General features: G+C 67.4%; 101 protein-coding genes and 1 tRNA gene (2 of these 102 cut by a window edge). 58 read left to right on the top strand and 44 right to left on the bottom strand.

Features of this window, described 5'->3' with window-relative positions:
* From FDN03_RS08910 to FDN03_RS08895, 4 genes are all read left to right on the top strand, one after another.
* Positions 1-610 carry the 3' portion of an ATP-binding cassette domain-containing protein gene (locus tag FDN03_RS08910; protein ID WP_138176069.1) on the top strand. 272 nt of this gene lie to the left of the window's left edge, so the window shows 610 of its 882 coding nt (coding positions 273-882); the start codon falls outside the window, past its left edge; it ends in the stop codon at positions 608-610.
* Positions 607-1773: an ABC transporter permease gene (locus tag FDN03_RS08905; RefSeq protein ID WP_138176067.1), complete on the top strand. Its 1167-nt coding sequence runs from the start codon at positions 607-609 to the stop codon at positions 1771-1773. Before FDN03_RS08910 ends, FDN03_RS08905 begins: the two co-directional genes overlap by 4 nt.
* A gap of 131 nt (positions 1774-1904) precedes the next feature.
* Positions 1905-2507, top strand: coding sequence for a hypothetical protein (locus tag FDN03_RS08900; protein WP_138176065.1), 603 nt, complete (start codon positions 1905-1907; stop codon positions 2505-2507).
* Between the two features lie 41 nt (positions 2508-2548).
* Entirely contained in the window at positions 2549-4150 is a 1602-nt protein-coding gene (locus FDN03_RS08895; protein WP_138176063.1) for an HNH endonuclease signature motif containing protein, read from the top strand.
* 150 nt (positions 4151-4300) lie between these two features.
* On the opposite strand, the gene FDN03_RS08890 is transcribed toward FDN03_RS08895, so the two are convergent.
* Positions 4301-7792 carry a proline dehydrogenase family protein gene (locus tag FDN03_RS08890; protein WP_249354464.1) on the bottom strand — a complete coding sequence of 1164 codons (3492 nt, stop codon included), beginning with the start codon at positions 7790-7792 and terminating at the stop codon, positions 4301-4303.
* Between the two features lie 288 nt (positions 7793-8080).
* Between FDN03_RS08890 and FDN03_RS08885 the strand changes: the two genes are divergently transcribed.
* The 6 genes from FDN03_RS08885 to FDN03_RS08860 all read left to right on the top strand — a co-directional run bounded on the left by FDN03_RS08885 (position 8081) and on the right by FDN03_RS08860 (position 16235).
* Positions 8081-9043 (top strand): LysR substrate-binding domain-containing protein, encoded by a 963-nt coding sequence (locus tag FDN03_RS08885; RefSeq protein ID WP_138176059.1) that lies wholly within the window; start codon positions 8081-8083, stop codon positions 9041-9043.
* A gap of 144 nt (positions 9044-9187) precedes the next feature.
* Positions 9188-10693: a sodium/proline symporter PutP gene (putP, locus tag FDN03_RS08880; RefSeq protein ID WP_138176057.1), complete on the top strand. Its 1506-nt coding sequence runs from the start codon at positions 9188-9190 to the stop codon at positions 10691-10693.
* Between the two features lie 148 nt (positions 10694-10841).
* The gene (locus tag FDN03_RS08875; protein ID WP_249354451.1) at positions 10842-12329 is read left to right on the top strand and encodes an NAD-dependent epimerase/dehydratase family protein; all 1488 of its coding nucleotides are present in this window, start codon (positions 10842-10844) and stop codon (positions 12327-12329) included.
* Between the two features lie 334 nt (positions 12330-12663).
* Complete coding sequence (locus FDN03_RS08870; protein ID WP_249354450.1) at positions 12664-14298, top strand: biotin carboxylase; 1635 nt, start codon at positions 12664-12666, stop codon at positions 14296-14298.
* Positions 14299-14411: 113 nt separating this feature from the next.
* Positions 14412-15587: a serine hydrolase gene (locus tag FDN03_RS08865; RefSeq protein WP_249354448.1), complete on the top strand. Its 1176-nt coding sequence runs from the start codon at positions 14412-14414 to the stop codon at positions 15585-15587.
* 225 nt (positions 15588-15812) lie between these two features.
* Complete coding sequence (locus FDN03_RS08860; protein ID WP_138176053.1) at positions 15813-16235, top strand: DoxX family protein; 423 nt, start codon at positions 15813-15815, stop codon at positions 16233-16235.
* A gap of 93 nt (positions 16236-16328) precedes the next feature.
* Here the strand turns inward: FDN03_RS08860 and FDN03_RS08855 are convergent, their stop codons facing one another.
* The 4 genes from FDN03_RS08855 to FDN03_RS08840 form a co-directional block, all read right to left on the bottom strand.
* The gene (locus FDN03_RS08855; RefSeq protein ID WP_249354446.1) at positions 16329-17180 is read right to left on the bottom strand and encodes a Cof-type HAD-IIB family hydrolase; all 852 of its coding nucleotides are present in this window, start codon (positions 17178-17180) and stop codon (positions 16329-16331) included.
* A 24-nt stretch (positions 17181-17204) separates the two neighbouring features.
* A complete protein-coding gene (locus tag FDN03_RS08850) occupies positions 17205-17990 on the bottom strand; it encodes a tyrosine-protein phosphatase (RefSeq protein ID WP_138176051.1) in 786 nt (261 codons plus the stop codon).
* Between the two features lie 231 nt (positions 17991-18221).
* Positions 18222-19037, bottom strand: a complete 816-nt coding sequence (locus FDN03_RS08845) for a nitrilase-related carbon-nitrogen hydrolase (RefSeq protein WP_171021184.1) — start codon at positions 19035-19037, stop codon at positions 18222-18224.
* A gap of 210 nt (positions 19038-19247) precedes the next feature.
* Positions 19248-20639, bottom strand: a complete 1392-nt coding sequence (locus FDN03_RS08840; protein ID WP_138176172.1) for an amino acid permease — start codon at positions 20637-20639, stop codon at positions 19248-19250.
* Positions 20640-21339: 700 nt separating this feature from the next.
* Here FDN03_RS08840 and FDN03_RS08835 point away from each other — a divergent pair.
* From FDN03_RS08835 to FDN03_RS08810, 6 genes are all read left to right on the top strand, one after another.
* Positions 21340-21999, top strand: a complete 660-nt coding sequence (locus FDN03_RS08835) for a GNAT family protein (protein WP_138176047.1) — start codon at positions 21340-21342, stop codon at positions 21997-21999.
* Complete coding sequence (locus FDN03_RS08830; RefSeq protein ID WP_212743886.1) at positions 21996-23321, top strand: sensor histidine kinase; 1326 nt, start codon at positions 21996-21998, stop codon at positions 23319-23321. The genes FDN03_RS08835 and FDN03_RS08830 overlap by 4 nt, the downstream gene beginning before the upstream one ends.
* 53 nt (positions 23322-23374) lie before the next feature.
* Positions 23375-23992, top strand: a complete 618-nt coding sequence (locus FDN03_RS08825; RefSeq protein WP_138176045.1) for a response regulator transcription factor — start codon at positions 23375-23377, stop codon at positions 23990-23992.
* Positions 23993-24130: 138 nt separating this feature from the next.
* Positions 24131-26215 (top strand): MMPL family transporter, encoded by a 2085-nt coding sequence (locus FDN03_RS08820; protein WP_212743885.1) that lies wholly within the window; start codon positions 24131-24133, stop codon positions 26213-26215.
* Between the two features lie 159 nt (positions 26216-26374).
* Positions 26375-26836 carry a DUF2871 domain-containing protein gene (locus tag FDN03_RS08815; protein WP_054821723.1) on the top strand — a complete coding sequence of 154 codons (462 nt, stop codon included), beginning with the start codon at positions 26375-26377 and terminating at the stop codon, positions 26834-26836.
* Positions 26837-27104: 268 nt separating this feature from the next.
* Positions 27105-27506 (top strand): CHY zinc finger protein, encoded by a 402-nt coding sequence (locus tag FDN03_RS08810; protein WP_349291710.1) that lies wholly within the window; start codon positions 27105-27107, stop codon positions 27504-27506.
* 122 nt (positions 27507-27628) lie between these two features.
* Here the strand turns inward: FDN03_RS08810 and FDN03_RS08805 are convergent, their stop codons facing one another.
* Positions 27629-28147: a universal stress protein gene (locus FDN03_RS08805; protein WP_054821724.1), complete on the bottom strand. Its 519-nt coding sequence runs from the start codon at positions 28145-28147 to the stop codon at positions 27629-27631.
* Between the two features lie 195 nt (positions 28148-28342).
* Between FDN03_RS08805 and FDN03_RS08800 the strand changes: the two genes are divergently transcribed.
* Positions 28343-29515: an AAA family ATPase gene (locus tag FDN03_RS08800; RefSeq protein ID WP_138176041.1), complete on the top strand. Its 1173-nt coding sequence runs from the start codon at positions 28343-28345 to the stop codon at positions 29513-29515.
* A 107-nt stretch (positions 29516-29622) separates the two neighbouring features.
* On the opposite strand, the gene FDN03_RS08795 is transcribed toward FDN03_RS08800, so the two are convergent.
* On the bottom strand, positions 29623-31032 hold the full coding sequence (locus FDN03_RS08795) for a mycothione reductase (RefSeq protein ID WP_138176039.1): 1410 nt from the start codon (positions 31030-31032) through the stop codon (positions 29623-29625).
* A 155-nt stretch (positions 31033-31187) separates the two neighbouring features.
* Positions 31188-32408, bottom strand: a complete 1221-nt coding sequence (locus FDN03_RS08790; RefSeq protein WP_138176037.1) for an FAD-dependent oxidoreductase — start codon at positions 32406-32408, stop codon at positions 31188-31190.
* Between the two features lie 361 nt (positions 32409-32769).
* Between FDN03_RS08790 and phoA the strand changes: the two genes are divergently transcribed.
* Positions 32770-34224 (top strand): alkaline phosphatase, encoded by a 1455-nt coding sequence (phoA, locus tag FDN03_RS08785; protein ID WP_138176035.1) that lies wholly within the window; start codon positions 32770-32772, stop codon positions 34222-34224.
* A 150-nt stretch (positions 34225-34374) separates the two neighbouring features.
* On the opposite strand, the gene purU is transcribed toward phoA, so the two are convergent.
* The 7 genes from purU to glyA form a co-directional block, all read right to left on the bottom strand.
* Complete coding sequence (gene purU / locus FDN03_RS08780; protein ID WP_138176033.1) at positions 34375-35235, bottom strand: formyltetrahydrofolate deformylase; 861 nt, start codon at positions 35233-35235, stop codon at positions 34375-34377.
* A gap of 157 nt (positions 35236-35392) precedes the next feature.
* Positions 35393-36778, bottom strand: coding sequence for an L-serine ammonia-lyase (locus tag FDN03_RS08775; RefSeq protein ID WP_138176031.1), 1386 nt, complete (start codon positions 36776-36778; stop codon positions 35393-35395).
* Positions 36779-37396, bottom strand: coding sequence for a sarcosine oxidase subunit gamma family protein (gene soxG, locus FDN03_RS08770; RefSeq protein ID WP_138176029.1), 618 nt, complete (start codon positions 37394-37396; stop codon positions 36779-36781).
* Positions 37389-40292, bottom strand: a complete 2904-nt coding sequence (locus tag FDN03_RS08765) for a sarcosine oxidase subunit alpha family protein (protein ID WP_249354444.1) — start codon at positions 40290-40292, stop codon at positions 37389-37391. Before FDN03_RS08765 ends, soxG begins: the two co-directional genes overlap by 8 nt.
* Positions 40289-40588: a sarcosine oxidase subunit delta gene (locus FDN03_RS08760; RefSeq protein ID WP_138176027.1), complete on the bottom strand. Its 300-nt coding sequence runs from the start codon at positions 40586-40588 to the stop codon at positions 40289-40291. The genes FDN03_RS08765 and FDN03_RS08760 overlap by 4 nt, the downstream gene beginning before the upstream one ends.
* Before the next feature lie 11 nt (positions 40589-40599).
* Positions 40600-41817, bottom strand: coding sequence for a sarcosine oxidase subunit beta family protein (locus FDN03_RS08755; RefSeq protein ID WP_054821666.1), 1218 nt, complete (start codon positions 41815-41817; stop codon positions 40600-40602).
* Between the two features lie 2 nt (positions 41818-41819).
* The gene (glyA, locus tag FDN03_RS08750) at positions 41820-43136 is read right to left on the bottom strand and encodes a serine hydroxymethyltransferase (protein WP_138176025.1); all 1317 of its coding nucleotides are present in this window, start codon (positions 43134-43136) and stop codon (positions 41820-41822) included.
* Between the two features lie 152 nt (positions 43137-43288).
* Between glyA and FDN03_RS08745 the strand changes: the two genes are divergently transcribed.
* On the top strand, positions 43289-43948 hold the full coding sequence (locus FDN03_RS08745; protein ID WP_138176023.1) for a GntR family transcriptional regulator: 660 nt from the start codon (positions 43289-43291) through the stop codon (positions 43946-43948).
* Between the two features lie 47 nt (positions 43949-43995).
* On the opposite strand, the gene FDN03_RS08740 is transcribed toward FDN03_RS08745, so the two are convergent.
* Entirely contained in the window at positions 43996-45600 is a 1605-nt protein-coding gene (locus FDN03_RS08740) for a PucR family transcriptional regulator (RefSeq protein ID WP_138176021.1), read from the bottom strand.
* 112 nt (positions 45601-45712) lie between these two features.
* Here FDN03_RS08740 and FDN03_RS08735 point away from each other — a divergent pair, with 112 nt between their 5' ends.
* The 9 genes from FDN03_RS08735 (at position 45713) to nrdF (ending at position 56540) form a co-directional block, all read left to right on the top strand.
* A complete protein-coding gene (locus FDN03_RS08735) occupies positions 45713-46504 on the top strand; it encodes a creatininase (protein WP_138176019.1) in 792 nt (263 codons plus the stop codon).
* A gap of 61 nt (positions 46505-46565) precedes the next feature.
* Positions 46566-48296, top strand: a complete 1731-nt coding sequence (locus tag FDN03_RS08730; RefSeq protein WP_138176165.1) for a BCCT family transporter — start codon at positions 46566-46568, stop codon at positions 48294-48296.
* Between the two features lie 306 nt (positions 48297-48602).
* Positions 48603-49856: a M24 family metallopeptidase gene (locus FDN03_RS08725; RefSeq protein ID WP_138176017.1), complete on the top strand. Its 1254-nt coding sequence runs from the start codon at positions 48603-48605 to the stop codon at positions 49854-49856.
* Positions 49857-50111: 255 nt separating this feature from the next.
* Positions 50112-51473 (top strand): MFS transporter, encoded by a 1362-nt coding sequence (locus FDN03_RS08720; protein WP_138176015.1) that lies wholly within the window; start codon positions 50112-50114, stop codon positions 51471-51473.
* A gap of 333 nt (positions 51474-51806) precedes the next feature.
* Positions 51807-53105 carry an MFS transporter gene (locus tag FDN03_RS08715; RefSeq protein ID WP_138176163.1) on the top strand — a complete coding sequence of 433 codons (1299 nt, stop codon included), beginning with the start codon at positions 51807-51809 and terminating at the stop codon, positions 53103-53105.
* Positions 53106-53181: 76 nt separating this feature from the next.
* Positions 53182-53991 carry an IclR family transcriptional regulator gene (locus tag FDN03_RS08710; protein WP_138176013.1) on the top strand — a complete coding sequence of 270 codons (810 nt, stop codon included), beginning with the start codon at positions 53182-53184 and terminating at the stop codon, positions 53989-53991.
* 28 nt (positions 53992-54019) lie between these two features.
* Entirely contained in the window at positions 54020-54436 is a 417-nt protein-coding gene (locus FDN03_RS08705; RefSeq protein WP_138176011.1) for a cupin domain-containing protein, read from the top strand.
* Positions 54437-54947: 511 nt separating this feature from the next.
* Entirely contained in the window at positions 54948-55430 is a 483-nt protein-coding gene (gene nrdI, locus FDN03_RS08700) for a class Ib ribonucleoside-diphosphate reductase assembly flavoprotein NrdI (RefSeq protein ID WP_138176009.1), read from the top strand.
* A gap of 84 nt (positions 55431-55514) precedes the next feature.
* Complete coding sequence (gene nrdF / locus FDN03_RS08695; protein WP_138176007.1) at positions 55515-56540, top strand: class 1b ribonucleoside-diphosphate reductase subunit beta; 1026 nt, start codon at positions 55515-55517, stop codon at positions 56538-56540.
* A gap of 38 nt (positions 56541-56578) precedes the next feature.
* Here the strand turns inward: nrdF and FDN03_RS08690 are convergent, their stop codons facing one another.
* From FDN03_RS08690 to FDN03_RS08680, 3 genes are all read right to left on the bottom strand, one after another.
* Entirely contained in the window at positions 56579-58012 is a 1434-nt protein-coding gene (locus tag FDN03_RS08690; protein ID WP_138176005.1) for an L-lactate permease, read from the bottom strand.
* A 246-nt stretch (positions 58013-58258) separates the two neighbouring features.
* On the bottom strand, positions 58259-59311 hold the full coding sequence (locus FDN03_RS08685; RefSeq protein ID WP_138176003.1) for an L-idonate 5-dehydrogenase: 1053 nt from the start codon (positions 59309-59311) through the stop codon (positions 58259-58261).
* Positions 59301-60071 carry an SDR family oxidoreductase gene (locus FDN03_RS08680; RefSeq protein ID WP_138176001.1) on the bottom strand — a complete coding sequence of 257 codons (771 nt, stop codon included), beginning with the start codon at positions 60069-60071 and terminating at the stop codon, positions 59301-59303. Before FDN03_RS08680 ends, FDN03_RS08685 begins: the two co-directional genes overlap by 11 nt.
* Before the next feature lie 342 nt (positions 60072-60413).
* On the opposite strand from FDN03_RS08680, the gene FDN03_RS08675 reads away from it, so the two are divergent.
* The 3 genes from FDN03_RS08675 (at position 60414) to FDN03_RS08665 (ending at position 63001) form a co-directional block, all read left to right on the top strand.
* Positions 60414-61289 (top strand): permease, encoded by an 876-nt coding sequence (locus FDN03_RS08675; protein ID WP_138175999.1) that lies wholly within the window; start codon positions 60414-60416, stop codon positions 61287-61289.
* Between the two features lie 147 nt (positions 61290-61436).
* Positions 61437-62642, top strand: coding sequence for a S8 family serine peptidase (locus tag FDN03_RS08670; protein ID WP_138175997.1), 1206 nt, complete (start codon positions 61437-61439; stop codon positions 62640-62642).
* Positions 62643-62737: 95 nt separating this feature from the next.
* Complete coding sequence (locus tag FDN03_RS08665) at positions 62738-63001, top strand: hypothetical protein (protein ID WP_138175995.1); 264 nt, start codon at positions 62738-62740, stop codon at positions 62999-63001.
* Between the two features lie 44 nt (positions 63002-63045).
* Here FDN03_RS08665 and FDN03_RS08660 read toward each other — a convergent pair whose 3' ends face one another.
* On the bottom strand, positions 63046-63957 hold the full coding sequence (locus FDN03_RS08660; protein WP_138175993.1) for a P1 family peptidase: 912 nt from the start codon (positions 63955-63957) through the stop codon (positions 63046-63048).
* A 271-nt stretch (positions 63958-64228) separates the two neighbouring features.
* Here FDN03_RS08660 and FDN03_RS08655 point away from each other — a divergent pair, with 271 nt between their 5' ends.
* On the top strand, positions 64229-64858 hold the full coding sequence (locus FDN03_RS08655; RefSeq protein WP_138175991.1) for a TetR/AcrR family transcriptional regulator: 630 nt from the start codon (positions 64229-64231) through the stop codon (positions 64856-64858).
* A gap of 61 nt (positions 64859-64919) precedes the next feature.
* On the top strand, positions 64920-66017 hold the full coding sequence (locus FDN03_RS08650) for an alcohol dehydrogenase catalytic domain-containing protein (protein ID WP_138175989.1): 1098 nt from the start codon (positions 64920-64922) through the stop codon (positions 66015-66017).
* Positions 66018-66160: 143 nt separating this feature from the next.
* Here FDN03_RS08650 and FDN03_RS08645 read toward each other — a convergent pair whose 3' ends face one another.
* The 4 genes from FDN03_RS08645 to FDN03_RS08630 form a co-directional block, all read right to left on the bottom strand.
* Positions 66161-67939, bottom strand: a complete 1779-nt coding sequence (locus FDN03_RS08645; RefSeq protein ID WP_138175987.1) for an oleate hydratase — start codon at positions 67937-67939, stop codon at positions 66161-66163.
* Between the two features lie 62 nt (positions 67940-68001).
* A complete protein-coding gene (locus FDN03_RS08640) occupies positions 68002-68856 on the bottom strand; it encodes a 3-hydroxyacyl-CoA dehydrogenase (protein WP_138175985.1) in 855 nt (284 codons plus the stop codon).
* A 92-nt stretch (positions 68857-68948) separates the two neighbouring features.
* Positions 68949-69581 (bottom strand): TetR/AcrR family transcriptional regulator, encoded by a 633-nt coding sequence (locus FDN03_RS08635; RefSeq protein ID WP_138175983.1) that lies wholly within the window; start codon positions 69579-69581, stop codon positions 68949-68951.
* Positions 69582-70149: 568 nt separating this feature from the next.
* Positions 70150-70225, bottom strand: a tRNA-Ala gene (locus FDN03_RS08630).
* Between the two features lie 185 nt (positions 70226-70410).
* On the opposite strand from FDN03_RS08630, the gene FDN03_RS08625 reads away from it, so the two are divergent.
* A complete protein-coding gene (locus FDN03_RS08625; protein ID WP_138175981.1) occupies positions 70411-70842 on the top strand; it encodes a VOC family protein in 432 nt (143 codons plus the stop codon).
* 106 nt (positions 70843-70948) lie between these two features.
* Here FDN03_RS08625 and FDN03_RS08620 read toward each other — a convergent pair whose 3' ends face one another.
* Positions 70949-72187: an MFS transporter gene (locus FDN03_RS08620; RefSeq protein ID WP_138175979.1), complete on the bottom strand. Its 1239-nt coding sequence runs from the start codon at positions 72185-72187 to the stop codon at positions 70949-70951.
* Positions 72188-72704: 517 nt separating this feature from the next.
* Between FDN03_RS08620 and FDN03_RS08615 the strand changes: the two genes are divergently transcribed.
* Positions 72705-73148: a hypothetical protein gene (locus tag FDN03_RS08615; RefSeq protein WP_054821076.1), complete on the top strand. Its 444-nt coding sequence runs from the start codon at positions 72705-72707 to the stop codon at positions 73146-73148.
* A 142-nt stretch (positions 73149-73290) separates the two neighbouring features.
* On the opposite strand, the gene FDN03_RS08610 is transcribed toward FDN03_RS08615, so the two are convergent.
* A complete protein-coding gene (locus FDN03_RS08610; protein WP_138175977.1) occupies positions 73291-73770 on the bottom strand; it encodes a hypothetical protein in 480 nt (159 codons plus the stop codon).
* A 350-nt stretch (positions 73771-74120) separates the two neighbouring features.
* Here FDN03_RS08610 and FDN03_RS08605 point away from each other — a divergent pair, with 350 nt between their 5' ends.
* Both FDN03_RS08605 and FDN03_RS08600 read left to right on the top strand, forming a co-directional pair.
* Positions 74121-74660, top strand: coding sequence for a hypothetical protein (locus tag FDN03_RS08605; protein ID WP_138175975.1), 540 nt, complete (start codon positions 74121-74123; stop codon positions 74658-74660).
* Positions 74660-75127 (top strand): YetF domain-containing protein, encoded by a 468-nt coding sequence (locus FDN03_RS08600; RefSeq protein ID WP_138175973.1) that lies wholly within the window; start codon positions 74660-74662, stop codon positions 75125-75127. Before FDN03_RS08605 ends, FDN03_RS08600 begins: the two co-directional genes overlap by 1 nt.
* A 91-nt stretch (positions 75128-75218) precedes the next feature.
* Here FDN03_RS08600 and FDN03_RS08595 read toward each other — a convergent pair whose 3' ends face one another.
* The 7 genes from FDN03_RS08595 to FDN03_RS08565 form a co-directional block, all read right to left on the bottom strand.
* A complete protein-coding gene (locus FDN03_RS08595) occupies positions 75219-75962 on the bottom strand; it encodes an MBL fold metallo-hydrolase (protein WP_138175971.1) in 744 nt (247 codons plus the stop codon).
* Between the two features lie 3 nt (positions 75963-75965).
* Positions 75966-77804: a thiamine pyrophosphate-requiring protein gene (locus FDN03_RS08590; RefSeq protein ID WP_138175969.1), complete on the bottom strand. Its 1839-nt coding sequence runs from the start codon at positions 77802-77804 to the stop codon at positions 75966-75968.
* 77 nt (positions 77805-77881) lie between these two features.
* On the bottom strand, positions 77882-78202 hold the full coding sequence (locus FDN03_RS08585; protein WP_138175967.1) for a hypothetical protein: 321 nt from the start codon (positions 78200-78202) through the stop codon (positions 77882-77884).
* A 4-nt stretch (positions 78203-78206) separates the two neighbouring features.
* Positions 78207-78866: an isochorismatase family cysteine hydrolase gene (locus FDN03_RS08580; protein ID WP_138175965.1), complete on the bottom strand. Its 660-nt coding sequence runs from the start codon at positions 78864-78866 to the stop codon at positions 78207-78209.
* Positions 78867-78899: 33 nt separating this feature from the next.
* Positions 78900-79151 carry a DUF4235 domain-containing protein gene (locus FDN03_RS08575; protein ID WP_054821171.1) on the bottom strand — a complete coding sequence of 84 codons (252 nt, stop codon included), beginning with the start codon at positions 79149-79151 and terminating at the stop codon, positions 78900-78902.
* Between the two features lie 129 nt (positions 79152-79280).
* Positions 79281-79472: a hypothetical protein gene (locus tag FDN03_RS08570; protein WP_306420721.1), complete on the bottom strand. Its 192-nt coding sequence runs from the start codon at positions 79470-79472 to the stop codon at positions 79281-79283.
* Between the two features lie 161 nt (positions 79473-79633).
* Positions 79634-82135: an ATP-dependent DNA ligase gene (locus FDN03_RS08565; protein WP_138175963.1), complete on the bottom strand. Its 2502-nt coding sequence runs from the start codon at positions 82133-82135 to the stop codon at positions 79634-79636.
* 253 nt (positions 82136-82388) lie between these two features.
* On the opposite strand from FDN03_RS08565, the gene FDN03_RS08560 reads away from it, so the two are divergent.
* A complete protein-coding gene (locus tag FDN03_RS08560; RefSeq protein WP_138175961.1) occupies positions 82389-83576 on the top strand; it encodes a Ku protein in 1188 nt (395 codons plus the stop codon).
* A gap of 34 nt (positions 83577-83610) precedes the next feature.
* Here the strand turns inward: FDN03_RS08560 and FDN03_RS08555 are convergent, their stop codons facing one another.
* A complete protein-coding gene (locus FDN03_RS08555; RefSeq protein WP_138175959.1) occupies positions 83611-84783 on the bottom strand; it encodes an alcohol dehydrogenase catalytic domain-containing protein in 1173 nt (390 codons plus the stop codon).
* A 69-nt stretch (positions 84784-84852) separates the two neighbouring features.
* A complete protein-coding gene (locus FDN03_RS08550; RefSeq protein ID WP_138175957.1) occupies positions 84853-85068 on the bottom strand; it encodes a hypothetical protein in 216 nt (71 codons plus the stop codon).
* Positions 85069-85402: 334 nt separating this feature from the next.
* On the opposite strand from FDN03_RS08550, the gene FDN03_RS08545 reads away from it, so the two are divergent.
* The 5 genes from FDN03_RS08545 to FDN03_RS08525 all read left to right on the top strand — a co-directional run bounded on the left by FDN03_RS08545 (position 85403) and on the right by FDN03_RS08525 (position 90586).
* The gene (locus FDN03_RS08545) at positions 85403-85831 is read left to right on the top strand and encodes a CBS domain-containing protein (protein ID WP_054821703.1); all 429 of its coding nucleotides are present in this window, start codon (positions 85403-85405) and stop codon (positions 85829-85831) included.
* Positions 85832-85953: 122 nt separating this feature from the next.
* A complete protein-coding gene (locus FDN03_RS08540; protein WP_138175955.1) occupies positions 85954-87117 on the top strand; it encodes a hypothetical protein in 1164 nt (387 codons plus the stop codon).
* Between the two features lie 183 nt (positions 87118-87300).
* Complete coding sequence (locus tag FDN03_RS08535; protein WP_138175953.1) at positions 87301-88767, top strand: extracellular solute-binding protein; 1467 nt, start codon at positions 87301-87303, stop codon at positions 88765-88767.
* A gap of 9 nt (positions 88768-88776) precedes the next feature.
* Positions 88777-89700: a sugar ABC transporter permease gene (locus FDN03_RS08530; RefSeq protein WP_138175951.1), complete on the top strand. Its 924-nt coding sequence runs from the start codon at positions 88777-88779 to the stop codon at positions 89698-89700.
* On the top strand, positions 89693-90586 hold the full coding sequence (locus FDN03_RS08525; protein ID WP_249354440.1) for a carbohydrate ABC transporter permease: 894 nt from the start codon (positions 89693-89695) through the stop codon (positions 90584-90586). Before FDN03_RS08530 ends, FDN03_RS08525 begins: the two co-directional genes overlap by 8 nt.
* 126 nt (positions 90587-90712) lie before the next feature.
* Here FDN03_RS08525 and FDN03_RS08520 read toward each other — a convergent pair whose 3' ends face one another.
* The 3 genes from FDN03_RS08520 to FDN03_RS08510 are packed head-to-tail and all read right to left on the bottom strand — an operon-like array spanning position 90713 to position 91503.
* Positions 90713-90970: a hypothetical protein gene (locus tag FDN03_RS08520; protein ID WP_138175949.1), complete on the bottom strand. Its 258-nt coding sequence runs from the start codon at positions 90968-90970 to the stop codon at positions 90713-90715.
* Between the two features lie 46 nt (positions 90971-91016).
* The gene (locus tag FDN03_RS08515; RefSeq protein ID WP_138175947.1) at positions 91017-91205 is read right to left on the bottom strand and encodes a hypothetical protein; all 189 of its coding nucleotides are present in this window, start codon (positions 91203-91205) and stop codon (positions 91017-91019) included.
* A gap of 28 nt (positions 91206-91233) precedes the next feature.
* A complete protein-coding gene (locus tag FDN03_RS08510; RefSeq protein WP_054821349.1) occupies positions 91234-91503 on the bottom strand; it encodes a Rho termination factor N-terminal domain-containing protein in 270 nt (89 codons plus the stop codon).
* A gap of 709 nt (positions 91504-92212) precedes the next feature.
* Here FDN03_RS08510 and FDN03_RS08505 point away from each other — a divergent pair.
* A complete protein-coding gene (locus FDN03_RS08505) occupies positions 92213-93058 on the top strand; it encodes an SDR family oxidoreductase (RefSeq protein WP_246049904.1) in 846 nt (281 codons plus the stop codon).
* A gap of 208 nt (positions 93059-93266) precedes the next feature.
* Here FDN03_RS08505 and FDN03_RS08500 read toward each other — a convergent pair whose 3' ends face one another.
* A complete protein-coding gene (locus FDN03_RS08500; protein WP_138175945.1) occupies positions 93267-95399 on the bottom strand; it encodes a catalase in 2133 nt (710 codons plus the stop codon).
* Between the two features lie 380 nt (positions 95400-95779).
* Here FDN03_RS08500 and FDN03_RS08495 point away from each other — a divergent pair, with 380 nt between their 5' ends.
* The 3 genes from FDN03_RS08495 to FDN03_RS08485 all read left to right on the top strand — a co-directional run bounded on the left by FDN03_RS08495 (position 95780) and on the right by FDN03_RS08485 (position 98369).
* Positions 95780-96856, top strand: a complete 1077-nt coding sequence (locus tag FDN03_RS08495; RefSeq protein ID WP_171021183.1) for a glutamate--cysteine ligase — start codon at positions 95780-95782, stop codon at positions 96854-96856.
* 2 nt (positions 96857-96858) lie between these two features.
* Positions 96859-97356 (top strand): hypothetical protein, encoded by a 498-nt coding sequence (locus FDN03_RS08490; protein ID WP_138175941.1) that lies wholly within the window; start codon positions 96859-96861, stop codon positions 97354-97356.
* A 68-nt stretch (positions 97357-97424) separates the two neighbouring features.
* The gene (locus tag FDN03_RS08485) at positions 97425-98369 is read left to right on the top strand and encodes an endonuclease/exonuclease/phosphatase family protein (RefSeq protein ID WP_138175939.1); all 945 of its coding nucleotides are present in this window, start codon (positions 97425-97427) and stop codon (positions 98367-98369) included.
* Positions 98370-98402: 33 nt separating this feature from the next.
* On the opposite strand, the gene FDN03_RS08480 is transcribed toward FDN03_RS08485, so the two are convergent.
* Positions 98403-99071: an alpha-ketoglutarate-dependent dioxygenase AlkB gene (locus FDN03_RS08480; RefSeq protein WP_138175937.1), complete on the bottom strand. Its 669-nt coding sequence runs from the start codon at positions 99069-99071 to the stop codon at positions 98403-98405.
* Positions 99072-99142: 71 nt separating this feature from the next.
* Positions 99143-101968, bottom strand: coding sequence for a hypothetical protein (locus FDN03_RS08475; RefSeq protein ID WP_138175935.1), 2826 nt, complete (start codon positions 101966-101968; stop codon positions 99143-99145).
* A gap of 213 nt (positions 101969-102181) precedes the next feature.
* On the opposite strand from FDN03_RS08475, the gene FDN03_RS08470 reads away from it, so the two are divergent.
* The 6 genes from FDN03_RS08470 (at position 102182) to FDN03_RS08445 (ending at position 108998) form a co-directional block, all read left to right on the top strand.
* On the top strand, positions 102182-103093 hold the full coding sequence (locus tag FDN03_RS08470; protein WP_138175933.1) for a carbohydrate kinase: 912 nt from the start codon (positions 102182-102184) through the stop codon (positions 103091-103093).
* Positions 103094-103153: 60 nt separating this feature from the next.
* Positions 103154-103939, top strand: a complete 786-nt coding sequence (locus FDN03_RS08465; protein WP_138175931.1) for an IclR family transcriptional regulator — start codon at positions 103154-103156, stop codon at positions 103937-103939.
* Positions 103940-104041: 102 nt separating this feature from the next.
* Entirely contained in the window at positions 104042-105715 is a 1674-nt protein-coding gene (locus FDN03_RS08460) for a urocanate hydratase (RefSeq protein WP_138175929.1), read from the top strand.
* A gap of 151 nt (positions 105716-105866) precedes the next feature.
* Positions 105867-106907 (top strand): acyl-CoA dehydrogenase family protein, encoded by a 1041-nt coding sequence (locus tag FDN03_RS08455; protein WP_249354438.1) that lies wholly within the window; start codon positions 105867-105869, stop codon positions 106905-106907.
* Complete coding sequence (locus tag FDN03_RS08450) at positions 106901-108274, top strand: bifunctional PIG-L family deacetylase/class I SAM-dependent methyltransferase (RefSeq protein WP_138175927.1); 1374 nt, start codon at positions 106901-106903, stop codon at positions 108272-108274. Before FDN03_RS08455 ends, FDN03_RS08450 begins: the two co-directional genes overlap by 7 nt.
* A complete protein-coding gene (locus tag FDN03_RS08445) occupies positions 108267-108998 on the top strand; it encodes a glycosyltransferase (protein ID WP_138175925.1) in 732 nt (243 codons plus the stop codon). The genes FDN03_RS08450 and FDN03_RS08445 overlap by 8 nt, the downstream gene beginning before the upstream one ends.
* Before the next feature lie 118 nt (positions 108999-109116).
* Here the strand turns inward: FDN03_RS08445 and FDN03_RS08440 are convergent, their stop codons facing one another.
* Positions 109117-109629, bottom strand: coding sequence for a DNA starvation/stationary phase protection protein (locus FDN03_RS08440; RefSeq protein WP_138175923.1), 513 nt, complete (start codon positions 109627-109629; stop codon positions 109117-109119).
* A 376-nt stretch (positions 109630-110005) separates the two neighbouring features.
* Between FDN03_RS08440 and FDN03_RS08435 the strand changes: the two genes are divergently transcribed.
* The 5 genes from FDN03_RS08435 (at position 110006) to FDN03_RS08420 (ending at position 113101) form a co-directional block, all read left to right on the top strand.
* Positions 110006-110194, top strand: a complete 189-nt coding sequence (locus FDN03_RS08435; protein WP_138175921.1) for a hypothetical protein — start codon at positions 110006-110008, stop codon at positions 110192-110194.
* 88 nt (positions 110195-110282) lie between these two features.
* Positions 110283-110456, top strand: coding sequence for a hypothetical protein (locus FDN03_RS16415; protein ID WP_171021182.1), 174 nt, complete (start codon positions 110283-110285; stop codon positions 110454-110456).
* A gap of 259 nt (positions 110457-110715) precedes the next feature.
* Positions 110716-111339: a DUF3060 domain-containing protein gene (locus tag FDN03_RS08430; protein WP_138175919.1), complete on the top strand. Its 624-nt coding sequence runs from the start codon at positions 110716-110718 to the stop codon at positions 111337-111339.
* 63 nt (positions 111340-111402) lie between these two features.
* Positions 111403-112134 carry a response regulator transcription factor gene (locus tag FDN03_RS08425; protein WP_138175917.1) on the top strand — a complete coding sequence of 244 codons (732 nt, stop codon included), beginning with the start codon at positions 111403-111405 and terminating at the stop codon, positions 112132-112134.
* Positions 112127-113101 (top strand): HAMP domain-containing sensor histidine kinase, encoded by a 975-nt coding sequence (locus FDN03_RS08420; RefSeq protein WP_171021181.1) that lies wholly within the window; start codon positions 112127-112129, stop codon positions 113099-113101. Before FDN03_RS08425 ends, FDN03_RS08420 begins: the two co-directional genes overlap by 8 nt.
* Here FDN03_RS08420 and FDN03_RS08415 read toward each other — a convergent pair.
* On the bottom strand, positions 113098-114156 hold the full coding sequence (locus FDN03_RS08415; protein ID WP_138175914.1) for a S66 peptidase family protein: 1059 nt from the start codon (positions 114154-114156) through the stop codon (positions 113098-113100). The two genes, FDN03_RS08420 and FDN03_RS08415, sit on opposite strands and share 4 nt — an antisense overlap.
* A gap of 72 nt (positions 114157-114228) precedes the next feature.
* A protein-coding gene (locus FDN03_RS08410) for an ornithine decarboxylase (RefSeq protein WP_138175912.1) crosses the window boundary here: on the bottom strand, positions 114229-114982 show its 3' end. It continues 1964 nt past the right edge of the window; only the last 754 of its 2718 coding nucleotides appear in the window; its start codon lies beyond the right edge, outside the window; its stop codon occupies positions 114229-114231.

Genomic DNA, 114982 nt, shown 5'->3' with positions numbered 1-114982 from the left:
GCTGGTCTACCTCGGCTCCCTGCACGGCCTGGCCCGCTCCACCGCCCGGCAGCGGGCCATGGAACTGCTGGAACGCTTCGGCCTGGCCGAACGGGCCCGGGCCAAGCTCGAATCCCTGTCCCTGGGCAACCAGCAGCGCGTGCAGGTCACCGCCGCGCTGCTGCACGAACCGCAGGTGCTGGTGCTCGACGAACCGTTCAGCGGCCTGGACCCGCTGGCGGTGGACGCGATGAGCTCCATCCTGCGCGACTACGCCAACCGCGGGGTGCCGATCCTGTTCTCCAGCCATCAGCTGGACCTGCTGGAAAACCTCGTCGACCACCTGGTCATCATCCAGGACGGGCGCATCCTGGCCAACGACGCGGCCGGGGCCCTGCGCCGGCGCCACACCGACAAGCACCGGCTGGTGCTGGAGCACGACGCCGGCTGGCTGCGCGAGCACCCCGGGGTCACCGCCCTGGATGTTTCCGGGCCCGAGGCGCTGGTCAGCTTCGCCGACCCCCAGCTGGCCCAGCAGGTGCTCGCCGAGGCGATGCGCCGCGGCGCCGTCCACGAATTCGCCACCCACCGCCCCACCCTGGCCGACATCTACCGGGAGATCATCCGATGAGCACCACCCCCGCCTGGCTGACCGTGACCCTGCGCGAAGTCGAGACCAAGGTCCGCGACAAGGCGTTCATCATCTCCACCCTGATCACGGTCGGGCTGATCGTCGGCTCCATCGCGCTCTCCGGGTTCCTGGCCAACCGCACCAGCACCTACACGGTGGCCGGCGCCGACCAGCCCAGCCTGCAGGTGCTGGAGCACGCCCAGCAGACCCAGCCGCAGGACGTGGACCTCTCGGTGCAGAACCTGCCCGACGACCAGGCCCGCCAACAGGTGGAGGCCGGCACCCTGGACGCGGTGCTGCACTCCACCGGCCCCGGGAAGTTCACGCTCACCGGTGGCGAAGAGGTGCCCGCCAAGCTGCGCAGCCTGCTGGACACCTCCGTCGAGCAGGTGCTGACCGCCGAGCTGCTCAGCAGTGCCGGCATCGATCCGGGGCAGCTGCCGGCGGACACGGCGCTGAGCGTCACCCTGCTGCAGGGGGACGCCGAACGCAACTCGATGATCCAGGCCATGGCGTTCATCTTCTCCTTCCTGTTCTACATGGCCGCACTGATCTTCGGGATGCCGATCGCCAACTCCGTGATCGAGGAGAAGCAGAACCGGGTGGTGGAGATCCTGGCCAGCACGATCCGGCTGCGCGAACTGCTGGCCGGGAAGATCATCGGCAACGTCATCCTGGCCCTGGGCCAGCTGCTGTTGTTCCTCGGGGTGGGGCTGCTGGCCGCCTGGCTGGCCCCCATCGAGATCCCGTTCCTGGGCGTCGTCTTCCAGGTGGCGACCTGGTTCGTCGTGTTCTTCCTGGCCGGGTTCCTGGTGCTGGCCGGATGCTGGGCCGCGCTGGGTGCCCTGGCCACCCGCACCGAGGACCTGCAACAGTCCTCCGGGCCGGTGGTCACGGTGCTGATCGGCATCCTGTTCATCGGCCTCTACGCCAAGGGCACGGTGCTGGTGATCGCCTCCTACGTGCCGATCGTCTCCTCCGTGGCCATGCCCATCAGGCTGCTGACCGGGCAGGTGCCCTGGTTCGAGCCGGTGCTCTCACTGCTGGTGGCGCTCGCGTTCTGCTGGGTGGTGCTGGTGTTCGCGGAGAGGATCTACCGCCGCGCGGTGATGCACACCGGCGGGGCGCTGACCCTGCGCAAGGCGCTGAAGCTCGAGGAGTAGCCCGTCCCGGGCAGGGCCAAACCCAACGCCTGCACCCAACGCCTGCACCCAGCACCGGCACAGCCACGGGCGCTAGGCTGTTCGGTGGAGAATTTCCCGATCCCGCCCAGAACCCAAGGAGCCGACGGCCCGTGAGCCCTACCACCCGACGCGTGGACCTGCCCGCCAAGCACATCCTGATCTGGCTGGTGCTGCTGGCCGGGCTGATCGCCAACAGCATGCTCAGCCTGGTTCACCTCTCCTTCGGCGGCAGCGGCCTGCTGGTGGTGAGCCTGTGGGCGGTGCGCCTGGTCGTGCTCGGCACCTGCTGGCTGCTGCCGGCCCCACGCACCGCCAAGGCCTGGGGGCTCGGGTTGATCCTGGGGTTCCTGGTGCTCGACGCGCTGCTCAAGGCTCCGGTGCTTGGCCACATCGAATACGGGGACTGGTTCCTGGCCCGCGCCTTCGACCTGACCGGGCAGTACGCCGGCTACCTGGGCTTCTGCGGGTTCCTCTTCCCGCTGCTGCTGCTCACCGGCTGGTTCATCTTCCGCACCCGCCAACTGGCCGGCTGGCTGACCGGGTTCGCCGCCAGCCTGCTGCTGAGCTGGGCGATGCTGGCGGCCAGCAACTCCGAACAGGCCACCACCACGCTCTTCGTGCTGCTCGGGGTTGCCCGCTACGTGCTGCCGGCCTGGTTGGCGGCCGCCGCCGACGCGGTGGCCGCGCGCCGCGGGTTATCCACAAAACCCTAGCCCCCACCGGCGCCCGCTGGCCGGCGGGGCACACTGGGGACATGACCACCACGGAACTGGCCGCGAGCCTGAACGGGATGCAGCGGGTGCTGGCACAAGCCACCGGCAACGCCTCCCCGGTGGTGCCCGAAAACGACGGGACGCTGCTGCGTTCCCTGCTCACCCACGGCCGCCAGCTGCTCAGCTCCCTGCGGGAGGCGCTGGCCGCCACCACGGATCCCCGGCTGGCCCTGGAGCTGGCCACCGCGGCCCGGGAACTGCAAAATGAGGCCACGCGCATGTCCCTTACCGCCGCCGACCGGCTCGCGGCCACCAACGCCCACCTGCTGGATCCGGCCGAATACGAACAGCTGCGCACCACCCCCGCGGACACGACCCGCCCGGCCCGCCAGTGCAAGGGCCGGGCATCGTTCAAGAACACCGCCGAACTGCTGGCCGCCTGGCTGCGCATCCCCTACTCCCAGGCCAACAAGATGGTGCTGGACGCCGCCGACCTCATCGCCCGCCGCGACCCGTCGGGCAACCAGCTGCCCCCGCGCTTCAGCCACCTGGGCCAGCTGTTCAACGACCCCGGCCAGGACCCGCAGCAAGTGCGGGAAACCAGCGGCAAGCTCTCCCGCCACGAACCGAAGGACACCAGTTTCGAGGGTGCCAGCAGCGCCCCGACGCTGACCCACGAGGACGGGCGCAGCATCGAGGAACACGCCGCCGAGGTCCTGCGCCGGGGGCACACCCCACGGGAAACCGACCAGCTGGTGCGCACGCTGATCGGCCGCGCCGCCGCGAACCCGCAGAACAGCTCCCCCGCTGCCCTGCGCCGCGGCCTGTTCCGGCTGCCCACGAACAACCCGTTGGTGCGCGAATACCTGCTGCGCGTCTCCATCCTGGAGGCCGAACGGCTTGAATCGGCGATCGCCCAGGCCAACAACCCGCGCACCAATGCCGGGCAGGCGGCCCGCAGCACCGAGCGTCAGCTCGACGAACAGCAGGCGAACGCCGGGGCAGCTGACCGTCCGGACTTCCTGCCCGACGACGTGGATGACTCGGCCCGTTGGGAACCGGCGGCCCCGGGGCTGGAACCCACCCCACCGGAACGGGCGCTGAACGCGATCATGGACCTGCTCACCAGTTCCCCCACCGGCACCGGGCAACGCAAGACGATCCGCCCCGAAGCGGTCGTCTACCTGCAGCTGCAGGACCTGCGCGATCTGGCCTCGGCCCACGCGCAAACGGCCCACGGGCTGGACCTTCCGCCAGGAGAACTCAGGCGGCTGCTGTGCCAGGCCAACATCATTTCGGCCGTGCTGGGCGCCAAGAGCGAACTGCTGGACTACGGGCGAACCCAACGCCTGGTTCCGCTCTCGCTGCAGCGCGCGGTGTTGGCCCGGGACCGATGTTGCCTGGTGCCCGGGTGCACCGCGCCACCCTCCCAACTGCAGTTCCACCACATCAAACCGTGGTACCTCGGTGGGAAAACGGAGCTGGCCAATATCGGGCCGTTCTGCGACTCCGACCACCACGCGGTGGACAGCGGGCAGATCGAGGTGGTGGTGATCGACGGGCTGCCCTACGTGATCATGCCCAAGCACATCGATCCGGAACAAAAGCCGCAGCGCAACACCTACTGGAACCCGAACCCGTAGCCTCCCAGTGCCCGACGCGGCGGCGCTACGCCCTGGGTAGGCCAACGGCGCCGGGCCCAGTTTCCCTCAGGAAGCTGGGCCCGGCGCCGTGGCGGCTGACGCGGCCGGAGCCGGTCACACCGGATATTCAGTTAGCGCGCAAACCGCGGACTAGATGACACCGTCGCTTAGGGTGTTCGGGGTACCGAAACGGTGCGCGGTGATCGACACGGCCTGCTCGTGCAGGAACGGCAGCAGCTCAACGCGTCCGGCGGAGGTCACCGGCGAGGCGTAGATGGCCACATCCGGCTTGCCGTCGGTGGCCTCGGCGACCTCGGCCAGCGACCCGCCGATCAGGCGGATACGGGCGGCCGAGTCCGGGCCGGTCTTCCCGGCAAGGGCGGCGGCTCGCTGGGCGAAGGCCGCAGCGTCTTCGATGACCACGACCACGGAGTGCTCGGCCAGCAGTTCACGCACCCGGCGCGGCAGCTCCACCGCGCTGGAGAACGTCACGCGCGAGCCGGCGGTGACACCGGCGGCGACCACGCGCAGGGCCTCGGCGATGCCGTGGCCGCTGGTTTCGTTCTCATAGCGCACGGTCACATCCAGCGCACGGTAGCGCAGCAGGTTGCGTTCGGCCTGCAGGCCGGAGCGGTCCTTGGCCACGTTGAATTCGGTGGCCCACCAGTGCTGGTCGCTGCCCAGGGCGTCTTCCAGCCAGCTCGCGTCGGCGGCTTCCAGGTCGGCGGCCTGCAGCAGGCGCTGCCCGAAGCTGGACAGCGGCGCCTTCTGGCTGACCGGGGCGTCGCTCCAGGTGCCCATCCCGATCAGGTAGTTCGGGCCGCCGGCCTTGGTGCCGGCACCAATCGCGGACTTCTTCCAGCCGCCGAAGGGCTGGCGCTGCACGATCGCACCGGTGATGCCGCGGTTGACGTACAGGTTGCCGGCCTGGATGTTTTCCAGCCAGTAGGCCAGTTCATCGGCGTCCAGCGAGTGCAGCCCGCTGGTCAGCCCGTAGTCGATCTCGTTGACCATGGCCACGGCTTCTTCCAGGGTTTCGGCGGTCATCACGCCGAGGATCGGGCCGAAGTACTCGGTCAGGTGGTATTCGCTGCCGCGCTTGACCCCGTAGCGCACGCCCGGGGAGTACAGCTTGCCCGAATCATCGAGCTCCTTGGGCTCCAAGGCCCAGCGCTCGCCCTCGCCCAGGGTGCTCAGCCCGCGCATCAGCTTCTCGCCGGGCTTGTCGATCACCGGGCCCATCTGGGATTCCGGGTTCCACGGGTAGCCGACGGTCAGCGACTTCACCGCGTCGACCAGCTGGCTGTTGAAGCGGCGGGATTCGGCGACCGAACCGACCAGGATCACCAGCGAGGAGGCCGAGCACTTCTGCCCGGCGTGCCCGAAGGCCGACTGCACGACGTCGCGCGCGGCCAGGTCCAGGTCGGCGTGCGGGGTGACGATGATGGCGTTCTTCCCGGAGGTTTCGGCCAGCAGCGGCAGGTCCTTGCGGAAGGAGCGGAACAGTTCGGCGGTCTCGTAGCCGCCGGTGAGGATCAGGCGGTCCACGCGCGGGTCGCTGACCAGTTCACGGCCCAGGTCGCGCTCGGCCAGGAACACCAGCTGCAGCACGTCCTTGGGCACCCCGGCATCCCACAGCGCCTGCACCATGGTGGCGCCGATGCGGGCGGCCTGGCTGGCCGGCTTGATGATGACCGCCGAGCCGGAGGCCAGCGCGGAGAGGGTCGAGCCGGCGGGGATCGCCATCGGGAAGTTCCACGGCGGGGTCACCACGGTCAGCTTCGAGGGGGTGTAGCTCGCCCCGTCGACGTTCTCCAGCTCCAGGCCGCGCTGGGCGTAGTAGTGAGCGAAGTCGATCGCCTCGGAGACTTCCGGGTCGCCCTGGTCCAGGGTCTTGCCGCATTCGGAGCCCATGACCTCCAGCATCAGCCCGCGGCGCTCCTCGAAGAGCGCGCCAGCGCGGTGCAGGATCTCGGCGCGCTTGGCGGCGCCCATGGCCTGCCAGTCGGCGGCGGCGTCCACGCCCATGGCGATGGCCTCATCCAGTTCGGCGGAGGACTTCAGCGTGTTGGCCTTCACCGCGTCGGCGCCGACGGTGGAGTCCTTCATGCGTTCCAGGATGCCGCGCGCCCATTCGCGGTTCGCGGGCAAATCCGGGTCGGAGTCGGGGGTGTTGAAGAAGTCGCGGTCCCCGCTGATCAACCCGTCGACGGCGCTGGCCAGGGCCGGGTCGGCCTCCTGGCGGTTCTGCACCCGGTGCGGGCCCGGGACGGTGTCGCCCATGGCGTGCAGCGAGGCCAGGAAGCGCTGCTTCTCGCGCTCAAACAGTTCGCGGCTGGAATCCAGTTCGAAGACCGCGGACATGAAGTTTTCCTGGCTGGCGCCTTCCTCCAGGCGGCGGATCAGGTAGGCGATGGCCACGTCGAATTCCGCGGGGTGCACCACCGGCGTGTAGAGCAGCAGCTTGCCCACGTCGCGGCGCACCGCTTCGGCCTGGCCGGTGGCCATGCCCAGCAGCATCTCGAATTCGATGCCCTCGGTGACCCCGCGGGCCTTGGCCAGCAGCCAGGCCAGGGCGATGTCGAACAGGTTGTGCCCGGCGATGCCGATCTGCACATTGCCGATGTGGTCCGGGCGCAGCGCGTACTCCAGCACCTGCTTGTAGCTGGTGTCCGAGTCCTGCTTGCTGTGCCAGGTGGCCAGCGGCCAGCCGTGCAGGTCCGCCTCCATGGTTTCCATCGGCAGGTTCGCGCCCTTGACCACGCGCACCTTGATCGGGGCCCCGCCCTCGGCGACGCGGGCGGCGGCAAATTCCTGCAGACCGATCATCGCGCCCAGCGCGTCGGGCAGGTAGGCCTGCAGCACGATGCCGGTGCGCAGGTCCTTGAATTCCTCGCGGGAGAGCAGCTTGGTGTAGACCGCGATGGTCAGCTCCAGGTCCTTGTACTCTTCCATGTCCAGGTTGATGAACTTCTTCGGTGAGGCGTTGTTGGCCTGGCGGTAGAGCGGCACCAGCTTCTCGACGATGTTCTCCACCGCTTCGTCGAAGGCCCAGTGGTTGTGCGGGGCGACGGTCGAGGAGACCTTGATCGAGACGTAGTCCACGTCATCGCGGGCCAGCAGCTTCTCGGTGCCGGAAATGCGGCGGGCGGCTTCGCCCTCACCCAGGATGTATTCGCCGAGCAGGTTGACGTTCAGGTCCACCCCTTCGCGGCGGATCTTGGAGATCGACTTGCCCAGCTTCGCATCGGAGGCGTCGATGATCAGGTGCCCGACCATTTCGCGCAGCACGCGCCGGGCGATCGGCACCACGATGCCGGGCATGATCGGGGCCATGGTCCCACCCAGGGCGACGGCCTTGCGCATGTACCAGGGCAGGAAGGAGGGCACCTTGGGGGCCAGCATCTTCAGGTTCGCGGCGGCCACCTTCAAGTCCTCGGGGCGGATGACCCCGTCGACGAATCCGACGGTGAAGTCCAGGCCGTTGGGGTCCTTCAGCACGCCGGCCAGGCGCGCGGCGGCGGCGTCGGCCGGGATTTCGGAGGCCTGCTGCAGCCAGCTCTTGACCAGTTCGATGGCCTCGTCGGCCAGTTCGGTTGGCTGGACGAGGGCGCTGCCGTCGGCGGCCTGCGCCGGGGGAATGTTCTTGGGGATGTGGCTAGTGACTGACACGTTGCGCCTTTCCTAATGCTTCATCTGATTGGACCGGAGCACCAACGCATCTTTCGTTCTGGGACCGGCCGGGGACGGGTGGGTTCCGATGCGGCGTCTTGCTGCGAAAAAGCTGTGTGCACTAAGAGTATGGCCCTTAAATCAGTTCAGGAAAAGTGAACAAAACTAAACTATTCCATTCGGTTTTCCCAAGGTATCGTTGGGGGTGCCAAAACCCCGGTTTTTCCCGGGTTCCCTAGGGCGAAAGGTACGAGGAACATGCTGGAAATGCGCCGCCTGCGCCTGCTGCGCGAACTGAGCCTGCGCGGCACGATCGCGGAGGTTGCCTACGAGCTGAGCTACTCCCCCTCATCGGTTTCCCAGCAGCTGAGCCTGCTGGAGGCGGAGGCCGGGGTGAAGCTGCTGCAGCGCAACGGGCGCACCCTGAGCCTCACACCCCAGGCACAGGTGCTGGTCGCGCACACCGAGCAGCTGCTGGACTCGATGGAACGGGCCGAGGCGGACCTGTCCGCGACCCTGTCCACCGTCTCGGGCACGGTGCGCCTGGCCGTGTTCCAGACCGCGATGCTGGCGATCCTGCCCGGGGCGCTGGGCCAGCTGCGCCAGCAGCACCCGCACCTGCGCGTGGAGATGAGCCAGCAGGAGCCCGAACGCGCCCTGCATGAGACCGCGGCGCGCAACTTTGACCTGGTGGTCGCCGAACAGTACCCGGGGCACGCGGCCCGCCACTTTGAGAACCTGGACCGGCGCACGCTCACCCACGACGCGCTGCGCCTGGCGCTGCCGGCCACCGACCCCACCGAGGTCTCGGAGTTCGATCGGGTCATCCGCATCGAGGACGCCGCCCACCTGCCCTGGGTCATGGAGCCGGTGGGCGCCGCCAGCCGGCACTGGGCCGAACAGGCCTGCCGGACGGCCGGGTTCGAACCCGACGTGCGCTACGAGACCGCTGACCTGCAGGCGCATGTGCAGCTGGTGGAGTCGGGCAACGCGGTGGCGCTGCTGCCGGATCTGGTGTGGGCCCAGCGTCGGCGGGGGCTGCGCATCGCCGATTTGCCCGGGGCGCCGGTGCGCACCGTGTTCACCGCGATGCGTCATTCCTCCGAGCGCAACCCGGCGATCCTGGCGGTGCGCGAATGCCTGCACGACCAGGCGCAGTCGCTGCCCTCCCCGCACGCCGCGGAGCGGAACGCCGAAGTGGTGACCCCAGCCACAGACTAGGTCACGAAATGGTAACGACGCGGGTTTTCGTGAGCGACAAATCACTCAAAGGATGCCATAGTGGTTTTCCGCACCCGGTGACCGTGCGCCCCATTCGTTCATGGGGGAACCACCCCGCACGGGAGCACTAGCAATGAGGGAATCATGTCCGACCATACATTCCAGATGATCGCGATCGTCTTCTATATGTGCGTGATGCTCGGTATCGGCTACTTCGCCTACCGTCGCACCAGCAACATCGACGATTACATGCTCGCCGACCGCGGGCTCAAACCCTGGGTGGCCGCGCTGTCCGCGGGGGCCTCCGACATGTCCGGCTGGCTGCTGATGGGCCTGCCCGGCGCCATCTACGTCACCGGCCTGCACGAAGCATGGATCGCCATCGGCCTGACCATCGGCGCGTGGCTGAACTGGAAGTTCGTCGCCCCGCGACTGCGCTCCTACACGCAGATCGCGCAGAACGCCATCACCATCCCCAGCTTCTTCGAAAAGCGCCTGAAGGACCGCAAGCACCTGCTGCGCATCGCCTCGGCGCTGATCATCCTGGTGTTCTTCACCTTCTACGTCTCCTCGGGCATGGTCGCCGCCGGCAAGTTCTTCCAGGCCTCCTTCGGGTGGCCATACCTGAACGGCATGCTGTTCGTCGCGGCCATCACCCTGCTCTACACCCTGTTCGGCGGGTTCCTCGGCGCCTCGCTGACCGACGTCGCCCAGGGCGTGCTGATGTTCGCCGCGCTCATCGCGGTGCCGATCGTGGCGGTCTTCCGCAGCGGGGACATCTCCACGCTGGGCAGCCGGATCACCGAGGCCAACCCGCAGGCGTTCAACCTGTTCTCCTCCTTCGATGAAACCAGCTGGATCCTGGCCCTGGTGGCCATCATCTCCACCGCCGCCTGGGGCCTGGGCTACTTTGGCCAGCCGCACATCATCGTGCGCTTCATGGCGCTGCGTACCCCGGGCGAGGCCAAGGTGGCCCGCCGCATCGGCATCGGCTGGATGTTCCTGACCGCGCTGGGCGCCATCTGCACCGCGCTGATCGGCGTGGCGTACTTCGCCGACGAGCCGCTGAGCACCGCCGACAGCGAAACCGTGTTCCTGCTGCTCTCGCAGATCTTCTTCCACCCGCTGATCGCCGGGCTGGTGCTGGCCGCGGTGCTGGCGGCCATCATGTCCACCATGTCCTCGCAGATGATCGTGTGCTCCTCGGCGCTGGTGGAGGACCTGTACAACCTGATGGGCCGCAAGGGCAGCCCCAAGTCGCTGGTGCTGCTGGGCCGGCTGGGCGTGCTCGCCGTGGCGGTCATCGCCGCACTGCTGGCGCTGAACCCGGATTCCTCGATCCTGGAACTGGTGGCGTTCGCCTGGGCCGGGTTCGGCGGCGCGTTCGGCCCGATCATCCTGCTCAGCCTCTACTGGCGCAAGCTGACCGCCGTCGGCGCCTTTGCCGGCATGGTCAGCGGCGCGGTCGTGGTCTTCGTGTGGGGCAACATCGCGGCCCTGAGCGGTGTGATGTACGAAATCGTGCCCGGCTTCCTGGTCAACCTGCTGGTGGCCTGGCTGGTGTCGCGTTCCACCTACCGTCCGAACGAGACCATCGAGTCCGAGTTCACCGCCATGGAGGACGAGGTCGGGGCCAAGGCCCGCGCCTAAGCCTCCCGCCCGCGGCCTGCCGTCTGCGCCCCGCTACGCCCCACCGGCGTGGCGGGGCGCAACCCGTTAATCACCCAGCGCCCACGGCCCGGCCAGCGGCCACGCACCTGGACGCGAATGCTGTGCAGCGGCGCACGCCGTGCCTACGATGGAGACACGATCCCTGCCCGGTGCCCCGGCCGGACGGGGCAGGACCGAACCCGAAGGACTGATGACCCTGGCCTCGCTGAAGCACACGCTGACCTCCTGGCAGCGCACCGAATCCCGTTTCCTCTCCGCCAACCCGGACGCGATCTTCGCCGTGGTGGGCAATCTGAAGCAGACCGGGCAGTGGATGAAGAGTTTCGACGGGTTCCTGGTGCACGACGACCAGCGCGGGGTGGGCAGCACCGTGGACCTGTTGCCCCCGGGCCGCCTGCTGGGCGCCCTGCACCGCGAGACCGCCCCTTCCGGGTCCATCACCCGGCGCAACCAGGCCCAGCGCCTGGTCGAATTCACCCAGCCGCAGCCCGGCGGCTCCCTGGCGCTGCGCTGGGCGGTGGAGGCGGTCCAGGGCGGGGCCCGGCTGCACTTCACCGTGGAGCTGACCGGCCCGGGCACCACCGCGTTCAAGCACACGGTCGCCAATCCCCTGTTCGACGATTTCGACATCAGCTGCGCGCGCCTCTACCGGCTGATCCCGCACCAGGGCCGGTATCGGGTGCGCCGCCACGTGGTGATCGCCGGCGGCCGCGGCTATCTGGGCCGGAGGCTGACCGCGGATCTGGTGTGCCGCGGCAACTCGGTGGTGGTGCTCACCCGCACCCAGGAACCGGATTTTCCGGCCGCCCAATTCCTCTGGGACGGCAAGCACCAGGGTCCGTGGCGGGCGGCGTTCCTGCGCGAGAACTACCCGGTGAGCCTGGTCAACCTGGCCGGTGAGCTGGTGGACCAGCGCAACACCCCGGCTTCCCTTGACCGGTTGCGCAGCTCCCGCGTGGATTCCACCCGAGCCCTGGCCGATGCGGTGGCCCGCCTTGGCGTTCCGGTGCAGACCTGGGTGCAGTCCAGCACCACTGCGATCTTTGGCGACGCCGGCGAGGCCCGGCTCACCGAATCCAGTGCGCTGCCCACCGGCAGCGCCGCGCTGCCGGAGATGACCGGGGTCGCCCGCCCCTGGGAGGAGGCGTTCGCCCAGGCCCCGGTGCGGGCCGAGCACAATTACGTACTGCGCACCTCACTGGTTTTCGGCGAGCAGGCGCCGCTGCTGCGCCGGCTGCTGTTGCTGGTGCGTTCCGGGCTCGGCGGCCCGGTGGGTACCGGGGCCCAGTGGGTCAGCTGGATCGCACTGGCGGACTGGCTGAAGCTGGTCCGCCAGCTGCTGGGCATCGAAGGCGAGCGCCCGGCGGAGGGCATCGTGCATGCCGCGGCCCCGCACCCGGTGCGCAACGAGGAGATGATGCGGGCGCTGCGCGCCAAGTACTCCATGCCCGGTATCGGGGCCCCGGCCCGCCTGGTGCAGGCCGGGGCGAACCTGCTGGGCAGCAATCCGCGCATGGCGCTGACCGGACGCCACGTCACCAGCAGCGTGCTGGAGGAGCTGGGTTTCCAGTTCGACGAGCCCACTTTCGACCAGATGCTGCAGCGGCTGCCGTAGCGCGCGTCCGCCCCACATTGGTGCTGGGGTACTGGCGGGCAAGGCGCCCACATGGCAAGGTAGTCTTCACGAGGCACAGATCACATTGGATGCCCGTGCTGGATCGGTCTTCGGACTGGTTCAGCACGGGCATTTTTCGTTCCGGCAGGGCCCGGGGCGGTGCCTGGAAAATTGCATAGCGCTGGAAGTTCATCATGATTTCACATCCAGGCACGCGCCCGATTACGTCGGCGGTGTCACATGGATGTGACATAAATTGATTTTCAACGCCTGTTGACACAAGCTCTTGTCTACACGAGATTTCGATCACACCAAGACTACGAGAACCTGAACAGTGGGGGACCTGATGATGGGCAAGGATGTAGCCGCACCTGAAATTCGCCGCAAGCAGCGGATGCCGAAACCGAGCGATATCGCCCGCTGGCGGGCCACCCCTCCCAGCGAGGACGTGCCCACGGCCAACGTGGGCACCGACGCCGCCTACACCACCGAGATTGCCGAGGACAGCGAAGCGCGGATCGTGAAGTTCACCCGGCCGCTGAAGAACATGAGCGAGGTGCGCCATTTCTTCCGGACCAACGAAACCCCGATCTACTTCGTGGGTGCCACCCCCTTCAATCTGCTCGGGCTGGACCGCTGGGTGCGCCGCTTCAGCTACATCTCCTACTACGACGGCTGGGACGGGGCCCATCCCCGGGTCTTCTCCCCCACCGAGAAGCCGTACATCGAATTCGAAAGCGGCGAGGCGATCAACAACTGGCTGCTGCAGAACCCGGAGGTGCGCGAGCACATCGATTCCCGGCGCCCGGCCAGCGGCGAGCGCCCGAAGATCGCCATGGTGTTCTTCGATGAGGAAACCGAGCAGATCTGCGAGGAGCTGGGCTACGACCTGATCCTGCCGCCGGCGGAACTGCGCACCCACCTGGACTCCAAGATCGTCACCACGGAGCTGGGCAACAAGGCCGGGGCCGCCTCGGTGCCCAACGTGCTGGGCTATGCGACGAACTATGCGGATCTGCTGGAACTGGCGCGCAGCAACCGGCTGGGCACCGACCTGGTGGTGCAGACCCCCTACGGGGACTCGGGCAAGACCACGTTCTTCATCGCCGAGGAAGCGGACTGGGACAAGAACGCGGCGAACATGATCGGCGAGCAGCTGAAGGTCATGAAGCGGATCAACAACGTGCCGGTGGCCGTGGAGGCGGTGCTCACCCGCTGCGGCACCGTCGTCGGCCCGTTCCTGACCGAACTGGCCGGCTACGACGAGCTGACCCCCTACAAGGGCGGCTGGTGCGGCAACGAGATGCACCCCGACGTGCTCACCGCCTCCCAGCGGGCGCGGGCCATCGAGCTGGTGCGCAAGGTGGGCAGCGGGCTGCAGGACAAGGGCTACCGCGGCTTCTTCGAGGTCGACGTGCTGGTGGACACGGACAGCGACGAGGTGTACCTGGGTGAGCTGAACCCCCGCATCTCCGGGGCCAGCGCCATCACGAACGTGACCGCAGGGGCCTACGCGGACGTACCGCTGTTCCTCTTCCACCTGCTGGAGTTCCTGGACGTCGACTTCGAGCTGGACGTCGACGAGATCAACGAGCGCTGGGAGGCGCTGAGCGGGGCCGATATCTGGAGCCACATGATCATCAAGGAAACCGATGACATTGTGGAGTACCTCACCCACGCCCCACGCACCGGGCAGTACGTGCTGGACTCCTCCGGCAAGCTGCAGTACGTGCGCGCCGCGCTGGACTGGCACCAGCTGCAGCATCACAAGGAGGCGTTCTTCCTGCGCATCTACGGGGCGGAGGACTACCGCTGGAAGGGCGCTGATCTGGGGGTACTGGTCACCAAGGCGAAACTGCAGTACGAGGGGCGCAAGGGCACCAGGCTGAGCATCGACGCCAAGCACTTCATCTCCTCGGTGCGTTCGCTCTACAAGGGCATCCCGGTGCCCCCGGCGGCCGCCGAATAGCCGCGCTTGCCCGGCGTCCGGCGGCTGGCGGTGGTATCCTCCGATGGATTGCAACTGACCACCGGGGAAAGGACAATGGGCGCCCGATGACACCTGCCAAGCCGAACCGGACCGTGACGGTCGAGAATTGGCAGCACCCGGAAAACCTGGCGTGGAGCTTCCAGAACCTCTCCGAAGTCCTGCCCACCGCCAGGGTCAGCCGCGGCGGTGAGCCGATCGCCAAGCTGCACCTGGTGCCGATGGACCTGGGCCGCATCGAGCTGCTGAAAAACAACGAGAACGAGCCGTCGCTGACCGTGCGCAGCGTCATCCAGGCCACCAACACCGACGGCTGGCTGGTGATGCACCAGGGCAAGATGCTGGTTGAGGAATACTCCGGGTCGATGACTTCGGTGACCGACCACCTGCTGATGAGCGTGAGCAAGACCCTGGTGGGCACCGTGGCCGGGATCCTGTGCGGGCAGGGCAAGCTGCAGGTCGACCGGCCGGTCACCGACTATGTCCCGCAGCTGGAGGCCAGCGGCTATGCCGGGGCCACCGTGCGCCACCTGCTGGACATGCGCTCGGGCATCAAATTCTCCGAGGAGTACCTGGACCACCAGGCCGAGGTGCGCCTGCTGGAGCAGGCGATCGGCTGGGCAGTGCGCGATGAGCAGAACCAGAACCCGGCCCACGGCATGTACGAATACCTGGCCAGCCTGCAGGCCAAGGCGCCGCACGGCGGCCCGTTCGAGTACCGTTCCTGCGAAACCGACGTGCTGGGCTGGGTGTGTGAGGCCGCCGGCGGGCAGCCGATGCAGCAGCTGTTGTCCGACCTGGTGTGGTCGCGCATCGGCGCGCAGCAGGACCTGGTGATGGGCACCGACCAGCTGGGCACCGGGATGTTCGACGGCGGGTTCAACGCGACCCTGCGCGACCTGGCCCGCTTCGGGCAGATCTACGTCAACGGCGGGACCGCGCTGAACGGCAACAAGGTGCTGGACGAGGCCTGGATCCAGGACACGTTCACCGGGGCGGCGGACTCCCGGCAGGCCTTTGAGGACTCCCCGGGCGATAACCGGATGCCCGGTGGGATGTACCGCAACCAGATCTGGTTCCCGTACCCCGGCTCCGACGTCGCCCTGGCCCTGGGGATCCACGGGCAGATGATCTACATGAACCCGAACACCGCCACCGTGGGGGTCAAGCTCTCCAGCTGGCCCTACCCGCAGGATCCGGGCAAGCTCTTCCCCACGATCCGGGCGTTCGACGCGATCGCGAACCACCTGGCGGCCAACCCTCCGCTGTAGGAGGCCCTGGTCCCCGCCCGCCTTGGTCTTTCCCGCCCCGGGCCCTTTCCGGGGTTAGCGCGCCGGCCCCGGCCTTTCACGGTCTTGCGTGCCCGCCCCGCTCCTTCGGGAGGTCTGCTTCTGGTCGAAGCACGGGAAGCGGCGCACCGCTGCCCGTTCCCCGGCCGTCGGCGGGGCCTGGCATAGGGTGGGTGGTGCCGCTACCCGCCACCCGAAGGAAGGCCGATGACCCGATCCACCCAGGCAGCCCTGTCCACCCTGGCCGCCACCGCGCTGCGCCTGGTGGTCGGCGCGGTGTTCATGATCCACGGCTGGCAGAAGTACCGTGAGGGCGTGCCGGCCACCGTGAAATGGCTGGAGACCGTGGCCGTGCCCTATCCGACCCTGGCCGCCCCGGTGCTGATCGGCGTGGAACTCCTGGGCGGGGCGCTGCTGGTGCTCGGGCTGGCGACCCGGTTCGTGTCGCTGCTGCTGCTGGCGGAAATGGTGGCCGCGTTTTTCCTGGTGCACCGGGAAGCCGGGTTCTTTGCCGCCGACGGCGGGTATGAGCTGGTGCTGCTCCTGGCCGTGGTGCTGGCCGGTTTCGCGCTGACCGGGGCCGGGCGGGCCGGCGTGGACCGCTTCATCGGCCGACGCCGCGGGTTCTAAAACCGCCGGCCCGGTAACCAGGGGTGCTAAAACCACCGGCTCCGGCCACAGGTTCTGCACCCCCCGCACGTGCGGTTCGATGCCGGCGCAGGTTCAGCGCACCTGGTGGCCCAGCAGCTGCGGCGCACCGGCCAAATAAGCCTGCAGCACCTGCAGCACCCCGTACTCGCTGTTCGGCGGAGCGGTGAACCGCGCCTCCTGCCGGATGGTGGGGTGTGCGTTGTGCATCGCGAAGGAATACGTCGCGGCCTGCAGCATCTGCAGGTCGTTGAGGTAGTCCCCGAACACCGCCGTCTGCTGCGGCCCGATGCCCAGGGATTCCTGCAGCCGGCGCACCGCAATGCCCTTGTGCACGCCCAGGTTCATCACATCCACCCAGTCCGGCCCGGAAATCACCACCTGCAGCTCCTGGCTGAGCGGTTCCAACACCTTGGCCACGGCCGCGGAATTCGCGGGGCTGTGGATGGCCAGCTTGATGGTGTCGTCGCGGACCTGCAGGAGATCGGGCACCGACTCGGTGCGCGCGTAATAGGGGGCGACCGCCCGCGCCACCCGTTCGGTGGGCTGCTGCAGGTAGCCCACCCGTCGCCCGCAGCGCACCACCGCCGCGTCCAGTTCCGGCCCGGCGTCCCGCAGCCGCCGAATCACGTGTTCCACCCGCTGCGGGTCGATCACGTTAGAGTAGACCTCGGTCTCCCCACGCATCACCACGGTGCCGTTCTCGGCGATGATCGTCAATTCCGGGCCCAGTGCGGCGAACTGCTCGGCCAGCCGGGCGTGCTGCCGGCCGCTGGCCGGGGCGAAGGTGATGCCGCGCCGGTGCAGCTGGTCGATCACCGCCCAGGCGGCCTGGGGGATGTTCCCCTCCGGATCCAGGAAGGTGCCGTCCATGTCCACCGCGACCAGTTTGATCTGCGCGGTGGGGTCAATCGCGTCGAAACGCAAGGTTCTCCTTTCCGCCCCGGCCACCTAGCTCAGCAGCCGTTCGCCCAACGCCTCCAGACGCTGGGGTGCCAGCCCTCCGGCCAGCAGGTAGTCGGCGGCGCTGCCGTGGCGTTCCTCCACCCGGCGCAGCGCCCTGTCCAGGCCGGGGACACTGGTCCCCACCATCATCTCCACCATTTTCTCATCCACCCGCACCCCGGCCTGGGTGATCTGCTCGCGCATCGACTCCAGCCAGGCCCCGGACAGGGCGGCGGTGGAGGCGGCGTAGTCCTCGAATACGGCGTCGCGTTCGGCGCCGACCGCCAACAGCAGCAGCGCCACCGCCACCCCGGTGCGGTCCTTGCCGGCCGTGCAGTGCACCAGGGTGGAGTGCCGGTTGCCGGCGACCTCGTCGGCGATCCGCGCCCACACCGGGGCGTGTTCCAGCACCAGGGGCAGGTAGAGCTCCTCCAGCGAGGGCAGCTGACCGCCCGGGGCGAACGCCCCCTCCAGCAGCGGCAGCCTGGTGCGCACCGCGGCGCCGGAGGTTTCCGGGAAGCCGTTGACCCGCCAGGCCTCAAAGTCGCTGCGCAGATCGAAGATGCGGGTGATGCCGGCCTGGGCGACCCACCCTGAGATCGCCTCATCCACATGGTGTGGTGCGGCGCTGCGGAAGAGCACCCCGGGGCGCACGGTGGCCGAGCCGGCCGCGATGCCCCCGACCTGGCGCACATTGGCCAGGCTGGCCGGGAACCGGGTTTGCGACGTGTCCGGCCCGGTGGCGGTGGGCGTGGGCCGCGCTGTCTGGCCGGCCTGCTCAAAAGTGTCCATCTGCTACCTCCTGCTCGTGCCGCAGTTCCCACGCTACCAAGTCCGGCGTCGCTTCCGGGGCCGCTGCTGCTCCCCCACGACCCGTTCCCGGCGCCGCCGCCACGACGCCGCCACCTTGGGAGGCTGCGCCACCTTGGCAGGCTGCGGCACCATGCCTTCCCGGCTGCTGGGTGCTGGCTCCTGGCTCCTTGTCCCCTGGCGCTTCTGTTCCGGCGGGAGGAGCGGTGCCGGTTAGCCCGGTGAGCCTCCCGGGGCGACGGCGTACAGTTCGGGGCGGATCCGGGAGAGGTACGGATCCAGCTTGCGGATCGCCTGCTGGCGGATCGGGTCCACGTCGGCCATGATCAGCTGCGGGTCGTTGCCCGCCACCCGCAGGTTCTGCCCGTCCGCGCCGATGATGGTGCTGGTTCCGGCCATCGGGATCCCGCCCTGCACCGAGCAGTGGTTCGCCCAGGCCAGGTAGATGCCGTTCTCCATGGCCCGGGTGGGCAGCAGCTTCACCGCCAGGGACTCGGAGCCCTGCTCGGCGGCGGCTGGCACCAGCAGGATCCCGGCCCCGGCGAGGGCCGCGGCGCGGGCATGTTCGGGGAACTGCACGTCATAGCCGCTGGAGAGCGCGAACCCGGTGCCCTGGTAGTCGAAAACCTGCGGGGGCAGCTGGCCGGGGTCGAAGGTGTCGTGTTCCGCGGCGCTGCGCAGGTGGGCGCGCGCATAGCTGGCCAGCAGGTCCCCGGCGTCGTCCACGAAGTAGCTGGTGATTTGCGGCCGGCCGGCCGCCCCGTCCGGTGGGTAGGCGGGCAGCGAATAGGCCAGGGCGATGTTGTATGAGCTGGCGATCCCCGCCACCGCCTGGTGCACATCGCGCAGCCCGGCCGGGGAGAGCACCCGGGTGACCAGGTGCGGGTCCGCGCCGGTGAGGAACAGCTCCGGGCTGAGCAGCACGTTGCCGTGGTGTTCGGCGGCCATCTGCGCCGCCTGCTCCAGGTGGTGCAGGTTGCTGGTCACATCCGAGGGATGCGCGTCGTGCTGCAGTACTGCCAGGCGCATGGCCTTCCGCCTTCCCACCCCGTGCCGGTTCATCCGGTGCGGGCCTTTTCCCGCTGCCACCAGCCTAGACCCGTGGGCCGGGCCCCGGCCAGCGCCTGCGAGCCAGCTCCCAGCAGCCGCGGCCGCCAGGTGGAGGCGACGGGCAGGGCCGGGCAAAGTGGTCGGGCCGGCAAGGCGCCCGGTCCGGGCAAGGTGACCTGGGCGGGCCGGCTACTCCTGCTGGCTGGCGTACTGTTCCTCGCTCAGCGATCCCAGCCTGGAGTGGCGTCGGCCGTATCCCAGGTAGATCCCGGCGCCGATCACCATCCAGATCCCGAAGACCGCCCAGGTGCGCCAGTCCAGGTTCAGCATCAGGAACAGGCAGGCGGCGATGCCCAGGATCGGGGTCAGCGGGTACAGCGGCACCCGGAAGGTGCGTTCGGCCTTGGGCTGGGTGCGGCGCAGGTAGATCACCGCGGCGCCCACCAGCGCGAACGCGAACAGGGTGCCGATGCTGGTGGCCTCGGCCAGCTGCCCCAGCGGGATCAGCGCGGCGGTGAGCGCCACGACGGATCCGACCACCAGGGTGCCGGCCAGCGGGGTGCCGGTGCGCGGGGAGACCCGGGCGAACAGCCGCGGGACCAGCCCGTCGCGCCCCATGCTCATCAGGATGCGGGTCTGCCCGTAGAGCACGGTGAGCACCACGGAGAGGATCGCCACGACGGCGGCCAGCGCGAACAGCAGCACCACCCAGCGCTGTCCGGTCAGTTCGGCGACGATCTGCACCAGCGCCGCCTCGGTCCCGTCGAACCACTGCCAGGGGCGCACCCCGATCGCGGCGACCGCGACCAGCACGTATACGGCGGTGACGATGAACATGGCGATCAGGATCGCCCGGGGCAGGTCGCGCTGCGGGTTGACCGCCTCCTCCCCGGCGGTGGAGGCGGCGTCGAACCCGATGTAGGAGAAGAAGACCATGGAGGCGGCCGCGCTCATTCCGGCGGCGCCCATCGGCAGCAGCGGTTGGAAGTTCCCGGCGTTGAACGCGGTGAACGCCACGACGGCGAAGAACACCAGGATGCCGATCTTGATGAGCACCATCACCGTGTTGGCCAGCGCCGATTCGCGGGCCCCGCGGGCCAGCAGCACCATGGCCAGCACGACGGTGGCCAGCGCCGGCAGGTTGACGGCCCCGCCCTCGGCCGGGCCGGCGGCCAAGGCATCGGGCAGCGCCAGGCCGAACACCGCCAGGGTCTGGTTCACGTACTGCCCTGAGCCAACCGCGACGGCCGCGACCGAGACCGCGTACTCCAGCACCAGGCACCAGCCGCACACCCAGGCGATGCCCTCGCCCAGGGTGGCGTAGGAGTAGGAGTAGCTGGACCCGGAGACCGGGACCATGCCGGCCATTTCCGCGTAGCTGACCGCCGAGAGCAGGGCGGTGACACCGGCCAGCACGAAGGAGAGCCAGATGGCCGGGCCGGCGATCGGCACCGCGTCGCCCAGGATCACCAGGATGCCGGTGCCCAGGGTGGCGCCCACGGAGATCATCGTCAGCTGCAGGACCCCGAAGCTGCGCCGCAGCTTGCCGTGCCCGGCGTTGTCGGCGGCCTCGCTGACCATGTGGTTGATGGATTTGCGGCGGCGCAGCTGTGCCGCCAGGGCGGTGCGGGCCGTTGGGGAGGGGTGGTGGGGCAGCTGGGGTGCGCTGCCGGTGCCGGTTGGCTGTTTGCCAGAGGGCGTGCTCACTTCTCTGTCGTTCCTTCGCCGTTGTCCTTCGTCAAGCCCGCACGACGGCAGCGCTGCGCTGTGCCGTGTGCTTCCGGTTGCGAAAGCTCGGGCGGGGCCGGCAGGTCCCGCCCAAGGGCGTCAGCCATGCTACCAACGTCCACTGTGAGCCACCGCCCGTCCGGCCCGCCGCCGCGGGTCCTCCGGCGGCTGGCCACCGCACTTCGTGGAACGCTGCGCAACGCCCCTGGGCCGGTGCGCACGGTTCCCGTGCGGCCTCGTCCGGGGCAGCGGGCCCGCGGTTTCCAGCCTTCGCGCCGTTTTTGCGAAAATTAGTTTGACTTGGATGGATTCCGTTCGAGCGGGCGGCGTGCCCGGCCCGCGAAGCGCGGGGTCCAGGGGGTTGTTCCGCCCTGGTCTGGCGCCCGCGGTTCGGCGCCGGCAGCGGATCGGGCCCGGGCAAAGGCGCCTGCGCCGGCCGCGCACGGCATGCCCGGCTTCACCCGCGGCTGTGGCGCAGAGCACGGGCAACGCGCCCCTGTTCGGGCGCTGGAGGGTGTGGCCGCGCCCGGCCGGCTGCGTCTAGAGTCAAGACATGAGCGATGCGATCTTCCCCCTGGCCACCGGACGGCTGGAACTGCGATTCCACTCGGCCGAGGACGCCGCGGACCTGCTGCGCGTCTACGCGCAGGAACCGGTGGCCCGCTACCTGCTGGAGGAGCGCTGGGATGAGGAGTACACCCAGGAGCAGCTGGCCAAGCGCGTGGTGCGCACCAGCCTGGACGAACCGCCGCACGCCCTGGCCCTGGTGATCGCCGACGGCTCGGGGCGCTACGTCGGGGACCTGGCCCTGTGGCTGACCGACATCCCGCACCGGCAGGCGGAGATCGGCTGGGTGCTCGATCCCCAATGCGCCGGGCTGGGCTACGCGACCGAGGCGGCCGCCGCCCTGCTGCAGGTGGCCTTCACCCGGCTGGGCGTGCACCGGATCGCCGCCGAAATGGATGCCCGCAACACCGCCAGCGCGGCGCTGGCCCGGCGCCTGGGCTTCCGGCTGGAGGGGCACCTGCAGGAGCACCTGTACAGCAAGGGCGAATACACCGACACCCTGATCTTCGGCATGCTCGCCGGGGACCTGCCGGGGCAGGGCCCGACAGCGGCGGACGCTGAAACACCGACGGACGCTGAGACACCGGCCGCGGATCCCGCCTGCAGCCCGGCCGCCGCGACGGCGCAAGGCACGGGCCGCCCATGACCGGCGAGGGGAACGCCCCGGAGGACGGCGGAATGGGCGTGAACGCCCTGCCGGCGGGGGCCGGGCACGGTGCGGCGGCCGTCGCCGCCATCGGCACCGGTGCGGTGCGCGGGCGGCTGCTCACCGCGAAGGTCATGCGCCTGGGCCAGCATGCGATCACCGGGGTCCTGCTGGTGATCGCGGTGGTGCGCGGCATGGCCGAAAGCACGGGACCGGGCTGGCTGGTGCCGATCGTCGGGATCGGCTTCGCGCTGTGGTACTTGGGCGGGCTGCCGCGGCTGGCCCGGCGGGAATCGGCGGCCGGGCTGGACGCCTCGGGCAGGACCATGCTCTGGCTGGGGGTGCTGCTGGCGATCTGGGCGGCCGGGCTGGCGGCCAGCAGCGAATTCATGTGGCTGGCGTTCAGCCTGTGGCTGCTGATCGGGCACCTGCTGCCGCTGGCCAGCTCCGTGCTGGTCTCGCTGCTGGTGTACGCGCTGGCGATCGTCGCGCCCTTCCTGCACCACGGGCAGACCAGTTACGCCAGCATCATCGGCCCGCTGGTGGGCGGGTGCTTCGCATGGGGCATCTCCCGCGGCTACCTGCAGCTGCTGCGCGACGCACAGGAACGCAACGCGCTGGTCAGCTCGCTGCTGCAGGCGCACCGCGAGATGGCCGGGCTGCACGAGGAGCTGGCCCGGTCCCAGCACCAGGCCGGGGTGCTGGCCGAGCGGGCCCGGCTGGCCCGCGACATCCACGACACCGTCGCCCAGCAGCTGGCCTCCATCTCGCTGCACGCCCGGGCCGCCACCGGCGCGGGTGACGCCGCCGGGGCGGTCAACGCCCTGGAGCGGGTGCAGCAGCTGGCCGGCCAGGCGCTGGCGGACCTGCGCCGGATCATCGCCGCGCTGGCGCCGGCCGAACTGGAGGACCAGGCGCTGGCGGGGGCGCTGGGGCGGATGCTGGAAAAGCTGGGCGAGGAAACCGGGATCCGCACCGAACTGCGGGCCGACGCGGACGTGCCGGCGCTGGACACCACGGTGCAGGTGGCGCTGCTGCGCGTCGCCCAGTCGGCGCTGGCCAACATCCGCCGCCACGCGCACGCCAACCAGGTGGTGCTCTCGCTGCAGCTGGCCGGTGGTATGGTGCGTCTGGACATTTTCGACGACGGAATCGGGTTCGACGCCGACAGCTGGCAGCAGGCGCCCACCCACCTGGGCGACGGCGGGTTCGGGCTGCGCTCGATGCGCGAACGGCTGCGGGAGCTGGGCGGCGGGCTGGATGTGGAAAGCACCCCGGGCACCGGCACCGGGCTGTCCGCCTACCTGCCGTTGCGGCCCTGACCGAGGAACTCTGACCAAGGAACTCTGACCATGGAAAGGGGAGGAGCGCGCCGATGATCCGCATCATGCTGGTCGATGACCACCCGATCGTGCGCACCGGGCTGAAGGCCGTGTTCGACAACTACCCGGACATCACCGTCGCCTGCCAGGCCGGCAGCGGCGAGCAGGCCGTCGAACTGGCCCGGCAGTGCCCCATCGACGTGGTGCTGTGCGACCTGCGCCTGGGCGAGGGGATGAACGGGGTGCAAACCACCGCGGCGCTGCGTGCCCTGCCCGATCCCCCACAGGTGCTGATCCTGACCACGTTCGACAAGGACGCCGAAATCCTGGCCTGCGTGGAGGCCGGCGCGGCCGGGTACCTGCTCAAGGACGTCACCTCGGACACCATCGTCGATTCGGTGCGCCAGGCCGCGGCCGGCCGGATGGTGCTGGCCCCGGAGATGGCCCAGCGCGTGCTGGCCGGGCTGCGCACCGCCCGCCCGGTGCTCACCGCCCGGGAACGCGAGGTGCTGCAGCTGCTGGCGACCGGGGCCAGCAACCGGCAGATCGCCGGCTCCCTGTTCGTCACCGAGGCGACGGTGAAGACCCACCTGGTGCACATCTTCGACAAGCTGCAGGCCACCAGCCGCACCCAGGCCGTAGCCGCGGCGCGTGAACAGGGCTTGATCTAACGCTCCCCTCCGCCCCCGCACCCCGGCCCGCGCGGCGCACTAACGCACCCGATGCCGGTGCGCATCCACCAAACGGTTGAGCCGGCTTTCGACCGCTTCCCCGATTTGGATCCCGCCAAAAATCGGTTGACTGGAAGCATGTTGACTTCCCTCTCTTCCTCGCTGACCTCCCGGCGCGGCGCGACCGGCTGGCTGCTGGGCTTCCTGGCCGTCATCGCCGTGCTGTTCTCCGTGCTCTCCTCCGCCGACGCGGCCACCCGCGCCCCGGACAGCGGCGTGCCGGGCTCCGAATCCGCCCGGGTGCAGCAGCTGCTGGACGGATTCGAATCCTCCGGCCGCAGCACCGCCGTGCTGGTGGCCACCCGGCCCGACGCCGCAACGCTGACCGACGCGGACCGGACCGCGCTGGACCAGCTTCAGGGGCGCCTGGACCTGGCCGGGGTGCAGCTGGGCAAGCCGCTGCTCAGTGATGACGCCCAGGCCGGGATGCTCACCGCCAGCTGGGATGAGCGCGGCAGCCTGGCCGACCGGCAGGTGGTCGCCGAACTGCGTGAGCAGCTGGCCGCCGCCCCCGCCGCCGCCCTGCAGGTGCAGGTGACCGGCGGGCCGGCGTTCGCGCTGGACGTGGCCCACTCCTTCGACGGGGCCAATTTCACGCTGCTGGCGGTGACCGTCGCCATCGTGGCGGTCCTGCTGATCCTCACCTACCGCTCCCCCATCCTGTGGCTGCTGCCGCTGGCCGTGGTCGGCCTGGCCGACCGGGCCGCCAGCCTGGTCACCGCCGCGCTGGCCGGGGTGTGGGACCTGCACTTTGACACCGGGGTGCTCTCGGTGCTGGTGTTCGGCGCCGGCACCAACTATGCGCTGCTGCTGATCTCCCGCTACCGCGATGAGCTGCGGGTACACGCCGGGCACCGCGCGGCGCTGGCCGCCGCCTGGCGCTCGAGCTTCGAGGCCATCGCCACCTCCAACCTCACCGTCGTACTGGCGCTGGCCAGCCTGGTGCTGGCGGTCATGGAGGACACCCGCGGCCTGGGGATCGCCTGCGCGGTGGGGCTGCTGATCGCCGCGCTGTTCGTGCTCGGGCTGCTGCCCCCGGTGCTGGCCCTGGCCGGACGTAAGGTGTTCTGGCCGCTGGTGCCGGCCCCGCACCAGCCGGCCCCACGCCGCAGCCGGTGGGCGCAGATCGCCACCGCGGTCACCGCCCGCCCGGTGCTCTCCCTGGTCTCGGTCGGTGCCGTGCTGGCGGTGTTGGCCGCCGTGCTCACCGGCACCGGCCTGGGCCTGAAGCCCGCCGAGCAGTTCCGCAGCCCGATGGAATCGGCGAGCGCCTCAACGGTGCTCACCGAGCACTTCCCGGCCGGGGAAACCCAGCCGGCCACCATCCTCACCCATCCTGACCAGGCCCCACAGGTGGCCCGGGCCGCCGAACAGGTGCCCGGCGTGCAGCGGGTGAGCGAAATGGGCCGCAGCGCCGACGGCTCCTGGCAGCGGCTGCTGCTGGTGGGCCAGGCGGACCCCGGATCGAGCGAAGACCAGCAGATGCTGCGTGAGGTGCGCACCGCCATCCATGCGGTGGACGGGGCCGATGCGCTGCTGGGCGGGGCGGGGGCCGAACAGCTCGATGCCCACAACGGGCACCTGCGGGACTTTGCCGTGATCGCCCCACTGGTCTTGGGCATCTGCTTCGTGATGTTGCTGGTGCTCACCCGTTCCTGGCTGACCGCCGCCCTGCTGGCGCTGGTGAACCTGCTCAGCGCCGCGGCCGCACTGGGGCTGGGCGGGCTGATCGGCTCACTGGTGCTGGGCACCAGCGCATTCGATGTGCAGGTCCCGCTGCTGGCCTTCCTGTTCCTGGTCGCGCTCGGGGTGGACTACACGATCTTCCTCACCCAGCGGATCAAGCAGGAGGCGGCCCGCCAGCCGATCCGGGAGTCGGTGATCGACGCCGTCGGGCACACCGGTGCGGTGATCACTTCCGCCGGCGTGGTGCTGGCCGGGGTGTTCGCGGCGCTGGCCACCCTGCCGCTGATGGTGCTGGGCCAGCTGGGCCTGGTCGTCGGGCTCGGGGTGCTGCTCGATACCTTCCTGGTGCGCACCGTGCTGGTTCCGGCGCTGTTCACGCTGCTGGGGCGGCGCAACATCCCGGCCTGGGCGCCGACCCGACAGACGGAAACCGCTGCGGCGTCCCGCACCGAGATGGCGCAGACGCCGCGCAGCTAGCGCGCCACCGTGCCGGCTCGGGGCCGTGAGCGGCGGGCGGCGAGCGGGCGGCAGACATTTTCCAATCAACCGGGCAGCCGTGGAGCACCACGGAGCACTGCCCAGCAACCACCGGTGCCCTCACTCCCGGGGCATCACCAAACCACAAGGAGAAAACAGATGCGCAAGATCCTGAACTGGGCCTTTGGCTACATGCTGGTCGGGGTGGCCTCCGGCCTGTTCTACCGCGAGTTCACCAAGGCCAACGACTTCCCGGCCGGCGAATTCACACAGCTGGGCCTGGCCCACACCCACCTGCTCACCCTGGGCTTCATCGTCCTGCTGATCGTGCTGCTGCTGGAGAAGGCGTTCGCGCTCTCTACGCACCGCAAGCTGTTCGGCTGGTTCTTCGCCACCTACAACGCCGGGGTCATCCTCACCTCGGCGATGCTCATCGTGCACGGCATGCTCACCGTGCGCGGGGTGGAGTCCTCCGCCATGATTGCCGGGTTCGCCGGGTTGGGGCACATGTTCCTGACCGCCGGGATGATCCTGCTGTTCGTGCTGCTGCGCCGCCAGGTGCGTCCTGCCATGGCGGGCGGCACCACGGCCGCTGCGGGTCAAGCCGGGCTGCAGCGCTAGCGCTCGGCGGTGAGGACTGCGGGGTACTCGGACCAGACCGGGACCCAGCCCAGCAGCACCAACCCGGGTGTGGCTTCTGGCCGCACCCGGGTTATTGGGCAGGGGTGCGCTCGAACTTTCTTGACGGGTCTGCTCAAATCGGGCTGCATCTGGTGACAGTCCTGATGCAGCCGCACCATGGCACAGCGGCTGTACGCGTCACCTTCTGCTGTAGATGTCCTGTCCTGGATGTGTCGATGTCTTTGGCCCGCACAGTAGAATCAGTGACTTGGAAATAATTGTGAACCGCGGACCCACAGTCTATGGCGTGGACCTGGACCCGCAGACCCGCTGCGCGCACTACCACCGGGACGTCGACGTCATCGCGATCAAGCACTACTGCTGCGCCAGGTACTACCCCTGCCACCTGTGCCACGCCGAGCTGGCCGATCACCCGGCCCAGGTGTGGCCGTTGCGCCACTTCGACCAGCCGGCAGTGCTGTGCGGAGTGTGCGGCACCCAAATGAGCGTCGCCCAATACCTGGGCATCGACCACTGCCCGCACTGTGCGGCGCAGTTCAATCCCGGGTGCAAGCTGCACCGCGAACTGTACTTCGCCGGCGCGGAAACATGTCGCGGCAACGACACGGACGGGCCCCTGCCGGGCCTCGAGGCCCGGTCCGGCAACTAGCGCCCCTGTCCGTCCGGGGAGCGGCTGCCCCGCTTTGAGTACGTTCCCGTGCGGAATTCGATCCCCTGTGGGGTTCGAACCCGCGGTGGGGTGCTGGCGTTGGCCCCGGCGCGGGGCGGCGGCTATCCTTCCCAGGGAAGCCGGCCGGATTCGTTGGCGACCTGCGGCACCACCAGGACCGGGCGGCCCTGCCGGTGCGACAGGCTCACGGCGATCGACCCGTCAATGAACTGCTCCATGCGGTTGCGCCAGCCCTTGCGGCGCGTGCCGACCACGATCATGTTGGCATCCAGCTCCTCGGCCAGCTGCGCCAGCGCCTTGGCCGGGTCCCCTTCCACCTCGCGCGCCTCCCAGCTGACCTGCAGCGGATCGAACACCTCGGCCAGGTGATCGCGCAGCCCCTGCGGGAACGGCACCTCCTGCTCATCGGGGTGCGCCGAGCCGCTGATCGCCGGGCTGGCCTCGGCCAGGTTCTCGGGCAGGCGCTGGGTGATGAACCGTCCGGTGTGCACGTGCACGCACACCACGCGGGCCTGCAGCTGCGCGGCCAGCGGGGCGACCGCGTTGAGCACCGTCGGGGACTGGTCCGGCTCGACGCCGACCAGCAGGGTGGCGGTGGAAGGGGACGGGTTCTGGGTCATCGGTACTCCCGTGCTCGTGCAGCACCTGCGCCACTCAAAGTGCAGGTGGCGGCGAGGATCTTCGCCGCTCAACCCCAGTATGGCATGGCCGCCGAACGCTTTGGCACCGCCGGACACCCCGCCCCGGCGGTGCCGTCCGGGTGCTGCGCGGATGCAGCGCGGATGCTGTCGGGCAGGGCCGGTAGGGTGGGGTGCATGCTGCAGACCCTGGCGATCAGCGGGTACCGTTCGGTGCGCGACCTGGTCATCGAACTGGCCCCGCTGACCGTGATCACCGGGGCCAACGCGGTGGGCAAATCCAACGTCTACCGCGCGCTGAAGCTGATCAGCGAGCTCGGCCACGACGGGGCGATCGCCTCCCTGGCCCGCGAGGGCGGGCTGGGTTCGGCCGCGTGGGCCGGACCGGAGGCCGGAAGCCGTCCGCGCGGCGGGCGGGACTCGGGACCGGCGCAGGGCACGGTGCGCCGCGAGCCGGTCGCCCTGAAGCTGGGGTTCGCCTCCGACGAGTACGGGTACGCGGTGGATCTGGGGCTGCCGGTGCCGGACACGGACATGCGCGACCCGAGCATGTTCGGCCAGGACCCGGTGCTCAAGAGCGAGGCGGTCTGGTTCGGCCCGGTGCTGCGCCCGTCGACCACCAGCGTGCTCCGCCAGGGGGCGCTGGTGCAGATCCGCGGGCAGGCGCGCCTGGAGGACAGCGGGCTGCGGCTGCCCGAGTGGGAGTCGGTGCTCTCCACCATCGACGCCTCCAGCGCCCCGGAAGTGAGCCAGCTGCGGGTGATGCTGCAGGGCTGGCGGTTCTACGATGCGCTGCGCACCGATGCCGGCGCACCGGCCCGGGCCGAGCGGATCGGCACCCGCACCCCGGTGTTGGCCTCCGACGGGGCGGACCTGCCCGCGGCGGTGCGCACCATCCACGAGATGTCCAGTCCCGCGGCATTCAACCAGGCGATCGCCGACGCGTTTGACGGATCCCGCCTGGAGGTGCGATCGGAGCACGGGCGCTTCAGCCTGCACCTGCACCAGCCCGGCCTGTTGCGCCCCCTGCAGGCCAGTGAGCTTTCCGACGGGACGCTGCGCTACATCCTGCTGGCCACCGCCCTGCTCTCCCCGCGCCCGGCCCCGCTGCTGGTGCTGAACGAACCGGAAAACAGCCTGCACCCGCAGCTGCTGCCGGCGCTGGCGGCCCTGATCGCCCACGCCTCCCGGGACTCGCAGATCGTGGTGGTCTCCCACTCCCCGCAGCTGGTGGCGGCGCTGGAGCGTGAGGGGGCGCTGCGCCACGAACTGCTCAAGGAGGCCGGGGAGACGATCCTGCAGGACCAGGGAGTGTTCGACCGGCCGGCCTGGGCCTGGCCGCGGCGCTAGCTGCCGCACTGCGCACCGGCGCTGCCGAGTTGACCGCCCGCGACACTGCTCAACTCCGGCGACACGGCTCAACGCCGACGACGCTGCTCAACGCCGGGATGGGGCCGCTAGAGCGGGGCGTCCTGGCCCTGCGGGACGTCCAGTCCCAGCAACGCGTTCTCGGTGACCTCCATCAGCGCCGGGTGGATCCAGTACTGGCCGCGGGCCGCGGTGTAGGCGTCGATGCCCAGGTTCATGGCCATCACCACCGGCTGGATCAGGTTTGAGGCCTGGTAGCCCATCACGTGCGCGCCCAGGATCGAACCGTCACGCCGATCGGCGACGACCTTGAACAGCCCGGTCTGATCCTCCAGCGCCCAGCCGTAGGCGGTGTCCCCCACCATCTGGGTTTTGGTGCTCACGTTCTGCCGGCCGATGCGCTGCACCGCCTCCTGCTCGGTCAGCCCAATCTGCGCCAGCTCCGGGTGGGTGAACACCGCCGCGGGCACCGCCCGGTTGGAGTTCGCCCGCAGCGCGTGCGGGTGCTGCAGGTTGTGGGCCACCACCCGGGCCTCGTAGTTGGCCACGTGCTTGAGCTGCTCGGTGCTGCAGATGTCCCCCAGCGCGTAGAGCCCGGGCACCGGCTGGCCGCCGCGCAGCACCCGCTGGTACTCATCGACCACCAGCCGTCCGTCCTGGTGCAGGTCCAGCCCGGCCTGCTGCGCGCCGATCAAATCCGTGTTGGGCTTGCGCCCGGTGGCCACCAGCACGATGTCCGCGGTGTGGGTGCCCGCGCTGGTGTGCACTTCCAGGGTCCCGTCCGCGTTCTTGGTGATCCGCTGGGTTTCGGTGTTGCGCTCAACGTTCCAGTACTTCGGGGCCTCGGCGTTGAACGCATCGCGGATCTCCGTGTCCATGTGCCGCATCAGGTGTTGGCGGCGGACCAGCTGGGTGGTGCGGGAGCCCAGCCCGGAGAAGATCGCGGCGAACTCGCAGGCGATGAACCCGCCGCCGACGATCACGATCCGCTCCGGCAGGCGCTCCAGGCGCATCACCGTGTCCGAGGTGTGCACCCCGGGCAGGTCGCAGCCCTCGATGTCCGGGATCACCGCGCGGGATCCGGCGGCGATCACCAGCTGCTCGGCGCTGATGCTGGTGCCCTGGGCGGTGCGCAAGCCGTGGGTGCCATCCAGGGTCACCTCTTCGGCGATGACCCGCACGTTGGGCGACTGGTCCCGGTATTCGTAGCCGTTCTGCGCGATCGGGTCGATGCGGGAGAAGATCCGGTCGCGGATCGCCGGCCAGTCGGCGCTGCCCTCCGGCAGGGACACGTTCAGCCGCTGCGCCTCGACGGGGGTGCGGGCCAGCTCGGCCGGGCGCACGAACATCTTGGTGGGGATGCAGCCCACGTTCAGGCAGGTGCCGCCGAACGGCCCCTTTTCCGCGATCGCGACCTGCTTGTCGTCCCAGTAGTCGGTGAGCAGCGTGTTGCCCGAGCCGGCGCCGATGATTGCCAAATCCACCTGATGCTGTGTCATGAGCTCATCGTAGGCACCTTGCCGGTCCGGCGCACAGTGTCGCACGCCGCATTGCGGTGTCGGGCCGCTCTCACCGGTGGTCCGCGGCGCGGCTCCCGTCACTCGGGGCTGGCTCCCATCACCCGGGCCCGGCTCCCATCACCCGGGGCCGGCTCCTACTGTCCGGCGGCCAGCTGCCCCAGCTCGATGGAGGTGTCCTGCAGCCGTTCCGGGTCGATGCGCTGGCCCACCAGGGAACGCAGCGTGTCGTTCACATCCCAGATGTTCACGTTCATCGCCGCGGTGATCCGCCCCTCACGCAGCCAGAACATGATGAACTCGCCCTCGTCCATGTCCCCGCGCACCACATCGGCGTCCCCGTCCTGGCGGTCCCCGACGTACTCCATTCCCAGCTCGAACTGGTCGGTGAAGAAGTAGGGCAGCCAGTCATACTGCTCGTCGGCGCCGGTGAGCGTGGCCGCGGCCAGCTTGCCCTGGCGGATCGCGTTGTCCCAGTGCTCCACCCGCAGCTGGCGGCGCAGCGTCGTGTTGAACGCCTGGGCGATGTCCCCGACGGCCAGCACATCCGGGTCCGAGGAGCGCAGGGACGCGTCGACCACCACCCCGTGATCGGTTTCGATCCCGCTGGCGGCGGCGACCTCCAGGTGCGGGCTGGCGCCGATCGCCAGGAGCACCAGGTCCGCGCCGGTCTGCCAGCTGCCGGCGTGCACCACCAGCTGGTCGGCGCCGCGTTCGATCCGGTCCACGTGGGTGGCCAGCTCAAACTGCACCCCGGCCTCCTGGTGCATCCGGGTCAGGTGGTTGCCGAAGGGTTCGCCCAGCACGTTGCCCAGTGGGATGCGCGACGGGGAGATGACGGTAACCTCCGCGCCCTGCTGGCGGGCGGAGGCCGCGGCCTCCATGCCGATCCACCCGGAGCCGACGATCACCAGGCGGGTGCCCTCCTTCAGGTCCTCGCGCAGTGCCCGGGCGTCGTCGATGGTGCGCAGCACCCGCACCCCGGGCAGGTCCGCCCCCGCAATGCCGCCGCTGGGGTTGGCCCGCGATCCGGTGGCCAGCACCAGCTGGACGTAGTCCAGGGTGCCGCCGCCGTCCAGGGTCACCCGTTTGGCGGTGCGGTCGATCGCCTCCACCCGGGTGCCCAGCAGCAGGTCGATGTCGTGCTCGGCGTACCACTGCGCGTCGTGCACGGTGAAGTCCGGCAGCTCGCTGCTGCCCTGCAGGAAGTCCTTGGACAGCGGCGGACGCTCATAGGGCAGGTGCTCCTCGCCGGCGATCAGGGTCACCGCCCCGACGTAGCCGCGTTCGCGCAGCTCGCTGGCCGCGGTGGCGCCGGCCAAGCCGCCGCCGATGATGATCACTGGTGCCTCTGACATGATCCTGCCCCTTCTGGGCGCCGGGACCAACCCCGGGCCCCGGTGTTGCCTTGAGCCTGTCCTCTGCTTCGATCCTCACACCGTTGCCCGGGGCGTGGCAAGAGCTGGAGCGTGGTGAGGCAGGTTCCCGGGAGCTGGAGCGTGGTGAGGCAGGTTCCCGGGAGCTGGAGGTTGACCGAGACGCATCTCACAGGCAGCGGGATTTGCGCGATAATTGGCGGCACCCGCGCCGGGGGTTGCCGGACGTTAACCTGCGGTTCAGGCGCCGGTTGCCGCTGCGACAGCTGGCTTGGGCAGCATCGGCCCTGGTGCCGCCGCATCGATCACGGCGGCCAGGAAAACTTCAGTTGAAGGGTAGATCATGTTTTCTCGTACCAAGAGGTTGGTTCCGGCCGCGGCCGCGCTGGTGTTGGGCGTCGGCGCCCTGTCCGGGTGCTCGGTGGGCGCCGGGGCGGTGGAGTCCAGCCAGGATCCGGCCCCGCTGCTGGATCGTGCCGCCACCGGTGGGCTCTCCGAGCACGGCGGGGCGCGGCGCATGGACGGTGACACCACCGATGCGGTGCGCGAGGCGGTGAAGGACGCCGGGGCGAAGAACGTCATCCTGCTCATCGGCGACGGCATGGGCGATTCGGAAATCACGGCCGCCCGCAACGTCGCCGAGGGTGCCGGCGGCTTCTTCAAGGGGCTGGACGCGCTGCCGCTGACCGGGCAGTACACCCACTACGCGCTGGATGAGGAAGGCAAGCCGGACTACGTGACCGACTCGGCCGCCAGCGGGACCGCCTGGGCCACCGGCACCAAGTCCTACAACGGTGCGATCTCGGTGGACATCCACGGCAAGAGCCAGCAGAGCCTGCTGGAATTGGCGAAGGAAGGCAACCTCGCCACCGGCGTGGTCACCACCAGCGAAATCCAGGACGCCACCCCGGCCGTGCAGTATTCCCATGTGGCCGAGCGCAAGTGCTATGGCCCGGAGGCCACCAGTGAAAAGTGCGCGCAGAACGCCCTGGAAAACGGCGGCGCCGGCTCGATCGCCGAGCAGATGCTGGCCACCCGCCCGGACCTGGTGTTCGGCGGCGGGGCGGAGACCTTCGCGGAGAAGGCCAAGGCCGGGGACTACAAGGACAAGACCCTGCGCCAGCAGGCCAACGAGCGCGGCTACACGATCGTGGAGGACACCGCCGGGATGCAGCAGGCCCAGGCGGCGAACCAGGACGCCCCGCTGCTGGGGCTGTTCGCCGAGGGCAACATGGAGGTGCGCTGGACCGGGGACCTGGCTTCCAAGGACGGCATCTCCAAGCCGGCCCAGCAGTGCAAGGACAACCCGGCACGGGACTTCGAAAAGGCCCCGGACCTGAAGAGCATGACCTCCAAGGCGATCGACCTGCTCAAGGACGATCAGGACGGGTTCTTCCTGCAGGTCGAGGGCGCCTCGATCGACAAGCAGGACCACGCGGCGAACCCGTGCGGGCAGATCGGCGAGACCGTGGACCTGGACGAGGCGGTGCAGGAGGCGCTGGCCTTTGCCAAGGAGGACGGTGAGACCCTGGTGGTGGTCACCGCCGACCACGCGCACACCAGCCAGATCGTGGCCCCGGACACCGAGTCCCCGGCACTGACCTCCAAGCTGGTCACCGCGGACGGCAGTGAGATGGCGATCCTCTACGGCACCGGTGAGGAGGCCGCCTCCCAGGGCCACACCGGCGCGCAGCTGCGCATCGCCGGCTACGGTCCGGGGGCCGCGAACGTGGTGGGCCTGAGCGATCAGACGGACCTGTTCTTCACGGTGCGTGACGCGCTGGGGCTGGGCAAGTAGCAGCACCGCAACACCAACAGCATCAGGGGCCGATCCAGTGGGTCGGCCCCTGATGTGCTGCGTGAAAAGTGGGTGCGTTCAGCCTTTGGCACCGCGGCGGCAGCCGGTGCGACGGCCGCACCCGGTGCGTCGGCCGCACCCGGAGGCGGGTTAGCGCAGCACCACGGTGCGGTTGCCCCAGAGGAACACCCGCCCCTCGCAGTGCCAGCGCACCGCGTTGGACAGGGCCTTGCATTCGCTGTCGCGTCCGGCGGCGACCAGGTCCTCGGGCATGTAGGTGTGGTCCACCTCCACCACCTGCTGGGCGATGATCGGCCCCTCGTCGAGCTCCGAGTTCACGTAGTGGGCGGTGGCGCCCACCGTCTTCACCCCGCGCTCCCACGCCTGGTGGTAGGGCTTGGCGCCCTTGAAGGAGGGCAGGAAGGAGTGGTGGATGTTGATGGTCTTGCCGGTCAGCTCGGTGGCCAGTTCATCGGAGAGCACCTGCATGTAGCGGGCCAAAACCACCAGTTCGGTGCCGGTCTGCTCGATCAGCTGCAGCAGTTCGGCTTCCGCGGCCGGCTTGTTCTGCTTGGTGACCGGGATGTGGTGGAAGTCGATGCCGTGCCATTCCACCAGTGAGCGGTGGTCCGGGTGGTTGGAGACCACCGCGACCACATCGATGGGCAGCTCCCCGGTGTGGGCACGGAAGAGCAGGTCGTTCAGGCAGTGGTCGAACTTCGAGACCATGATCAGGGTGCGGGTCTTCTGCCCGCGTTCGCGCAGGTTCCAGTCCATCCCCCATTCCTCGGCGACCGGGGTGAAGTCCTCGCGCAGCCGCTGCAGCAGGTCCGCACCGTCCTGCCCGGCGAAGTCCACGCGCATGAACAGGCGCTCGGCGCTCATGTCATCGAACTGCTTCAGCTCCACGATGGTGCGCCCGTGCTTGATCAGGAAGCCGGTGACGGCGTGCACGATGCCGGCCGCCTCCGGGCATTGCAGGGTCAGAACGTGCCGGACCTGCTCGCTCATCCTCGTTTGTCCTTTCACTTCTTCTCCAGGCGCCCGCCCGGTGTCCGCGAGGGTTCGCGGCCGGGTCGCGCCTGGTGTGTTTGCTTCCAGCTTAGGGCTTTGGGGCCGGTGGGTTGGGGCCGGTCCAGTTTGCTGGGCGGGGTTGGCGGGGCCGGGTTCAGCACTGGGCCAGGGTCAGCGCCAGCCCGCCGCGCGAGGTTTCCTTGTACTTGCTTTTCATGTCCGCCCCGGTAGCGCGCATGGTCTCGATCGCCGCGTCCAGGCTCACCGTGTGCTGCCCGTCCCCGTGCAGGGCCAGGCGGGCGGCGTTGATCGCCTTCACCGAGGCGATCGCGTTGCGTTCAATGCATGGAATCTGCACCAGCCCACCGACCGGATCGCAGGTCAACCCCAGGTTGTGCTCCAGCGCCACCTCCGCGGCGTTCTCCACCTGTTCGGGGGTGCCGCCAAGCACGGCGCACAGTCCTGCGGCTGCCATCGCGCACGCCGAGCCGACTTCGCCCTGACATCCAACTTCTGCCCCGGAGATCGAGGCGTTGGTTTTGATGATGATCCCGATCGCGGCAGCGGTAAGCAGGAACTGGATGACCTTCTCATCGCTGGCGCCGGTGACGAAGCGGGTGTAGTAATGCAGCACCGCAGGAATGATTCCGGCCGCCCCGTTGGTCGGGGCGGTGACGATCCGCCCGCCTGAGGCATTTTCCTCATTGACGGCCAACGCGTAGAGGTTCACCCATTCCATCGCCCACAGCGGGTCCATCGACTCCGACGCTTTGGCCTCAGCTTCCTGCCGACGCAGGCGTTCGCGCAGGGCTGGGGCACGACGGGTGACGTTCAGGCCGCCGGGCAAGGTTTTCTCGGTACGCCGACAGCCGTTCTCGACGCACTGCTGCATGACCTTCCAAATCTCCAGCAGTGCGTCGCGGACCTCGGTTTCGCTGCGCCAGGAGAGCTCGTTCGCCCACATCACCTCGGCAATGGATTTGCCGGTGGCGGCACAGGTCTCTAGGAGCTCAGCGCCCGAGGTAAATCGATAGACGGCGTCGTTTTCGGTGTTCAACGGAGCTTGGAGCTCTTGGTCGTTCACTACGAACCCGCCGCCAATTGAGTACAGTGTTTGGCTGGCCAGCTCGGTGCCGTCGGAGTTAAAGGCGGCAAATCTCATGGCATTCGGATGTCCGGGCAGTGACTTGCGAGAATGCAACACCACATCGGCGTCGATCGAAAACTCGATCGGGGCCCGCCCGGCCAGCCGCAGGACCGCCGAGTCCCGGATCTGCTGAATCAAGTCCGGCACTTCATCGGTATTCACAGTGGCCGGGTCATGTCCCGCCAACCCGAGGATGACCGCAATATCCGAATGATGGCCGATGCCGGTGGCTCCCAGGGAACCGAACAGCTCGGCGCGCACCCGTGCCACCTGCCCAAGTACCCGCCCGTCCAGGGCGGCCGCGAAGCTCGCGGCCGCCCGCATCGGCCCCACCGTGTGTGATGATGAGGGGCCAATGCCAATGGAAAACATGTCCAGCGCGGACAGTGCCATCTAGTCCACCTCTGGCGAGCCGAACTCGGTCATGGCGTCGACCAGCCACCGTACCGTGTGCTCGGTGAAGGAGGCACGCGGAAGAATCCGCCAGGTCTGCTCGCTGACCCGCCACAGCAGCACCGGGACGTTCGCCACCGTGGTGGTGATCGCCTGATTCACGGCAAACGCGCTGGGGTGCAGATCCGCCGGGCAGCTCTTGCGCAGCACCAGCGGCGCAGACGGCCCTTCCAGCTCCAGCACGCTGCGGTTGGCCGACAAGTCCACGACCTGGCCGGCCTGGTCTCCCAGCGCCTGGATGAGTTGCTCGCTCAGCTGAACGTTCTCGGGTGCAAACACCAGAAATTCATCCGGTCCGAGCCACAGCACGGCAGTGCCGGTGACATCTCCGGCGACCTCACCCACCTGTGCGGGCAGGCCGACCCCCGTGGCGTCAGCCAGCTGCTGGTGGCCGGCGGTGCCGGGTGCTGCGCGCAAACCCACCTGGGTGGCGAAAGCGACCTCGCGTAGCGCCACAGCACGCTCGCCGGTCACGGTCGCCGCCGCCATCTCCCCGGCAAGGTGCTCGGCCGGGGAGCGGCGCAGGACGGTGGTTTCGATCAGAGTGTTGTTAGCCATCTCGGCGGCTTCCTTCCGGGTCAAAGAGTACGGTTTCGGAGACCACGACGTCGACCAGGCGGTCGCCTATCGGTGTCTTCAGCGTTTCGCCGATACGATTACGCCCATTCTTGATCAGCGCCAGTCCGAAGGTCCGGCCCAGGGCGGCCGAGTTGTAGGAGCTGGTCACCCACCCGTCCATCGGGGTGATGCCGTTCTCGGTTCCCGCGTCGGCAGCGACCAGAGCGGCGCCTTCCGGCAGACGCAGGGTTTCGTCGACCGGCAGCACCGATACCAGTTGCTTGCGGTCATCCCGCAGGTTGTCATCCCGCGAGAAGGAGCGCTTGCCCACGAAGTCCTTGATCTTGGAAACAACCCACTCCATGCCCGCATCCTGCGGGGTCACCGTGCCGTCGGTATCCTGCCCCACGATGATGAAGCCCTTTTCCGCGCGCAACACGTGCATGGTCTCGGTGCCGTACGGGGTGATGTTGAATTCCTGACCGGCTGCGTAGACATCTTCCCAGATCTTCAGTCCATGCCAGCTGGGGACCGCGATTTCGAAGGCCAGCTCGCCGGAGAACGAAATACGCGAGATCCGGGCCTCGATACCGCTGTCCAGGGTGACGTCCTGGAAGGCCATGAACTTGAATGCATCGTTGGAGACATCCAGGTTCGACGCCAATTTCCCGATGACATCACGGGAACGTGGACCGACCACTGCCACGGTCGCGAACTGCTCGGTCACCGAGGTGCACGTTACATCCAGTTCAGGCCACTCGGTCTGCAGCCACTCCTCCAGCCAGTCAAGCACGTCGGCGGCCCCACCGGTGGTGGTGTGCATGAGGAAGCGGTCTTCAGCCAAGCGCAGGGTCACCCCGTCGTCGAAGATCATTCCATCGGCCTTGCACATGACGCCGTAGCGCCCCATGCCCACCTTCAACTTGCTGTAGCCGTTGGTGTACATGCGGTTGAGGAACTCGGCAGCGTCCTTGCCCCGGATTTCGATCTTGCCCAGGGTTGTGGCGTCGAGCATGCCGACGGAATCGCGCACCGCGGCGCACTCGCGCAGCACGGCCGCGTCCATGTCCTCCTCGCCCTGCGGGAAGTACCAGGCGCGCTTCCACTGTCCCACGTCCTCAAACTTTGCCCCGTGTTCCAGGTGCCAGGAGTGCATCGGGGTGATGCGCGCGGGGTCCAGCAATTGTCCGCGGGTACGACCAGCCAGAGCCGCGAACGCTACCGGAGTGTAGGGGGCGCGGAAGGTGGTGGTTCCGATTTCCGAGGGGTCCTCGATGCCCAGCACGGCGGCGATCACGCCGATGGCTGCCACCCCGGAGGTCTTGCCCTGGTCGTTCGCCGTGGAAATGGAGGTGTACCGCTTGATGTGCTCCACGGACCTCATTCCGGCCCCGGTGGCGCGCAGCACGTCAGCCACGGTCTGGTCACGCTGCAGGTCCACGAAGTGGCGCGTGTAGTTCGCCGCGTCGTCGCCATTTAGCGAAGCAACCAGCCACACCGGGCGAGTCTCCCCGAGGGCGGTTTCGGGCGCCTGCGGAACGGTGGCCACATGCTGGTAACCGGCAGCCGAGGCGGCTGCCGCCCCGGTGGCGGCACCGGTTGACAGGGCACCGGCGGTGTCCAGCCGTCCGGTCACTGCCCCGGCCAGGTGTTGGTTGGCCACGGCGCCGGCGGGCACGAAGGCATGGATGGTGGTGTCCCACGCCAGCTTGCCCTGCCGCTGGGAGTGCAGGTGCACGACGGGGTTGAACCCGCCGGCCACGGCCAGGACGTCAACTTCGAAGCGTTCGTGGTCACCGAGCTCGCTGTTCTCGTCCAGTGGAGCGACCAGGATGGCTGATAGTTCCCCGGACTCATCTGCTTCGGTGTCGACAACTACCGAACCGGTCAGCACGGTCACCCCGTCGGCGACGGCTTCGGCCGCCGCCGCGGAGGCGGTCGACCGGGCGTCGATGACGGCGACCACCCCGCCGCTGGCCGCCAGTTCGGAGACTAGCGGGTAGACCGAGTCGTTGGTCGTAGCCACCGCGATGCGCTGTCCCACACGGACACCGTAGCGGTTCAGGTAGCTTCGAACCGCTCCGGCCAGCATGATGCCGGGCCGGTCGTTGTTTTCGAATACCATCGGCCGCTCGTGGGCCCCGGTGGCCAGCACAACTTGCTTGGCACGCACATGCCAGACGCGTTCGCGCGAAACTCCCTTGCCGGCCGGACCGTTGAGGTGCACCGTGCGCCGCTGTACGGCAACGATGTAGTTCGCATCGTAGGAGCCGAGCACAGTGGTGTTCTGCAGGTGGGTGGTTTCCTCGGCCTGCGCCAGCTCCCCGGTGACCTCCTCGATCCAGCTGGAGGCGTCCTTGCCGTCGATCTGCTCCCCGGATGTGTCGCGCAGGGTGCCGCCAGCCTCGGTGCGCTCATCCATCAGCAGCACACGGGCACCAGAACGGCTGGCCTCACGCGCCGCGGCCAGGCCGGCCGGCCCTGCCCCCACGACCAGCACATCGGTGTGTACGTGGACATGGTCGTAGTAGGCCGGATCCGTGGTTGGGTCCAGTACGCCCAGGCCCCGCAGCAAAGTGGCGTGCATGCGGTCGGTGACCGTAACGGTCGTGGCGGGAAGCATCGATTCGTCGATGTCCTCGTGGTGGCGGGCCGCCACGGTGATGAGCGCGTTGGGTTCCTCAACTCCGGCAGAGAAGATGCCCCGGGGACGGCTCAAATACATCGAGTTGCCACAGGAGCGCATCCCATTGGCGAGCATGGCGCTAGCGACGGTGTCCCCCGACAGAGCGGAGAGCTGCTGGCCGTCAACGGTGAGCTGCAAAGCCTCCTCACGCTGAACACGCGCGGTAGGTGCCATGGCGGTCTCCAGCCGGTAGGGCTTGTTCTGGCTCATCGGGTACCTCCCTGGGTGTTCTGCAGTTCCGGGCGTGCTTCCCCGGCGCGGTAAACGGCCTTGAATTCATAGGTGACGGTGTCGCGTAGTGCGTTGAACCACTTGCGGCACCCGCCGGAGTGGACCCAGCGTTCGGCGAAGATCCCCTTCGGGTTCTGGCGGTAGAACAGGAAGTGGGCCCATTCCTTGTCGCTCAGCGCGTGGGGGTCGGCGGGGTAGGCGACGTGCGCCTGCCCGCCGTACTTGAATTCGGTTTCATTGCGTGGCCCGCAGTTCGGGCACTCAATCAGCATCATGGTGGCGGCTCCTAGTGGGCCACGGCGGCGGCGCCGTGTTCGTCGATGAGGTGTCCGGTTTCGAAGCGATCCAGGCTGAACGGGGCGTTCAGGGCGTGCGGTTCATCGTTGGCGATGGTGTGGGCCAGGGTGAACCCGGCCCCGGGGGTGCCCTTGAACCCGCCGGTCCCCCAGCCGCAGTTCACGTACAGGTTCTGGATCGGGGTCTTGGAGATGATCGGGGAGGCGTCCATGGTGGTGTCCACGATTCCGCCCCAGGTGCGCAGCACGTGGGCCCGGGCGAAGATCGGGAACAGCTCCACCGCGGCGGCCATCTGCTCCTCGATCACGTGGAAGGCGCCGCGCTGGCCGTAGCCGTTGTAGGTGTCGATGCCCGCGCCCATCACCAGTTCGCCCTTGTGCGCCTGGGAGACGTAGACGTGGATGTGGTTGGACATCACCACGGTCGGGTGCACCGGCTCGAACAGCTCGGAGACCAGCGCCTGCAGCGGGTGGGACTGGATCGGCAGCTCAAAGCCGGCCATTTCGGCCAGCACCGAGGAGTGACCGGCCCCGGCCAGGGCGACCTTGCCGGCGTGGATGGTGCCACGGGTGGTCTTCACCCCGGTGACCTTCTCCCCGTCCTTCAGGAAACCGATGACCTCGCAGTTCTGGATGATGTCCACGCCCATCTCATTCGCCTTGCGGGCAAACGCCCAGGCGACGTGGTCGTGCTTGGCGATGCCGGCGCGCGGCTGGTAGGTGGCCCCCATGACCGGGTAGCGGATGTCATCCCCGGTGTTGATGATCGGGCAGACCTCCTTGACCTGTTCGGGGCTCAGCCATTCGGCATCCACGCCGTTGAGCTTGTTCGCCTCGACTCGGCGCACCGATTCGCGCACGTCGCCCAGCGTGTGGGCCAGGTTCAGCACGCCGCGCTGGGAGAAGAGGAAATCGTAGTCCAGTTCCTCGGGCAGCTGCTCCCACAGCTTCAGCGACTTCTCGTAGATTCCCGAGGACTCGTCCCACAGGTAGTTGGAGCGGATGATGGTGGTGTTGCGGGCCATGTTCCCGCCGGCCAGCCAGCCCTTTTCCAGCACGGCAATGTTCGTCATGCCGTGGTTCTTGGCCAGGTAGTAGGCCGTGGCCAGGCCGTGTCCGCCGCCGCCAACAATCACGGCGTCATAGGAGGACTTCGGTTCGGGGTTCGCCCAGAGGAATTCCGGGTGCTCAGGCAGCAAGTCAGCCATGATTATTCTCCAATCTTCTTCAGGTTTGGGTAGAGCGGGTGGGCCGCAGCCAAATCCAGCACCCGCTGCTTCAACTCCCCAAGCTTGCCCGTACTACCCTCCACACCAGCAATCAACGTCTGCGCAATAACCTCCGCCACCTCAGCAAACGCGTCCTCCGAGAAACCACGCGTCGCCAACGCCGGGGTACCGATCCGCAACCCCGAAGTCACCATCGGCGGACGCGGATCAAACGGCACCGCATTACGATTCACCGTGATCTCCACCTGCGCCAACAAATCCTCCGCCTGCTGGCCATCGAGCTCGCTGTTACGCAGATCCACCAACACCAAATGCACATCAGTGCCGCCGGTCAGCACGCTGATCCCCTTGGCCTCGACATCGGCCTGGGTCAAACGCTCCGCCAGAATCCGCGCACCGGCTAACGTCCGCTCCTGGCGTTCCTTGAACTCTTCCGACGCGGCGATCTTGAACGCCACCGCCTTGCCCGCGATCACATGCTCCAACGGGCCACCCTGCTGACCCGGGAACACCGCCGAATTCAGCTTCTTGGCAATCTCCGCGTCATTCGACAAAATAATCCCGCCACGCGGACCAGCCAAAGTCTTATGCGTGGTCGAGGTGACCACATGCGCATGCGGCACCGGCGACGGATGCAACCCCGCAGCCACCAAACCAGCAAAATGCGCCATGTCCACGAACAGGTACGCACCCACCTTGTCCGCGATCTCACGGAAGCGGGCGAAGTCCAACTGGCGCGGATACGCCGACCAGCCAGCCACGATCATCTTCGGGGAATGCTCAACCGCCAGACGCTCGACCTCGTCCATGTCCACCAGGTTCGTCGCCTCATCCACCCCATACGGCACGATGTTGAACAGGCGCCCGGAGAAGTTCAGCTTCATGCCATGGGTCAAATGCCCGCCATGAGCCAAATTCAACCCCAGCACGGTATCCCCCGGACGCACCAGCGCGTGATACACCGACGCGTTGGCCTGCGCCCCCGAATGCGGCTGGACGTTGGCGAACTTCGCCCCGAACAACTCCTTCACCCGCTCGATGGCCAGAGTCTCGATCACGTCGACCTCTTCACAGCCGCCGTAATAGCGGCGGCCCGGGTAGCCCTCGGCATACTTGTTCGTCAACACCGAACCCTGCGCCTGCATCACCGCCTGCGCCGTGTGGTTCTCCGAAGCAATCATCTCCAGGCCACGCTGCTGACGCGCCAACTCAGCATCAATCCGCGCCGCCACCTCAGGATCAAGCTCACCCAACGACTGGGTCAGCGATTCTGCGACGGGTGACTGGGTTTCCAGCATCTATCCCTCCAAAGTGTACGAATTGCCGACAACTGATATATCAATGTCTGCGTCTTAGCGTATGATCTAACTCACAGCCCGTCAATGGGTTGGGGAATTATTTTTTAGCCGCATGATTCCAAGGCAGAATGAAGGTGAAGGGAGCCGCCAAGATGACAAGTACAACCGAGGTGCCCGTGGCCAGTGAGTCCATGGCGGAGCGGTCCTACCGGATTCTGCGCGACCGCCTGATCATGATGGACATCGCCCCCGGCGACCCGATCAACGAGGCGCTGCTCGCCACCGACCTCGGCATGGGGCGCACCCCCATCCGCGAGGCGCTGAAGCGCCTGGAAGTGGACCACCTGGTGATCTCCTACCCGCGCCGCGGGACCTTCGCCACCGGGGTGGACATCACCGAGCTGGCCGCCATCTCCGAAATGCGGCAGGTGCTGGAGCCGTTGGCCGCGCAGCGGGCGGCCGAGAATCGCGGCGGCGCCTTGCGCGAGGAGCTGACCCGCACGATGCAGGCGATCCGCCAGCTCGATCCATTGCGGGACCGGCGCCAGCTGATGGAATACGACCTGGAAGTGCACCGGCTCATTTATCGTGCCGCCCAGAACCACCACCTGGAGGAAACGCTGGTGCGCCTGGACAACCTCGCGACCCGGATCTGGTGCATGGTCCTGGACCGGTTGCCGGACATTCACGCTCACATTTCCGAACACGCCACGCTGATCGAGCTGATCCTGGACGGATGCGAAGAGCAGGCAGCCCAACTGGCCGCCGAACACGTGGTCAGCTTCGAACAGACGGTACGCGCCGTTCTCTAACCGCCACCCTGCGGCCCGGGCTCGCAGGCTGCCCCGCAGCCGCCCGGCTAGAAGCGCAGAGCAAGCTGGCAGGCCAGATGAACGGTCAAGATCCTACCGGTCCCCCGTGGGTCCCCACCGATCAGCGAGAAGATCTTGGTCAGTCGCTTATGCATGGTTTGCCGCTCCAGGTACAGCCGATTGGCCGCCAACGTGGAATTGCAGCCCGACCCCAGCCACACTTCCAGCGTCTTGAGCAGACTGCTGCCCCTGGCCTTGTCCGCCGCGATCAGCAGCCCCAGCTGCTCGTCAATAAACTCGTTGAGCGCCTGCGAATCGGTAAAACGCTTAAGCACTCGTTCCAACGCATAATCCGAAGCGTCGCGGACCTGCCCCTCGTTCGGAAAGGGGCTTGCCAGGGACTCGACCGTCAGCGCTTCGGCCAGCGACCAGCGGGCATGGGCAATTTTCGAAGCCAGCGGACCGACACAGCATTCGACGGACATGCCGCTCAACGCCTCGCGCAGCAGCTGCACCAGCTGGGTCCGCGCTCTGCGCGGATCGTGCGGGTCCAACTGGACCATGGCATAGAGACGATGGGCCTCCAGATAGGTGCGAATGGAGGGGAACCGCGAATGCAGGGTGTTTTCCAGCACCGAGCGCACGCGGGACATGTCAAAGCTCTGAAAGACCATGAGACAGCTCGGATGGTTTTCCGGCACCTGCGCTTGTCGGGCCCGCTCGACAATGAAATGTGTGCCGGCCCCGCTGACAATGGCCCGCAACAGCGAGGTGTCGGCTATCTGCAGGCGTCCAGGACGGTAGTGCTGGGCAAAGGCCAGGCTGACAATGCTTCCCAGCCGCTGGGCCACCAATTCCAGTTGCTCCGGCGCGGTTCCGATTTTGCTGTAGAGCACCAGTCGCGCCGCCACGTCGGCCCCGACGAACAAGTCCGTGGCAACAGCGCCGGCCCCTTGCTCATCTTCCTGGCCCTCAGGCCCGGATTCCGCGATGACCTGTCCGGAAAGATCCTCCATCGTCGCCCGGACCCGTAGCGCGGAGGCGATCATCTCCAGCAGGGGTGTTAGGTTCGGCCCCGCCGAGGCAATATGCCTTGCGAGGCGTTGGGAGACTTCGTCGGCCTGTTGCAGGGTTGCGGCGTGTTCCGAGACGATCTGCCGGTTGATCTTCTCGGCCAACTCAACAAAGGGCACGGTGGCCCGCAGCCGGAACAACGGCAACCCCAGCTCCTCGGCCCGCTGAATGAACTTCGCGGAGATGGTCGGCCCATCTGCAGGTGGCTCGATGACCAGGGCGGCCACCCCGCGCTGCACCAGTGACTGCAAGTACGCGTGCTGGGCTTCGATCCGCAACCCCAGCAGGGCCGCGCCGGTGGTCAGCAACAGTTCATCACCGTGCAGCAGGCCGCCGACTTGCACCACTTCGCTGGGATGCACCCAGCGCACCCTGGTGGTGGCGACCTGCTCGGCGCCGGCCAGGGCCAGGGGCTGGGCGTTCTGGAACAACCGGTCCCGCAGGATTTCCGTTAGAGCGACAAACATGTTTCCTCGTTCCGCGGCAGGAAGATCCACAGTGCCTGGCCTCGGCCGCAAGTGTCGGTCTGTCACCCCGAAGTCTCGAAACGGCAACAGTGTGAGTGTATCGCGGCTCACATTACTCTCCCTAGGCTTGAGGGCAACACATCGACGCAAGCCCTGGCCCGTCCTCTTCCCGTCCCTTGGATCCCGCCCAATCTTGTGTCCGCGAAGCAGTTAGGAGCCATAGATGTCCGCTGTATTCCTAGAGAACCTGGACTCAGAAAGCTACGCCCAGTTCCTATCCCGCGAGGGGTCGACCGTCATCATTCCCACCGGCGCCACCGAGCAGCACGGGCCACACCTGCCGCTGGGCGTGGATGCGATGCTTTCCCGGGCCATCGCCGCCGAAGTGGCCCGGCAGGTGGGCGCGCTGGTGGCGCCGGAGTTCTCCTACGGCTACAAGTCGCAGCCCCGTTCCGGGGGCGGGAACCACCGGCTTGGGACCACCAGCCTGGGAGCCGCCGCGCTGACCGGCATGATCGACGATGTGGTCTCGTCCTTCATCGACCAAGGGGCGTGTAACGTCATCGTGCTGAACGGGCACTTTGAGAACTACCAGTTCCTCTATGAGGGTCTGGACAACGCGGTCGCCCGGGCGGGCCGCCAGGGCTCGGGTTCCCGCGGGGTGCTGATGTCCTACTGGGATTTCGTGGACGAGCACACCCTGGCCCAGGTTTTCCCTGACGGTTTCCTGGGATGGGACATCGAGCACGGCGGTGTGCTGGAAACATCGCTCATGCTGTTGCTGCATCCGGAACTGGTTGACATGGATCGGGTAGTCGATCACCCACCCGCCGTCCTGACGCCCTACGACATTTTTCCCGAAGACCCGGGACGCACCCCCGCCAGCGGATGCCTGTCCAGCGCCAAGGGCGCGACGGCCGAGCGCGGGCGGCTCCTGCTGGAGGCCATCAGCGGGGCCATTACCACCTCCCTGCACACCGAGCTGCAACCGACCTTTCCCATCGGAGTGAAATAGCATGTCCATCAACGAAGCCGACCGGAAGCAACGACGCCTGGAAACCGAGGGCCCCCAGGAGATGGGCAGCTCGTCGGCGCACAGGGAAGTTGAGGTGCCGCGATTCGTCGGGCGCATCATTCCACCGCTGGATCGCCTGCTGATCCGCACCATTCCCCCGCTGCTCATCGGCGCGGTCATCCTGTGGGTGTTGCTGAACCCCACCGGCGCCTCAACAGTGATCTCCGACCTGCGAACCTTCGTGACCGGGAAGTTCACTTGGCTGTTCATCCTGTATTCGGCATTCGCGGTCATTGTCTGCATCTGGCTTTCCTTCAGCAGGGTGGGACGCATCCGTCTGGGCGGGCCCAAGGCGAAACCCCAGCACAGCAAGTTTGCCTGGTACTCCATGCTGTTCGCCTGCGGCCAGGGCATCGGGCTGATCTTCTGGTCGGTTGCCGAACCGATCATGCTGCGCGATGAGAACCCGGTGATTCCCGCCGGCGCAACGGGCGCCGCGGAGGGTGGGATCGTGTGGACCTATTTCCATTGGGGTCTGACGGCCTGGGCCATGTACTGCGTGGTGGCGGTCTGCCTGGCCTATTCGCACCACAACCTGGGCAAGACGTTGACCTTCAGGGAGGCCACCGTCGACATCCTGCCCAAGTGGTCGCAGCGCGGCGCCGGCGTAGTAGTTGAGCTGCTGGCCATCATTGCCACGGTGCTGGGGCTGGCCACCTCCTTCGGGTTCGCGGCCCTGCAGTTCAGTTCCGGGATCACCTCCTTCACCGGAATCACCTCCAGCCCGATGATGTGGCTAATGGTCATCGCGGTGTTCGCCGGGATCACGGCGATTTCCGCGATCGTGGGCATCAACAAGGGGATGGCGCGCATTTCGAGCCTGAACTCGATCCTCAGCATTGTCCTGGTGGGCGCGGTATTCATCTTTGGACCCACGCTCTACATCGTGTCCAACCTGTCCCAGACCTTCGGCAGCTTCATGTCGAACTTCATTCACATGAGCCTGTGGACCGATGCGGGAAGCACCGCCAATCCCCTCAGCACCTGGCAGGACAGCTGGAACGGCTGGTGGACGGTGTTCATCTGGTGCTGGGTCATTGCCTTCTCGCCATTCGTCGCCGGGTTCATCGCCCGCATCTCCCGGGGCCGCACCATCCGCGAATTTGTCCTGGGGGTGACGGTGATCCCCACGCTGATCGTGATGATCTGGGTGGGCGTGATCGGTTCGGCCGCCATCTACTATGACGACCGCGCGGAGCGCGGCATCAGTGCCGCCGTAGCCGCCGACACCTCCGCGGGACTGTTCGCGATGCTGGACCATGTGCCGCTGATCGGCACGATCCTGCTGGTGGTGTCCACGATCCTAGTGGCCACCTATTACGTCACCTCCCTGGATTCGGGGATCTATGCGCTCAGTGAGTTTGTTTCGGCGCCCAACAAGTCCGGGCCCATTTTCCGGGTGGTGTTGGTGCTGTCCATCGCCACCGTGGCCACGGTGCTGCTGACCCTGGGCGGCACGGCGGTCGTCGATACGGTGCAGACCGGCACGATCATTGGGGCATTCCCGTTCTCCTTCGTAATCCTCTTGATGATCGTCAACCTGATTCGACGTCTGCTCAAGCGCGACAAGGCGATCAAGCAGCTGGAAAAGGACATCAACAATCCCGACCCGTCGCTGATCTTCACCGCTGACCCCAGCGGTTCGGGTGCGCTGCTGCGCTCGCGAACCCCGAAGCAGCCCCTCCGGCGGGACCCACATGGCCCCGACTCGGCGCCCGGCGACCCGGACTAAGGTCCTCGTCCGTTGGGCACTTCCCCGGCACCCGGGCGAAGGCCCGAGCCTCGATGCAGCCGAACCGCACCCGCCGGGCATCGCCGCGGGGTGCGGAACCGGCGTCACATTACTTCGGAACTCCCTTGTCAGACCGGCGATGAATGAGATCTACAAAATCTACGAGAACACTGCTTGACAGTGACTCGGACCACAAATAGCCTGAATGCAACAGCGTTGCAGATATTGCAACTTCTCTCGTGCGCTTCTTCCCGGCAACGCTGCCCCAGTTTTCCTGCAGTACCTTCATAGACATAGGAGTCGACCATGACCACGACCTCAAACAGCCCCACCAATGTCTCCGAGCTGGAGCGCCTGAAGACCCTGCACAACGGCTCGAAGCAGCAGCTGACCTTCTCCGACGCGGAGTTCGAGCGCCGCCTGGCGGGCCTGCGCCAGATCATGGCGGCCAAGTCGCTGGATGCAGTGATCCTCACCAGCTACCACGGCATCAAGTACTACTCGGACTTCCTGTACACCACGTTCGGACGCAACTACGCGCTGGTGGTCACCGCGAACAACTCCACCACGGTGACCGCGAACATCGATGCCGGCATGCCGTGGCGCACCAGCTATGGCGAGAACATCGTGTACACCGACTGGAAGCGTGACAACTTCTTCTACGGACTGCAGGAGGCGCTCAAGCGTGACGGGGTAAAGGCCACCCGCATCGGCGTGGAAGATGACTTCCTGCCGGGCCTGACCCGCCAGCGCATCCAGGATGCGTTCCCCGGCGCCCAACTGCTGGATGTCTCGCAGGATGCCATGCGTCAGCGCATGATCAAGTCCGCCGAGGAAATCGAGGTCATCAAGCACGGCGCCCGCATCGGCGACCTGGGCGGTGAGGCCATCAAGGCCGCGATCCGCGAGGGGATCACCGAGTACGAGGTGGCATTGATCGGCACCGAGGCGATGGTGCACGAGATCGCCAGGACCTTCCCGCACCGCGAAGTGCGCGACACCTGGGTGTGGTTCCAGTCCGGCATCAACACCGACGGCGCCCACAACTGGGCCACCACCCGCAAGCTGCAGCGCGGGGACATCCTGTCGCTGAACTGCTTCCCGATGACCTCGGGCTACTACACCGCACTGGAGCGCACCTTGTTCCTGGGCCAGCCCGACGAGCGCAGCCTGCAGCTGTGGAACGTGAACGTCGAGGTCCACAAGCGCGGCCTGGAGCTGATCAAGCCCGGCGCGGTCTGCAAGGACATCGCCGCCGAGCTGAACGAGATCTACATTTCCCACGGCCTGCTGCCCAACCGCACCTTCGGCTACGGCCACTCCTTCGGCGTGCTTTCGCACTACTACGGCCGCGAAGCCGGCCTGGAGCTGCGCGAGGACATCGACACCGTTCTGGAGCCGGGCATGGTGGTGTCGATGGAGCCGATGATCACCGTGATGGACGGCGAGCCGGGCGCCGGCGGCTACCGCGAGCACGACATCCTGGTCGTGGGCGAGGATGGCGCGGAAAACATCACGAAGTTCGGCTTCGGCCCGGAGAACAACATCATCGACGCCTAGTCGGCACCACCCACCACACGGGCAGCGGCCTGGGTCCCCACGGGAACCCGGGCCGCTGCCCGTGCTTAACGCCAGTATTTTTCTCAGCGCAACCAGCCGACTCCCGCGCCAGCGAAGTGGGAAAGCGGCCATGGAGAAACGTCCTTGAAGCGCGCCCGAGAATCCGTTGACAGTGATGTGCACCACATCTATTATTAATGCAACCGTGTTGCGTTCACTGCAACTTTCACTCCAGTTCTCTTGGCGGTTTCCACAATGAATCATCAAAATTCGCAATCCAGCGTGCCCGGGGCGAAGGCCGACCTGGGCCCGACACTCAGCGGACAACAGCGCCCGGACCCCGGTGGCGTGGGCAGTGCCACCCGGCGCAAGGTCGTTGCCGCGAGCTTCATCGGCAACTTCGTCGAGTGGTTCGACTACGCGGCCTACGGCTACCTGGCGGTGACCATCTCGGTGGTCTTCTTCCCCGAATCCGCACCGCAGACCGCGCTGCTGATGACCTTCGCCCTGTTCGCGATTTCCTTCCTGGTCCGTCCACTGGGCGGTTTCGTCTGGGGTCACATCGGCGACCGCATTGGCCGCCGCGAAGCGCTGAGCTGGTCAATCCTGCTGATGTCCGGGGCGACCTTCTGCATCGCCCTGCTGCCGGGCTACGCCAGCATCGGCATCGCGGCCCCGCTGATCCTGCTGCTCCTGCGCCTGGTGCAGGGCTTTTCCGCCTCGGGCGAGTATGCCGGCGCCTCGGCGTTCCTGGTCGAGTACGCCCCGGCGAACCGGCGCGGACTGTATGCCGCGGTGGTTCCGGCCAGCACCGCCACCGGCCTGCTGCTCGGCTCCCTGCTGGCCGCCCTGCTGACCGGCCTGCTGGATGCAGAACAGATGCAGTCCTGGGGCTGGCGCATTCCCTTCGTGCTGGCGGCCCCGATGGGCCTGATCGGACGCTACATCCGCACAAAGCTGGAGGACTCGCCGGCCTTCAAGGAGCTGGCCCAGGAGGACGAGGTCATCAAGGCGCCGGTCAAGTCCCTGTTCCGCGACCACTGGCGCCGCCTGGTGCTGGCCGCCGGTGCGGTGCTTTTGAACGCGGTCGGCTTCTACGTCATCCTCTCCTACATGCCCACCTACCTGTCCCAGGAGCTGGGACTCGATGAGACGGCGTCCTACGTCGCCACCACGGTGGCACTGGTGACCTACATCGGTTTCATCTTCATCACCGGCATGCTTTCGGACAAGTTCGGGCGCAAGCGGGTCCTGATGAGCGCCTCGATCCTGTTTGTCCTGTTCACCGTGCCGGCGTTCATGCTACTGGACACCGGCAACTTCCTGCTGATCATCCTCGTGCAGATCCTGCTCGGCGCCATGCTCACCCTGAACGACGGCACCCTGCCCAGCTACCTGGCCGAAATGTTCCCCACCCGGGTGCGCTACTCCGGATTCGCGGTTTCCTTCAACCTGTCCAACGCATTGTTCGGCGGCACCGCACCCTTTATGGCAACCCTGCTGATCGCCGCCTCCGGCAACCTGCTGGCCCCGGGCTGGTACCTGATGGCCGCGGCCGTGGTTTCCCTCATCGCCGTCGCCTGCTCCGCGGAGACCAGCCGCAAGCCACTGACCTAAGCACGCCCATTTCAACTCGCATCCGAACTGCGCACCGCCAGCCGGCGGTGCGCAGTTCGCCGTTTCAGCGGCCAAGAACGCCCGGCCGCATTCCCCCGGGAGCGAACCCAGGCGCGGCGCACTTCACGCTTTGCCGCGGTGTCCACCGAATGGAAAACCGCGGGAAACTTCTTGACTGTGAGGCACGGCACACATAGCGTTAAGCAACAGTGTTGCGATAGGCGCAACTGATAAACCTACCGATGGCGGTGGACAGTGACCCAGAACGACCAACTCAAAACACCAAACCCGACGGCCTCGGCCGTCCGCAACCCGACCTCCTCTTCAGCTTCCGTGGCCGATGCCGCGGGAAACGGAACCATTGACGGGGCCACCCGGCGCAAAGTAGTCGCCGCAAGCTTCATCGGCAACTTCGTGGAGTGGTTTGATTACGCCGCCTACGGCTACCTGGCCGTGACCATCGCGGCGGTCTTTTTCCCCAGCGACGACAGGCAACTGGCCCTGCTGATGACCTTTGGTGTTTTCGCCATCTCCTTCCTGGTCCGTCCGCTGGGCGGATTCGTGTGGGGACACCTCGGCGACCGGATTGGTCGCAAGGAGGCACTGAGCTGGTCAATCCTGCTGATGTCCGGGGCCACCTTCTGCATCGCCCTGCTGCCGGGCTACGCCAGCATCGGCGTCGGCGCCCCGCTCTTGCTGCTGGCCTTGCGCCTGGTCCAGGGGTTCTCCGCCTCCGGTGAGTATGCCGGCGCGGCGGCCTTCCTGGTCGAGTACGCCCCGGCGAACCGGCGCGGACTGTATGCCGCGGTGGTTCCGGCCAGCACCGCCACGGGCCTGTTGCTCGGATCGCTGATGGCGGCCCTGCTCACGGGCCTGCTCCAGGCGGATCAGATGGAGTCCTGGGGCTGGCGGCTGCCCTTCCTCCTGGCCGCACCGATGGGCCTGATTGGACGCTACATCCGCACCAAGCTGGAGGACTCCCCCGCCTTCCGGGCAATGGCCGAGGAAGAAAACGACGCCCCGACCTCTCCGGTCAGCTCGCTGTTCCGCGAGCACTGGCGTCGCCTGCTGCTGGCCGCCGGTGCGGTGCTGCTGAACGCGGTCGGCTTCTACGTCATCCTCTCCTACATGCCCACCTACCTCTCCGAAGAGCTGCACCTGGACGCCACTCGTTCCTACCTGGCCACGACGGTGGCGCTGGTGACCTACATCGGATTCATCTTCATCACCGGCATGCTTTCGGACAAGTTCGGGCGCAAGCGGGTCCTGATGAGCGCCTCGGTGCTGTTCGTCCTGTTCACCGTGCCGGCGTTCATGCTGCTGGACACCGGCAACTTCCTGCTGATCATCCTCGTGCAAATCCTGCTCGGAGCCATGCTGACCCTGAACGACGGCACCCTGCCCAGCTACCTGGCCGAAATGTTCCCAACCCGGGTGCGCTACTCCGGTTTCGCGGTTTCCTTCAACCTGTCCAACGCATTGTTTGGCGGCACCGCACCGTTCATGGCGACCCTGCTGATCGCCGCCTCCGGCAACCTGCTGGCCCCGGGCTGGTACCTGATGGCCGCGGCCGTGGTTTCCCTGATCGCCGTTGCCTGCTCCGTGGAGACCAGCCGCAAGCCACTGACCTGAGGATCATCACCGGGGAACCTGCCACTGCACCGCCTAGGATATTGAGTCAGGAACCCTCAGCTAGCCAGGAGAAGTGATGACCGCGGTAAACAAGGAGTCGCGCAGCAGCGCACGCACCCCGGGAAGCGATTCGCGCGGCGCCTCGGTGATCGTGAACGTGGTGGATGTGCTGCGCTGCTTTACCACCGAGCGGCCGGAGGTCGGGGTTACCGACATTGCCGCGGAGGTGGGACTGCACAAGTCCAGCGTCTCGCGGATCCTGGCCACCCTGGAGCAGGAACGGATCGTGGAACGCGACCAGGAAACCCGCAAGTTCCGCCTGGGGCTGGGCCTGATCGCCATCACCGGGCCGTTGCTGGCGAACCTGAACGTGCGGCGGGTGGCCTACCCGGTGCTCAACGAGCTGTGTGAGCGCAGCGGGGAAACCGCGGTGCTCAACATCTGGGACGGCGGCGAATCGGTGTCCGTGGAGCAGATCCCCTCCAAGCGCAACGTGAAGCACACTTCCGTGATGGGCAGCCGCTACGCCACCGGACTCAGCGCCACCGTGCAGATGTTCCTGGCCCACGAAACCCGGGACCAGGCCCTGAAGCTGATCGACTCCGGAGCCATCAGCCTTCCCGCGCAAACCGACACCGAGGAATACCTCAAACGCCTGCAGTCGGCCCGCGAAGCGGGATTCGCCATCAACTACGGGGAAACCTCACAGGATGAGGTGGGCGTCGCGGCACCGGTTTTCGACCACCGCGGCCAACTGGTGGCATGTGTCATGATCGCCGCTCCCTACTATCGGGTGAGCACCGAGGTTCTGCAGGACCTAACACGCCAAACCATGCGGGCAGCAGCCGAAGTCAGCGTGCGTCTGGGACACCTGCCCGGAACCTGAGACGCACCGACAACGATGTGGAGGAACCATGTTCGAAGCCCGGGGTGAGAACGAATTCGACTACCAGCTGCACGGCGGCAGCAGTATGCGCCTGCAGCACCATTTTGGCGGCAACACCGGCATGGCAGTGGCCATCCAGACCTGGATTATCCCGCCCGGCGGCCATGAGGGGTTCCACGCACACGACCAAGACCTGCCCCTGGAGGAGTTCTATCAGGTCATCGAGGGCAGCGCCAAAATGCGCGTGGGCGATCAGCTGCATCTGCTCAATCCCGGCGACAGCGTCTTGGCCCCTTCGGGGGTGCCGCACGACCTGAAGAACATCGGGCAGGGCGACCTGCGGATGCTCGTGGTGTGGGGTCCACCGGCCAGCTTTGACCTTTCCTCCTTCGGCTCCCACCGGAAGGACGGCGCGCTGCGCAACCGGCCCCCGCGGGCAACCTAGGCCAAACACCGCATTACCCGGGCCGCCCGCGCCTTGCGCACCGCGGCAGGGCACCTTGGCCCGGTTTTCCAATGGTGCGCCCCCGCTTCCCAGCCACCGCGCCATCGCAAGTGGGACGCCCCATCAACTGGGCGGACCCCGCGGGCCTGGTCGTCCATCTCCGTCTTTGGGTCCTAGGCCCACGTCTGGGCTGCACCCCATGTCAGCCGCTTCCCCTTCCCGTGGGGCGCCGCGTTCATCCGTGCCATACGCACCACTGCGTGTGGCCTCTTGCCGGGCAACCCGTCCGCGCCTGGTTTCGTCCTTCCCGAACGGCCCAAGACCACCGAATCCTCCCGTCGCACTTTGATGCCCTCCCCCTTCCACACCCGGCCTTCGAGCATGAGTTTGACGGGTCAAACTTTTAAGTTGGCTTAATCAAAACTTTAAGCAAGAATGTTTGAGGTGCGTCGCGGTGAGATGCGCACCGCCCCGTCCTGGGTCCCGATGTTCTGCAACCACGGAGGTTTCAATGACGCTCAGAGCGACCCCCGACAGCCGCGTTTCCCCGCCCGATCTGGCTCCGGAAGACTCCCCCAACCTCATCTACTTTTCCAGCGTCTCGGGGAACACGCGGCGTTTCGTCGAAAGACTGGGAATGCCGGCGGCCCGTATCCCCCTGCGGCCGCGGCTGGAGGGCATGTTGCACGTCAACCGGCCCTTCGTACTCATCGTGCCCACCTACGGGGGTGGCTCGCGGTCCCGGGCGCTGCCCCGACAGGTGGCCCAGTTCCTGAATGTCCCCCGCAACAGGTCACTGCTGCGCGGTGTCATCACCGCCGGCAACACGAACTTTGGCCAGGACTACTGCCTGGCGGGCACCGTCGTGGCCGAAAAGTGCGGCATTCCGGAGCTCTACCGCTTTGAGCTGCTGGGCACGCCCCACGATGTGGCGCGGGTCCGCGAGGGACTCGCCCTGTTCTGGAGCACCCAGCCCACCGACCCCGAGGACTGAACCGCGGACGTCAGCAACGTTGTCGACCACGGACCGGAACCCATCACGCCGGTCCACCGCCCCACCGAGAAAGGCCAACCACCCATGCAAGAACGACTGCTCGAACCGGAGCTGAGCACCGTATCGGTCACCCCGCCGGAATACCGCAGGAATCCTGCGGCCCGGCTCCGGCCCATCAACTGGAACCGCGTGCAGGACGAGAAGGACCTGGAGGTCTGGCTGCGGTTGACCGCCAACTTCTGGCTGCCGGAAAAGGTGCCGTTGTCCAACGACCTGCCGGCCTGGAAATCCCTCAGCGAGCTGCAGCGCACCCAGACCATGCGGGTGTTCACTGGTTTGACGATGCTCGACACCCTGCAGGCCACCGTCGGGGAGATCTGCCAGATCCAGGACGGGCGCACCGAACACGAGCAGGCGGTGTACACGAACATTGCGTTCATGCAGTCGGTGCATGCCCGCTCCTACTCCAGCGTCTTCTCCACGCTCTCGGACACCCCGCGAATCGATGCGGCCTACCGGTGGGCGGTGGACAACGACCTGCTGCAGCAGCGCTGCAAGTCCGTGATGGCGCACTATTACGGGCAGGACGCGCTCAAGCGAAAGGTGGCCTCCACGCTGCTTTCCTCGCTGCTGCTCTACGCGGGGTTCTACCTGCCGCTGCACTACTCCGTGCATGCCACGCTGACCAACACCGCGGACATGATCCGGCTGATCCTGCGGGACAAGGCGATTCACGGCTACTATTCCGGGTACAAGTACCAGCGCAGCCTCGCCGAGCAGGACGCGGGGCGCCAACGCGAGATGCACCAGTTCACACAACAGCTGCTTCACGACCTCTACGAGCTGGAGCTGCGCTATTCCGCCCAGCTCTACGAGCCGCTGGGGCTCATGGATGACGTGGCGGTCTTCGTGCGCTACAACGCCAACAAGGCGATGATGAACCTGGGGTACCCGGCACCGTTCAGCGCCGCGGAAACCGCGGTGAACCCCACCATCCTGGCGGCGCTGTCACCGGGATCGGAGGAGAACCATGACTTCTTCTCCGGTTCGGGCTCCTCCTACGTCATTGGACGCGCCGAGGACACCCACGACGCTGATTGGGAATTCTAGCGGCTCGGGCCGCCTGGCATGCCCGGCGGCCCTAGTCGCTATCCTCCGACGCCGGGGGCCAGGGCGGCCACCCACGGCAGGAGCGCGGCCAGCACCACAACCAGCAGCCCCACCGCGCCCAGAAGCTGGCGCTGCCCGGAGGCGGGCAGCGTCTGCCCGGGCGGATAGGTGACCGACACGGCGAAGGCCACCCGCGGCGGGGAGGCGATGATCGCCACCGAGCCAGCCACGTTTTGCCCGGCCAGCAGGATCAGCGGGCTGCTGCCCAGCTGGTTCGCCGCGGTGACCGTGGCGGTGGAAAACATGGCCGCCGCCCCGGTGTTGGAGCCGGTCAAATAGCCGCCCAGCGCGCCGATCAGCGGCACCAGCAGGGTGAAGCCACCGCCCAGGGACGCGGCGGTGCTGGCCAGCTGTTCGGCCATGCCGTTGGCGGACATCAGCGATCCGAGCAGCATGTACAGCAAGGTCACCAGGGCGACGCTCTGCCAGCGCCCCCAGATGACCGGCCACACCTCGTGCAGCATCCTGCGCGGCCAGCGCAGCAGCAGCACGGTGATCAGGACCGTGAGGTTCAGCCAGAGCGCCGGGTTGGTCGCGATCTTCCCGCTCCCACCGGCCAGGGCCACCGCCAGGTTTGAGAGCACCAGCCCGCCCACCAGGATGGCGTAGGGCAGCAGCGCCCGGCCCAGCCGCCAGATCGAGGGCAGCGGCCCACCACGGCGCAGCCGCCACAGCGTCACCGCGATGACCCAGCCGCTGGCCAGCACCCCGGCCAGCGGTGGGCCAAAGAAGTAGTTCGCCGCGATCAGCACCAGCCATTCACCCAGCAGCAGCAACACGACGAAGCCCGCCTGCCCCCAGCCGATGCGGCGCTGGTTGAGCCCGATGATCAGGGCTGCGTTGATGACCAGCACCGGCAGGCTGAGCACCGCGCTCCACACGCCCAGGCCGGTGAAGTCAACCTGACCCAGTTCGGCGGCCACCAGGGTACCGGGCCCCAGCGATCCCCAGGGCACCAACACCAATCCCAGCATTCCGGTAACCACCGCGCGCGCCGGGCTCAGCCCGAAGCCGACCAGCAGCGGGGCGGTGATCACCACGCCCAACCCAAAGCCGGTCACCGATTCCATGAAGGGGGTGACTCCCAGGGCGATGAGCAGCAGGGTGGTCAGCCGGTCCCCGGAGGTTTCGGTGGCCCGCAGCCATCGGGAAATTACCGCCTGCCCGCCGCTGCGGGCGGAAACCTCGGTCAGTCCCACCCCACCGAGCAGAATGAAGATCACCGTCAGGGTGGTTGGCCCCATGGCCGTGCCGACCTCGGCCGCGGCCGGGGAGGAGAGCGGAAAGGCGAGCCAGGTGCCGATGACGGCGGTGGCCAGGGCCGCCAGCGCCGCCCGGGTCGGCGAGACGCGAAGCACCAGCAGGGCAATGACCAGCACGATCGGGGCCAACGCCACCGTGAAGTTCAGCAACGGCCCACCCCCGGGCGCCGTTCCGGTTGCCGGGCCACCGGCCGGACGCGCGTTTCGCCCCCGGGGTATCGGTGGGCGGGTCGGGCTCGGGCGGGGGACGGTGTGGGCATGGGCTCAAGCTATCATCCGCGGCGGGCCAGGCGTGCGCAGGCTGAGGGTCGGCCGTGCACGCGTGGCATTGGGGGCTGGACGCGTGCACGGCCGGGATGGTCAGGCGCCGTATCACTCGGATCCGGCGCGGGCCGCTTAGGCCTCGAAGCGCAGCAGCACCTTGCCCGATGCGGCTGAGTTGCGCGCGGTCTCGAACGCCTGCAGCGCGTCGGCCAGCGGGTATTCGTGGGTGACGGCGGCGTCGATGTTCAGCGAGCCGTCGGCCAGGGCGGTGAGCACCTGGTCGATCTCGTCGTTGAAGCGGAAGGAGCCGACCAGCTCCAGCTCACGGGTGATCGCCAGTGAGATCAGGGCCGGCTGTTCCCCGGAGGGCAGCAGCCCCACCATGACGACCCGCCCGCCGCGCACGGCACCGCGCACGGCCGAGGCCAGCCCGCGGTGGTTGCCGGTGGCCTCGATGACCACGTCCGCATGGACCTGGGCGATCTCTTCGGCCTGATCGGCACGCAGCGTGCGGTGCGCGCCCAGTTCGGTGGCGGTCTGCAGCGGCTTGTCGTGCATGTCCACCGCAATGATCTCCCGGGCCCCGGCCCGCTTGAGCACCGCGACGCTCAGCGCACCGATGGGTCCGGCGCCGACGACCAGCACCCGGCGGCCAGCCACCTCACCGGCCCGGGATACCGCATGCCAGGCCACGGCGGCCGGTTCGGCCAGCGCGGCGGCGCGCAGCGTCAACCCCTCGGGCAGGGCCCGCAGCATCCGGGCCGGGAGGTTCACCCGGGTGGCGAAGGCGCCCTCGGTGTGCGGGAAGCGTGCCGCCGAGCCCAGGTAAGTGCACCCCGGGGACAGGTTGGGTCGGTGGCTCGGGTACGGTTCGCCGGTCTCGCCCGGGGTGGCCGGGTGCACGGCGACGCGCGTTCCGGCGGCCGGGCCGCTGCCGTCGGCGGCGGCTTCCAGCACGGTGCCCACGATCTCGTGCCCGAGCACCATCGGGGCCTTCAGGATCGATTCGCCCGCAGCCCCGTGCTGCCAGTAGTGCAGGTCGGATCCGCAGATCCCGCCGTAGGCGATGGCCACGCGGGCCTCGTCGGGCCGGGGAGCCGGCAGCTGGATCTCGGCGACACGCAGGTCCCCGGCCGCATGGGCGATGACCGCGGTGGTTTGCGTGGCAGTGGGGTTAGACGACAACGCTCATGCCTCCGTCGATGAAGATGGTCTGCCCGTTGACGTAGTTGGAACCGTCGGAGGCCAGCCAGATGGCCGGTCCGGCCAGATCCGCGACGGTGCCCCAGCGGTTGGCCGGGGTGCGGCCCAGGATCCAGGAGTTGAACTGCTCGTCGTCGACGAGGTTTTGGGTCATTTCGGTGTGGATGTAGCCCGGGGCGATGCCGTTGACCTGGATTCCGTGGCCGGCCCATTCGGCGGTCATCGCACGGGTGAGGTTGCGCAGCCCGCCCTTGGCGGCGGTGTACGCGGAGATGGTGGGCCGGGCCAGGTCGGTCTGCACCGAGCAGATGTTGATGATCTTGCCCGCACCGCGCTTCACCATGCCGCGCGCGGCCTCCCTGCCAACCAGGAACGCGCTGGTCAGGTTCGTGTCAATGACCCGTTGCCAGTCCTCGACCGCCAGTTCCAGCAGCGGTACCCGGTGCTGGATGCCGGCGTTGTTGATCAGGATGCGCAGCGGGCCGATCTCGGTTTCGATGCGGGTGATGGCTTCGGCCACCGCGGTGGCGTCGGTGACGTCGAAGCAGGTGTGGTGAATGCGTTCGGCGCCGAAGCGGTCGGTGAACTGCGCGACGGTCTGCGCCAGCCGCTGGGGGTCGCGTCCGTGCAGGATCACCGTTGCACCGGCCTCGGCGAGCGCCGCGGCCAGTTCGCGGCCGATGCCGCGGGAGGAGCCGGTCACCAGTGCCAGGCGTCCGGTGAGGTCAAAGAGCTGGCTCATGCGGATTCCTTCTCTGTGCCTGCCGCAGCAGGCGTGGGGGTTGTTGCTCACGACGCCGACAACCACGGGAACCCCGGTCGACCTCGACGTCGCACTCAGTGACGGCCGGCCCCGGTGCTGCCGGAGGGCGCGTCCGCTCTTAGTTATAGCAGATATATAGGATCAACTAGAACAATAAGTACGATTTATTGACCCTCGTGTGGTGGCGCAGGCGGCGGGTGCCCATGGGCACGGACATGAAGTTGTGCTCCCGCAACCGCTGGGCAATGCTGGGGGGATTGAGGTTCGCGCCCGCCGCCGGAGCGCGGCCGGTCACCGGCTCACCACACCCAGGGAGGTTCTGTGCGTTCTGGCTCGGGCACAACGGGCCGCGGCGTGATCGCCTCGGTGGGAGCCTCCCTGCTCTTTGGCGTCATCTTCCTGGTTTCGGGCAGGGTGCAGGCCTCGGCCGAATTTGTCTTTGCCTGGCGGGTGCTGGCGATCCTGGGCTGCTATCTTCCGGCTTTGCTGCTGTCCTCGGGTCGGCGCGCCCTGGGGGAATACTTCACGCTGCTCACCGCCCGCCGCACCCACCTGTGGCTGCTGCTGCCGCTGAGCCTGATGGTGGGCGTGCAGCTGTGGCTGTTCGTCTGGGCCCCGGCCCACGGCAAGGCGCTGGACGCCTCGCTGGGTTTCCTGCTGCTGCCCATCACCCTGGTGCTCGGCGGGCGCTTTGTGTTCAAGTCCCCGGTCTCCATGTTGCAGTGGCTCAGCGTCGTGGTGGCCGCGCTGGCGCTGGCGCTGAAGATCGCGGTGGCTCCGACGTTCTCCTGGGTGACCTGGTTCATCGCCCTGGTCTATCCGGTGTACTTCATGCTGCGGCACCACACCGGGCTGGATCACCGGGCCGGTTTTGCGGTGGAGGCCGCGGTGCTGACCCCGCCGGCCCTGGTGCTGCTGGCCGTCCTGCCCGGTCCGTCGCATCAGCCCGGACAGCAGGCGGGCGTCGCGGTGATCGCCGTATGCGGCGCGGTGGCGATGGTGGCCTACCTGGCGGCGTCCCGGCTGCTGCCGCTGCCGCTGTTTGGCCTGCTCTCCTACCTGGAGCCGCTGATCCTGGTGGCCGTCGCGCTGCTGCTGGGCGAGCGGTTGGCGCCCATGGATGTGGCCGTCTACGGCCTGCTGGCCCTGGCGCTGCTGATCCTGGGCTTTGAGGCGCTGCGTGCCCTGCGGCGCTAGGCCATCTGAGGCGCCAACTGCCGGGGGCGGGCAGACCTACCCAGCGGCGGGCGGGACGAGTAGAGTGCTGGGTACTCGCCTGAGTAGGCCGATACCCGTGGCTGCCAGGGGTTCATCCCGGCGGCGCGCCGTGAAAAGGAGCTGGTCATGTTCGATCCCGATGAGCCGCTGTCCGTGAGCGTCACCTCCGAGGCGATCCCCGGACGCTACGTCGTCATCTTCGACGGCGCCGAGCCGGTGGGCACCCCGATGACCAGCCTGGGGGTGCTGCAGGAGCAGGTGCCCGAGGTGCTTTCCGACGAGGGCTACTCGCTCAAGCACTACTTTCCCCGGCTGGGCATGGCCGTGGTGGACAGCGAGTCCGGGCAGGTCGAACAGCTGCGCGAACGCTGCGCCTCCCGGCGCCTGCCGATGAAGGTGGTGCCCGAACGGATCTACCGCATCCAGGTCAACACCGGGGACGTGGCCGCAGCCGAGCGGCCGGCATACGCGGACACCGACGAGCTGACCTGGGGACTGCAGGCGGTAAAGGCCGTGGAATCGGGGTACACCGGGGCCGGGGTGAAGGTGGCCGTGCTGGACACCGGGTTCGACGAGAACCACCCGGACTTCGCCGGCCGACAGGTCACCACCAAGTCCTTCGTGGAGGGTGAGGATGCCCTAGACGGGCACGGGCACGGCACCCACTGCATCGGCACCGCCTGCGGCCCGCGCGGCGTGCCTGGCCAGCGCGGCTACGGGGTGGCTTCCGGGGCGAGCATCTTCGCCGGCAAGGTGCTGGGCAACTCGGGTTCGGGCACCGACGCCCAGATCCTAGGCGGGATCGACTGGGCGCTGGAGAACGAGTGCCAGGTGATCTCCATGTCGCTGGGCGCGGACGTGCGGGAGGTGCACCCGCCCTATGTGGCCGCCGGACGCCGGGCCCTGGAGCTGGGGTCGCTGATCGTGGCCGCGGCCGGCAACAACGCCCGCCGCCCCCAGGGGAACTACGGGTTCGTCGGCGCCCCGGCGAACAGCCCATTCGTCATGGCGGTGGCGGCCCTGGACGAGGGGCTGAAGGTGGCGGACTTCTCCGCCCGCACGCTGCCCGGCCGCGGCGGGCAGGTGGACATCTCCGGGCCCGGGGTGCGCATCTACTCCTCGTGGCCCGGCGAGCAACGCTACAACACCATCAGCGGCACCTCGATGGCCACCCCGCACGTCGCGGGGATCGCAGCCCTGCTGTGCGAGGCCACCGGCTTCCGGGCCCGGGAACTGTGGGCGGAGCTGGTGCAGGAAGGCGAACGCCTGGAGCAGTTCTCCGTGGACGTGGGGGCCGGAATGACCCAAGCCCCGCCCCCGGCCCAGGCCTAGGAGCCAAGGCACATCCAGACGCCGCACCGCCAGGGGCTCCGGAGCCGCGGTGCCGGCGCGAACAACCCGGGGCGGTCAACACGAAGTAGGGTGCGATGGACGAGAAGAAGCAGGAATCCCAGGTGACCGAGACGGTGATTGTCACGATCCGCTCCGAGGACCTGGCCCAGATTGATGACGTCGCCGAGAAGCTGCGCGCCGCGGGGCTGATGGTGGACAACGTGCTCAAGACCCTGGGCCAGGTCACCGGCACCACCACGGCGGAGCACGTTGACGCGCTGCGCCAGGTGGAGAAGGTGGAGTCGGTCAGCCCGCAGCGCACCATGCGGATCGCTCCCCCGGACTCGGACGTTCAGTAACCCCGGGACCGGTGTCCCGCCTGCCGAAGCCGCGGTGGGCGGGTTTAGCCGCGCGAGCGGATCGCGTCGGCGACGGCGGCGTTCGCCAGCATCCGCACGGTGTCCACTGGGGCGGACACCTGCCCGGTGGCCACGGCGATCAGGGCATCTCCGTCCATCCGGGTGTGCGGCGGGAAGACCGCCCGCGCCAACCCGTCGTGCCCACCCTCGGCCACCACCTTGCAGCCGACCTTGTCCAGTTGCGCGTTGGTGATGACCACCCCGATGGTCGTGTGGGTGCGCGGCAGCGGTCCGGAGGCCAGGGCGGCGAAGGCTTCGGCCGCGGCGAAGGAGGGCGGGTCGGGCTCCTGCCGGATGTCGCCGAGGGCATTGACGGCGCAGATCGCCGCGACTCGCAGCTGCCCCAGCCGGTGTTCGGCAAAGCCCAGGCCGGCGCGGTGTGCCTGCCCTGGACCGCGCCATTGACTCGAGCGCGCCCCGGTACCCGCCCCAACCGGTCCCACCTCAAATTCGGCGGCAGCGCTGCTGGCCGCCCGGTAGCCGGCCTGGGCGTCCGGGCGGATGCTGCTCTCACCCAGCGCGAGGTCAAAGAGCCCCAGGGCCGGAACGATCGGCACATTGCCGGCCGGGGTGGGCACCCCGCGCCCCTGCTCCTCCATCCAGCGCATCACCCCGTCGGCGGCTGCCAGGCCGAACGCCGAACCGCCGGTGAGCAGCACTCCATCCACGCGGGCCACGGTCTTTTGCGGGTGCAGCACATCTAGTTCCCGCGTGGCCGGGGCACCACCGCGCACCTCATAGGAGCCCACGCTGCCCTCGGGCAGCTCGATGAGCGTGCATCCTGTCATCGCTCGGGGATCGCGCCAGTGCCCTACCCGGACGCCCTGAATGCTGATCCTTTCCCGGTTCGCCGCCGCAGTGGGCCCACCAGGGCCCGGTGCTTCCTCGCGCTGCATTCCAGTCTCCTCATTCCACCGTGCATTCCTGTCCATGCTTCTGCATCACCAGCCCGCTGTCTAGGGGGTTCGAACGCCGGGAACGCCTCACCAGACATTGATCTGGGCGGGAGAGCACGGCTTTCGCTGGCGGCGCAACCCGGTTCATGCACACGGAAACTTACAGGTCAAACTGGTGATTGTCGGTCTACCAACAACGTGCTTCACCAATTTAGGTGACGCGTCAAGAAAGTTTATAGACACCTGTCTAAAAAGTGCTTACACTGATGGCATGACCCCCAACGAGCAGCTCCCCCAGAGCCCCGCAGGCCGCGCGCCGGATCCACGCAAGGAACGCACCCGCACGGCCATTGTGACCGGGTTGAGCACCCTGTTGCGCCGGGGGCACTCGGAGTCGACGGTTCGTGATGTGGTGACTGAAGCCGGTGTCAGCCGGGCCGCGTTCTACACCCACTTCAGCGGAGTCGATGAGGTGGCGCTGGTCGTGCTGCGCGAGATTTTTGACGAGCTGCGCGAGATCCACCTTTCTGAGCGCCGCGAATTGGGACAGCGCACTGCCGCCTCGGTCCGCGCTGGGCAGGAACGACTGGCCGACGCGTTCTGGCAGCAGCGCGATCTGCTGCGTCCGCTGTTGGAGGGCAGCCACTCGGCAACGGCGTACATGGCCATCGTGCGCGCCTTCGCCAAGACGATCGAATCGATCATGTGCACCGAACTGCCCCGGATTCCCGCGGGCATTGATGCCCGCCTGGCCTCAATAGCGGTCGCCAACACGCTCGTGGGACTGCTCGCCGCGTGGGTCACCGGCCACATTGACGTCGACCGGAAGACCATCGTCGACCACCTGGTGGCGATGCTTCCGGCCTGGATGTCGGAACCAGATTTGCCCACCGCGCACTAGCGGCGGGCCGGAACGACGTGCGTCTTCCTGCGCACGCCAAGATGCAACGAAAGGTAAGACCATGAAGGCTTCGGTTACCACCGGTGTCGGCAAAGGCTTCAAGACCACACAGGTGCAGCTCGCGGACCCGATCGGCCGCGAAGTGCTTGTCACCGTGAAGGCATCGGGGCTGTGCGCCTCCGACCTGCACCTGGAGCAGGGCGCGGCCACCACCCTGGGGTTCCCGGCGGTGCTGGGACATGAGATCTCTGGTGTCGTGGAGGCCATCGGTCCCGAGGTGACGACCATGAACGTTGGCGACCACGTGGTCGCCAGCCTGATTCAGTTCTGCGGGGCGTGTGTTGACTGCCTGTCCGGACGGACCTACGCCTGCTCCAACCCGGGTGCGACCCTGCGCAAGGCCGATGAGCCTTCCCGCATCATCCTGGAAGACGGCACCGATGTCACCCAGGCCCTGGGTCTGGGCGGGTTTGCCGAAAAGGCCCTGGTGCACGAGAACCAGCTGGCCGTGGTGAACAAGGAGATCCCCTTCCCACAGGCGGCGGTGCTGGGCTGCGGCGTCTCCACCGGAGCCGGCGCGGCCATCAACTCGGCGCAGGTGCGCGTCGGGGACTCGGTGGCGGTCATCGGCACCGGCGGCGTCGGACTCAACGCGATCTCCGGGGCCCTGCTGGCCGGGGCGACCACGATCATCGCCATCGACATCAGCGATGACAAGCTGGCCGTGGCCAAGAAGTTCGGTGCCACCCACCTGATCAACTCCACCCAGGTTGACCCGGTCGAGGAAGTCAGGCGGACCACCAACGGTGGGGCGGACCACGTCTTCGAGATCATCGGGCTGCCGGCCACCCAGAAGCAGGCGGTCGCCATGCGCGGGATGCTCGGCACCGCCTACCTGATCGGCATCGCCCGCCCGGGAACCGAAGTGGAGATGCCCGCCGATGCCGGCGCCCTGTTCAGCCAGGGCGGGGTGCGGATGGTGAAGATGGGTTCAACGAACCTCAAGCGCGACATCCCGATGTACGCGGACATGTACGTCCAGGGGCGGCTGAACCTCGATGACCTGATCTCCCAGGAGATCTCCATCGACCAGATCGAGGAAGGCTACGAGGCACTGAAGCGCGGCGAAGTCATCCGCTCGATCATCACCTCGTTCTGATCCGCTGAGCATGCTTCGGGGCGGCCCACCGAGGTGGCGCCGCCGCGAAGCCGGCAAGCCGCAGTCAGCAACGCTTCTCCGCGGCTTTAAGCCCAGCTGCCCGCGCGGTGCACCAAGCACAGCGCGGGCAGCGGCGAACAGGCTTACTCGCTGAGCAGCTTGTACTCGCTGAGCAGCTCCCCGATTTCCGTGTCGTCCAGCCGCTTCATCAGCAGCCTGCGGAACAGCGCCCCACCGGGAACGTTCAGCTCCTCGCCGTCACGCAGCTTGCTGGTGGCCGACAGCAACTTGCGCACGTCGTAGGTGGAGTTGTAAACCTCGGGCACGGCCCGCTCGACATCCAGCAGCGTGTAGACCGACTCCATGGCGGTACGCACCGAGTATTCGGTGGTGAAGATGGTATCGCGTTCCCCGGATTCGGCGAACTGGCCGATGAAGGCGAAGTTCACCGAGCCCTGGGGGACGACATCGGGCCGGTCTCCGGCCTGACGCGGCATGAAGAACGACGTCACGTACGGCATCATCACCGGCACGGTTTTTGCCCCGGTGGCCGCCACCTCCTTGATCTCATCCTGCGGCACCCCCAAGTGGTAGAGCCACTCCTGAGCGATTTCCTCGCCCGTGGACTCCTGGATCGTCTTGCCGGTGAAATCCCCCGGTTTGTCGGAGTACAGCGCATAGACCCACACCACGATCTCGTTGGGCTTCTGCGACTTGAAGTGCGGCTGGCGGTTGACCGTCCAGGAGGTCAACCAGCTGGAGTCCTTGGCGGTGACGATGCCGCCGGTCACGACCTTGCCGCTGAAGGGGTCTCGTTTGGCGACCTTCTCGATGTACTTCGGGATGCGCTCATCCAAGGTGGTGACGGTCGCCGACTCCCACTTGGTTTCCTCGATGTGGTTGCCGAAGACGTCAGGGCGCCCGAAGGATGGATCCTTTGCGGCAATGCGCCGCCACAGGTCCCAGGCCGGAGCCGGTCCCTTGTCCACCTGGGCCGGGGTGTGCTGATCGCCCTCGAAGGAGTTCTCGGTCAGCGAGCCGATCGTCATGAACAGCAGGTCGTTCTCACCCAGGTCCACTCCCCCAGGCGTGCCTTCGCGTCCCGACTGCCAGTGGATGCGGGTGGCCTGCTTGCGTCCGGTGTTCGGGTCAACGTCGAAGTCCACGTCAGTGACCTCGGTGGAGTAGCGGAAGACCACTCCCCGCTCCTGCAGCCAGGTGACCAGTGGCATGACCAGTGATTCATACTGGTTGTACTTGGTAAATTTCAGTGCCGAGAAGTCCGGCAGCCCGCCAATGTGGTGGATGAAGCGATGCAGGTAGAGCTTCATCTCCAGCGCCGAATGCCATTCCTCGAAGGCGAACATGGTTCGCCAGTAGAGCCAGAAGTTGCTCTTGAAGAATTCTTGGGAGAAGACCTCGTTGATGCGCTTGTTCTCCATGTCCTCCCGGGTGGCGAGGAAGACCTTGATCAGTTCCTTCTGCGCCTTCTCGGACATGGCGAACTTGTTGTCGGTGTGCGCGTCCTGGCCACGGTTAATGGTGGCACGCTGCAGCGAGTAGTTTGGGTCGTCCTTGTTCAGCCAGTAGAACTCATCAAGCACGCTGGCGTTCTCGATCTCCAGCGATGGGATCGAACGGAATAGATCCCACAGGGTTTCGAAGTGGTCCTCCATTTCGCGTCCGCCGCGGATGACGAAACCCTTCTCCGGTTCCTTGATTCCATCCAGGGCGCCACCGGGCAGATCGAGCTCCTCCAAGATGGTGATGTTTTCCCCGGGCATCTGCCCGTCGCGAACCAGGAAGGCCGCGCCTGCCAGGGAGGCCAGGCCTGCCCCGACGAACCATGCCGTCTTGTCCTCCACGCCTTCGGGCTTGCGGGGCCGGGCGAAAGCGTAGTAGTTGCCACTGTTGTATTCCATTGCTCTGCCTTTCGTGTTGAGCGGTGTGTGGCGTGACGTGTTGGGTGCGCGCCCTGGTGTTGCTAGTAGGTGTAGAACCCGGAGCCGCTGGCGATGCCGAGCTTGCCCTGGTCGATGTAGTTTTCCTTCAGCCAGGCCGCCAGCTTCTGGTCCTTTTCATCGCCGTGGGCGAGGATGTTGTACGGGGTGGTCAGCCCAATGACGTCGTAGATCTGGAACGGGCCCATGGGGGCGCCGGTGGCGGTCCGCCAGACCTTGTCCACGTCCTGCGGTTCGGCGTAGCCGCCGGCGGCCAGCTCCGCCGCGGCGTTGAGGAACGGAACCAGCAGTGAGTTCAGCACGTAGCCGGACTTCTCCTTGTACACCGGGATGGGCACCATCCCGATTTCGCTGGCAAACTGCACGATCTGTTCGAACACTGCCGGATCGGTGTCCGCAGTGCCCATGACCTCGGCGGTATTGAACTGCCAGATCTTGTTCGCGAAGTGCAGTGCCAGGAACTTCTCGGGCCGCCCGGTGAAGTCCTTCATCGCGCTGGGCAGCAGGGTGGAGGAGTTGGTGGCAAAAATCGTGCTTTCCGGCGCCACCGCTGCGAGCTTCTCATAGGTCTGCTGCTTGATGGCCAGGGCCTCGGGCACAGCTTCGATCACCAGGTCGGCATCGCGCACCGCGTCGGCTAGATCCGAGGAGTAGCTCAAGCGGGTCAGCGCCTGATCGGCCTTCCCTTCGTTGGCTCCTGCCACGGCCTCGGCCTTGTAGGTTTCCACAAGCTTGGCGAAGCGTTCCTTCGCACCGATCAGCGCCGCATCGGAGATGTCGTACGCAGTGACTTCGAAGCCGCTGTAGGCGCTCTGGAATGCGATCTGCGATCCCAGGACCCCCGTGCCGAGCACGGTCACCTTGTTGATGCTGCTCATAGCCTTACTCCTTTTCTTGATGACCGGTTGCCTTGTCTGCGGAACCGGCAAGTTTGTCGTGGTTCTGTCACCCGGAGGTACGGACGCCGGGGTCACGTTCCAGGTGACAGGGTGGCCAGAACCCCGGCCACGATCTGGGACACCTGGTCGTTGAGGTCGGCAAAAACGTCCGCTCCGCCATGTGCACCGGTCGTTGACCGGGCGATGGTCAGGTGCATGGCCGCGAAGATCGCGGCGCTGGCGACACGGATTGCCTGCGGGTCCTGGGCCAGTCCGCGATCATCCGCTGCTGCCTGAATAACCGCTGCGATTGATTTCTCGATGCGGGCCACCAGGGCCAGGCCTTCTGAGCGATAACGCTCTGCCGCGACCCCAAAGAGCAGCTCGCGCTGGTAGACGGCGCTGTTTTCGGCTTGCTGGCGGGCACGGGCCAACGCTGGCTCCAGCAGCGACATGATGGCTTCGACGGGTCGACCTGACTGCTGAGCATGAGCTTCACCGGCTTCCAGGGCGGCACGAAATTCCTCGTTGTACACCATTAGCAGCAGCTCACTTTTGGAGGCCGCGTACCGGAACAGGGTGCCATCGGCGACGTCGGCACGTTTTGAGATTTCCTGAGTGGTCACGGCCCCGTAGCCGCGCTCGGCGAAAAGTTCCGAAGCGGCGCGGAAGATCCGCTCTTGTTTTTCTCGTGCATTGCGGTCCCGCCGCGACACCTGCGCCATGCCCTCACGATCCTTAACCAAATAATGAGTGAACTCATTTATGAGTGTACTCCGCTTTAGGATCGAGTCAAGCAGTAAACGGCTGCCCTTAACTACTGCGGATTCATGGGAGCGCACCCGCGAGCCGGACGCGATCCGCTCGACATTCTGGAGGTGCAGGGCGCAACGAAAATAGACAACTCCATACCCTGCTCAGCCTGCGGGCCTCGGCGCACGTCTCCGGGCTGATACTCACCGTATTCGTCATAGCCCCAACCTGGGCAAGCTGTCTCGAGGAAGACTCATTCATGGGCCGCCCTGCATGCACGGAAAAACGACCATGGTGGCATTCGGCATCGTGTTGGCGGCAGCATCTGCGGCCGTACTGTTCCAGGCTCCATGCGTCTGCCAGCACATAATCTCCCGACAGGCATTTCGTAGCGGCAAACGCTGACGGCAGCACGCTATCGGCTACCGCGCTGAAACCGGGTAAGCCTTTTCCGCCGGACCACCGAACGCCAGTCCGACGGAAAAGATCAGGCAAATAAAAAAGTCCCGAGGCATTTTGCGATGCCTCGGGACTTTTTACTGGTGGAGGTAAGGGGATTCGAACCCCTGACCTTCTGCATGCCATGCAGACGCGCTACCAACTGCGCCATACCCCCAGATGAAGGTGTGGTTGCCGGGGAATTTCTTCCCTTCGAACCGAGATAAAACTCTACCCGAAGCTCCGCCCTGAACGCCAATCGAGCTCACGAGACGCTGCTCACACTGCACCCTTCCGCGTTCCACCCCAAGCTGGAAGAATGAGCGCGGGACAGTTCGCTCCCATGAGACGAGAGGGAAACCAATGACCGTTGCAATGACTCCCTACCTGCGCTACGGCGGAGTCGCCCGTGAGGCGATGGAACTCTACCATTCGGTGTTTGGGGGTGAACTGAGTTTCATGACCTTCGCCGAAGGTGCCGGGGAAACCAACCCACAGGTAGCGGATCAGATCATGCACTCCTCGCTCTATGTGGATCGCGGGCTGCATCTGATGGCCTCGGACACTCACCCAGACATGAACGTCGGTCCCAATGGAACAATCGCCATCAGCGGCAGCGGTGAGGATGGGCCATCCGAGATCGATACGCTCAAGGAATGGTGGTCCAAGCTCAGCAAGGACTCACATATCGACATCCCGCTGGAGCAGGCACCCTGGGGTGACTACTTTGGCCAGCTGACCGACCGCTACGGGGTCACCTGGATGTTCAATATTGGAGCGGACGCCAGCCAGTAGGCTTGCACTGAATCAAGGAAGGGTGGTTCTTCGGCCTTAACCGGAGAACCACCCTTCCTCATCTACGGGACCGTGGGCGTCGCGCCGCCTCCATACCCGTCAGGATTTACCGAGCGGAGGATTCCGTCTCAGCCAGTGCTTCCCGGCCGATTTTCAGCCCGAGCTTGCGCGAGCGATATTCGGTGATCACGGCCAGAACCAGCCCAAGGGCCGCCAAAATGGCGCCGACAAATGCCGGGGCTCGGTAGCCGAAGCCAGCGCTGATCACCGCTGCGCCCAACGCCGCGCCCATCGCGTTGGCAACGTTCAGTGCCGAGTGGTTCAGGGATGCGGCGAGCGACTGGGCATGGGGCGCCGAATCCATGAGCAGCGTCTGCAGGCTCGGGATCAGCAGCGAACCGGTGGCGCCCATGATGAAGACCATGATGAAGGCGGGGATCAGCCAACTGGTGACCAGCCCGAAGATGATCATGACCACCACCATGATCACCGAGGTCAGCTTGATGGCACCGAATACGGACCAATCCGCGAGCCGGCCGCCGATCAGGGAGCCGACCACCATGCCCACCCCGTAGAGCGCCAGCGCGATCGGAACCAGGCCGATGTCCATACCGGTCACGTCGGTCAGCGTGGGGCTGATGTAGGAATAGACGGCGAAGAACCCTCCGAAGCCAACCACGCCGGTGGCCATGGCAAGCCACACCTGCAGGCTCTTAAGCGCCGAGAGTTCCCGGCGGATACTTGCTCCGGCCTCGGCCTTGCGCCATGGGACGAAAATGCTGAGCATCAGCAGCGTCAGCAGTCCAACGATTGCCACAACGAGGAACATGGAACGCCAGCCGGTCTCCTGACCCAACTTGGTCACCAGCGGCACCCCGGCGACGTTGGCGACCGAGAGGCCCAGCATGACCCAGGCGATGGCCCGCCCGCGCATCGAAGCGGGCACCAGGGAACCGGCCAGCACGCCAGCCAGGCCGAAGTAGGCGCCGTGCGGCAACCCGGAGAGGAAGCGGGTGAACAGCATCGTTCCGTAGTCGGGTGCCAGGGCCGAGGAAAAGTTGGCCAGCGTGAAGAAGATCATCAGGTACTGCACCGCGCGCTTGCGGGGGATCTTCGCCGCGAGCGCCGTAAGTATGGGCGCACCCACAACGACGCCGATGGCGTAGGCGCTAATCATCAGCCCCATCTGGGCGTTGTTCACGCCCAGATCCGCTCCGCCTTCCTGAAGTAGACCCATGATGGCGAATTCGGTGACTCCGATGCCAAAGCCACCCATAGACAGCGCCAGCACCGCGAACAGCAGCGCCCGCCCCTCCAGGATCTGGCTGGGCTGTGGATGTTTCATCAATCCCTCTTTTTCTTTGTGCCGCGTTGATTAACGGTACGGCTTCGTTGGCGCCCGGGTTCGATCGTAGTGGATAGCGCTGTCCGCACCGAACCTGCAAGTCACTCCGGAGAACTAAAGGCGCCGCACTCAGCTTGTTCCCAGCTTCGAGCGTGGAAGCATCGGTCGCCTTCCCGGACATATCGCCTCCCACTCAAGAGGAGTAACAACACCAGTTCCTAATATTGGACGTTTGTCAGAAAGGACTTGGATGATTAATTCACAAGCCCATCCGACCGCTTCGCCAAAGGCCGGCGCCGTATGGAGGAACCTTTTTGCCACAGTAAAAAGTGGCCCCGGTCACCGCCTCTAGTTTGGGATTGACTTCACAGCTAGGGTCAGGGCTACGCCCTTGGTCGTCGCTACTTCCTACCTTTGGCTGATCCGCAAGCCGGGGTTGGAGTCGGGGCAGCGCCGATACTCGCGGGGCTTTCCGGGTGGTTCCACCCGGAACACTTTCAATTGAAGGAGGTAGAAAATGACGAACCGCATGGTGCGTTCACGGACTGCCGAACTCGTTGCCGAGGTCTTAGGCTCACGGTACGGCAGAAAGCATTTGGAATCTCATGGCTGGGTGCCTGGCACTCCGATCATTATGACCCGAAGCGACGAACCCCTGGAAGATGTAATGGCGCTCGTGTCGCTACATGAAACCCCGGTTTACGTCGCGATGCTGGAGCAGGAGCCGGAACGGCTATGCCTGCTGCGCGTCACCTTGGGCACCTCTGCGCTTGAAGTCGTGAACGTTTGGGGCAAGGACGAAACCATCGGCTGCCTCTATGAAAAGGTCGTCCCGAAACTGTGGGAGACATTCCGGGTCCGGTTCTGGCGCTACAGCGCCGTGGCCCTGCGTGTGCCCGAGCTGCTGACTACCCAGATCCCCACCTACTGGCGTGCGCCCTCACCATTGGCAATCGCCTAGACAAAGACTCAACCCCCCTTCCCATATCAATCCATTTCTTTACCGCTCTGTGGGGTACCGTGCTGCGGTACCCCACAGAGTTTTCTGGTTCTACCCGAAAAAGGTATTGGCCAACTGTGGTATCCCAGCCTCACTGTGCTGGTCACCGGCGCGTGTAGGTGAACTGTTCTGGCCGCATCTGGCTGCTGAGGCTGTGCACCCGGTCAATCTGCCACTGGCCGCGCTCGGCCAGGCTGATCAGTTCGACTGGGTTCAGCCGTTCCTCGCTGGTCACCAGCGAGAGCAGCGTGTTCCACATGGCCAGTTTCGAACTCAGCAGACCGCATACCGCGTCCAGCTGCATCTGAGTACCGGCCATTGTCGGTGGAATGCCCATCTTGATTGTGGAAAAACGGTCGGACAGACACTTGTTGCCGATGCGTACCCGGCAACCACTAATCTCCTCAAACCCCAGACGGCCCATGATTGCGCGCAGGTCATTATGGTCATCACGCACCTGCTCATACATCTTCGCCAGCTCCGGGCCGAGGTCGGTGTTGCGCCACTGATGACAAACAGCTCCCAGATACCGGAGGCACATCTGTGAGGCTAGCGCGTGCTCCCGCAAATACTTTTCCAACACTGGCCGGTTCAAGCTCCTGCGTTCCATAACCACCTTCCCAAAGTCTCGAGAATGTGTCCTTGCGATAAGGCTGATGAACCGAAGGTCTCCTAGACTCCAGTTGCCTACGATTCTCGTTGCTGCTCCCCGAGCAGAACAAGGATTACCAGTGTCCTTTAGGGCTGGGAGCCCCGTTGTCGAAACTGTTTCGCTCACCCCTCTTCCGTAACTCGGTGCTGTCTGAGAGAATCCTGAAACCAGACTCTGACAAGGGAAATAGAACTAGCATCAGTGATAGAGAGTATGAATAATGCAGTTTTTGTCCCTGCTCAATGCTCAGCCTTTCGGGGAGAAATCGACAGGAGGAGACGATGCGGAACATCTACCAGGCGAAGGTCAATGATTCAACGCTGGATGACGTGATCGATGAGGATGAGAACCGCAGGCGGAGACTGGCCAGCCTTCTAATTCTGATAACGACGGCGCTGTTCATCCTCGCGGCCCTGGCCCACTCCTTTGATCGGGAGGCCACGGTCTCGCAAAACCTGCAGAACGGCAACGTGGAGTTGTCTTACCCGTCGGTGGCTCGGGCCGGTAATGAGATCGAGCTTGAACTGGACATCAATGACTCCGAGGGCCTTCCGGAGACGATCACGGTGGGGCTCACCGAAGAGTACCTCTCCTTCTTCGAGGGTCTGGACATCTACCCTGATCCCGAATCGCAGACCGCCGATGGGGATGGGAACATCCAGCTCACCCTGGCCACCGAACCCGGCGCCAAGGAGTTTCACCTGAAACTGACCGGCGAAGCGTCCGAGGAGTGGGAGCCGGCCACCGCCGGTACCCTCACCGTGGACACCGGCAAACCCGAGACGGCTGCGCTTGACTTCAAGACCTGGAGGATTCCGTAATGGAAATAGTCATCCGTGCAGCCATCGCCTTCTTCATTATCTGGCTGGTCACCCGCGCCGCGGGGCGGGCCACCCTCGGGGAGCTGAGCTCCTTTGAACTGGTGGTCTTCGTGGTCCTGGGTGACCTGGTCCAGCAGGGAATCACCATGAACGACCGCAGCCTGACCGGCAGCCTGCTGGCAGTGACCACCGTGGTCCTGCTCGCCGCGATCCTGGGCTATGCGAACATGCGCTGGCCCAAGTTCGGAAAGATCACCCAGGGCCGGCCCATCGTGCTGGTGCGGGACGGGCAGATTGACCGCAAGGCGCTGCACCGTGAACGCATCGGCATTGACGAGCTGAGCATGCTGGCCCGCCAGTCGGGCATCGAAAAATACAGTGAGATCCGCCTGGCGATCATGGAGGCCAGCGGGAAGGTTTCCTTCTTCACCCAGGAGGCCTCCGCGGACTCCGCCGATTCGGTCTGACACGGCCGCGTCCCCGCCCCGTCCGGAGTCGGACGGGGCGGGGACGCGGGTTCGATCGAATACGCTCGGAAGGCCCTGGTGGGCCGGTGACCTAGTCGGCCTTCGCCTTCCGGGCCTCCTCCACTGCGCTTCGGGCCCCGGAATGCCAGGGCTGGCCGTGGCCGCTGAGCAGCGTGCGGGCCTCGGTCTGGGCGATGGGCTCCAGGGAGCGCAGCGCCTGGTCAAGGTCCGCGGTGGCGGCGCTGGCCACGATCCGTGGACCGGTGCGGGTGTTGTACGGATCCAAGGTCACCACCGCATCGCCGGAGAACACCACGTCACGCTCGGGCAGGTGCAGCGCGCAGTGCCCGTCGGTGTGCCCCGGGGTGTGGATCGGAACCGGGTTGCCGGGCACCGGCAGCGGCTGCTGCTCCTGCCAGGTGTCGGTTTCCTGCACCCCGCGCACCCACAGGGCGCCATGCAGCATCATCTGCCCGAGCCCGGGCAGGGCCTGCGGGTGGGCCAGCGGGTAGAGCAGACGGCTGCCCTGGGACCGGTAGCGGTAGGGGTGGGCGGCCAGCCGCCGGTCCAGGGCGTGCACGTAGACCGGCACCCGGTAGCGCTGCTGGGCCCAGCGGGCGGTGCCCACGTGGTCGAAGTGTCCGTGGGTGAGCACGATGGCCCGCAACGGCTTGCCGTGGCGTTCCAGTCCGGCCAGCAGCCCGGCCAGGGCGTGGCGCATCGCGGGCAGGCCGGCATCGATGAGGGTGCAGCCCTGCTCGTCCTCCACCACATAGCAGTTCACGTTGGCCGCGGACACCAGGTAGATGCCGTCGGCGACGGTGGTGACCTCCATGGGCTATCCCTCCTGCGAACCGAACAGGTCGGTTTCGATTTTCACGTAGCGTTCCAGCAGCTCCAGGCCGTGGGCGCCGGAATCGCCTTCCTGTTCCAGGCCGTTGCGCAGGTCCGGCAGCTTCTGCACGAGGTGCGGCACCGGGGGCAGCAGCGGGGTGTCCGGGTCGGTGTGCACCTCCAGGACCACCGGGCGCTCCTCGTTCAGCGCCTGGTGCCAGGCGGCGCCGAGCTGTTGCGGGTCGGTGACCTTGATGCCGCCCAGGCCCAGCAGCCGGGCGTATTCGGCGAATGGGAAGCCGGGCAGCTGCTGGCTCTGCTCGTAGCGCGGGTCCCCTTCCGTTTCACGCTGCTCCCAGGTGACCTCGGCCAGATCGGAGTTGTTCAGCACGCAGACCACGAACCCGGGATTCGACCAGTTCTTCCACTGGGCGGCCAGGGTGATCAGTTCCGCGTTGCCGCTCATCTGCATGCCGCCGTCGCCGGCCAGCACCACCACCGGACGGTCCGGGTGCAGCAGCTTGGCCGCGATCCCGTAGGGCACTCCCCCGCCCATGCTGGCCAGGGTGCTGCACAGGTGGGCGGGCACATTCGGCGGCAGGATCAGCTGCCGGGCGTACCAGTACACGCAGCTTCCCACGTCCAGGGCCAGCTGGGCGTCGTGCGGCAGGTGTTCGCCCAGTTCGCGCACCACCAGTTCGGGGTTGATCGGCCGGGCGGGCACCGCGGCCCGCTGGCGGCGCACCTCATGCCAGTTGCGCACGTGTTCCTCGACCCGTTGCCGCCAGGCGCCGCGCTGCCCGGCGCGGCGGGTGATCAGCTGTTGGAGCCGTTCCAGGCTCAGCGCCGCGTCGCCGACCAGGGCGACCTCCACCGGGTAGCGGTTGCCCGGGCGCTGGGCGGAGATGTCGATCTGCACGCCCCGGGCGCTGCCGGGCTTGGGGTAGAACTCGGTCCATGGGTCATTGGAGCCAATGATCAGCAGGGCGTCGCATTCCTCCATCACCGCGGCGCTGGCCGAGGTGCCCAGGTGCCCCATGACCCCGGCGCTGGTGGGCAGGGTTTCATCCACGTAAGGTTTGCCCAGCAGGCTGGTGACCACCGCCGCGTCCAGCTCGTGGGCCAGTTGGCGCACCTGTTCCCCGGCCTGCCGGACGCCCTGGCCGACCAGCAGGGTGATGCGTTCGCTGTCATCGAGCAGGGCCGCGGCCTGCTGCAGTTCGGCTTCGCCGGGCATCGCGTTGGAGCGCTGCCAGCTGGCGGCGGTGGGAATCTGGCCGTGGGAGCCGCCGGGGATCTTTTCGGCCTGCTGCTGCACGTCGTGCGGCACGATCACCACGGCGGGCGCGGAGGTGGCCAGCGCGGTGCGCAGCGCCCGGTCAAGCACCGGGATCACCTGTTCGGCGGTGGTCACTTCCTCCCGGTAGGCGGCCACATCCTGGAACATGCCCTCCAGGTCGATTTCCTGCTGGTATTCGCTGCCCAGGGAGGGCCGGTTCTGCTGCCCGACGATGGCCACCACCGGAATGCTGTCCAGTTTTGCGTCGTACAGGGCGTTGAGCAGGTGCACCGCCCCGGGGCCCTGGGTGGAGGTCATCACCCCGATGTCCACCCCGGTGCCGGTATCGGCCTGCTGGCCAAGCTGGCCGAGCGCGTACTTGCTGTGGGCCACCGCCATGAACCCGGCGGCTTCCTCATGCCGGGCCTGGATGAACGGCATGGATTTGCGCCGCAGCGCGCCGAGGAACGTGTTGATCCCGTCCCCGCTGTAGCCGTAGATGCGGGTGACGCCCCACTCGGCAAGCCGGTCCACGAGGGTATCGGCCACTAGTCGCTCAGTCATTGCTGCCTCCTGTGTGTGCTCTCGCGCCGCGCCCCGGCTGCCAACCGGCAGCCGGGGCGGGTGGGAAGGCCCTGGGGTCAGTCCAGGTCCGGGTCGTCGCGGTGGTCGCCCTGGTTGGCGGGCCGGGCTTCGTCCACCCCTGGGTCGATGTCCTGTTCGAGCTGCGGGTCGCCCACGATCCGCTCCTCGTCGTCGCCCTCCAGCGGCCCGGTGCCGAAGGCGTGTTCGTCGTCCTCGTCCAGGATGGCGTCCTGGCCGCGCAGCGGATCCTCGGATTCCAGGGTCTGCGGGGCGTCGGAGGAGCCTTCGCTGACCGGCTGGCTGTCGCGTCCGTCGATCGGCTCGTCGATGTCCTCGTCGCGGCGCACGTCGTCAAATTCGGAGTTGTTCAGGGTCATGTCCTCAGTCCTTTCGTTCGCGCCCGGTGTTCGTGGGTGCATTCTCCAACGGGTTGGGGTCGGTCGATTCGTTGTGGTGGGAGTGCGAGACCTGGAGCAGGCGCACAATGGAGGAGGTTTCGGCCAGGCGCTGGCGGTGCTGCTCGCGCAGCAGCTTCAGGGTGACATCCTCAAAATCCGGGTCCTCGGAGGCCACCGCGTCGGTGGCCACGACCACGGCCAGGTTCGCGGCGAACGCGTCCGAGGCGGTGGCCGCCACGCAGGTGTGCGAGGACACCCCGGCCATGATCAGCGAGGTGACCCGGTGCTGCAGCAGCTGGGTGAGCAGTTCGGTGTTCCAAAAGACGCTGTCGCGCCGCTTGATGATGCTGATGGCCCCGTCCAGGTCCAGTTCACTCAGGTTCTCGGCCTGCTCGGTGCCCTCGAACAGGTAGCCCTGTTCGTCCTCCAGCATCTTCAGGGTCCAGGTGGAGCCGTCACGCTTGTGCACGGTGCGGGCGTTGATCACCGGTACCCCGGCCTCGCGGGCGGCGGCGATCAGGCGGTTGCAGTTGGCCACCACCTGATCGCGCTTGGCGGCCAGCTCCTCGGTCTCAAAGAACGCGTTCTGCAGGTCGATGAGCAGCAAGGCCGGATGCCGGAAGTCCCCACTGAGCTGTGTCATGCTGTCTCCTGTTGGCCCTGGCCCGCGGGCTGGCTAGCCGACCTTGGCTTCCAGCTGGCCGGTCCAGCGCTTGGTGATGGCCTGGATGACCGCGGCGCTCGCCCCGGAAATCGCGGCGAAGACCAGCAGCTTGGGCACGGTGGCCTGCTGCTGTTCCTTTGGGTTGGCCGGGCTCGGCGGCTCTTCGCCGGTGCCCTTGCGCCAGACGGCGCTGATGAGCTTGGTGCCGACCAGTCCGGCCAGCATCGACACTCCCAGACTCAGCAGACGGATCAGGATTTTCATTTCTATCCCCTTACTTCCCGCCGGTGGCGGGCTGTTGCTGATGGTTGGTGAATTGGAAATTGGTGGTTGCGGATAGTGGCTGGGTGCGAAGAAGCCCTCGGTGCTTCGGCCAGCCGCCGTGCTTCGCGATTACTGCGTGGGCACCTGCGACGATTCGCTTCCCTCGGCGCAGTGGGAGCAGCAGAACGCTCCGCCCTCCTTGCGCACCGGGTGGCCGAGAATGGCACACTGACAGTGCGCGCAGCGCGGGGCCATCATGTGGATCGCGCATTCAAAACTGTCAAAGTGCCGGGTCATCTCGTCGCGGGTGATACTGAACATGTCCTGGGCCGTGTTTCCGCAATTGGCACAAGTTTGCATGGTCCTTCTCCTTTCCGTGATCGAGTCCGGTTCGTTTCGCACCGGTTGCCACCACCCTGTCATCTGGCCGGGCTCAGTCCCAAGGACGTCCAGCAAGATCCCAGCCAGCGATAAGTGGGCGGTTATTCGCGGCGGACCTGCTCCGGGTCCTTGTCCGGGCGCCAGCCGCGCCACACCGGATGGCGCAGGCGCCCGTCCCGGGTGGTCTCGCTGTATTGCACCTCGCCGACCAGCTTCGGGCTGACCCAGTGGGCGTCGCGCTGATCGGCGGCCGGCACGTCCTTGGCCGGCGGGGTCTTGCGGGTGAGCTTCTGAAGCCGGGCGCGGATCTGGGTCAGCTGTTCCTCGCGGAACCCGGTGCCCACCCGCCCGGCGTAGTGCAAGGTGCCCTGCTGGTCGGGGATGGCCAGCAGCAGGGAGCCAAAGCTGGAGCTGCGCGCCCCCTGGCCCTGCCGCCAGCCGATCACCACCACCTCCTGGTGGGCCTGGTGCTTGATCTTGATCCATTCGCGGCTGCGCCGGCCCGGTTCATAGCTGCTGTCGCATTCCTTGGCGACGATGCCTTCCAGCCCCAGCTCTTCGCTGGTGGCCACCGCGTCCGGCGCCGCCCCATGATGGGCCGGTGGAATGTGGATGAAACGGCCTTCGCGCACCGCCTGCTGCAGCCGTTCGCGGCGCACCTGGTAGATCTCATCGGTCAGGTCCTGCATCGCTCCACCCTCACCGGGCAACGCCAACGCGTCAAAGAGCATCAGGTGCACATCCGGTTTCCCGGCACCGGAGCGGGCCTTGGCGGTGGACCGCGAGGACTTGGCGGTGCTGGACAGCCGCTGCTGCAGCAACCCGAAGTCGGGGCGCCCCGTGGAATCCAACGCCACGATTTCCCCGTCCAGGATGCTGCCCTGCGGGGCCAGCCCGGTGATTTCAGCCAGTTCGGGGAACAGCTCGGTCAGGTCCTTGCCGTTGCGGCTGGTGATGCTCAGCTTTCCCCCGGTGGTGCCCACCAGGGCGCGGTAGCCGTCCCATTTCATTTCAAAGGACCAGCATTCCTCCGGGTCGATGTCCCCCAGACTTCCGGCGGTGGCCAGCATCGGACGCAGTTCGCGCAGCTGCGCGGGCCTCGGCCCGTTGCCGTTAGATTTGCGGGTGGCCCGGGCCTTGGTGGGGGAAGCCGGTGCGCCTGGTTCCTCGCTCGGTTCCGGTTCGGACCGCTCGTGTTCGGAGGGCTGGTCCTTGGTCAGCTGCAGCAGCCAGTTGCGCTCCCCACCCATGTTCTTCGCGTGGATGAGCACGAAGCGGCGCGGTACGCCCTCCAGCCCGCCGTCGGGGCGTCCCTCCAGCACGGCGATGACCTTCTTGTCGTCCTCCCACTCCTCGATCCGGCAGGTGCCGGTGTCCCAGATTTCCACGGTGCCCGCCCCGTACTCCCCCTTGGGGATGCTGCCGTGGAAGCTGGCGTATTCCAGCGGGTGGTCTTCGGTCATGACGGCCAGCCGGTGCACGCCCTGGCGCAGCGGCGGTCCCTTGGGCACCGCCCAGGACACCAGCACCCCGTCGTGCTCCAGCCGGAAATCCCAATGCAGGCGGCGGGCCTGGTGTTTCTGGATGACGAACGTGGCCTGCTGCCCGACCGTGCGCAGCGTGGTCTTGGTGCGTGGTTCGGGCACCGGCTCCGGGGTCTTGGCCGCATCGCGCATGGAGCGGTAGGTGGCCAGCCGATCCGTGCTGGCCGTATCGGCCAGCGGGGTGAGCGGGTCGTTGCCCTCCTCCAGGCGCTGCAGCACCTCCGGGTACTCCAGGTGGCGCAGATCCGGATCCTCCAGTTCCTCCCAGTGCCGGGGAACGGCCACGGTCGGGTGGGCGCGTCCGCGCAGGGAATACGGGCAGATGGTGGTCTTGGCCGCGTTGTTCTGGCTCCAGTCCACAAGCACCTTCCCCTCACGCAGCGAGCGCTTCATGTTCGAGACCACCAGCTCCGGCTGGTCCTGCTCCAGGGAACGGGCCATCTCACGGGCGACCGCGGAGATCTGCTCGGAAGTATGGGTGCCATCCAGCGGCGCATACAGGTGGATGCCCTTGGACCCGCTGGTCACCGGCAGCGCCTGCATGCCCATCCCCTCCAGGATTTCCCGGCACCATTTGGCCACCTGAACGCATTCGGCCAGTCCGGCCCCGGGCCCGGGATCCAAGTCCAGCACCATGCGGTCCGGGTTCTGCGGGTTCAGGGTGGGATCAAAGCGCCACTGCGGGACATGGATTTCCAGGGCGGCCACCTGCCCGAGCCAGGCCAGGACCGCCGGTTCGTTGACCAGCGGGTAGGTGTTCACGTGATCCGAATGCTGGATCTTCCCGGTGGGAATCCAGCTGGGGGCGGAGTCCTCCAGGTCCTTGCGGAAGAACGGCTGCAGCGGCTTGTCCTCCGTACCGACCCCTTCGACCCAGCGTTTGCGGGTGGCCGGGCGCCAGGCCGCGTAGCTGATCAGGGTGGGCGCCACCCGGGTGTAGTAGTCGATCACCTCACCCTTGGTGGTCCCGGTCTGCGGATACAGCACCTTGTCCAGGTTGCTGACCCGCAGGGTGTGTCCGTCAATGCTCACGCTTTGTTCGCCGCCCCGCCGAGCCATGCGTCCCTCCCTTATCTGCCGCACGCTTCCCACGTGCCGGCTACTGCCATCGTGCGTTGGCCCGGCTCCTTGTTCAAGGTCCGTGCCGCTGTTTCCCACTGTGCCCTGCCGGGTGACGGTGCCCAACCGCTCATGGCAAGCTTTGCGGTTGTCCGCCCCGCCGGCGGACAGCGGGGCCGGGTGATGGCGGAAGAACCATGAAGTTTGCTGCGCCCCCTAGTCAGCGCCGCTGCCTTCCTGCTTGACTGTGCCTATGCGTGCTATCTGGACAGGTTCTATTGCGTTCGGGCTGGTCAACGTGCCGGTCAAGGCCTACAGTGCGGCCAGCGACCACGACATTGACCTGCATCAGGTTCACGACAAGGACGGCGGCCGGATCCGCTACGAGCGGCGCTGTGAGGTGTGCGGGAAGAAGATCACCTACCAGCACATCGACAAGGCCTACGACACCGGTGAGCAGACCGTGGTGCTCACCGACGAGGAAATGGATGCGCTGCCCTCGGAGAAGAGCCGCGAAATCGATGTGGTGCAGTTCGTTCCGGCAGAGCAGATTGACCCGCTGACCCTGGAGCGCAGCTACTACCTGGAACCGGATTCCAAGTCCCCCAAGGCCTACGCGCTGCTGCGCCGCACGTTGGAGCAGACCGAGCTGATGGCGGTGGTGAAGTTCGCGCTGCGCCAGAAGACCCGGCTGGGCGTCCTGCGGGTGCGTGACGATGTCATGGTGCTGCAGTCCATGATGTGGGGCGATGAATTGCGGGAAGCCGATTTCCCTGCCGCCCATGGTGCGGCGAAGATTTCCCCGCAGGAGCTGAAGATGTCGGCGGCGTTGGTGGAGCAGTTCACCGGGGACTTCGATTCGAGCCAGTTCGAGGACGACTACCAGAACGAGCTGCGCACCCTCATTGACGAAAAACTGAAGCAGGGGGACGCGCTGGACACCGACGCCACGTTCGGTGAGGCCCCGGCCGAGACCGAATCCTCCGGGGAGGTCATTGACCTGATGGAGGCCCTGAAGCGCAGCATCGATTCCAAGCGCGGCGGCAAGGCCAAGGCGGCCACCCGTTCGAAGCCGGCCAAGGACGCCGAGGCCGAGGCGGCCACCCGTTCGAAGCCGGCCAAGGACGCCGAGGCCGAGGATGAGGACGCTGATTCGGGGTCCGGCGGCAAGAAGACGGCGGCCAAGAAGGAAGCAGCCACCAAGGGCACCAAGAAATCCACGGCCACGAAGACAGCGGCCAAGAACTCCTCGGACGAGAAGACCAGCACCACAAAAACCACCGCGAAGAAAACTGCGCAGAAGAAGACGGAGACCAAAAAGTCGGCAGAGAAGAAGCCGGCCGCTAAAAAGACGGCGGCCAGGAAACCGGCGGCCAAGAAGGGCACCACCTCCAGCGCGAAGAAGTCCACAGAGACCAAACGGCCCCGGAAGAGCGCCTGAGTACTCTTCCGGGACCGTTCGGCCTGGTGGTTCCCTAGGGCGTTAGCACCACCTTGATGCAGCCGTCCTTCTTCTTCTGGAAGGTCTCATAGAGCTCCGGCCCGCGGGAGAGCGGGGCGGTGTGGGTGACCAGGTCGTCCAGGCCCAGCGGGTCAGCTGAATCCTCGGTCAGCGGCAGCAGGTCATCGATCCAGCGCCGCACATTGCACTGGCCCTGCTTCACGGTGATCTGCTTGTCGAACATCTCCAGCAGCGGCATCGGTGTCACGGCGCCACCGTAGACTCCACTGAGGGAAATCGTTCCGCCGCGGCGCACCGAGGACACCGCCGAATGCAGCACCGCGGTGCGGTCCACCGCCGCATGCTTCATCGCCAGTTCCGCCACCGGGCCCGGCAGCAGGCCGGTCGCCTGCTGCGCCACCCAGGCCGCCGGTGAACCGTGCGCCTCCATGCCCACCGCGTCAATGACCGAATCCGGTCCGCGACCGGTCATTTCCGCCAGTTCCTTGGCGCTGGAGGACTTGAAGTTCAGGGTTTCCACCCCATGGCGGGCGGCCATGTCGCGGCGTTCGGCCACCGGGTCCACCCCGATGACCCGGTAGCCCAGGTGGGTGGCGATGCGGGAGGCCAGCTGCCCGACCGGCCCCAGCCCGAAGACCGCCACGCTCCCGCCATCGGGCACCTGCGCGTACTGCACGGCCTGCCAGGCGGTGGGCAGGATGTCCGAGAGGAACAGGTAGCGGTGGTCGGGCAGCTCGTTGCCCACCACGATCGGGCCGTAGTCGGCGTGCGGCACCCGCAGCAGTTCGGCCTGCCCGCCGGGCACCTGCCCGTACATCTTCGAATACCCAAACAGTGCCGCCCCCTTGCCCTGGTCCTTGACCTGGGTGGTTTCGCACTGGGACTGCAGCCCATGCTCGCACATCCAGCAGTGGCCGCAGGCGATGTTGAAGGGGATCACCACCCGGTCCCCGACCTTGAGGTTGTGCACCTCGCTGCCCACCTCAACGACCACGCCCATGGGTTCGTGGCCGATGATGTCCCCCTCCTGCATGAACGGGCCGAGCAGTTCGTACAGGTGCAGATCCGAACCGCAGATCGCGGTGGAGGTGATCCGCACGATCGCGTCAGTGGGCTGCTGCAGCTGCGGGTCGGGAACCTGGGTGTACTCGATCTTGCGCTTGCCTTGCCATGTCAGTGCCTTCATGCCTGCCTTTCGGTTGGGATGGGCTGGTGCCGGGGGTGCGCCGGACGGTGGCTGCCGCCGGCGGTGGTCCTAGCGCTCGTCGTCGTACTGGTCGCCCTCGGAGGGATCCAGGTCCGGGTCGATGCCCACGGTGGGGTCATCCTCTTCCCCGGGCTCCGGACGGTCATCCACATCCGGGTTCCCCTCGGAAACCGGCCAGGCCTTCTCCACCAGGTTCTGGTCCGGGTCCTTGATCTTGTCGATGGTTTCCTTCATCGCGTCCTTGGCCTTGTCGATGAAACCCATGTGGTGTTCCGCCTTTCCTCGATTCGGGAACGTGGGGTGCCAGCGGCCGCGCACGCAACAGCTGACCCCCTACCAAGTACCACGCACGGTGGCGCGGGAACACGCTTAATCGGTTTCTTACAGGATGCGCGGCCCCCAGCTTGGCCCGCCGGCGGTAACGGCATAAAGGTTGCTGGCAATCATTGCCGCTGCGCCCGGGCAACGGCCACGCTGGGGGTGTGCCTGGATGCCGCCGCAGCGGATTTTGCTTCAGTGCATCGGCAGCGGCGGCGGGCATCGACAACTCAGGGAGCCGACCGGCTTCCGTTCCCCTGAAAAGGAAGGAAGTAGGACCATGGCAACAGTGACCGCACGAGAACTCATGACCTCTCCGGCCGAGTGCGTCAACGAGCAGGATTCCATCCAGGTCGCCGCGCAGCGCATGCGGCAGCTGGATGTGGGCATGCTGCCGATCTGCGGCAGCGATGAGCGGCTGGCCGGAACCATCACCGACCGCGACATCGTCATCAACTGTGTGGCCGACGGGGTGGAGACCTCGCGGGTGAAGGTCGCCGACTACGCCCAGGGCAAGCCGGTGACCATCGGCGCCGATGACTCCGTGGAGGAGGCCATCAAGACCATGCAGCAGCACCAGGTGCGCCGCCTGCCGGTCATCGACGGGCACAAGCTGGTGGGCATGCTCGCCCAGGCCGACGTGGCCCGCTACTACGACGAGGAGCGCACCGGTGACATGGTCTCCGGTGTTTCCCAACCGCAGGACTAGGAGACACACAGCCGCTTGACCCATACTGAACAACTACGAGGCACTGTGGTGGCCCGGCCCCTGGCCGGCCACCACAGTGCCATATCCAGCACCGCCGGATGGCGCCTTGAAAAGTGGGGCGCATGAGCACCGGCGGGATCGACAGGCAGGAACAGATGGCCGCAGAGGAGAAGTCCGAGGGCGATGCGAGCCCGCAGCGGGAACCGGACTACACGGTGGGGCTGCTTGCCGATCCCGGAATCGCCCAGACACTGGCCGGCCGGGTCCTGCAACCGGTACGCCACACCCTGAACACCCGCGATGAGGGCGGCAAGCTGTGGGAGATCGACAGCGACCGGCAGTCGCTGCCGGTCTCGGCCGCCGGCCGGGTGATGATCAACGACCACGCCGAATCGCTGGGCAGGCGCCTGGGCTGGGACTACGTGGTCTACCTGACCGACATCCCGCAGTACGTCGAGGGCCGGCCGGTGCGCATGATCGTCAGCAGCGCCCACCGGGTGGCGACCATCGTGGTGCCGATGATGGGCCTGGCCCGCCGCCGCACCCTGATCGACTGGGTCCTGCGGGCCATCAAGGAACTGCACGAGGACAACGAGACCCCCGAGCCCTCGGTGAAGATGCCCGACCGGCTGCTGTCAATGACCGGCAGCGTGGTGCACGAGCAGGAGCCGGAGGACCGCTTCTCCACGGTGGAGGGGCTCTCGGGCCGGCTGCTGCTGGTGTTCGGGATGGTGCGCAGCAACCGTCCCTGGCGGCTGGTGCCGCGGCTGTCCTCCGCCATGGCCGGTGCCGCCGCCACCGGCGCGTTCGGCGTGTTCTACACCAGCATCTGGCAGATGGCCGACTACCTCTCCGCCGCCCGGCTGACCCTGATCACGCTGACCTCGCTGGCGGTGCTGACCACCTGGCTGATCATGCACAACCGCCTGTGGGAGTCCCCGCGCGGGGTGCGCAGGCGCGAACGCTGGGTGCTGTACAACGTGGCCACGCTGGTCACCGTGGGGCTGGCGGCCGCCGCCATGTACCTGGTGCTCTACGGAGTGCTGCTGCTCGGTGCGCTGGCCGTCATTGACATTGAATTCCTCTCCGAACAGCTGGGCCATGAGGCGAGCCTCGACGAATACCTGAACCTGGCGTGGCTGGCCGCATCCCTGGGCACCATGGGCGGGGCCATCGGCTCGAGCTTCGATGATGAGCAGGCGGTGCGCCAGGCGACGTTCAGCCACCGCGAGTACGAGCGGCGCAACCTGCAGCTGGAGGAAGAGGACGAAGAGTCCGGCGAATAGCCGCGCTCCGCGCGCCGCTCGCCAGGAAACGGGCACTAAACCTGAGTACTTGCTGTTAAAAATCGTGTGACATGGCTTACTCTGGGCACCGCTTCTATCGTGAGACCACGTTCAGCTCCCGCGCCGGGATCTGCCGGCGCGGTCGCTGAGCACCGGTTACTTCACGCGCACCTGGGAGTCACGATGTCACGCTCTTCTTCCCCGTCCCCGGCGTCCGGTCTTCGCCCGCCAGCGCACCCGGCCGTCCGCACCCTGGCCCTGGCATGTGTCGCGGCCATCGCCGTGACCGGCTGCGCCCGGGGCAGCACCAATGACAAGAACAACGATCCGGGCATCGAGTTCTCCTCCGACGCCGAGCTTCAGGGCAAGCTGGATGTGATGGGCTTCAACCGGGACGCCGACGAGGTGGCCAGCACCCGCACCGACCTGGCCGAGGAGGCCATCAAGCCGGCCACGCTCAGCGCCCCGGCCGGGGAACTGGACACCCAGCAGCTGCTGTCGGCCATTGCCGCCGGCAAGGCCCCGGATTTGATCTACATCAACCGGGACGAGTTGGGTTCGATGGCCGCCCGCAAGGCGGTCATGCCGCTGGACACCTGCATTGAGGGTGAGGGCATCAACACCGATGACTTCCGCGAGTCGGCCCTGGCCCAGGTCACCTTCGACGGGAACGTCTACGGGGTGCCGGAGTTCAACCAGGTGCAGATCATCATGGCCAACGCCGAAATGCTGAACTCCGCCGGGCTGTCCGTGCAGGACATCGACGGGTCCAACCCGCAGCTGATCACCGATGCCGCCGAGAAAATGATGCAGCACAAGAACGGCAAGCTCTCGGCCATCGGCTACGACCCGAAGCTTCCAGAATTCCTTCCACTGTGGGCCATGGGCGAGGGTGCCGCCCTGGTGTCCGAGGACGGGCGGACCGCGCTGTTGAACGACCCGAAGGTGGTCAGCGCCCTGGAGTTCGGCATCGACCTCTACGAAAAGCAGGACGGTTTTGGCACCGTCAAGTCGCTGCGTGACTCCGCCGACTTCTTCGGCAAGGGCAACCAGTTCGCCACCAACGCCCTGGGCGCGATGCCCATGGAGCAGTGGTACGTCAATATCCTCAACGACGTTTCCCCCGATACCCCGATGGCGTTCACCACGATGAAGACCTCCGCCGGTGAGCCGATGAGCTTTGGCACCGGCTCGGCCTGGGCGATCCCCAGCGGGGGCGACAACCCGCAGGCCGCCTGCCGCTTTTTGAAGACCATGACCACCACCGACACCTGGCTGGCGGCGGCCAAGGCCCGCTCGGATGACCGGGTGAAGGACCAGAAGCCGTTCACGGGCCTGTTCACCGCGAACCGGACGGCGGATGAGCAGATCAAGGAGCAGTACGTGGACACCAACGACTACCTGGCCTCCCCGTGGGCCGAGGCCGTGGAGGCGTCCTACGAAGCGAACAACCACTCCTTCGCCATCCCGGCCCTGCCGGCCGACGCACAGTTCAAGCAGGCGTGGCTGGATGCGGTGAACCGGGTGCTCAGCGGCAACGCGTCGGTCACCGATTCGCTGGAAACCGCGCAGGATGAGGCCCAGCGGGCCCTGGACCAGGCGTGGAGTGAGTGGGAGGCCAATTCCCAGGCCAGCAGCTCGGAACAGTAGGGCTGCCCCATGGCAACCGCAACCACCCGGCGGGCCCGGCGGCGGCGCACCACGCTGACCGCGCTGGTGTTCATCAGCCCATGGATCCTGGGGTTTTTGATCTTCACCGCCTGGCCGATCATCTACACCGCCTACCTGTCCCTGACCGACTATGACGTGCTGACCGACCCGTCGTTTGTGGGGATGGACAACTACCGGGAGCTCTTCGAGGACCCCAAGGTGCTGCTCTCGCTGCGCAACACCATGTACTTCACGCTGCTCTCGGTGCCGCTGCACATTGGGGTGGCCCTGGCGTTGGCGCTGTTGCTGCAGCAGGTGATCCGGGGCCGCGGCTTCTTCCGCACCGTGTTCTACCTGCCGAACATGACCCCGCCGGTGGCGGTGGGCGTGCTGTTGCTGTTGCTGTTCAACGGGCACACCGGAGCGGTCAACGTCCTGCTGGAGGCCGTGGGAATCCCCGGCCCGCAGTGGACCACCGACGGACGCTGGGTGGTCCCGGGCCTGGTGCTGATGAGCCTGTGGACGCTGGGCGGATCGGTGGTGATCCTGCTGGCATCGCTGAACCAGGTGCCGCAGGACCTGTACGACGCGGCCAAGCTGGACGGGGCCGGGGCCTGGCGGCGGCTGACCCGCATCACCCTGCCGATGATTTCCGGAACCCTGTTCTTCCTGGTCATCGTCAACACGATTGCGGGGCTGCAGACCTTTACCGAGGCCTATACCGCATACTTCGGGGCGGGCAACCAGACCTACAGCAATGACGCGGCCCTGTTCTACGTCATCTACCTGTTCCGCCAGGCCTTCGAATACCTGCACATGGGTTACGCTTCGGCACTGGCCTGGGTGCTGTTCCTGGTGATCATGGTGATTTCGATGATCCAGTACTTCGCCGGACGGAAACTGGTCTACTACGAAGGAGAAGACGGTGGCTAGCATCCGCAGCACCAGCAGCATCGCCGGCCCCCCGCGCGAGATGGCCGGGCAGCATACGGCCCTGCGCAAGGTGCGCAAGCTGTTGTCCTGGGTGGTCCTGCTGATCGCCACGGGCCTGTTCATCTACCCGTTGATCTGGCTGCTTTCGGCCTCCTTCAAACCGCAGTCAGAGGTCTTCGACAACCGGTTGGTCCCCGCGACCCCAACACTGCAGAACTACCTGGACATTTGGCAGTCGGCGCCGATGGCCCTGTGGATGGGCAACACGATCCTGGTGACCGTGCTGGCGTCTCTGGCCGTAACGTTCAGCAGTTCCCTGGTGGCCTGGGGGTTCGCGTACTACCGCTTCCCCGGCCGGGACGCGCTGTTCATCCTGATTCTGGCCACCATGATGCTGCCCGGGGTGGTCACCCTGATTCCCACGTACCTGATCTGGGATGCCCTGGGCCAGGTGGGGACGTTGACGCCGCTGTGGGCGCAGAACCTGTTCGGTTCGGCGTTCTACATTTTCCTGATCCGGCAGTTCTTCCTGGGCCTGCCCCGGCAGGTCTTCGAGGCGGCCCGCGTGGACGGGGCCAGCGACTGGCGGCTGTACTGGAACTTCGCCTTGCCGCTGTGCAAGCCGGCGATCGTGGTGACCTTGGTCTTTGAGACGCAGGCGGCCTGGACGGACCTGATGCGGCCGCTGATCTACCTGCGCGATGAAACCACGTTCACGATCCCCCGCGGGCTGAAGGCCCTGGTGGATCAGTTTGGTTTTGCGGGCAACTGGCATTGGGAGCTGATCGTCACCGCCAGCGTCATTGCCACCATTCCCATGATCATCGTCTTCTTCATCGCCCAGCGCCACATCCTGGAGGGCGCGGCACCCGCCGGTCCCCGATAGCGGGCGGACCACAGACCAGGGGCTGCAGTTCCCTTGAACGGGATCTGCAGCCCCTGGCTGGTTTCTTCACGGTCCGGTGTGGTTCACCGCCGCGCTGCGGCGGTGGCAGTCACCGGGCGTGTGCGGCTACTTGCCGTCGACGCTGGTGCCGCCGCGCGGGTGGTCCAATGCGTGACGCCCGCGGATCGCCCGGAACGCGCCGTAGATGAACATCAGCGCACCCCAGATCACGGCGATCCACAGCGGGCTGGGGTTGGTGGTGCCGGCTCCTGGTGCGAAGATCAGGAACGCGGCGAAGGCCACCGCGATGATGGCACCGGAGATCATGAGCCCCACGCCGGGGCGTTTCTTCTGCGGACGAGATACTCCACGGCTGTCTGACATTGGTTCTCCCTTGTGCAAAGTTGTGTGTAGCGGGGCCGTTGCCGGCCTATCCCGCGTCGAAGCGCTGTTCGTCTTCGTCGGCTCCCTTGCCGGCCGGCCCGGTCTGCTCATCGCCGCGCTTGCCGCGCTCGGTGCTGGCCTGCTGGTCGGTGGTTTCCTGATCGACCGGTTCGGCCAGGCGTGCCTCCTGCTCGTCGGTCTGTGGGTAGTCGTCGGAAGATTTGCGATCACTCATTGGTCCAGTCCTTTCCTTGGATGCAGCCCTACGAATTGCGCAGGGCCTCGACCAGTTCGTCCTTCTTCATCTTGGAGCGGCCATCGATGCCGATTTCGGCCGCCCGATCCCGCAGCTGCTGAACGGTCCAGTCCTCGTAGCTGCCGGACTCCCCGCCACGTTCACCCACCTTCGAGCGCCCGTCGCGGGCGGCCGCGTTGGCGATGCGGGCGGACTTCTGCTTGGAGTTGCCCTCCTTGCGAAGCTCCTCGTAGAGCTCCTCGTCCTTGATGCGGCTGTTGCCCTTGTTCTCTGGCATGGATCCTCCCCTACTCGGTTCACTCCTGCGCCGTTGACCCTGGTTCACCGTCCCGGACGTTCGGCCGTGCCCGGTGCAGGCCCCTTATTCGCATCACGCTAGACCACCTCACAGGCTGGTAACAGGGCGTGTGTGCGGCTTTGCGGGAAATCCCAGCTAACACCGAGAAGGCCACCGTCGCCGGTCGTATTATCCCGCGGTGAGAACAAAAACGGGCACGCCTTAATCGAATCCGAGTATCGTCTGAGCTTTCTCCGTGAAAACCCTGCCCTGCCTGTCGACGCCGGGCAAGCCTGTAAGACTGTGGATTGAAGCAGGGGCTACGTCGCCCGAGGCGGCGCGGTCTCCTACCGTCGAATGTCGAAAGCAGGAGGAAACAATCATGTCCCATGATCAGTCCCAGAACCCTGGACATCCACAGAAGCACACCGAACCGGTGGGCACTCCCAACGACACCAGCAGCAAGGACACCACGTCCAGCGCCGAACACAACGAGCCGGTAGGCACCGCCCACACCGACCGCGACGACGACGAGGAATCGACCTCCGGCGTGCCACAGCACAACGAACCGGTCGGCACCGGGGACGGTCACAGCGGCCGCAAGCAGGCGGGGCCCGGCGCCCCGCACGAGCCGGTGGGCACCGGTGGCGTGGAAACCTCCTCCGGCGGCGGGGACGGGGACCGCGCCCAGCGCGCCGGCAAGGAGAAGATCTCCCCACCCGAACAGCGTCAGCCCGAACCGGGCCTGGACAGCGAGATGATCCCGCTGGCCGATCACGGCGAGCGCACCTACCAGGGCCGGGATCGGCTCACCGGCAAGCGCGCGCTGATCACCGGCGGTGATTCGGGCATCGGCGCGGCCGTGGCCATCGCGTTTGCCCGCGAGGGCGCCGACGTGGCGCTGGCCTACCTGCCGCAGGAGGAAAGCGACGCGCTGAGCATCGCGCAGGTGCTGGAGGAGGCCGGTGTGGAGGTGCACCACCTGCCCGGTGACCTGCGGGACCGCAGCTACCGTGATTCGCTGGTGGACGAGGCGGTCAAGGCCCTGGGCGGGCTGGACATCCTGGTGAACAACGCCGGCAAGCAGATCAGCATCGAGTCCATCGACCAGCTGAGCGATGAGCAGGTGGAGGCGACCTTTGACGTGAACATCCTGACGATGTTCACCCTCAGCCGGGCCGCCCTGAAGCACCTGGGCGAGGGTGGGTCAATCATCAACACCACCTCCATCCAGGCGTTCGAACCCTCCGCGCACCTGCTGGACTATGCGGCCACCAAGGGCGCGATCTCGAACTTCACCAAGGGCCTGGCGCAGCAGGCCGCCGAACGCGGCGTGCGTGTGAACGCGGTGGCTCCCGGACCGATCTGGACGCCGCTGCAGCCCTCCGATGGCCAGCCCATCGAGAAGCTGCCGAAGTTCGGTCACAATACCTGGCTCGGCCGTGCCGGTCAGCCAGTGGAGGTGGCTCCGGCCTACGTGTTCCTGGCCTCCGACGACGCCTCCTACGTGGTCGGGTCCACGATCCACGTCAACGGCGGACAGAACCAGCCGTAGCCGGCAGCTGGCCGCAACGGCCTGACGGCGGCACAGCCCGCCAATAATAGAGGCACCAACGCCACGGCGTTGGTGCCTCTTTTTATTTGACTCACACCCCGTTTGGCGGCGCTCGCTGCCCACGCGGGGCCGGTACGGCAAATGAACCTGGGGCCGTGGACCCCCACACGGATCCACGGCCCCAGGTCGTCTTGCGTTGTTTGGCGAACTAACCGCCGAAGCGCTGCCACACCCGATGCAGGGCCATCTGCCCGGCCAGCCAGGTCACGGCCTGCCCGGCATCTTGGTGTTCGAACCCGGGCGTGCCCGCCGGGATGGCCAGCTTCTCCAGGTCCTGCTCCAGCTCCGGGCTGGTGTAGGCCACGGCCTTGGACTGGCGGAAGGTTTCCTGCAGCAGCAGGCCCACCCGCGGGTCCAGCATCTCGGGTCCGGCGTGGTCCCCGGCCGCCCCGGCCTTGGTGTCCAGCGGAACCTTGGCGGTGGGCGCGGCACGGTGCCGGCCGACCACCAGGATGCTGTCGAACTCCACCGAGCGGGCGGTGAGGTAGCTGCGGTCCACCGGCAGGTCCTCGGCCAGCTTGCCGCCGTCGGCGGCCACCAGCAGCACCCGCAGGTTCAGGCCCATCGCCTCGTCCTTGAGCCGGCGCACCAACTCCAGGTCGGTTTCCGGGCTGACAACCAGTCCCAGCACGCGGCCATCGACCGGCCACTGCTGGCCGACCTGGGACAGCGCGGGACTCGGTGCCGTATCCTTGACCTCCTCATCCGGTTGCGGGGCCGGCAGACCCAGGGCGAGGGCGACCGAGGCGCACAGCTCCTCATCGATGTTGGCCAGGCACTGCAGCTGGCGCTTGCGCACTTCCTCGCTGCTGCACTTGCCCAGTTCGAAGGAGTACCCCTGCTGCACGTGCAGCTGTTCGGGGGTGGTGAGGCTGCGGTAGAACAGGCGGGCCTGGCTGAAGTGATCGCTGAAGCCCACCGGCTCGGCGCGTTCCTTCACCGCCTCGGTGACCGCCTCGGGGAAGTCCACCATCCGCGCCTGGGCTTCGCTGCCCGGCTCGGCCATGAACGGGCACCCGCCGTCCAGCGAGTTCGGCTTGTAGGGCGCGACCCCCTCGTGGATGTACTGCTGGTGCATCCCGTCGCGGAACGTGTCATTGATCGGCGCGTGCGGACGGTTGATCGGCAGCTGGGAGAAGTTCGGTCCGCCCAGCCGGCTGAGCTGGGTGTCAATGTAGGAAAACAGGCGCACCTGCAGCAGCGGGTCGTTGGTGACATCGATGCCGGGCACCAGGTGTCCGGGGTGGAAGGCCACCTGCTCGGTTTCGGCGAAGTAGTTCGACGGGTTCTCGTTCAGTTCCAGCAGCCCCAGCGGCTGGACGGGGGCCAGTTCCTCGGGCACGATCTTCGTCGGGTCCAGCAGGTCGATGCCCTCAAAGCTTTCCGAACCGTCATCGGGGAACACCTGGACCCCCAGCTCCCACTCCGGGTAGTGCCCGGAGCTGATCGCATCAGCCAGGTCCCGGCGATGGAAGTCCGGATCCGCCCCGGAGGTCAGCTGGGCTTCCTCCCAGGTCAACGAGTGCACCCCGAGCTTGGGCTTCCAGTGGAACTTGGCCAGGCAGCTGTTGCCTTCGGCATTGATCAGCCGGAAGGTGTGGATGCCAAAGCCCTCCATCATCCGGAAGGACCGCGGGATGCCGCGGTCACTCATCTGCCAGATGGCGTGCGCCTGGGCGGGGGTGTGCAGGGAGACGAAATCCCAGAACGTGTCGTGCGCCGACTGGGCCTGCGGGATCTCAAGGTCCGGGTGCGGTTTGGCGGCGTGCACGATGTCCGGGAACTTGATGCCGTCCTGGATGAAGAACACCGGGATGTTGTTCCCCACCAGGTCAAAGACGCCTTCCTCGGTGTAGAACTTCGTGGCGAAGCCGCGGGTGTCGCGCACGGTGTCCGAGGAGCCGCGCGAACCGACCACGGTGGAGAAGCGGGAGAACACCCGGGTGACGCGTCCGGGTTCCAGGAACCCGGCGGCGCAGATCGATTCGGCGGTGCCGTAGCTGGTGAACTGCCCGAAGGCCCCGGCGCCGCGGGCGTGGACCACGCGCTCGGGAATGCGTTCGTGGTCAAAGTGGGTGATCTTCTCGCGCAGGTGGTGATCCTGCAGCAGCACCGGGCCGCGCGGACCGGCCTTCAGCGAATGGTCGGTATCGCGAACCGGGGCGCCCTGGCTGGTGGTCATGTGCTCGGAACGCTGGCCGAAACCGGTTCCGGCATCCTCCGGCGGACCGGTGTGCTTCGCGTTGGCGGATTGATTGGGTTGATTGGCTGGCTTGTTCATGCGTGCGCTCCTACGTGAGTTGTTCGAGGCAGATGAAGGCGGTGTTCGGCGACGAACCCCCACAGCGGCCAGCGGGTGCCCGGTCAGCACCGGTCGGCGCCGGCACGGGGATTCGTGCCCGATTCCTGCCCCTCACGCTACGAGCCGCAGGCAGGGCATAAAACAAATGTCAACGGATTCATCGGAACGGTTCAGCAAATTTCCTGCCGTTTACCATCAGGCTCCGCTATGGCTTCTTGAACACAGCATGTGAATTCACCCGGTCCCCTTTCAGCGGCGGCCTCACTGGCCTAGTGTCGCACCAGGATTACCGACAGGCACTGGCCCCCACCCGCCGGCGACGCAAGTGGCGTGCGTGGGAGAAAGGAAGGAAGGACACGTTGAACACCTTTGGTGTGGAGGAGGAGTTCTTCCTGCTCGATGGGGAAACCGGTCTGCCCGCCGTTCCGCGCGGCGAACTGCTCGGACTGGGAACGCATCGGCTTGAAGGGGAGATCCAGAAGGAATGGCTGGCTTGCCAGATCGAGTTCGCCACCGGGGTCTGCCAGAGCCCCCAGGACGGGCTGGATCAGCTGCGCACCTTTCGGCGCAAGCTGGCTTCCGCGGCGCAGGCCGAGGGGCTGATGGCGGTGGGGCTGGGCGCGGTTCCCGCGATCAGCACCGAAACCGCGACGGTCACCGACACCGAACGCTACCAGCGCATTGCCCAGCACATGCCCGGCATCGCCGCGGAGCACTACCTCAGCGGTCAGCACATCCATGTGGGCATCGAGAACCGTGAGGACGGGATCGTGGCCATGAACGCGCTGCGCCCCTGGCTTCCGCTGCTGCTGGCGATCAGCGCGAACTCCCCGTACTGGCGGGCCGCGGACACCGGTTTCGCCTCCTGGCGCACCATCCAGTACCGCCGGTGGTCGGTGCAGGGCATTCCGCCGGCCTTCAAGGACAGCCGGGACTACGACCGGCGCCTGGGCCGGGTGCTGGCCAGTGACGTGGTCCTGGACAGTGGACACGTGGGCTGGGCGATGCGCCTGTCGGAAAACCAGCCGACCGTGGAGATCCGGGTGGCCGACTCCCAGATGCGGGCCGCCGATTCGGTGCTGCTGGCGCTGCTGGTGCGCGGGCTGGTGGACCAGGCGGTGAAATATCCGAGCCGCAACCGGGAATTTGACCCGGAATTCTTGGACATCGCGTTCTGGCAGGCGGCCAAGCACGGGTTGGACGGCCCGCTGCTGAACCCCTGGACCTCCAGCACCACCAGCACCGAGGCTTTCCTGCAGACCCTGCTCACCCACATCGAGCCGGCCCTGCGGGACAGTGGGGACTATGAGTACGTCCGTCAGGAATTGGAAGAAACAGTACGTCGCGGCAATGGGGCACGCCGCCAGCGCCAGGCCTTCGCGCAGGGTTCGCTTAGTGAACTGCTGCAGTTGGCCCGGCACGAGTTGGAGTTGTAATCATGGGGGATCCTTTTCATACCGGTGGCCTGCTCAATGGCTGTGCCGTCCTGCGCTGGATGGAGGGCGAGTCGACGGGGGCATCACGCGGACGCTTGCCCGCCGCCGAGGACCCGGCGCAGATCCAGCATCACGAGGCCGACCAATGCCCGTATCTGGAGGTGGAGCTGGACGGGTCGCTGATCCATGCCCAGGAAATCGCCAGTTATGGGCCGCGGGTCATGGTCCGCTACCCGGCGCAGGTCCTTGACGCCAATCACTTCTCCCACCTGAAGGTGGCGTGGGTGGACAGGGAGAAGACCCGGCGCATCCGCCGCGAGAACGCGTGCTGGAACAACCCGGTGGACAGCATTGACTGGCATGAGCTGGAAGATGAGTCGCTGCAGGATGAGGTGCCCGGGTATCGCTCCGCAAAACAGCAGAATCCGGAACGCCGGGTCTTGGATCACCAGCCGCCCACGGCAGATCGCCTCTCCGGCGGCCCCCTGGAAGGGGCCTGAACCGTCCACAGCATTTCGCAGGGCAAATCGATTGTTTTTGCAGGTTTCTGTGGCACTGTTGAAGTCCAATGTCCCACGTTGCATCACGCCGCCTGTCGGCATCCAGAATATTTGCGCGCCTGCTGATCATTGCCGGCTGCCTTGCCTTGACCGTGCTGCTGGTTTTCCACCAACAGGTTCCCGACGTGGCCGGGCTCGGCCTGGTCATCGACAACCTGGCCCCCTGGCTGGGGCTGGGGGTACCGGTGCTGCTGCTCCTTGCCCTGGCCGCGCGCGGGCGCGGCACCTTCCTGATGCTGCTGGTTCCGGCGGTGGCCTGGGCGCTGATCTTCGGCCCGATGGTGGTGCCGGCTCCCGCCCGCGAACCGGTGCAGGGGCTGAAGGTGGCGACCCAGAACGTGCATGAACGGCAGGTGGATTCGGCGGCCCGTTCCCTGGCGCAGGCCGGGGCGGAGGTCATCGCCCTGCAGGAGCTGGGTGCCGGGCAGGACGCCGAGGTGAGCCGCACCCTGGCCTCCAGCCACCCGTACCATTTCTCGGTCAGCACCGTGGGGGTCTGGTCCAAGTACCCGATCAGCCGGGCCGAGCCCCTGGATTTGGGCCTGGACTGGGATCGGGCGCTGCGCCTGGATGTGGAAACCGCGGCCGGGCCGGTGCGCCTGTACACGGTGCATGCCGCCTCCGCCCGGCCCACCGGGCACGGTGACCGGGACATGATGCTGCGCAACCTGGCCGGGTATGTGCAGCAGGATCCCTCCCCGCGCATTGTGGCCGCCGGGGACTTCAACGCGACCAGCACCGACCGGCACTTCGCGCCGGTCAGCGGGCAGCTGGAGCTGGTGCGCTACAGCCGCTGGGGGCTGGCGCTGACCTGGCCGCGCCAGCCGTTCCCGGTGCTGGGCATCGACCACGTGCTGGTGCGCGGGGTGGAGCCGGCCGGCCTGGAACGCGTGGAGGCCGGGGATTCTGACCACCTGGGGCTGGTTTCCACCCTGGATGTGTCCGCCCCCTAGCGCCCGAATCCGTTGGCGGCGCGGCGGGCGCGCCTAGCGCAGCCCGGTCTGGCGCAGCGTGATATTGATCCGTCCGCTGCTGATCCCGCACCCGGCCGGGGCGGTGTGCGGGTGGATCTTGGTCACCGCGTGGTAGGCGAAGCGGGCCGGGCCCTGGAAAACGAACAGGTCCCCGGAGGCCAGGCGCAGATCCTGGTACGGCTGGTTGCGGTGCTCGTTGTTGCCCAGCCGGAAGGTGGCGCTGTCCCCGATGGACAGGGACACCACCGGCGCGTTGACCGCCTCCTCCCGGTCCTGGTGCATGCCCATGGTCGCGTTCACGTCGTAGTAGTTCACGATGGCCGCATCCGGGTGGTAGTCCCGTGCCTGCCGCGGATCCCCGGTGGCCGCCTGCACCGCGCTGCGGCCCAGATCCACCAGCCACTGCGGCATCGGTGCCACCGGCGCCCCGTTGACGTCATCGGCGGTGCGCGAATAGCGGTTCGGGCTCCAGTGCCAGCCCAGGCAGACGGTCTGCACGCTCATCGGGTGCCCGGCAACCACCGTTGAGTGCGGCGGCGCCGGGCCCTGGCCCCATTCGAAGAAGCGCTGGGTGATCCACTGCTGCGCGGCCGGCCTTAGCCACCCGGGCAGGTGGTGTGCCCCGGGCCGGGGACTGTGCGGGTGCCGCGGCAGGGCACTGTCGTCAAAGAGCGCGTCCATGCCTCCACCCTGCCCGCTGCCACCCCGCCCGGGCAAGCCGCGGCCCCGGGCCGGCGGCCTGCTGCCCGGGGCTACTGCCCCAGCTGTTCGGCCAGGCGCCGTTCGGTGGCGGCCCGCGCGTTTTGGCCCAGCGCGTCCAGCGAATCGGCCAGCCGGTGACGCAGGGTCTGCTCGGCACCGGGTTCACCGATCTCGCGTTCCAGGCTTTGTTCGAAGAGCATCACCGCCTCCTGGTGGCGCTCGTCCAGGGCCAGGTAGCTGGCCGCGGCCCCGATCGCCTGGGCGGCCGAGGATTCCTGCCCCAGGTCCTCGAAGTGGTTGGCGGCCTGCAGCATCAGGCTCACCGCCTGGGCGAAGTCCTGCTCCCCGCCGGCGTACTGGGCGTGGCGCACCAGGATCTGGGCGAGCAGCGCCTCCTGCCGGTGTTCGGTGGCCAGCTCGGCGGCCTGGCGGTAGCTTTGCTCGGCGGCGCCGGTGCCGGCGGCCTCCTGCACCGCGGCCTGCAGCATCAGCACGTTCAGCAGCACGGCGATCCCGTGTTCCTCACTCAGCGACTGGGCCAGGGCGACCAGCCGGGTGCTCAGCTGCTCGGCCTGCTCGTGCTCCCCGAACATCAGGTGCGCGTTGGCCAGCTGCTCCCCGGCCTGCAGTTCGCGCAGCCCCTCACCGGTGGCGGCGAAGATCGCCAGCGCCTGCCGCCAGTGCCCGGCCGCCTCCGGCAGCTGCTCGCTCATCGCGTAGCCCTGGGCCAGCAGGTCGTGTACCTCCCCCAGTTCCCGCTCGTCGAGCACCTGGTGCCCGTTTTCCAGGGCCTGCTGCAGGTAGTCGATCGCCTCATAGGGTTCCTCGGCCTGCACGTGCAGCTGGGCTAGGCGGAAGAGGAACGCGAAGCGCTGCGGGTCCTCGGCCCGGGTGGCCTGCCCCAGCCCCAGGCGCAGCCGCTCCCGGGCGGCCTCCGGCTCCCCCAGCTCCAGCAGCAGTTCGGCGCTGAAGTCCGCGGCGCTGATCGCCCGCTGCCGGTCCGTGTAGCCCAGGAAGACCTCCAGGGCGGCGTCGGTGTACTCCAGCGCCAGTTGGGCCTGGCCGTCGCCGGAGGCCAGCTGCCCCATGAAGTTGCGCACCTGGGCCAGCGAGTTCGCGGTGGGGTTGTATTTGCGCCAGGCGCGGATCAGCGGCTCCAGTTCCTGCGGTTCGGCCTCCGCCGAGGCCAGGATGATGCGGATGGAGTACAGGTTGTGCAGCAGCGCGTCGCGCACGTCGTCGGCCGGCATCCGCGCGATCAGCTCCAGCGCCGCCCGGTGCGTGGTCCCGGCCAGGGTGGCGGCCTGCTCGAAATCGTCGTGGCGCATCAGCGCGTGGGCCAGCCAGGTGCCGGTGTACACCCTGACCAGCCGGTCCGGGCTGCCGGCGGCGTGCAGCCGGGCCAGGGCGTGCAGCTGTTCGGTGGACCCGTCCACATGCAGTTCCAGTCCCTCGCCCTCCAGCAGCTGGGCCAGGGCCCGGTGCCCGGCCGCGCTCAGGGCCCGGCAGTAGGCGCCCAGGTGTTCGCGGGCGCTGACCTCGTTGCCCGAACCCAGTTCCAGGATCATCAGCAGCTGGTGCAGCCCGGCGGCCACATCGGCCGGCGGGTGCTGCCCCAGGCCCTGCTGCGCGTCGGCCGCGGCCCGCACGGTGTCCCCGGCGGCCGTGTATTCCCGGGCCCGGCTCAGCCATCCGGCGGCGTTGGATGGGGCGGGCACCGGGGTGGGGGACAGCGAGCTGTCCGACTCCCAGTCCAGGTCCCAGCCGGCGGCTGCCAGCGCGGTGATCTTATCCACCTGTTCGCTCATCACGGTGTTGGCGTTGCGTTCATCGAAGCGTCCGGCCAGTTCGCGGGCCGCCGCCCAGGCCAGCGGGGCCAGCACGTCGGCCGGCAGCACGGTGGCGTGCCGGCCCAGGAATTCGTCCAGCTCCGCAAGGTTGCTGCCGCTGATCGGCAGCCCGCCCAGCTGCTGCTCCCCCAGTTTCTGGCAGGTCAGCCCGAGCGCGCACAGGAAGAGCAGGTGTTCACGCTGGGCCATCGGATCCCGGGCCAGCAGCGGCAGGTGGCGTTCGACCAGCTGCACCGCCCGGGTGAGGTTGCCGGTGGCGGCCAGGTAGATGATGTGGCTGGCGGCCAGGCCCAGGTTTTGCGGTTCGCGCCGCGCGGCCTGGTAGCTGCGGATGTGCAGGGCCTTGGTCTGCGCCCCGCGCCCGGCCCGCAGCAGCGCCAGCAGGCAGGCGCCGATCGCGTGCTCCGGTTCCTGCCCGCAGCTCTCTCCCCCGGCCAGCAGCTCGTCCAGTTCGGCCAGGGCCAGCACCTGGGATCCGGTGGCCAGGTGGTAGCTGATGATGCTGGAGCGCAGGCAGGCCTCGCAGTGCGAGTACGCGTCCGGGGTGGTTTCCTCCAGCGCGGCCAGTTCCCCGGCGGCCTGCTCCAGCCAGCCGTTGGCCAGCGCCATCTCAAATCCGGCGGTGTGCACCGCGCTCAGCCCGGCCCCGGCCTGGCGGTAGTGCCCGGCCATTTCCACCAGCAGCTGGCGCAGTTCGGCGGCCGGGATCTGCGGGTCGGAGCTGAGCAGCGCCGGCATCCACTTGTACTGCCACAACAGGTCCGCCCCGTCCCCGGGATCGGCCGGGAAGCGCTGCGGGCTGGACGCGAAGCGGTCCAGGCACCAGCGGAAGTTGCCCAGCAGCCCGGTGCTGTCCCCGGCCATGGCGCACGCGTCGGCCAGCAGCAGCCGCACCCGGTATTCCAGGTCCTCCTGCCCGCTCTGCTCGGCCATGGCCAGCGCCTCCTCGAGCAGTTCGCTGCGCTGCTCACCGTAGGGCAGGGATACGCACAGCGTGAGCAGTTCCTCGATCCGTTCCTCGGACATCTTCCCGCTCCCTTCGGTGCCCTCATCGGCCGGTGGACCGGCCCTCAGCATGGTTGTGCCGCCCGTGTTGCGCTCGTGGCCCTCCCTTGGCCCGTGGTGGCGCCGCAGGGTCTGCACTGCCCGCGGGCCTCGAGCGCCACGGTACCACTGTGTGATGCCGGGCACTACAGCGCCCGGGTATCGCGGACATAGATTGCAACATAGGATCGAGGCATGGCGCGTATTTCTGTGATTGGCGAATCCCTGGTCGACGTGGTGGGACGCAGGGCCTACCCGGGCGGCTCCCCGCTGAACGTGGCCGTGGGCCTGGCCCGGCTGGGCCACCAGGTCAGCTTCCACACCGAGTTCGGGCTCGATGAGCACGGGGCCCTGATCGCCGGGCACCTGCGCGCGGCCGGGGTCACGCTGGCCGACGGCACCCAGCGCCTGGTCGCCACGAACCAGGCCCAGGTCAAGCTCGACGCCCAGGGCCGGGCCAGCTACCGCTTCAACATCAACTGGAACCTGCCCGATGACGTGGTGCCCCCGCGCACCGACCTGCTGCACGCCGGGTCGATCGCCGCCTGGCTGGAGCCCGGGGCCAGCAAGGTGCGCGAGGCGTTCGCCCAGTCCCCGGCGCACCAGCTGCGCAGCTACGACCCGAACATCCGCCCGGAGCTGGCGCACGACGCCGCGGCCGTGCGCGAGGCGGTCGGGTTCATGATGGGCCGCAGCCACGTGGTCAAGCTCAGCGAATCCGATGCCTCCTGGCTCTACCCGCAGCTGGGGCCGGCCGCCGTGCTGGACCGGGTGCTGGAGCTGGGTCCGCGCCTGGTGGTGCTCACCCGCGGGGCCCTGGGCTGCCAGGCCCGCACCGCCACCGACAGCTTCGCCCTGCCGGCCCCGGCCACCGAGGTGGTGGACACGGTGGGCGCCGGGGCGGCGTTCATGTCCGGGCTGCTCGATGCGATCCTCACCTCGGACCTGCCCGCCTCCCTGACCGGTGGGCCCGCGGGTCCCGCGGCCCCGCCGGTGCGCGCCGCGCTGCAGGCCGGGCTGGCCAGTGCCGCGCTGACCGTCGCCCGCTCCGGGGCGAATCCGCCCACCGGTGAGCAGCTGCACCGCGCGCTGCAGCGGGGAAACTAGCGGTGCGCGCACCGGCTGCCCCGGCCCGCCGGGCCAGGGGCACGCTGCCCGGAGGTGGGCGTGGCCAGTAAGGTTCCGGCGGCGGATAATACGCTGCGGGTGCTCAAGCTGCTGGCCAGCCGCAAGTCCCCCACCCCGGCCGCGATGATCTGCACGCTGCTGCAGCTGCCGCGCTCCACGGTCTACCAGCTGCTGGGGGTGCTGATCGAGCAGGGGTTCGCCACCCACTACCCGGAGGAACAGGCCTATGGCCTGGGCCTGTCCGCCTTTGAGCTCTCCAGCGCCTACACCCGCCAGGAGCCGCTGGCGCGCCTGGGCGCCCCGCTGGTGGCGCAGCTGGTGGACAAGGTGGGCCAAAGCGCGCACCTGGCGGTGCTGCACGGGGCCGATGTGCTGTACATCGTGGAGGAACGCGCCAAGGGCCGGCCCTCGCTGGTCACCGATGTGGGGGTGCGCCTGCCCTCGCACCTGACCGCCTCGGGCCGGGCGATCCTGGCCCAGCTGCCCAAATCCCAAGTGCGCGCGCTCTACCCGCGCCCGGCCAGCTTCATCAGCCGCAGCCCCAACAGCACCACCATCACCGACTACGCCTCGCTGCGCCGTGAACTGCAGTTCACCGCCGAGCGCGGGTACGCGGTGGAGCAGGGGGACGTGACCGAGGAGTTCCACTCCCTGGCGGTGGCGATCCTGGACAGCAGCGGCTGGCCGGCCGCCGCCCTGGCGGTCACGTTCCTGGGCGCGCGGGTGGACCAGGCCCAGCGCGCCGGGATCCTGGAGGACCTGAAGCACACGGCGGACCAGTTCACCGCCCGGCTGCACGGGCGGCGGGCCACCACCCGGCGCTAGAGTCCGGGATCCCGGACAACAGCGGCCGGTGAGCGGTGTCACTGTCGGCGCGGATGGCCAATGATGGAGGCAACAGCACATCCGCCGCGCTAAGGAGCCTAGATGTCCACCACGTCCCACTCACCGCACACCATCCGCGCCCCGCGCGGCACCACCCTAAGCGCCAAGTCCTGGGCCACCGAGGCGCCGTTGCGCATGCTGATGAACAACCTGGACCCGGAGGTCGCCGAACGCCCCGAGGACCTGGTGGTCTACGGCGGCACCGGCAAGGCCGCACGCAACTGGGCCGCCTACGAGGCGATCATCCAAACCCTCAAGGACCTGGAGGAGGATGAGACGCTGCTGGTGCAGTCCGGCAAGCCGGTGGGCGTGCTGCGCACCAACCGGTGGGCCCCGCGGGTGCTGATCGCCAACTCCAACCTCGTCGGGGACTGGGCGAACTGGGAGCACTTCCGCAAGCTGGAGGCCGAGGGGCTGATGATGTACGGCCAGATGACCGCCGGGTCCTGGATCTACATCGGCACCCAGGGCATCCTGCAGGGCACCTTTGAAACCTTCGCCGCCATCGGACGCAAGCGCTTTGACGGCACCCTGGCCGGCACGCTGACCCTGACCGCAGGGTGCGGCGGGATGGGTGGGGCCCAGCCGCTGGCGGTGACCCTGAACGGCGGGGCGGTACTGATCGTGGACGTGGACGAAGCCCGGCTGCGCCGCCGCGCCGCCAAGCGCTACCTCGATGAGGTGGAACTGGACCTGGACACCGCGGTGGACAAGGTGATGGCCGCCAAACACGAACGCCGGGCGCTGTCGGTGGGTTATGTGGGCAACGCCGCCGAGGTGTTCGGGCAGCTGCTCGAACGCCAGCAGCGTGGTGAGCTGCAGGTGGACATCGTCACCGACCAGACCAGCGCGCACGACCCGCTCAGCTACCTGCCGGTGGAGCACACCCTGGAGGCCTGGCACGCCGAGGCGCAGGCCGACCCGGTCGGGTTCACCAAGAAGGCCCAGGCCTCCATGGCCCGCCACGTCGCGGCGATGGTCGGCTTCCAGGACGCCGGGGCCGAGGTGTTCGACTACGGCAACTGCATCCGCGACGAGGCCCGCAAGGGCGGCTATGAGCGGGCCTTCGCGTTCCCCGGCTTCGTGCCGGCCTACATCCGCCCGCTGTTCTGCGAGGGGCTGGGCCCGTTCCGCTGGGTGGCGCTGTCCGGGGACCCGAAGGACATCGAGGTCACCGACCGGGCGCTGAAGGAGCTGTTCCCCGAGAACGGGCACCTGCACCGCTGGCTGGACGCGGCCGCCGAGCACGTTGAATTCGAGGGCCTGCCGGCGCGCATCTGCTGGCTGGGCTACGGCGAGCGCCACCGGGCGGGGCTGCTGTTCAACCAGCTGGTGGCCGAGGGCAAGGTCTCGGCGCCGATCGTGATCGGGCGCGACCACCTGGACTCGGGTTCGGTGGCCTCCCCCTACCGGGAGACCGAGGCGATGGCCGACGGTTCGGACGCGGTCGCGGACTGGCCGCTGCTGAACGCGCTGAGCGCCGCCAGTTCCGGGGCCACCTGGGTTTCGATCCACCACGGCGGCGGGGTGGGGATGGGCCGCTCGATCCACGCCGGGCAGGTTTCGGTGGCCGATGGCACCGAGCTGGCCGCCGCGAAGCTGACGGCGCTGCTGACCAACGACCCGGCCATGGGCGTGATCCGCCACGTGGATGCCGGGTACGACCGGGCCCGGCAGGTCGCCGCCGAACGCGGGGTGCGCATCCCCATGCCCTAACCGCCCAACCCAGCCAACCCCCGGTCCACCGGCCCGCCAGCTGCCGGTTGACGCGGGGGTTTGCTGAATCCTCCATGGGAGCGCTGGAGTGCCGGGCACCTGATGTTGCACACTGGTGCCACGTTGCAGGACGCGAACATGAGGTGATCAGGTGCTCCCAGAGGGCGTGCAGACCGTGGTTTTGAACCCCGCCGCACCGGCGGATCCGTTGGACTGGGAGCCGGCCGGGCAACTGCTCACCGCGGCCGAACACTGCCAGGGCCACCCCGAACCGCTGCTGCGGGTGCTCAGTGCGCACCCCGGCATCCCGCCGGTGCCCGGCACCGGAAACACGGCCGGGCTGTGGCAATGGCTGGCCACCCTCGCCGCCATTGACCTGGCCGCCGCCCGCACCCTCGAACCCCACCTGGACGCGGCCGCCATCCTGCGCCAGGCCGGGCACGAGTGGGCTGCGGGCAGCACCTGGGGCGTCTACGCGGCCGAGGCACCCCACCAGCTGCTCACCGCCGAACAGGACGGCGAGGGCACCTGGCAACTGAACGGCACCAAGCCCTGGTGCTCCCTGGCCGGGAACCTGAGCCGGGCCATCGTCAGCGCCCACACCGCGCAGGGCCGGCGGATCTTTGCCGTGCAGCTAAGCGATGCGGGCGTCGAGGTGCAGCAGGGCACCTGGCACAGCCGCGGGCTGGCCCACATCCCCAGCGGCAGCGTGCACTTCACCGCCGTGCCGGCCCAGCCCATCGGCGCCGCCGGGTGGTACCTGGACCGTCCGGGCTTCGCCGTCGGCGCGGTCGGGGTGGCCGCCTGCTGGTTTGGCGGGGCGGTGGGCCTGTACCGGACGCTGTTCGCCTCCGCCCAGCGCCGCGAACCGGACCAGCTGGCCCTGTCCTGGCTCGGCGAGGGGCACCGGCTGCTGCACGGTGCCGGGCTGGCGCTCGCCAACGCGGCCGGGCGCGCCGATGCCCAACGGCTGGACTGGGCGGACGCCCTGACCGTGCGCGGCCACGTCGCCGCCGTCTGCCAGCGGCTGCTGGCCATGGTCCCCGAGGCCACCGGCCCCGGCCCCCTGGTCGGGGATGACGCGCACGCCCGCCGGGTCGCGGACCTGGGCATCTACCTGCGCCAGCACCATGGGGCCCGGGATGACGCCGCCCTGGGCGGCAAAGTGCTGCAGGCCGGTGGGCCATGGTGAGCTTCGACCACCGGGATGCCGGAACCCCCGCCAGCTCCTGGCGGGCGGCCGGCCGGCAGCGGCTGGGGGAACTGGAAGAGCAGGCCCTGCCCGGCGCCGGCGGCACCCTGGTGGTGCTGGCCGCGCACCCGGATGATGAGACCCTGGGCGCCGGCGGGTTGATCCAGCAGTGCCTGGCCCGCGGCGCCGCGGTGCACGTGCTGGTGTGCAGCGCCGGAGAAGCCTCCCACCCTGACTCCCCCACCCACCGCCCCAAACAGCTGGCCGCCATCCGCCGCCGGGAAATCGCCGACGCACTGCGCCAGCTGGATGCCACGGCCACCACGCACGGCACGTTGACCTGGGACGTGTTGGGGCTGCCCGATGGCCAGCTGGCAGGGCACACCAAGGCCATCACCGACGCCCTGGAGCTGGCGCTGGCCGGCCCCGCCACGGTGCTGGCCTCCACCTACCGCGGCGACGGGCACATCGACCATGAGACCCTGGGCCGCCTGGCCGCCGAGACCGCCAGCCGCCACGGGCTGGCGCTGCTGGAGTTCCCGCTCTGGTACTGGCACTGGGCCGAACCAGACCAGGACTCCCGGTGGCGCCACTGGCGCCGCCTACAGCTGAGCGAAGCGCAGCAGCAGGCCAAGGCCGCGGCCATGGCCGCCCACCGCTCCCAAGTGGCCCCGCTGTCCGACCAGCCCGGGGACGAGGTGCTGCTCAGCGCCGCGTTCAGCGCCCACTTCGGCAACGGGACCGAGGTCCTGCGCTACACCCCCGCCAACACGCACTCGGGCAGCGACGCCTCACAGGTCTTCGAACAGCTCTACCAGCAGCGCGAAGACCCATGGGACTACCGCACCAGCGACTATGAACGGCGCAAGCGCCAGGTGCTGCTGGCCAGCCTGGCCCGGGACAGCTACCGCCAGGCCCTGGAAGTCGGGTGCTCCATCGGGGAGCTGTCCGCAGCGCTCGCCGAACGCAGTCAATGGTTCCTGGGCCTGGATGCCAGCGCCACCGCGGTCACCACGGCCCGTGACCGGCTGGCCCACCTGCCCCACGCCCAGGTGCGTGAGGCGACCGTACCGCAGCAGTGGCCGACGGAGCAGGACGGCTGGGACCTGGTGGTCATCAGCGAAACCGGCTACTTCCTGGCCGCCGATGAACTGGCCGAACTGCTCACCCGCTGTGACCAGCAGATGGCGCCCGACGGGGAACTGGTGCTCTGCCACTGGCTGCACCCGATCCAGGGCTGGACGCTGGACGGGGAAACGGTGCACGCCATGGCCCGGGAACTGCAAGGCTGGCATCCGGTGGTCGAACACCGCGAACCGGACTTCCTGCTGGAGATCTACCGGCGGAAGGGTGGAACCGATGAATGAGCCGCTGCGGGCACTGGCCATCGTGATCCCGGTGCACAACGAAGAAGAACACCTACCCGCCTGCCTGGCCCACCTGGCGGCCGCCATGGACCGCTTCACCCAGTGCGCGCCGCAGGTGGAACTGCATGCGGTGCTCGTGCTGGACCGCTGCACCGACCTCTCCGGTCAGCTGGCGCGGGACCGGGTGCGCGCCGATGCCCGCTTCCACGCGCTGCCCGGGAACTTTGGCAGCGTCGGGGCCAGCCGCGCGGCCGGGGTCCAACGGGCCCTGGAACTAAGCGGCGCCTCCCCGGCGGCTACCTGGGTGGCGTGCAGCGACGCCGACAGCCGGGTGCCGGTCAATTGGCTGACGGTGCTGCTGCTGGCCGCGGCCCGGGGCGCGGACGCGGTGCTGGGCACCGTGCAACCCGATGAGAAGGAATTGGAACCCCACCGGTACCGGCAGTGGCGGCAGCACTACCGGCCCGAACCCGGTCACGGGCATGTGCACGGGGCAAACCTGGCGTTCAACGCCGCCCACTACCTGCGCGCCGGCGGGTTTGAACCGGTCACGGCGCATGAGGATGTGGGCCTGGTGCGCCGGCTGCGGGCGGGCGGTGCCCGGCTGCAGGCCACTGCCCAGATCCCGGTGCTCACCTCCGGCCGGCTGACCGGTCGCCTGCAGGGCGGGTTCGCGGACTATCTGGCGGGCCTGGAATCACGCGCGCTGCTGCTGGGGCGCTAAGGCCCCGCGGCCGGCCCTGGTGCGGGTGACAACTTGCGCAGACGGCAAGCGGCACGCCCCACAAGGGGACGTGCCGCGAAAAACTGGCCGCCGGCCAGAACCGGAAAACCGGTCCGGGTTATGGCTTGCGGTTTTCGGCGCTGATGAACCAGGCCTGCTGTTCCAGCTGCGCAATGTAGTCATGCAGGATGTCAGCCGAGGTTGGGTCGGCCTCATCAACTGCGTCATGCACCCGGCGCATGACACCCACCGTGGTCTGCACGGCGTCGACCATCAGGTCCACGGCCTTGGTGGTCAGGATCTCGCCGTTCGTGGGCTGCTCCAGCTCGGTGTACTTCGACACGGTGCCCACCAGCCCATCCGGGGTGGCGTGCATGGCGCGCATGCGCTCGGCGATTTCATCCGAACCCTTGCGGGCGATGTCCACGACCTCGTCCAGGTTCAGGTGCAGGTCGCGGAAGTTCGGGCCCACAATGTTCCAGTGCGCCTGCTTGCCCACAAGCTGCAAGTCGATCAGGTTCACCAGGACCGACTGCAGGGCATCACGCAGCTCCTCGGTGGCGACGAAACCGTTCTCGGCGTTTTCCCGCTTGGTCTTCCCTGCTGGTGTCTTCTTTACGGAATCAGACAAGGTTTGCTCCCCCTTCAGGTGGTCACTTCAACTTGCTTTCCAACAACCCTTGGCGGTTACGGCCAAGGGCCCTAATTTGAACTCTAGCCCTCCGCGCCCAGGATGTGTACCTCGGCCCCGTTCTTTCACCTGCTTCCAAGGTTTTACCCGGTTGTTCACCTCCTCCACCACTTCGCAAGCCGCGCGTTCCTGCGGAAGCAGGCCGGGAAGGGCCTGCTGGGAACGCCTTTGGCCAATACTGGCAATCCCCATGGAATGCGCTTTTGGGTGCGGGTTGGCCCCGGGGCGGGCAGTATCGTGGCTAGTCCAATCGATTCCGGCACCAGGGTCGGCAGCCCGCCGCCGCTGGATCGCCGCAGAACGAAGGAGGGACACAATGTTCGGACACCGACATCCCACCGAGCCACCGGTCACCCCGCATGACCCGACCGGGCCCATGGAACCGCCCAGCGACCCCACGGCCCCACCGGAACCGCACACCGACCCGACCGGGCCGACCCAGCCGCCGCTGGATCCCACTGCCCCGCCACCGCCGCCGGAACCGGAAACCCTGCCGGAACGCTAGAATCAGGCCAACGCCGGATCTGCCCGCCGGGCGCACACCAGCCCGGCGCGGACGCTGAATCAACCACACGGAATCAGGAGGACGGCTCATGCAGAACACCTCGAACAACCAGGACAAGACCAACGAGCAGGACGCCAAGCTGAAGGACCACGTCTCGGACCCCAAGCTCTCCGATGACACCGGTCACGATTGGACCGATGAGGGCGGCGCCACCCACCAGGGCGCGGCGACCGCAACCCCGGCGCACGACGACGAATCGTAGGCCCCGAAAAACCCACGACTACCGCCTCCACCCGCCCACGGGTGTGACCGGCAGATGGTCGGCGCGGCTGGCACCAGGACACTGGTGCCAGCCGCTTTTTCGTCTGCGGCCCGCTACCTGCGTGAAGATCGCCTGTCGCAAAACTGCGACAACCCTGAAACAGCGGTGCGACCTGCCCAGGACCGAAACCCCATAGGCTCAAGGGTAGAAAGATTGATTTTGGCGGGATCCCTGCCTTGACGATAAGGAGTCGTTCACCGTGGAAAAGAAGACAATGCATAGCGCGGGACTCTCGCTGGCGGTCCTCCTGCTCGCCTCCGCCGGGTTGAGCGGTTGTGTGAGCGTGCAACCGGAAAACGGCACCGAAACCTCCAGCGGACCGATCACCAGCCCCGCGGCCCCGGAGCAGGACACCCAGTCCCCCACCGCGCAGCCGAGCCCCAGCTCCTCCGCCCCGGCGGCCACCTCCTCCAGCCCCGCCGCGAAGGGCGCCCAGGAGGCGAGCTTCTCGGAAATCTTCAAGAGCATCAATTCCAACGCCGCCAAGAAGCTGGAGTGCCTGGATGAGGACCATGGCCGGAACGACGCCGATGACCTGTACATCAAGGACAAGAACACGGTCATCAGCATCACCGGCGACTGTGACGACGTGGTGATCAGCGGGGACAACCTGGTGATTGCCGCCACCGAGATTGATGACCTGATCGTGCGCGGGAACAACAACGTCATCGCCGTGCAGGACTTGGACAACGTGGAGGTCAGCGGTTCGGGCAACCACGTGGGCTGGGATCCGGCCTATGAGGATGACCCGGATGTGGAGAACCACGGGTCCAAGAACGTGCTGCGCCACGACGCGGTGGGCAGCGCCGAACTGGATCTCTAGGCCGCAAGCTCAATAGGCTGGGATCCTGTCCACCACCCGCCCACCGGTAAGGAAACTTCGCCCATGACCGCTAGCGACGGCGCCTCGGTCCTGCTCGTCGATGACGAGCAGGACATTTTGGCCACCCTGGGCGGCTACCTGCGCCGCAGCGGACTGGAGGTGCATACCGCCGGCAACGGCGCCGAGGCACTGCAGCTGCTGGAGAGCCAACCGGTGTCGGTCATCGTCTCGGATGTGATGATGCCCTACCTGGATGGCAGGGCGCTGCTGCGCACCCTGCGTGAACGCGAGGACTGGACTCCGGTGATCCTCTTGACCGTGGTCGGGGAGGCCGACGAACGTTCGGCGGCGCTGGACGAGGGAGCCGATGACTACCTGAACAAGCCCTTCGCCCCGCAGGAGCTGCTCTCCAGGATCCGGGCGGTGCTGCGCCGCCTGCAGTCCGCCACCCAGTCGCTGGGCAACGCCCAGGTGCTGGTGGCCGAACACGCCGGGGGCACCCTGAAATTGGACCGATCCGCCCGCCGGGTATGGAATTCTGGCTCCGAGGTCACTTTGACCCCCAAGGCGCTGACGCTGCTGGAATACCTGATGAGCCGGCCCGACGAGGTACACAGCCGTGAACGGCTGCTCGAAACCCTGTGGGGCTTTGAATTCGCGGTCTCCACCCGTGCGGTGGACCACCGGATCGCCGAAATCCGCCGCTCCTTTGGTGATGACGCCGCGGCCCCCACCCTGATTGAAACGGTGCCCGGCCATGGGTACCGCCTGGCCGCGCAGGTGCGCCGTGGCTAGGGTACGGACCACCACCGACACCGGCCGCCGTGCCGCCGACGGGGCCCAGCGCGCACTGTTGTTCGCGTTGTTCAGCATCCCGGTGCTCGCCCTGGCGGCCGCGATCCTGCTGTTCTTCTTGGCCGGCGGATTGGACCTGTCCATCCTCATGCCGCTGTGGCTGGTGCCGCTGGTCCTTGGGGCCGCGGCCTTCACCGGCTGCGCCCTGGTGCTGCGCCAGCGCCGCAGCACCGAACGGCAGATCCAGGACCTGCGGGCCAAGATCACCTCCGAGGGCGACCAGGCCCGACGGCGGCTGCTGCGGCGGCTGGATCACGAGCTGAAAAATCCGCTGACCGTGTTGCAGGCGGTGATCAGCGGCAGTGAGGACCAGCTGCCCGATGCGGCCAGTTGGGGCAGCGTTGCCACCCAAACCCGGCGGCTTTCCCGGCTGGTTGGGGACCTGCGCGGGCTGGCCGAGCTGGAGGTCGCCCAGCTTGAACGCGTTCAGGTGGACGTGGAACAGCTGCTGCGTGACGTGCTGGATGACACGGCCGAAGGACCCCAGGGCCGGGACGCCGAACAACGCCGGATCTCCCTGCACCTGCCCAAGGCTCCATGGCCGCTGCCGGCAATTCAGGGCGACCCGGACCTGCTGCGCCTGAGCCTGCACAACCTGTTGAGCAACGCCATCAAGTACTCATCGGCCGGGGACAGCATCGAGATCACCGCCCAGGAACTGGACGGCTCGCTCATCATTGACATTGCCGACACCGGTCGCGGGATCCCGGAGGAGGAACAGGACCTGGTGCTGGAGGAGCTGGCCCGCGCCTCCAACGCCCGGGACATGCCCGGCTCCGGGATCGGTCTGGCGCTGGTGCGGGTCATCGTGGCCCGCCACGGCGGCACACTGATCCTGCGTTCGCGTGACGGGCACGGCACATCGGTCTCCATGCGCCTGCCGCTGCACCCGCCGGCCGCGGCCTAGCAGTTCTCGGCGCTCCCGCCTGCCTGGTCCAGCTGCTCGCGCCGGTGCGCGAACCGCAGCTGCACCCTGTCCGGCTGCCCCTGGGCCGGTGTTGCCGCGAGCCGGGCCTGCCCGCCGATGGGCAGGGTGAACATGGGACTGGTGTGCCCGAAGTCCAGGTTCGCGACCACCGGCACCGAGTCAAGCAGCGGATGCTTGTCCACCACTTGTTGGAGCATTGAACGGGTGACGACCGAATCCTGCTGGAAGCGGCCGATTCCAAGACCGGTGATGCCGGCGGCGTCGGGGCGCTGCAGCAGCGCGGCGAGGTTGCGGGCGAATTCATGGATGTCCCCGGCCGCGTCGTCCTCCAGGAACAGCATGGCGCCCTCCAGCCGGGGCATCAACCCGGTGCCCTGCAGCAGGTTGAGCGTGCACAGATTCCCGCCGATGACCCGTCCGGTGCCCGCTCCCTCGCGCAAGACCCACGGTCCGTCGGTGGGCAGCGTCTGCCGCCCATCCTGGTTCATGAACCACAAGTCATCGGTGTAGGCCGTGGCCGGCTCAATGCTCCATGCCTGGCCGGAGGTGGCGGCGGTGAACCACTGGCCAGTGGGTTCAAAATGGTCGCGCATGCCAAACATGGACCAGTGCGGGCCAACATAGGTGATCATCCCGGTGCGTGCATGGATCGCGTTGGCCAGCACGGTGAAGTCCGAGTAGCCGCAAAACACCTTCGGGTTGGCGGCAATCAGGTCCCAATCCAGGTACGGCAGCAGCTCGTTGGCGTTAAACCCGCCGATCACGCTCATGATCCCGTCCACCGCCGGATCAGCGAACGCCGCGTGCAGGTCCTCCAGGCGCGAGGTGATCGACGAGCTGTCGAAGTCGTCGCGCTCATCCACATGCCGTCCGAAGGAAAGCTTGATCCCCAGGGCCGCGAAACGCTCGTTGATCCAGCGCGTGTTGTCATGTTCCATGACATAGCTGCGCGAGCAGGAGGGGGCAACCACCCGCACCTGAGCGCCGGGGCGCAGCCGGGCGGGAACGGTGACGTGCTTATCAGTCCAAGTCATCGTCCCAGCCTACCGGCCGCACGGCCGCGGCGTGAGCTGGGTCTCAGGGGTGCCGGGCCGCGGTATTGCCCGTTAGCCGCGTTTGTCCTGCTCCACCAGGGCCAGGGCCTCGGGGGTGAACACCTGGTACCCGTATTGGCGGTGGTAGCCGTGGATTTCCCTGGTGTCCAACGCGTCCATGTAGTCCAGGATGGGCAGGCTGATCACCTGGCCGGGCACCAGCACCGGGAAGCCCGGCGGGTAGGGGGTGACGAACGCGGCCGACACCACCTCCTGGCCCGCCGCGATGCGCTCGCGGATGGCCGGGGAATGGTGGAACGTCGTGGCCGGGTCGTCGTAGGTCAGGTAGTAGGCCCGGCGCATGTCCCCGCTCTGCGCTCCCCCGTCAAAGGCCGGGGCAAAATGGCTGAAGTCCGGCAGCGGCACCTGCGGCTGGGCGGTGGGCTGGGCCGGGTAGGCGTCCCGCCCGTCCAGCCGGCGCTGGCGTTCCAGTTCGTTGGCGATCTTGATCAGCACCTCGATCAGGTAGGCGACGGCGCTGCGGTTGGTGCCGATGTTGGTCATCAGCAGCACGCTGGTGCGGCTGGTCTTGTTCACCTGGATGGCGTGCCCGTCCATCAGGTAACTGTGCTTGAACGTGTCCCCGTCCACCCCGGTGCGGCTGATGTCCAGGGTCAGCCGGCTGGGGTCAACCACGAACTCGTCGGTGTCCCAGGCCTGGTCCCAGGCCGCCAGCCCGTCGCGCACCGGGTTGGTATTGCGCGAGGTGCGGAACCGCTCGGGAATCAGATCGCTGCTGTCCAGCACCCGGAAGTACTTGCGCAGC

It is taken from the genome of Glutamicibacter sp. V16R2B1, assembly GCF_005774635.1.
Classification (GTDB): domain Bacteria; phylum Actinomycetota; class Actinomycetes; order Actinomycetales; family Micrococcaceae; genus Glutamicibacter; species Glutamicibacter creatinolyticus.
The sequence above is the reverse complement of the archived record's forward strand: the minus strand, read 5'-3'. Positions and strand labels throughout refer to the sequence as shown.

Bases quoted from the DNA above. Each gene is read 5' to 3' on its own strand.
- FDN03_RS08905 (WP_138176067.1), top strand. From the start codon at position 607: ATGAGCACCACCCCCGCCTGGCTGACCGTGACCCTGCGCGAAGTCGAG.
- FDN03_RS08895 (WP_138176063.1), top strand. From the start codon at position 2,549: ATGACCACCACGGAACTGGCCGCGAGCCTGAACGGGATGCAGCGGGTG.
- FDN03_RS08885 (WP_138176059.1), top strand. From the start codon at position 8,081: ATGCTGGAAATGCGCCGCCTGCGCCTGCTGCGCGAACTGAGCCTGCGC.
- putP (WP_138176057.1), top strand. From the start codon at position 9,188: ATGTCCGACCATACATTCCAGATGATCGCGATCGTCTTCTATATGTGC.
- FDN03_RS08875 (WP_249354451.1), top strand. From the start codon at position 10,842: ATGGAGACACGATCCCTGCCCGGTGCCCCGGCCGGACGGGGCAGGACC.
- FDN03_RS08860 (WP_138176053.1), top strand. From the start codon at position 15,813: ATGACCCGATCCACCCAGGCAGCCCTGTCCACCCTGGCCGCCACCGCG.
- FDN03_RS08850 (WP_138176051.1), bottom strand. From the start codon at position 17,990: ATGGACACTTTTGAGCAGGCCGGCCAGACAGCGCGGCCCACGCCCACC.
- FDN03_RS08845 (WP_171021184.1), bottom strand. From the start codon at position 19,037: ATGCGCCTGGCAGTACTGCAGCACGACGCGCATCCCTCGGATGTGACC.
- FDN03_RS08840 (WP_138176172.1), bottom strand. From the start codon at position 20,639: ATGGTCAGCGAGGCCGCCGACAACGCCGGGCACGGCAAGCTGCGGCGC.
- FDN03_RS08835 (WP_138176047.1), top strand. From the start codon at position 21,340: ATGAGCGATGCGATCTTCCCCCTGGCCACCGGACGGCTGGAACTGCGA.
- FDN03_RS08830 (WP_212743886.1), top strand. From the start codon at position 21,996: ATGACCGGCGAGGGGAACGCCCCGGAGGACGGCGGAATGGGCGTGAAC.
- FDN03_RS08825 (WP_138176045.1), top strand. From the start codon at position 23,375: ATGATCCGCATCATGCTGGTCGATGACCACCCGATCGTGCGCACCGGG.
- FDN03_RS08820 (WP_212743885.1), top strand. From the start codon at position 24,131: ATGTTGACTTCCCTCTCTTCCTCGCTGACCTCCCGGCGCGGCGCGACC.
- FDN03_RS08815 (WP_054821723.1), top strand. From the start codon at position 26,375: ATGCGCAAGATCCTGAACTGGGCCTTTGGCTACATGCTGGTCGGGGTG.
- FDN03_RS08805 (WP_054821724.1), bottom strand. From the start codon at position 28,147: ATGACCCAGAACCCGTCCCCTTCCACCGCCACCCTGCTGGTCGGCGTC.
- FDN03_RS08800 (WP_138176041.1), top strand. From the start codon at position 28,343: ATGCTGCAGACCCTGGCGATCAGCGGGTACCGTTCGGTGCGCGACCTG.
- FDN03_RS08795 (WP_138176039.1), bottom strand. From the start codon at position 31,032: ATGACACAGCATCAGGTGGATTTGGCAATCATCGGCGCCGGCTCGGGC.
- FDN03_RS08790 (WP_138176037.1), bottom strand. From the start codon at position 32,408: ATGTCAGAGGCACCAGTGATCATCATCGGCGGCGGCTTGGCCGGCGCC.
- phoA (WP_138176035.1), top strand. From the start codon at position 32,770: ATGTTTTCTCGTACCAAGAGGTTGGTTCCGGCCGCGGCCGCGCTGGTG.
- purU (WP_138176033.1), bottom strand. From the start codon at position 35,235: ATGAGCGAGCAGGTCCGGCACGTTCTGACCCTGCAATGCCCGGAGGCG.
- FDN03_RS08775 (WP_138176031.1), bottom strand. From the start codon at position 36,778: ATGGCACTGTCCGCGCTGGACATGTTTTCCATTGGCATTGGCCCCTCA.
- soxG (WP_138176029.1), bottom strand. From the start codon at position 37,396: ATGGCTAACAACACTCTGATCGAAACCACCGTCCTGCGCCGCTCCCCG.
- FDN03_RS08765 (WP_249354444.1), bottom strand. From the start codon at position 40,292: ATGAGCCAGAACAAGCCCTACCGGCTGGAGACCGCCATGGCACCTACC.
- FDN03_RS08760 (WP_138176027.1), bottom strand. From the start codon at position 40,588: ATGATGCTGATTGAGTGCCCGAACTGCGGGCCACGCAATGAAACCGAA.
- FDN03_RS08755 (WP_054821666.1), bottom strand. From the start codon at position 41,817: ATGGCTGACTTGCTGCCTGAGCACCCGGAATTCCTCTGGGCGAACCCC.
- glyA (WP_138176025.1), bottom strand. From the start codon at position 43,136: ATGCTGGAAACCCAGTCACCCGTCGCAGAATCGCTGACCCAGTCGTTG.
- FDN03_RS08745 (WP_138176023.1), top strand. From the start codon at position 43,289: ATGACAAGTACAACCGAGGTGCCCGTGGCCAGTGAGTCCATGGCGGAG.
- FDN03_RS08735 (WP_138176019.1), top strand. From the start codon at position 45,713: ATGTCCGCTGTATTCCTAGAGAACCTGGACTCAGAAAGCTACGCCCAG.
- FDN03_RS08730 (WP_138176165.1), top strand. From the start codon at position 46,566: ATGGGCAGCTCGTCGGCGCACAGGGAAGTTGAGGTGCCGCGATTCGTC.
- FDN03_RS08725 (WP_138176017.1), top strand. From the start codon at position 48,603: ATGACCACGACCTCAAACAGCCCCACCAATGTCTCCGAGCTGGAGCGC.
- FDN03_RS08720 (WP_138176015.1), top strand. From the start codon at position 50,112: ATGAATCATCAAAATTCGCAATCCAGCGTGCCCGGGGCGAAGGCCGAC.
- FDN03_RS08710 (WP_138176013.1), top strand. From the start codon at position 53,182: ATGACCGCGGTAAACAAGGAGTCGCGCAGCAGCGCACGCACCCCGGGA.
- FDN03_RS08705 (WP_138176011.1), top strand. From the start codon at position 54,020: ATGTTCGAAGCCCGGGGTGAGAACGAATTCGACTACCAGCTGCACGGC.
- nrdI (WP_138176009.1), top strand. From the start codon at position 54,948: ATGACGCTCAGAGCGACCCCCGACAGCCGCGTTTCCCCGCCCGATCTG.
- nrdF (WP_138176007.1), top strand. From the start codon at position 55,515: ATGCAAGAACGACTGCTCGAACCGGAGCTGAGCACCGTATCGGTCACC.
- FDN03_RS08680 (WP_138176001.1), bottom strand. From the start codon at position 60,071: ATGAGCCAGCTCTTTGACCTCACCGGACGCCTGGCACTGGTGACCGGC.
- FDN03_RS08670 (WP_138175997.1), top strand. From the start codon at position 61,437: ATGTTCGATCCCGATGAGCCGCTGTCCGTGAGCGTCACCTCCGAGGCG.
- FDN03_RS08665 (WP_138175995.1), top strand. From the start codon at position 62,738: ATGGACGAGAAGAAGCAGGAATCCCAGGTGACCGAGACGGTGATTGTC.
- FDN03_RS08660 (WP_138175993.1), bottom strand. From the start codon at position 63,957: ATGCAGCGCGAGGAAGCACCGGGCCCTGGTGGGCCCACTGCGGCGGCG.
- FDN03_RS08655 (WP_138175991.1), top strand. From the start codon at position 64,229: ATGACCCCCAACGAGCAGCTCCCCCAGAGCCCCGCAGGCCGCGCGCCG.
- FDN03_RS08650 (WP_138175989.1), top strand. From the start codon at position 64,920: ATGAAGGCTTCGGTTACCACCGGTGTCGGCAAAGGCTTCAAGACCACA.
- FDN03_RS08645 (WP_138175987.1), bottom strand. From the start codon at position 67,939: ATGGAATACAACAGTGGCAACTACTACGCTTTCGCCCGGCCCCGCAAG.
- FDN03_RS08640 (WP_138175985.1), bottom strand. From the start codon at position 68,856: ATGAGCAGCATCAACAAGGTGACCGTGCTCGGCACGGGGGTCCTGGGA.
- FDN03_RS08635 (WP_138175983.1), bottom strand. From the start codon at position 69,581: ATGGCGCAGGTGTCGCGGCGGGACCGCAATGCACGAGAAAAACAAGAG.
- FDN03_RS08625 (WP_138175981.1), top strand. From the start codon at position 70,411: ATGACCGTTGCAATGACTCCCTACCTGCGCTACGGCGGAGTCGCCCGT.
- FDN03_RS08620 (WP_138175979.1), bottom strand. From the start codon at position 72,187: ATGAAACATCCACAGCCCAGCCAGATCCTGGAGGGGCGGGCGCTGCTG.
- FDN03_RS08615 (WP_054821076.1), top strand. From the start codon at position 72,705: ATGACGAACCGCATGGTGCGTTCACGGACTGCCGAACTCGTTGCCGAG.
- FDN03_RS08605 (WP_138175975.1), top strand. From the start codon at position 74,121: ATGCGGAACATCTACCAGGCGAAGGTCAATGATTCAACGCTGGATGAC.
- FDN03_RS08600 (WP_138175973.1), top strand. From the start codon at position 74,660: ATGGAAATAGTCATCCGTGCAGCCATCGCCTTCTTCATTATCTGGCTG.
- FDN03_RS08595 (WP_138175971.1), bottom strand. From the start codon at position 75,962: ATGGAGGTCACCACCGTCGCCGACGGCATCTACCTGGTGTCCGCGGCC.
- FDN03_RS08590 (WP_138175969.1), bottom strand. From the start codon at position 77,804: ATGACTGAGCGACTAGTGGCCGATACCCTCGTGGACCGGCTTGCCGAG.
- FDN03_RS08585 (WP_138175967.1), bottom strand. From the start codon at position 78,202: ATGACCCTGAACAACTCCGAATTTGACGACGTGCGCCGCGACGAGGAC.
- FDN03_RS08580 (WP_138175965.1), bottom strand. From the start codon at position 78,866: ATGACACAGCTCAGTGGGGACTTCCGGCATCCGGCCTTGCTGCTCATC.
- FDN03_RS08575 (WP_054821171.1), bottom strand. From the start codon at position 79,151: ATGAAAATCCTGATCCGTCTGCTGAGTCTGGGAGTGTCGATGCTGGCC.
- FDN03_RS08570 (WP_306420721.1), bottom strand. From the start codon at position 79,472: ATGTTCAGTATCACCCGCGACGAGATGACCCGGCACTTTGACAGTTTT.
- FDN03_RS08565 (WP_138175963.1), bottom strand. From the start codon at position 82,135: ATGGCTCGGCGGGGCGGCGAACAAAGCGTGAGCATTGACGGACACACC.
- FDN03_RS08560 (WP_138175961.1), top strand. From the start codon at position 82,389: ATGCGTGCTATCTGGACAGGTTCTATTGCGTTCGGGCTGGTCAACGTG.
- FDN03_RS08555 (WP_138175959.1), bottom strand. From the start codon at position 84,783: ATGAAGGCACTGACATGGCAAGGCAAGCGCAAGATCGAGTACACCCAG.
- FDN03_RS08550 (WP_138175957.1), bottom strand. From the start codon at position 85,068: ATGGGTTTCATCGACAAGGCCAAGGACGCGATGAAGGAAACCATCGAC.
- FDN03_RS08545 (WP_054821703.1), top strand. From the start codon at position 85,403: ATGGCAACAGTGACCGCACGAGAACTCATGACCTCTCCGGCCGAGTGC.
- FDN03_RS08540 (WP_138175955.1), top strand. From the start codon at position 85,954: ATGAGCACCGGCGGGATCGACAGGCAGGAACAGATGGCCGCAGAGGAG.
- FDN03_RS08535 (WP_138175953.1), top strand. From the start codon at position 87,301: ATGTCACGCTCTTCTTCCCCGTCCCCGGCGTCCGGTCTTCGCCCGCCA.
- FDN03_RS08530 (WP_138175951.1), top strand. From the start codon at position 88,777: ATGGCAACCGCAACCACCCGGCGGGCCCGGCGGCGGCGCACCACGCTG.
- FDN03_RS08520 (WP_138175949.1), bottom strand. From the start codon at position 90,970: ATGTCAGACAGCCGTGGAGTATCTCGTCCGCAGAAGAAACGCCCCGGC.
- FDN03_RS08515 (WP_138175947.1), bottom strand. From the start codon at position 91,205: ATGAGTGATCGCAAATCTTCCGACGACTACCCACAGACCGACGAGCAG.
- FDN03_RS08510 (WP_054821349.1), bottom strand. From the start codon at position 91,503: ATGCCAGAGAACAAGGGCAACAGCCGCATCAAGGACGAGGAGCTCTAC.
- FDN03_RS08500 (WP_138175945.1), bottom strand. From the start codon at position 95,399: ATGAACAAGCCAGCCAATCAACCCAATCAATCCGCCAACGCGAAGCAC.
- FDN03_RS08490 (WP_138175941.1), top strand. From the start codon at position 96,859: ATGGGGGATCCTTTTCATACCGGTGGCCTGCTCAATGGCTGTGCCGTC.
- FDN03_RS08485 (WP_138175939.1), top strand. From the start codon at position 97,425: ATGTCCCACGTTGCATCACGCCGCCTGTCGGCATCCAGAATATTTGCG.
- FDN03_RS08480 (WP_138175937.1), bottom strand. From the start codon at position 99,071: ATGGACGCGCTCTTTGACGACAGTGCCCTGCCGCGGCACCCGCACAGT.
- FDN03_RS08475 (WP_138175935.1), bottom strand. From the start codon at position 101,968: ATGTCCGAGGAACGGATCGAGGAACTGCTCACGCTGTGCGTATCCCTG.
- FDN03_RS08470 (WP_138175933.1), top strand. From the start codon at position 102,182: ATGGCGCGTATTTCTGTGATTGGCGAATCCCTGGTCGACGTGGTGGGA.
- FDN03_RS08460 (WP_138175929.1), top strand. From the start codon at position 104,042: ATGTCCACCACGTCCCACTCACCGCACACCATCCGCGCCCCGCGCGGC.
- FDN03_RS08450 (WP_138175927.1), top strand. From the start codon at position 106,901: ATGGTGAGCTTCGACCACCGGGATGCCGGAACCCCCGCCAGCTCCTGG.
- FDN03_RS08445 (WP_138175925.1), top strand. From the start codon at position 108,267: ATGAATGAGCCGCTGCGGGCACTGGCCATCGTGATCCCGGTGCACAAC.
- FDN03_RS08435 (WP_138175921.1), top strand. From the start codon at position 110,006: ATGTTCGGACACCGACATCCCACCGAGCCACCGGTCACCCCGCATGAC.
- FDN03_RS16415 (WP_171021182.1), top strand. From the start codon at position 110,283: ATGCAGAACACCTCGAACAACCAGGACAAGACCAACGAGCAGGACGCC.
- FDN03_RS08425 (WP_138175917.1), top strand. From the start codon at position 111,403: ATGACCGCTAGCGACGGCGCCTCGGTCCTGCTCGTCGATGACGAGCAG.
- FDN03_RS08415 (WP_138175914.1), bottom strand. From the start codon at position 114,156: ATGACTTGGACTGATAAGCACGTCACCGTTCCCGCCCGGCTGCGCCCC.